Genomic DNA, 112,518 nt, shown 5'->3' with positions numbered 1-112,518 from the left:
TCATATGCCGAAAGGTTGTTTGACTACCCGGAAATCGGGCCTCTATCTGAGGCTGAGGCAACACTCGCCATCGTCAAACCAGCTGAAGACGAAGGCGTGGCATACGATCCTGAAGCTGTTGAAATCATCGTCAGCAGAACCCGGGGTTATCCGTATTTCCTCCAAGAGTGGGGCAATCACGCATGGGATGTCGCGGGGGAAAGCCCTATCACGATTACCAACGTGGAACTCGCCTCCGGCGAGGCCGTAGCGGCGCTCGATGAGAGCTTCTTTCGGGTACGCTTTGATCGTCTCACTCCTGCGGAGAAGAAGTACCTACGAGCAATGGCAGAGCTCGGACCCGGACCGCATCGATCCGGAGATATTGCTGATCGACTGGGTCGCCGGGTTCAGGCGCTGGGGCCCATCCGCAATAGCCTGATTGCGAAAGGAATGATCTGGAGCCCGAATCACGGGGACACGGCATTTACAGTTCCTCTTTTCGATGAGTTTATGAAACGAATCATGCCGGGAGATGAGTCGGATATGCCTAACTGACTAACACTGAGCAACGCTCCCACAGATGATCTTTGAGATTGGAGAGCGTGTTTCACAGGCATGAAAAAGGCGACCCGAAGGTCGCCTTTTTTCATTGCGCGTACTGCTTGCTCAACCCCGGCGGCACGCCTTGCACGTCGGTCTCTTCCCACGGCCCGTTCGGGCTGATCGAACGGCTCCAGCCGTTGCTCCAGCGGTAATACGTGCGCTGGCGGTAGAAGGTGTCGGGCTGTTCGTCCAGCACATACACCTGCATCTTGCCGTCCCAGTGGCTCACGGCGCCCGGGGGTGGGGCGAAGGTCGCGGATTTGGTGGGCACTGGCTTCGGCGCTGGCGTCACAGGGCCCGAGGGTTTGGTGCTTGGCTGGGTCGACGGGCCTGACGGTGGGATGGTCGGGCCGGTCGGCGCGGGAGGTGGGCGGTGGACCGCACAAGCGCTCAGGCCGAGTACCAGGCTGAGCAAGGTGATGCGTGCAAATGCGGTCATGGGCGTTTCCTCGATTTACTTGTCCGGACTGTCGATGGTCAGCTGCTGCAAGGCAGTCGTGCTGCTGGCCAAGGGTTGGCTGCGGCCGATCCACTCGCCAGCTGTCGGAACACCAGCCCGGGATATGCGCGCAACCAGTTGGACTTCGGGGAAGTTCGACAGTTTCAACTGCGGCATCATTGCGTCGGCATCGCCCAATTCGACGGTGATCGGCAGTTCGGCAACCGTGACGCGTTTGGCCGCCAATGGCGCCGGTGGGCCGGAGACCGCACGAGCAAAGATGAATACGCTGTCAGTGGGCAGGGCTTTGGCCTTCACGTCGGCGCTCAGATCTACCCGAACCTTCATCGCGTTTTTTTGAGGGGCGACGGTGACGCCGCTTTCTTTCAGCTTCTCAGCAGCGCGATCAATGCCCCCTTGCAGCGCTGCGCGGGAGTTGTCTTCCGGCGGCAGTTGAGCCAGCAGACGGTTCCAGTAGTCAATCGCCTCCTGATAACGCTGACCTTCAAAGGCCGCGATACCCAACAGGCCAAGGCTGGTGACTTCCTTCGGATCCAGCTGCAAGGCTTCATCGGTCAGCGCCTGAACCTTGGGCGACCACTGTTTGTTGTCGGCAAAGTACTGCGCCTGGGCCCACTGGCCGAGCAGTTCCGGCTGGCGCCCGGCCAGGGCCACGGTGCGTTCGAAGACCTTGGCCGCATCGGCGGAACGGTCCTGGGCCATGTAGGCACGGCCGAGGAAATACAGGCCTTCCGGCGAATCCGGTTGGGCGGCGGCAGCGCGCTCCAGGCGGTGGGTCATGTCTTCCATGGACACCGGCGGCTGGGAGAACTCGCGGGTCAGTTCGACCTTGTCGCTGGCCCCGTAATGCAGGTACAGCGCAACGCCCAGGACAGGCACCAGAAACGCCGCCAAAAAGGGCAATGGCTTGCCCAGACGCGATTCACGCGGTTTTTCCACGCCTTCGGTGTCGGCCAGCAATTCGCGCGCAGCTTCAGCGCGGCCGGTGTCGAGTTGGGCTGCGTTGAGCACGCCTTCGTCCTGCTGCACTTGCAGCTCGGCCACACGTTCTTGGTAGAGCGCCACGTTCAGCGCGGTGCGATCCTCTTCACGCTGGGCGCGGCGGCCGCGCAGTACAGGGATCAGCAGGAAACTCAGGGCAATCAGAAGCAGCAAGCCGGCTGCGAGCCAGAAATCAATCATCAGTCTTGGTGTCCAGCAATTGGTCGAGGCGTTTACGCTCATCAGGGGACAGCGCGTCGGAGCCGTCAGTCGGCGCGACGCGACGGCGGCGCACGATCACGGCCATGACGACGACGCCGGCCAACAACAGCCCGGCAGGGCCGAACCAGAGCAGCGCGGTCTTGCCGGTGAGGGCCGGTTTGTAGCGCACGAAATCACCGTAGCGATCGACCATGAAGTCGATGATCTGCTGGTTGTCCTTGCCCTCCCCCAGCATGCGGAAGATCTCTTTGCGCAGGTCGGCGGCGATGGGTGCGTTGGAGTCGGCAATGTCCTGGTTCTGGCACTTGGGGCAGCGCAGTTCCTTGGTCAGTTCACGAAAGCGTTCGCGGTCACCGTCCTTGGCGAATTCGTAGGTGTCGATGGCGGCATGGGCCACGCCGACCAGTCCAAGCGCCAGGACCGCAGCGGCTAACAGACGCTTCATGGCTTGGCCTCATCGACCAGCGCCTGGTACTTGGCGGCCAGTTGCTCGCGCCAGACCACTTCGTCGATCACGCCGACGTACTTGTCGCGGATCACGCCCTTGGCGTCGATGAAGAAGGTTTCCGGGGCGCCATAGACGCCGAGGTTCAGGCCGAGGTTGCCGTCTTCATCGCGGATATCCAGCTGGTACGGGTTGTGGAACTCGGCCAGCCACTTCAAGGCCGCCGCATTGTCGTCCTTGTAGTTGATGCCGTAGATCACCACGCCTTTCTCGGCCAGCTTGTTCAGCACCGGGTGTTCAACGCGGCAGGAGATGCACCAGGTGCCCCACACGTTGACCAGCGCCGGTTTGCCCAGCAGGTCGGCCTGGGTCAGGGTTTTGTCGCCCTGCACAGTCGGCAGCGAAAACGCCGGGAACGGCTTGCCGATCATCGCCGAGGGCAGCTCGGCCGGGTCCAGGTACAACCCGCGATACAAGAACACCGCAACCACCAGAAACATCGCCAGCGGTACAACCATCAACCAACGCTTCATGCCGCCGCTCCTTGCAGGCCCAGTGCTTCACGCACCCGACTCTTGACCTTGACCCGATAACGGCGGTCCAGCGCGGCCAGCAAACCACCGAAACCGGTGAGCAGGCCGCCGAACCAGATCCAGCGTACGAACGGTTTGACGTGCACGCGCACGGCCCAGGCGCCGTCGCCCAAGGGTTCGCCCAACGCCACATACAGGTCGCGGGTGAAACCGGCGTCGATGCCGGCCTCGGTCATCATCGAACTCTGCACGGTGTACAGGCGTTTTTCCGGGTGCAGCACGGCGATTTCCCTGCCGTTGCGCACGACACGAACGGTGCCTTTGTCTGACGTGAAGTTCGGACCTTCGAAGTGCTTGGCACCCTCGAAGATGAAGTGGTAACCGGCCAGGTCCATGGACTCACCCGGCGCCAGGCGCAGGTCGCGCTCGGCGCTGTTCTGGCTGGACAACACCACGCCCAGGGCGCACACGGCGATGCCAATGTGGGCGATCTGCATGCCCCAATAGCTGCGGGTCAGGCTGGGCAGGCCTTTGATCAGGCCTTTGTGGCGGGTCTTGTCGACGATGTCACGCACGCCGGCCAGCAATACCCAGGCGGCGAGCAGGAAGGTCGCGAGCACCGCCCAGTTGAAATCGCCGTAGGCAAACCCGGCGATCACCGCCAAGGCCACGCTGCCCAACAGCACCGGCATCAGCATGCCCGCCAGCCATTTAACCGGGGTGTCTTTCCAGCGCACCAGCACGCCGACCGCCATCACCACCATCAACAAGCCCATCAATGGAATGAACAACGCGTTGAAGTACGGCGGGCCGACGGACAGCTTGGCGCCGCTCAGGGCATCCAGCACCAAGGGGTAAAGCGTGCCGAGCAGAATCATCGACGCCGCCACCACCAACACCAGGTTGTTGCCCAGCAACAGGGTTTCCCGCGACCACAGGTTGAAGCCGACCTGGCTCTTGACCACTGGCGCGCGCAGGGCGAACAACGTCAGGGACCCGCCGACCACAAACAGCAGGAAGATCAGGATGAACACGCCGCGCTCCGGGTCGGAGGCGAACGCATGCACGGAGGTCAACACGCCGGAACGCACCAGGAAAGTGCCGAGCAGGCTTAGAGAAAATGCCGCGATGGCCAGCAACACCGTCCAGCTTTTGAACACGCCGCGCTTTTCGGTGACGGCCAGCGAGTGAATCAGCGCCGTGCCCACCAGCCAAGGCATGAAGGAGGCGTTTTCCACCGGGTCCCAGAACCACCAGCCGCCCCAGCCGAGTTCGTAATACGCCCACCACGACCCCAAGGTGATACCAATCCCGAGGAAAGCCCAGGCGACGATGGTCCACGGCCGCGACCAGCGCGCCCAGGCCGCATCGAGGCGCCCACCGAGCAAGGCGGCGATGGCGAAAGCAAAGGCCACGGAGAAACCCACGTAACCCATGTAGAGCATCGGTGGGTGCACGATCAGGCCGATGTCTTGCAGCAATGGGTTGAGGTCATGCCCGTTTGTAGGAATCTGCGGCAGGATGCGGCTGAACGGGTTGGAGGTCATGATCAGGAACAGGAGGAAACCGATACTGATCATGCCCATCACCGCCAGCACCCGCGCCAGCATGACTTGCGGCAGTTGGCGCGAGAACACCGACACGGCGAAGGTCCAGCCGCCGAGAATCAGCGCCCACAGCAGCAGCGAACCTTCGTGGGCGCCCCACACGGCGCTGAACTTGTAGTACCAGGGCAAAGCGGTGTTGGAGTTATTGGCGACATAGGCGACGGAAAAGTCGTCGGTCATGAAGGCGTAGGTCAGGCAACCAAAGGCGAACAGCAAAAAGGCAAACTGGCCCCAGGCGGCCGGCTGCGCCAGGCTCATCCACAGGCGGTCGCCACGCCAGGCGCCGAGCAACGGCACCACGGCCTGGACGACGGCAAAACACAGGGCGAGGATCATCGCCAACTGGCCCAGCTCCGGAATAAACAGTGCGGACGTCATCACTTAGCCCTCCTTCGCTGGCGTTGGCGCGGATTGGCCGCTGTCTTTCAGGGCCTTGGTGACTTCCGGCGGCATGTATTTTTCATCGTGCTTGGCCAGCACTTCATCGGCGACCACCACGCCGTCGGCGTTGAGCTTGCCCAGGGCGACGATGCCCTGGCCTTCGCGGAACAAGTCCGGGAGGATACCGCGGTAGGTGATGGTCACGGCTTTGTTGAAGTCGGTGACTATGAACGTCACGTCCAGGGAGTCACCGGAACGCTTCAGCGAGCCCTGCTCCACCATGCCGCCGGCGCGAATCCGCGTATCGACAGGGGCTTCGCCATTGGCGATCTGGGTCGGGGTGTAGAACAGGTTGATGTTCTGCTGCAGGGCACTCAAGGCCAGGGCCACGGCAATGCCGACGCCGGCCAGTATGGCAAGGATGATCAACAGACGCTTTCTACGCAGCGGATTCACTTTTCGGTCTCCCGGCGCAGACGACGCGCCTCTTGTTGCAGGTAACGCTTGCGGGCCAGGATCGGCGCGGCGACGTTGAGGGCCAGCACCGCCAGGCAGATGCCATAGGCCGTCCAGACGTACAGGCCGTGATGGCCCATGGCGAGAAACTCGCTGAAAGAAGCAAAACTCATGCGCGCGCTCCCAGGCTGTTTTGCACTTCGGCCTTGACCCAGCTGGCGCGGGCTTCACGCTTGAGCACTTCAAGGCGCATGCGCATCAGCAGCACCGCGCCGAAGAAACAGTAGAACCCCAACACCATCAGCAGCAGCGGCGCCCACATTTCCACGGGCATTGCCGGTTTTTCGGTGAGGGTGAAGGTGGCGCCCTGGTGCAGGGTGTTCCACCACTCCACCGAGTATTTGATGATCGGGATGTTGATCACGCCAACAATCGCCAGCACCGCACAGGCCTTGGCGGCACTGTCACGATTGCTGATCGCGTTGCCCAGGGCAATCAGACCGAAGTACAGGAACAGCAGGATCAGCATCGACGTTAGTCGCGCATCCCACACCCACCACGAACCCCAGGTGGGTTTGCCCCAGATTGCGCCGGTGACCAGCGCCACGGCGGTCATCCACGCGCCAATGGGCGCGGCGCATTGCAGGGCCACGTCCGCGAGTTTCATTTTCCACACCAGGCCGACGATGCCACACACGGCCAGCATCACGTAGCAGGACTGGGCCAGCATCGCGGCGGGCACGTGGATATAGATGATGCGAAAGCTGTTGCCTTGCTGGTAGTCCGGCGGCGCGAAGGCCAGGCCCCAGACCAGGCCGATGCCGATCAGCAATACGGCAGCGATGCTCAACCACGGCAGCAGCTTGCCGCTGATGCCATAGAACCATTTGGGCGAGCCGAGCTTGTGAAACCAGGTCCAGTTCATTGCTGTTTCCATCACGGTAGCTTTTCGTCGTTGCGAAAAGCTTAGGGTCTTTACTGGTTAAGACAACGCTTAACCAGACCTCATTATTCGCCGACGCTGATCTTCAGGCCGGCCGCTATAGCAAAGGGTGTCAGGGTTACCGCCAGGGCGGTCAGGCTACCAAGCCACAGGAGGTAACCGGTCGCCGGCATGCCCATGAGCGCGGCCTGCAAAGCACCGCTGCCCAGGATCAACACCGGGATATACAAAGGCAGAATCAACAGGGCCAGTAAGAGGCCGCCCCGCTTCAAACCCACGGTCAACGCTGCGCCCACCGCCCCCAACAGGCTGAGCACCGGCGTACCGAGCAACAAGGACAGGAGCAACACCGGCAGGCATTCGACGGGCAAGCCCAGCATCATCGCCAGCAGCGGCGAGAGCAAGACTAGCGCCAAGCCGGAAAAAGCCCAGTGTGCCAGTACCTTGGCCAGTACCAGAAGTGGCAGGGGGTGCGACGAAAGGACCCACTGTTCCAGGGAACCGTCTTCGAAATCACTGCGAAACAGCCCATCCAGCGAGAGCAGGACCGATAAAAGCGCGGCCACCCACACCAGTCCTGGGGACAAGGTTTGCAACAGTTTAGTCTCGGGGCCGACTGCCAACGGGAACAACGCAATGACAATCGCGAAGAACACCAGCGGGTTGGCCAATTCCGCCGGGCGACGGCAGAGCAAGCGCGCTTCACGGGCGACCAACAGGGCGAATACGCTCATGCCGACCACCGCCCCAGGTCAAGATCACGGTAGCCGGCGGGCATGCGCGTCAGGGTGTGGTGGGTCGTGAGGATGACCAGACCGCCCTGCTCACAATGCTGGGCCAGGTGTTCTTCCAGCTGGGCGACGCCTTGTTTGTCGAGGGCGGTGAAGGGCTCGTCGAGAATCCACAGCGGCGGGCCCGGCAGATACAAACGCGCCAAGGCCACGCGGCGCTGCTGGCCGGCGGACAAGGTGTGGCAGGGAACGTCTTCAAAGCCCTTGAGGCCGACGGCGGCCAGGGCCTGCCAGATCGCATCATGGGACGCGGGATGATGCAAGGCGCTGAGCCAGCTGAGGTTCTCTTCGGCGGTGAGCACGTCCTTGATGCCGGCGGCGTGGCCGATCCAGATCAGGTTGCGCGCCAGTTCGGTACGTTGTTCGTTGAGGGCCTTGCCGTTCAGGCGAACTTCCCCAGCCGTCGGCTGCATCAACCCGGCCAACAGGCGCAGCAAACTGGTCTTGCCGCTGCCGTTGGGGCCGCTGACCTGCACCATGTCGCCGCCCGTCAGCCGCAGTTCGAGGTGCTCGAACAGCAGGCGCAGGTCGCGTTCACAGGAGAGCGCTACGGCTTCAAGAAGAGGGCTGGTCAAAAGATCGCGGGCCTTTACGGTTCAAGTCGGCGGTGCAGCGGCCGTTAAAGAGAAATGCACAATAACGGCTTTGGCGACCGATTTTAGAGAGCTGGATCAAATAGTTGTGAGGTTTTTACCGCTCTCTTTGCAGACGGGCGGCATTATACATGTGATGCCCTACTCTAAAGAGGGCAATTTCCCCAGAGACGACGCGCGCGATGACCGGTGAGATCAACCTTCCTACGCTTCCACCCGCCCCGGCAGCCGGGCCCGGCCCTGCGCCTGCGGCCGGCGAGTTGCTGAAACTGCTGGAGCCGCAGATCGGCCTGATCGACCCTGGGAAAACCGCGAACGCCGAAGTCATCGCCCTGAAACAAGGCGGTGAAGCCTTTCAGTTGCTGCTCAAGCTGACCCTTGAAGGCGGCCGTCAGACGCTGGTGCAGGCCAGCAGCCCGCAGCCACTGCCGCTGGGCAGCAATGTGGCGGTGAGCCAGACGCCCACCGGCAACCTGACCCTCAGCCTGCAACAGGCCTTGAGCGCCAATGTCGCCGCCCTGACCCGCATCGACACGAACCAGATGCCGGTGGGCTCGCTGCTTCAGGCCAAGGTGCTGACCACCCAGATGTTGCCCCAGGGCACGGCGCAACCGGCGATCTATCGCTCGCTGGTCACCGTGCTCAACAGCGCACTGACTGGCGCGACCCTGACCGTGGAAAGCCCGCAGCCGTTGCGCGTCGGCAGCCTGCTCAGTGCCGTGGTACAGAACGCGCAGACCTTAAGCTTTGTGCCGCTGAGCGGGCTCAAGGATCAGTTGGCCGTCACCCAACAACTGTCGACCCAGCAAAGTCGCCAAGGCTCGCTGGATGCCGTCTTCACGGCGCTGCAGAACCTGCCACGCGGCGACAGCACCTCCGCCGAGCTGCGCGGCGCTGCCGAGCGTTTACTCGCCGCCCTGCCCGACCTGGCCCAGGTCAGCAACCCCAAGGTACTGGCGCAAGTCATCCAGAACAGCGGTGCCTTTCTGGAAGCCAAGCTGCTCGCCGGGCAAAACCCGCAAGTCCCACCGCTGGACATGAAAGGCGCCCTGCTGCGCCTGGTCGCCGACTTGCTACCGACCCTGCCCGCCAGCACCAATATGACTGCCATCCTCGCCGCCAACACCCTGGCCCAGGTGCTGCCCAACTTCGTGCGCAGCCCTTTGAACACCCTCGGCCAGGTCAGCGCCCGCCAGATACCCGCCGGCTTCCCCTTGCCCGAACGGCTGATGGCGAAACTGGAGGGCGAAGGCGACCTGGAAAACCTGCTGCGCCTGGCCGCCGGGGCGATCTCGCGGCTGCAGAGCCATCAGTTGTCGAGCCTGGAACAGACCGGCACCACCGCCGACGGCCGTCTGCAAACCACCTGGCAGCTGGAAATCCCCATGCGCACGTTGCAAGACATCGTCCCATTGCAGGTCAAGTTCCAGCGCGAAGAACCGGCGCCGGACAAGGACCAGCCCGAACGCAAAGATAAAAAGGACGCCAAGCAGATGCTCTGGCGCGTCGAACTGGCCTTCGACATGGAGCCGCTGGGGCCGCTGCAGGTGCAGGCGCAATTGAGCCAGGGCAAACTGTCCAGCCAGTTGTGGGCCTCGCGGCCATTCACCGCCAGTTTGATCGAAAGCCACTTGGGCAGCTTGCGCGAACGCCTGGTGACGTCTGGCATCAATGTCGGCGACCTCGATTGCCACCTCGGCACCCCGCCACGCGGGCCGAAAACCGGACTGGAGCAACGCTGGGTGGATGAAACCGCATGAAAAACCCAACACCACCGCGCCAGGCGATTGCCCTCAAGTACGACGGCCAGCAAGCACCCACCCTGACCGCCAAGGGCGACGATGCCCTGGCGGAAGCCATCCTGAAGCTGGCGCGCGAAAACGAAGTGCCGATCTATGAAAACGCCGAGCTGGTCAAACTGCTCGCGCGGATGGAACTGGGTGACAGTATTCCAGAGGAGTTGTACCGCACGATTGCCGAGATCATTGCCTTTGCCTGGACGCTGAAGGGCAAGTTCCCGGTGGGGTACGACCCGCACGCCGCGCCGGTAGAGCGCGACGTGACCGAACGAGGGGATGACTACTGAATCAGCCGGGCCTCACACCGGCCAACACGCGGGCCGCTACCGAGGTAGCAACCGGCATGCGCTGAGCGTGCTGTTTCAACGCCTGCTCGAACGTCTGCCCCTCATACCGCCGCAATGCCGCGCCAAATGCACTCGCCTGCGCGGGCGGAAGTGGAGCAGTGAAGGCCTCGATGAACGGCGCGTCAATCACGGTGCTGCGAACACTCTCTACCTCTGCCTGTATGGAACGGCTATCCCGGGCAGTCACTTTATCGAACAGGGCCTGATCCTTGATCACAAAATCCTGGGCACCGGGTGCGCGTTGAGCAACGAGCACGTTCTGCTGACCGTTCCAGGCCGACAGCGAATATTCCTTTAGCCCGTCCTGACTGTTCTTGACCGACTCGATACTTGGGCCACGATGCTCCAGGCCCGCGCTGAAAAACTGGCTCAGGACATTGAAGTCCATCACCGCCTCATCGGTGCCACGCTTGAGAATCCGACAGCACAAGGTCGCCAGGTCCACCTGGATATCGTGGAAGTGCAACTTGGGTTCCTGGCTCAAGCGTGCGATATCGGCGATTTTCTGGTTGAAATCGTTTGGCCACAGGTACAACGCATCTCGCGTCAGTGGCTGCCCCAGGCGCTTTTCCATGGGGCCCATGAACTGCTGAACCAACGCCGCGCCCTGGTCATGCACCTGCAACATGCTCGTGCCGGGCATACGGTTCTGGATCATGTTTTTGACAACATCGGTGTTGAGCGCGAACTGGCCGGTGAGAAAGGTGGTTTTACCCGCTGATGGCGCACCGCGGACTATCGAGACATCCTGCGACAAGGCAGGTGCCGGGTCTTGAAGAATGGACTGGAATTGCGCCAGGTATTTTTCTGCCACTTGTACCGTCAGGTTCTTCAGGATGTTGGCATTGAGGCTGTCGACCTCGGGCAGCCAGACATTTTTCTTGCCCAGGGCCTGGGCCAACGTCGGCATGCTTTTGTCAGCTGCGGCCGGATCGGACCAACTCAGGCGCTCATTATCCTGCAGCCGCTGCAACTGGCCAGGGTTACGCGTCAGCGCCTGCCAGGAAGTGATGCTCGGATCGGCGATCATGCAGGCAAGCCGCTCCCGATAAGTGTTCTCGGAAAGCGGCCTGCCGATCAATTGACTCAAAACGCTACGCGCAGTGCTTGAATTGATTGACGCTGCCGTGGGCAAGCCAGGTTCGGCATGCACGGGTGCCGCCACGCCATGAACGGATGCAGCAGGTTGGATAGTCATCTTCAGTCCTCCAGTAACCGGGACTCGAAAAATTAGCCTGCCCGCCCTGCTTGGCTCATAGGACTTATCTTGACTGTGCGCCCGCCACCGGTGAACTGTGTGTCAGCCAAATACCTCACTCAAGGGAATGAAGTTGACCCGGTCGCCGATAGCCAGCGTCGTGCCTTCCAACACCTCCACAAACCCTTCCGCCCACGCCGCACTGCGCAGCACGCCGGAGCTCTGGTTGCGGTAGATGATCGCTTTGCCTTGCTCGATGCGACCGCGCAAGTATTCGCGGCGGTTGCCCGGTTTGGGCCACTCGAACCCCACCGGCACGTCGAAACGCAGTGGCTCGACGTCCTGCACACCTTGGCGGCGCAGCAGATAAGGGCGTGCCAGCAGCGCGAACGTGACCAACGTCGACGCCGGGTTACCGGGCAGCCCGATCACCGGCACGCCACGGAAGTGGCCGAACGTCAGCGGCTTGCCCGGTTTGATCGCCAGTTTCCATAACGCCAGCTCACCCTCTTCACGCAGGGCGATCCCAAGGAAATCCGCCTCGCCCACCGACACACCGCCCGTGGACAGAATCAAGTCGACACGGCCCAAACCGCCCAGGCACGCGCGGGTTTGCTCCAGATCGTCGGGCAGGATGCCAGCGTCAATCACTTCACAGCCCATGCGCGTAAGCCATGAGCACAGCACGCGCCGGTTGCTGTTATAGATCTGCCCCGGCCCGAGCGGCAAGCCCGGTTCGATCAACTCATCGCCGGTGGACAGAACTGCCACGCGTGGGCGGCGGATCACTGCCAGGCGATCATGGCCGAGGGACGCCGCCAGCCCCAGTTCAATCGGGCCCAGGCGCGTGCCAGCCGTTAAAACAAGCTCGCCTACGGTGGTTTCCTGGCCCTGGGGGCGGATGTTCTGGTCGAGGTGCAGGGGTTCGGTGAAGCTCACGCGCCCATCGGCGTGGACCACGGCGTTCTCCTGCATCTCCACGCAGTCGGCCCCTTCCGGTACGGGGGCGCCGGTGAAGATACGGGCGCAGGTACCGGCGGCCAGGGGGTGTGGCGCCTGGCCTGCGAAAATGCGTTGGCTGACCACCAGGGGTTCGCCGGTCCAGTCCGCCAACCGCACGGCATAACCATCCATGGCGCTGTTCGGCCACGGCGGCAGGTCGAGGGTGGAGATCAGGTCTTGCGCCAGTACACGACCATCGCAATCCGCCAGCAACAGGCTTTCCTGCTCACGGATCGGTGCGGCTTCGGCCATCGCCAGCAGTTGAGCCAAAGCGTCTTCCACCGGCAGCAGCGCGCCGGTCTTGCCGGGCTTACCCACGGGATTCACAAGGCTCGGCCTGTTTCAGGTGCGGGACGAAGTTGCACGGGCGGTGACGGTTGTCCAATTGCTCTGCAAGGATGCCGTCCCAGCCGGTACGCACCGCATTGGTGGAGCCCGGTAGGCAGCACACCAGCGTGCCATTGGCCAAACCCGCCAAGGCGCGGGACTGCACGGTGGAGGTGCCGATGTCGGCTACGGAAATCTGGCGGAACAGTTCGCCAAAGCCGTCCACCTGTTTGTCCAGCAGGCAGCTCACCGCTTCGGGGGTGCTGTCACGACCGGTGAAGCCGGTGCCGCCGGTGATCAGCACGACTTGCACCACGTCTTCGGCGATCCAGTGGGCGACCTGGGCGCGGATCTTGTAGAGGTCGTCCTTGAGCAGCACGCGCTCGGCCAGGTGGTGGCCGGCGGCCGTCAGGCGGTCGACGAAGACTTGGCCGGAGGTATCTGTGTCGAGGGTGCGAGTGTCGCTGACGGTCAATACAGCAATATTCAGAGGTACGAAGGGCGCATCTGCCTTGGCTTTCATGGCACGGTCCGGTTGTCGAAGGAACAGCCCGATGTTATATCACAGGCCCCCCTTTTGCTGCCGCTGCGGAACTGCCATGCCTATCGATTCGTCCCCACTGCCCTGTTCGGTTTTGCTGCTGTCTGGTGGGCGCGGCCAGCGCATGGGCGGCCAGGACAAAGGCCTGCTGGAGTGGCGTGGCCAGCCGTTGATTGCGCATTTGCAGAACTTGGTGCGACCGCTCACGGACGACCTGATCATCTCGTGCAATCGCAACCCACAGCAGTACGCCGCCTATGCCGACCGACTGGTGAGCGACGACAGCCCGGACTTCCCCGGCCCCCTCGCCGGTATCCGTGCGGGACTCGCCGCCGCACGCCATGCGCACCTGCTGATATTGCCGTGCGATGTGCCGCATATCGACGCAGGGCTGATCCAGGCGCTGCGTGAGACCGCGCAACACAACCCGCTGCTGCCGGTGATGGTGCGCCATGGTGAGTTCTGGGAACCGTTGATCTGCATCGTGCCCACCGGCCTGCGCGATGCGGTGGACAGGGCCTGGCACGCCGGTGAGCGCAGCCCGCGCAAGCTCTTCCTACAGCTGGGCGGCGTGGGCCTGGAATGCCCGGCAGATGACCCGCGCCTGGCCAACCTTAATACGCTGGAGCTGTTACAGACGCCGTCGGGCGTGTCAGAATGAACCTCGCACCCGGAACTTTGTCGATGCTGCATGCGTCACAAGGTCAGCCATTAAAAAGTATTCTCTCGGAGACAGACTCATGACTCAACGGACCATCGCCGCTCTCATGCTTGCACTGGGCCTCGCCACCCTCGCCGGTTGCGCCTCGCCGACAGTGATCACCCTGAATGACGGTCGCGAAATCCAGGCCGTCGACACCCCGAAATACAACGAAGATTCGGGTTTCTACGAATTCGAACAACTTGACGGCAAGCGCACCCGCATCAACAAAGATCAGGTTCGCACCGTTAAAGACCTGTAACTCTTAGCGTTTGCCATCAAGGCCCGCCTCGCGCGGGCCTTGTTGTTTCCGGGGGTTACCAGTCCAGGGTGATCCTACTGCGGAAACTGCGTTCCTCCCCCGTGACCGGGTCAATAAAACGCACGCCCTGGGCCAGCAGTTTGAGGGGGTTGGCGTAATCGTCTACCGCGTCCTTGATCACGTGGGGGTAGAACGGGTCGTTGCAGATACTCGCGCCGAGGGCGCTCATGTGCACGCGCAGCTGGTGCTTCTTGCCGGTCACCGGGAACAGGCCGTAGCGCCACAGATCGCCGTTTTTCTCGCGCACCTCCACCGCCGTTTCGGTGTTGGGGACGCCATCACCTTCGTGCATGCGAAAGAACGGCTCGCCATCGACGAGTCGGCTTTTATGCACCCTGGGGAACGTAAGGTTCGGTAGAGCGGGTGCGATGGCTTCGTAGAATTTATCGATCCGGCGTGTGGGAAACAGTTGCTGATAAGCCGATCGACTGGCCGGATTGGCCGAAAACAGCACCAGCCCCGCCGTGTGCCGGTCGATGCGGTGCAACGGTACCAGTGAGGGATTATCCAGTCGGCGAATCAGGCGGCGCAGCAGGGTTTGCTCGACGTATTCACCGGCCGGCGTCACGGGCAGGAAGTGCGGCTTGTCGGCGACCACCAGATGCTCATCGGCATACAGGATGGTTTCCTGCACCGGGATGACTTTCTCGTTAGGCACTTCGCGGAAGTAATAGATGCACAAGCCTTCCTTGTAGCCCAGGTCGACGGTGATCGGGGTGCCGTTGATATCCAGCACCCGGCCTCGCGCAATGCGGTCCAGCCAGTGTTCGCGGCTGATCGCCGGGAAGTGCTCGCACAGGCAGTCCAGCACTGTTACCCATGAACCGGGTGGCAGATACAAAGTGCTGGCTTGGTGCTGGGACGCGGAAAAACCGGAGGTGGACATGAAATGCTCAAAGCCTGTGACAAAACCGGCGGGCATTATCCCGCATTGCGCGGGATTGAACCTAGGGCGGATCTCAAGCCTTGGCCAACTCCGCCCGCAGGATCGGCGAAGCACTGGCGGCGTCGGTGAACTCCTTGAGCCAGCGCAGCACGTCCACTGCCTCCCAGCGGCCCGGATCGTACAATGCGTACAACAAACCCTGGTAACCCACCACATCCAGCTGCTTGTGGTAGCCGGCGCGCTGGAACAGCGCCTCGATCTCGGCAAAACAGGTATTGAAATGCACTTTGTTAAAGGGCGTCTTGCCTTCCGTGACCAGCCCATCGAGGCGCAGCTCGTTCACCGCGTCGCGCACGACGTCGGCGGACATGCGATTGACGCTGCTTTTCAGTTGTTCGACATTCACCACGGGCGTTCCCTCAATTCAATCGCTGTACAAACATACAGTAACTTAATATTTGGAAACCTGCCATCGCATAAACCTAACGAAGGAAGGCAACAACCTGTTGTGAGTCAAATGGCCAATCCAGTTCCGCCCCGGTGTCTACCCGGCGAAGCACCGGAATACGCAGGCCGTAGGCTTCGGTCAGGTCGTCGGGGTCGGTGATTTCCACCAATTCCACCAGCAACCCGTGTTCGACGAGCGGCATGATTTCGGCTTCGGCAATCTCACACAGGTGACAACCCAGGGTGCCGAACAGCTGGCATTCAGGAAGCATGGCGAAGGGACCTGATCAGAAAACAGGCAGACATTCTAAGCCCGGTGACCGCCTGAAGCCCACTCTATAAACCCTGACCCAGGTCACCATGGCCTATAACTGTTTCAGCGATTCTCGCGGCTTTTTGCCTGCCCACCTGCAACGGAGATGCGTGTGTTTGCCAACCTGCTGATTATCCTGGCCTCATCCCTGGTGGTGATTGCACTGTTTCGTCGCCTGCAATTGCCCCCCGTGCTGGGCTACCTGTGTGTCGGCCTGGCCGTGGGCCCCACCGCGCTGGACTGGGTGAATGACAGTGAAGAGCTACCCGACCTGGCCGAACTGGGCGTGGTGTTCCTGCTGTTTTCCCTGGGCCTGGAGTTTTCCCTGACCAGGATGCTCGCCCTGCGCCGAGTTGTATTTGGCCTGGGCAGCTTGCAGGTGTTGGGGTGCGGGGTGCTGTTGGGACTGTTGTTGATGATCCTGGGTGTGGCGCCGGGTATCGCCCTGTTGTTGGGGGCAGGACTGGCACTGTCGTCCACAGCCATCGTCAGCAAGGAGCTGACCAGCCTCGGGGAGATCTTCAGCAGTCACGGCCAGAACGCGATTGGCGTGTTGCTCTTCCAGGATGTGGTCGCGGTGTTGCTGCTGACCCTGGTGCCAGTGTTTGCTGGCACTGGCGAGCAAGCCTGGTATTGGGCGCTGCCCCTGACCCTGGGCAAGACCGTGGTGCTGTTTGTCGGCCTGCTATTGGCCAGCCGCTGGTTGCTGCCGCGCCTGTTTCATGAAGTGGCCGCCTCCCATTCAGCGGAGCTGTTTGTGCTGCTGGCGCTGGTGATCGTATTGCTGACCGCCTGGCTCACCCATCTGCTCGGGCTCTCCCCTGCACTCGGTGCCTTCCTGGCCGGCATGCTGTTGGGCGAAAGCCATTACCGCCATCAGATCGAGGCAGATATCCGGCCGTTTCGCGACATCCTGCTGGGGCTGTTTTTCGTCAGCATCGGCATGCTCATCGACCTGCAACTCTTCGTCAGCCATAGCCTGCTGATCCTCGGCCTGACCCTGACCTTGATGCTGGTCAAAGGCTCTGTGGTCGCCGTGCTGGTCAAACTGCGCGGCAGCGACAGTGAAACCGCCTGGCGCAGCGGCCTGGCCCTGGCCCAGGGTGGCGAGTTCTGCTTTGCATTGATGGCACAGATGCAGCAAAGCCGGTTGATCCCGGATGAATTTAACGGCCTGCTGCTCGCGGCCACCTTTTGCTCGATGCTGCTCACGCCGCTGCTACTGCGCGCCGCCCCCGCCATCGCCCTGCGCCTGCACCGCAAACCCAACCAGCAGGTGCAGCTGGAAGCAATCACCGCGCTCAACGCCGAGCTGCGCGGGCACGCGGTGATCTGTGGCTATGGCCGTGTCGGCCAATCCATCGGGCGATTTCTGCGCAACGAACAACAAACCTTCATCGCCCTGGATGACGACCCGGAACGGGTGCAGGAAGCCGCCACTGAAGACAGCAGCGTGCATTACGGCGATTGCCGGCGTGGCGCGTTGCTCAGTGCTGTCGGCCTGGAGCGTGCGCGATTGGTGGTGATTGCCGTGGACAACACCGACGTGGCGCTGGTGGTGCTCAAGGAAGCGCGTCGGATCAACGCCGACGTGCCAATCCTGGTGCGTACCCGCGACGACAGCCAGCTGGCAGAACTGAAAGCCGCAGGCGCCAGTGAAGTGGTGCCCGAGTTACTGGAGTCGAGCCTGATGCTCGCCTCCCATGCCTTGATCCTGCTGGGCCTGCCGGACCAACAGGTTCAGGCGCGGGTCGACGAAGTGCGGCAGACCCGCTATCGCCTGCTACACGGTTTTTATCGGCCGGCAGACGAGCCGATCAATCCTGACTGACCGCGCCGATCTTGTGAATCGACAAGTCCGCGCCGTAATACTCCTGTTCCTGGCTCAAACGCAGCCCGGTGACGCGCTTGATCACGCCATACACCAACAGGCCACCGGCCAGCGCCACCAGCACGCCGAGGGCGGTGCCGATCAACTGGCTGATCAGGCTGACACCGCCCAGCCCGCCGAGCGCGGTCTGGCCGAAGATGCCGCAGGCGATGCCGCCCCACACGCCGCACAGACCGTGCAGGGGCCACACACCCAGTACATCGTCGATCTTCCAGCGGTCCTGGGCCGCAATAAAGAACCACACAAACAAGCCGCCGGCCACGACACCTGTGACCAGCGCGCCCACCGGGTGCATCAGGTCGGAGCCGGCGCAGATCGCCACCAACCCGGCCAACGGACCGTTATGCAGGAAGCCTGGGTCGTTGCGACCGATGATCAGGGCTGCCACCGTGCCGCCGACCATGGCCATCAGCGAGTTGACGGCGACCAAACCGCTGACGCCGTTCAGGGTTTGCGCGCTCATTACGTTGAAGCCGAACCAGCCGACGATCAGAATCCACGAGCCCAGCGCCAGGAACGGAATGCTCGACGGCGCAAACGCCACCAGGCGCCCTTCGCGGTAGCGCCCATTGCGCGCGCCCAACAGCAACACCGCCGCCAGCGCCAGCCAGCCGCCCATGGCGTGCACCACCACGGAACCGGCGAAGTCATGGAAGCTGGCGCCAAAGGTCGCGAGCAGCCAGGCCTGCAGGCCGAAATTGCCGTTCCACACCATGCCTTCGAAAAACGGGTAGATAAACGCAACGATCAACGCGGTCGCGCAGAGCTGTGGAGCAAACCTTGCACGCTCGGCAATGCCCCCGGAAATGATCGCCGGGATCGCCGCCGCAAAGGTCAGCAGGAAGAAAAACTTCACCAGGCCATAGCCGTGATCGGCACTGAGTACCGCTGCCGGTTGCATGAAGCTCACACCGTAGGAGATCCAATAGCCTATAAAGAAATAGGCCAGGGTGGAGATGGCGAAGTCGCTGAGGATCTTCGACAAGGCGTTGACCTGGTTCTTCTGGCGCACCGTACCGACTTCGAGGAACGCGAAGCCGGCGTGCATGGCCAGGACCATGACCGCGCCGATCAGGATAAACAGGGTATTGGAGCTGTGGACGAGCGTGTCCACTGCACTTTGCAAATTTTCCATGGAGGTTGGCAGGCCTGCAATAAAGGCAAAAAGCACCAAAGCGGTTCAAGCCAGGGTCGAGCGCACTAAATTGGCACCACCGGTCCCACCCCTCTTCAGAGGGCGTGAACCGCTTTAGCGCAGCGATCAACACAACAAGCCGTTGCCGACAGGGTTTTTCCGCGAATTTCAGTTATTTAGGGTAAGGTTTTTCAAGGCTTCCTGCCCGACCGCCCAGATTCAGCGCAAGCCCCGGGGCCTGCGCACCAAGGCAAAGCAAAAGCTGTACCACACAATTGCACTGAACCTTCACCGAAGCCGGTGACTCGAAACGTACAGATCAGCCAATCACGGAGATAACCATGGCCAGAAGAACTGCAAAGACTGCTCAAGAAATACTGATGGCGGATTTTCAAACCCTGGTGACTGACACCGAACGGTTGCTGGACGACACCAAAGTGCTGGCGGGCGACCAGGCTGATGAGCTGCGCGCAAAAATTCACGACACGCTGTTGCAGGCCCGTGAAACCTTGAAGCAGACCGAAGATTCCCTGCGCGAACGCGGCCAGGCGGCGGTCACTGCGACCGAAGATTATGTGCAAGCCAACCCTTGGCAGTCGGTGGGCATTGCCGCCGGCGTGGGCTTTCTGATCGGCCTGCTGGCCACAAGGCGCTAACCATGTCTATCGGCGAAACGGGCTCGTCCACGGGCACCACCTCAAGACGTCTGGGCGCGGCCGTGCTGGGCTTGCTGCACAGCCACGTCGAATTGTTTGGCATCGAGTTGCAGGAACAAAAGGCCCGCACCGTCAGCCTGTTGCTGTTTGCCGGCCTGGCGCTGGTATTTGCGCTGCTGTTGCTGGTGGGGTTGTCGACCCTGGTGATGATCCTGGTGTGGGACACCGGCTACCGCCTGACCGGGATCATCTGCCTCTGCGTGTTCTATACCCTGGCCGCCGCGTTTTGCGGGGTACGCTTGAAGGCGGCGGTATTCGATGAGTCCACGCCCTTCCACGCCACCCTTGAAGAGCTGGCCAATGATCGGGAGCGCCTGCTGCCATGAGCATCACTGAAATCCCGCAAACCACCTCCCGTCGGGAAATGCGCAAGGCGTTGATCCGCCTGCGCATGGAAATTCACCGTCAGGAGATCCGCCACGAGTCCCAGCAACTGATGCTGCCCTTGAACAAGGTGCGCAATATGGGCAGCAACTGGCAGGACAGCCTGGGCATCAAGCACGCGCCGCTGTGGGGCGTGGCCGCGGTGACCCTGATGGGGTTCTTTACCGGCAAAGGTGCCAAGGGCGGCGGCATTGGCAGCTTGACGCGCCTGGTGCGCCTCGGTGCCGGCTTGATCCCGTTGATCAAACTGGCCATGCAGGGCTCTTCGCGTAAAAGTTGAGCCTGGCTGGCTGCATTCTTGCTAACAGAATCGGCCCGGCCCTCGTTTTCGAGGGCCGGGCCTTTTTTCGCCAATGTTTCTAAGGAGGCCCCGTGATCGACGGGCAACCGCTCGCCTGCTTCCAGCCGTTTATCGACACCGCCACCGGCCGAATTGCCGGCGTCGAGGCCCTGGGCCGCCTGCGCCAGGCTGATGGCCGCTTGCAGTCCGTGGGCCCGCTGTTCGCTGACCCGCGCACGCCGGGCGTGACCTTGCGCCGACTCGACCGGCAGATTCGCGACAACGCGCTGAGCCGCTTGCACGAAGCGCCCGAAGACTGGTTCCTGAGCCTGAACATCTCGCCACGCTGGATCAATCGCCTGCGACCGGGCCAGGCCCTGCCAAGCCTGAAGCAGATCCACCACCATGGCGTCGACCCGCAGCGCATCGTGTTCGAGATCACCGAACTGGGTGGCGACATCCGGCGCCTGGCCGACGTGGTGGCGCGCTATCGCGAAGCCGGTGCGCGCATTGCCATCGACGACTTTGGCGCCGGTTACTCCCAGCTCGACCGAGTGCTGGCGTTGCAACCGGATATCCTCAAGCTGGACATGCGCCTGTTCCAGGAGGCCGCCCGTGGTGGACCGAGCAGCGAAGTGGTGCGAGCCCTGGCGCAGATGGCCGAGAAGACCGGCTGCTGGATCATTGCCGAAGGCGTGGAAACCGAGGCGCAATTGAGCTTCGCCCTGGAGTGCGGTTCGCGCTATGTGCAGGGCTATCTGTTTGCCCAGGCGCAGTTGGACTGGTTCGCCGCCGACGCCTTCGTGCCGCGTTTCGCCCAGTTGCGCACGGTGTACGTCCAGCAAAAGCTGGCAGAACGCGGCCGCGTCATGCAACTGCGCCAGCAGTTGGCCGAATTGATGAAGATCCTGCAAACCTGGGCCCAGGCCCAGGCGCCGCTGAACCAACTGCCGCAACTGCCGGCGTTTCCCTGGCTGCTGCGCTTCTACCAGTGCGACCGGCACGGCACCCAACTCACACCGAACTTTGAGTGGCGCCAGGATGCCTGGCAGTCCGACAGCCGTTACCTGGGCCACAACTGGTCTTGGCGTCCGTACTTCTATCACCTGTTGGCCGAGGGCTGGGAGGAGCGGCGCCTGACGCTGTCCTCGACCTACCGCGACGCCACCACCAATCAGTATTGCCTCACGGCCGGACAATTCTTCGATAACGGTCAGCGCTTGCTGTTAATCGATATCGACGCGGCCGGGCTGTAGATTTTCGCTTGCCCAGGCCGCGCTGAACCGGGAAGCTGGGAGGGTCATTCACCGCACGGAGAGTACCCGCCTTGGATTGGCCCACCCTGCTGACTCGCGAACGTCTTGGCAAACCGCTGCACAGCCCGGAAGAACTGGGCCGTAGCCCGTTTCACAAAGACCATGACCGTATTATCTTCTCCGGCGCATTTCGTCGCCTGGGCCGCAAGACCCAAGTGCACCCGGTCTCGAGCAACGACCATATTCACACGCGTCTGACCCATTCCCTGGAAGTGAGCTGCGTGGGTCGCTCCCTCGGCATGCGCGTCGGCGAAACCCTGCGCAGCGCCCTGCCCGACTGGTGCGACCCAAGCGACCTGGGCATGGTGGTGCAGTCGGCCTGCCTGGCCCATGACATCGGCAACCCACCGTTCGGGCACTCCGGCGAAGACGCCATCCGCCACTGGTTCCAACAAGCCGCAGGACGTGGCTGGCTGGACGACATGAGCAGCGCAGAGCGCAATGACTTCCTGAATTTTGAAGGCAACGCCCAAGGCTTCCGCGTACTGACCCAGCTTGAGTACCACCAGTTCGACGGTGGCACCCGGCTGACCTACGCCACCCTGGGCACCTATCTGAAATACCCCTGGACTGCCCGCCACGCCGACTCCCTGGGCTACAAGAAACACAAGTTCGGCTGCTACCAGAGCGAACTGCCGATCCTCGAACAGATCGCCCACAGGCTCGGCCTGCCACAACTCGAAGAACAGCGCTGGGCCCGGCACCCGCTGGTGTACCTGATTGAGGCGGCGGATGACATCTGCTACGCCCTGATCGACCTGGAAGACGGCCTGGAAATGGAGTTGCTCGAATACGCCGAAGTCGAGTCGCTGCTGCTCAACCTGGTGGGCGATGACCTGCCCCAGACCTATCGCCAACTGGGCGCCCAGGACTCGCGCCGACGCAAGCTGGCGATCCTGCGCGGCAAGGCCATCGAGCATCTGACCAACGCAGCGGCACAGGCCTTCGTCGAGCAACAGGACGCCCTGCTCGCCGGCACCCTTCCCGGCGACCTGGTGGAGCACATGCACGGCCCGGCCAAGCGTTGCGTGCTGGATGCCAAGGACATGGCGCGCAAGAAGATTTTCCAGGACAAGCGCAAGACCCTGCATGAGATCGGCGCCTACACCACCCTGGAAATTCTCTTGAATGCGTTCTGCGGTGCGGCACTGGAGCAGCATGGCGGGCGTACACCATCGTTCAAGAACCGGCGCATTCTCGATCTGCTGGGCAACAATGCGCCGAACCCTGAATGGCCGCTGCACGCGTCGTTCCTGCGCATGATCGACTTTATCGCCGGCATGACCGACAGCTATGCCACCGAGATGGCCCGGGAAATGACCGGACGTTCCAGCCCTCAGTAACGACCACGATCATGCCGCCTGTTTCTTGAAAGGAATCGACCTACGACGGGAACAGAGCGGCCTGATCGAATTCGCACAACCACTCGATGAATAATCACGCACGCTCCGGGCGACCCTGGCGACCTGGTCCTACGCGCCCTCCCTCGATGCTTGACTCAACGTGTGGCCCCAATGCCCAGTTACTCGCTCCGTATCCTGCTGGTGGAGGATCACCCGTTCCAACTCCTCGCCACCCAATACCTGCTCAGAAGCTTCGGCTTCGCAAGACTGACGCCGGCCGAAAGCGCCGAGCAGGCAATCTGCTTGATGTCGCAGGCCGAGGTGCCTTTCGACATCATCTTGTGTGACCAATGCCTACCCGACTTACCGGGACTCGAACTGATTGAAATTGCCAGTCGCCGACGCTTTACCACGACCGCCATCCTGTTAAGCGGTTTACCGGTGGCGGAACTCGCCAGCCTGATAAGCCAAGCCATGGACCGTGGCCTGCCACTGCTTGGCTATCTATCGAAGCCGCTGAACAAGGATGAACTTGCACACTTGCTCTGCCCATTACTCAAGTTAAAAATGTAGGAATTAAACATAATGAGCCGACGAAAGACGACAGCACAACATCAGTTAAATCCATAGCAGCAACCGGTAGCCTATTCACGTTCAAAGCCTCGACGTAGCGCTTCACCAAGCCTCAGCAGCCGGTAGGCCATTACCTTTTTTAATGTAGGATTTTTCCTGTTTTATATCTACTCACCCTTCGACTCATGCTCCTCCCTCCTCTTCTGAGCTAATGTGCCCGCTTTATTTGCACTTGTACGGAATGTGATCATGAACTCAGTTTTTATTATCGATGACCACCCGGTTATACGGCTCGCCATCCGTATGTTATTGGAACACGAAGGCTATAAAGTCGTGGGCGAAACCGATAACGGGTGCGACGCCATACAAATGGTACGCGAATGCCTGCCTGACCTGATTATCCTGGATATCAGCATTCCCAAGCTGGATGGCCTCGAAGTGCTCTGCCGCTTCAACGCCATGAACACCCCGATGAAAACCCTGATACTGACCGCCCAATCGCCCACCCTGTTCGCCACACGCTGCATGCGTTCGGGTGCCGATGGCTACGTGTGCAAGGAAGGCGACCTGAGCGAGTTGCTGAGCGCCATCCGTGCAGTGTTATCCGGTTACAACTACTTCCCCAGCCAGGCACTGAATACCAATGGTGTCGATAGCGTCGAATCCCAGGAGCTTGAACTATTCAAGACCGTCAATGACCGGGAACTGATGGTATTGCAACTTTTTGCACAAGGACGAACCAACAAGGAAATTGCCAAGGGCATGTTTCTGAGTAACAAAACAGTAAGCACTTATAAAAAGAGGCTGATGCAGAAACTTCAAGCCAAGTCCTTGGTAGAACTTATCGAGATGGCAAAACGAAACGCGCTAGTGTGAGAAAGCGGATGCCCAGGCGTATAAAGGACTATCTGATTATATTGAGTGCCGGTTTGTGCTTCAGCACCGTGGTACTTGCGAACCCGCCAACGGGCCCGGAACATTTCGCCTTGTTGAGTCGTGCAGGCTCGGTTCAACTGGAAACCCACCTGAACAAGGCTCAACGCCAATGGCTGCAAAACAAGCGCGAGTTGGTGCTGGGTACTGCGGCGCCTGATTACCCACCTTTCGACCTCACGTCCAGCGGACGTGACTACGAGGGTCTCACCGCTGATTACGCCGGCCTGCTGGCCAAGGCGCTGGCCCTGCCGGTGAAAGTATTGCGCTACCCCTCTCGCGAGGCCGCGATCCGCGCGCTTGAAATGGGGGCTATCGATTTGCTGGGATCCTCCAACGGTTTTGAGGCGGCCAACCCAAACCTCACGCTGTCAGAGCCCTATGCGGTGGACCAGCCGGTCCTCGTCACCCGCGAAGGAGAGACCCGCAGCCTGACCAATGGCCTGGCCGGCATGCGCCTGGCGCTGGTCTACCACTACCTGCCCTTGCGCGAGGTGGAAAAACTGTACCCCAAGGCGACCCTGCGCGCTTATCCCTCTTATCAAAACGCCTTGAATGCGGTGGCGTTCGACCAGGCGGATGTATTCCTCGGCGATACCATTTCCACTCATTACATGATCAACAAGGGCTACCTGAAGAACATCCGCATGGCCAACTTCGGCAAACACGAAGCCTACGGGTTCAGCTTCGCCATGCCCCAACACCAGCAGACGCTCTTGAGCATTGTCGACGCCGTACTGACGGCCGTGCCCACCAATGAACGGGAAGCGATTGCCAAACGCTGGAGCGCCGGCAGCGATATCTTGCTGACCGACCAGAAACTGCAACTGACACAACGCGAAGAGCGCTGGCTACAGGAGCATCCGGTGGTCAAGGTGATCGTGAACGAGACCTTTGCCCCCCTGTCGTTCTTCGACGCCGATGGCAACTTCCGTGGCATCACCGCCGACCTGCTGGAACTGGTTCGCCTGCGCACAGGGCTGCGTTTTGAAATCCAACGTGAGCGCGTCGTTCAGTCAATGATCGAACAGGTCGGCGCAGGGAAGGCCGACATCATTGGCGCCATCGTTCCCAGCACGGAACGGGAAGCCCGGTTGAACTTCAGCCGGCCCTACCTGGAAAACTCGTACGTGATGTTGACACGCAAGGAAAACCAGTCGGCGACCAGCCTGGAGGAAATGGAAGGCAAACGCGTGGCTGTCACTGAAGGCAGCCCAATGGCGACGTTCCTGCGCGAGCACTTCCCAACCATTCAAGTGATCGCAACAGGCGACAATTTCAAAGCCGCCGAGCTGCTGGTGCAAGGACAGGTCGACGGTGCCGTGAACAGCTTGGTCATCGCCAACTATTACCTCTCGTCCTCCATGTTTCAGGACAAGGTCCAGATCAGTTTCAGTATTGGCACCACGCCGGCTAAATTTTCGCTGGCCACCTCACGCAACGCCACCGAACTCAGCTCGATTCTCGACAAGGCCATGCTGAGCATCGCACCGGATGAGCTGGGGGTCATCAACAGTCGCTGGCGCGGTTACACCGCCGCCTCCGACAGCTATTGGCGCAACTATCACCAACTGATCGCGCGCATCATCATCGGCACCGGGCTTTTGCTGCTGATCTCCCTGAGCTGGAACGCCTACATGCGCCGTCAGATCAAGCATCGAAAAATGGCCGAGCGCGCCCTCAATGATCAGTTCGAGTTCATGCGGGCTTTGGTCAACGAAACCCCGCACCCCATCTACGTACGTGACCGCAAAGGCTTGCTGCAGACCTGCAACGACAGCTACTTGCAGGTGTTCAACGTCAAGCGCGAAGACGTGATCGGCAAAAGCGCCATCCAGATGAGCGCCGCCCTTGAAACCGATGCGACGCAATACCATGCCGACTATCAGCGCGTGATGGCCGAAGGTAACCCACTGATCCTTGACCGCACGCTGCATATCCAAGGGAAGAAGCTGACGATCTACCACTGGATCCTGCCCTACCGTGACTCGACTGGAGAGGTGCAAGGCATTATTGGCGGCTGGATCGACATCAGCGAACGACGCCAGCTGTTCGATGAAATCCGCGCGGCCAAAGAACGCGCCGACGAGGCCAACCGGGCCAAGAGCACGTTCCTCGCCACCATGAGCCATGAAATCCGCACGCCGATGAACGCGGTGATCGGCATGCTCGAACTCACCCTCAAGCGCGCCGACCAGGGTCATCTTGATCGCCCGGCCATTGAAGTGGCGTACAACTCGGCCAGGGACCTGCTCGAACTGATCGGCGATATCCTCGACATCGCGCGCATCGAATCCGGCCGCCTGAGCCTCGCGCCGGAGCGTGTCAACCTGCGGGAGGTGATCGAGTCGGTGGTGCGCGTGTTCGACGGCCTGGCACGCCAGAAAACCCTCAGCCTGTCGCTTGAGTTCAACCCCAACCTGGATGACACCGAAGTCTTGATCGACCCTCTGCGCTTCAAGCAGGTGCTGTCGAACCTGGTCAGTAATGCGATCAAGTTCACCGAGCGCGGCCAGGTGAAAGTCAAGGTCGAGGTGTTGCCCACCGAACTGGCGCAGCAGGTCGAGATGAAACTGGTGGTTGAGGACACCGGCATAGGGATCAGTCGGGATGATCAGTTGCGCCTGTTCGAGCCCTTTGCCCAGGCCGACAATTCCGGGCAGCTTGCCAGGAGCGGCGCTGGCCTTGGGTTGGTGATCTGCCGCAGCCTGTGCGCGATGATGGGTGGACAATTGAGCCTGAGCAGCGTGCCGATGGTGGGTACCCAGGTGCATATCAGCCTGAACATGACCCGTCTTCAGCCGGAACAGCCGGTGCTTGAATACAAGCCTGAGGCACCTGCAAGCGCGCCAGTGCTGAACGTGCTGGTCGTGGACGACCATCCCGCAAACCGCTTGCTGATGTGCCAGCAACTGGGCTACCTGGGGCATCAGTTCAGCGCCGCCCAGAATGGCGCCGCCGGTTTCCAGGCCTGGCGTCAGGAGCGTTTCGACTTGGTGATCGCCGACTGCAACATGCCCATCATGAATGGCTATGAGCTGAGTCGCTCGATCCGCGAGTACGAACAGCGCGAGCAGCTGGCGCCCTGCGTGGTGCTGGGGTTTACCGCCAATGCCCAGCCCGAAGAGAAGCAGCGTTGTGCCGACGCGGGCATGAACGACTGCCTGTTCAAACCGATCAGCCTCACGGCACTGGAACGGCAACTGGCAAAGATCGCCCCGCAAACCACTGACCTGCACCTGGACCTCGGCAACTTCGAGGCCCTCACCGGTGGCGACCCACAATTGAGCTGGCGTTTGCTGGAAGAACTGTTGAACAGCAGTCGGCATGATCGCCAGGAACTGGCGGCGCTGATCAGTGCACACGCCCCGCTCCAGGAGATCACCGAACAGGCCCACAAAATCAAGGGCGCTGCGCGCATTGTTCAGGCGACCCCACTGGCTGGGCAGTGTGAAACCCTTGAACAGGCGTGCGCCCGTGAGGATGACTGGGCGGTGATCGAAGCCGGGGCAAAAGCCCTGGAAAAACTCATGCTGGAACTGGAGAGGTTGCTGCAAGGGCAGCTTCACGGCCTGGAGGGACAGTAAGGGGCGCAGGCCGCCCCTCCCGTGATCAGCAGTCGGTCAAGCGCAGGAAGATCGCCGCCAGCTGTTCGATACCCGCCTGGTCCTGGACGGTGAAACGCGCCAACGACGGGCTGTCGAGGTCAAGCACGCCAATCAGTTGGCCGTCCTTGACCAACGGCACCACCAGTTCGCTGTTGGACGCGCTGTCACAGGCGATATGCCCTGGGAACGCATGCACATCTTCCACGCGCTGGGTCTGCCGCGAGGCGGCCGCTGCACCGCACACGCCACGGCCAAACGGAATGCGCACGCAGGCGATCTGGCCCTGGAACGGGCCCAGCACCAGCTCTTCGTTACGGTTGAGGTAGAAGCCAGCCCAGTTCAAGTCGTCCAACTGGTTGAACAGGAACGCAGAAAACTGCGCACTGTTGGCAATGAAATCCCGCTCATCGGCCAGCAGCGACTCCAGTTGCGCATAGAGCATGGCGTAGCCATCAAGGCCAGTGCCAGCGCTTTGTAGATCGATCATGGTTGCAGCTCCAGCAATTTGAGGCCTACCCAGTAACGGGCGAATTGATAAGCGCAACGACCGTTGCGGTTGCCGCGTCCGGTCGCCCAGCGCACGGCCAGGATGTCGAGGGCTTCATCGCGCTGCCACTGCAAACCGGCCTTGCTGGCCAGCTCGCCGATCCAGTGCTCCACCACATCCAGGAAATGTTCTTGTGTGAAGGGGTAGAACGACAACCACAAGCCAAAGCGGTCGGACAAGGCAATCTTGTCTTCCACCGCTTCGCTCGGGTGCAACTCGCCGTCCACGCGTTTCCAGTTGTCGTTGTCGCTCTGGTTTTCCGGCACCAGGTGACGGCGGTTGGAGGTGGCATACAACAGCACGTTTTCCGGGGCCTGCTCCAGGGAGCCGTCAAGCACGCTTTTAAGCACGCGGTAATCGCCTTCACCGGCCTCGAACGACAGGTCGTCACAGAACAGGATAAACCGCTGCGGCAGCTTGACCAGTTGTTCAACCACGCGTGGCAGGTCGGCCAAATGGTCGCGCTCGATTTCGATCAGGCGCAAGCCGGCCTTGGCATGCTGGGCCAGCAAGGCACGCACCATGGAGGATTTGCCGGTGCCACGCGAACCCCACAGCAGTGCATGGTTGGCAGGCAGGCCGTCGATGAATTGCTGGGTATTGCGCGCCAGTGTTTCACGTTGCTTGTCCACACCGATCAGGTCGGACAGGCGCATCTCCAGGCTTACATCCAACGGCAACAGGAAACCCGTGCGGCCTTCACGCTGCCAGCGGGCAGCCAGGCAGTGGTTCCAATCGATGGTTTGGCGGGGCGCGGGTAACAAGGGTTCCAGGCGGGCGAGCACTGCATCGGCCCGTTCAAGAAACGCATTCAATCGAGCATCCACGATTATTCCTCTGGCAAGTTCTTGCAAAAGATGGCGTATTGGCAACCCTGCGGCAGACCGCACGAGGCTGCGTAAAAAAACGATTCATGCCGGGTAAGCCAGAGCCTGTGGATGTTCAGCTATGCTTGCCGGGCGAAGGGAAACGTGAAGTGGTTCAACACTCGATGGATATCAAGTTCGCCCACCGCTTGTCTTATAAACAAGCCAGATTGACTGTGCTGGTCGGTTTCGTCTTGGGAACCTTGCTCAGCCTGATCCAAATCGGCATTGATTATGCCAGCGAAGACGCATCCATCAACCGTGAAATTCGCTCGCTGATCGAAATCAGCCACAACCCCGCCTCACGCATCGCCTACAACATCGACGCCGAACTGGCCCAGGAACTGGCCCTGGGCCTGCTGCACTCCCCCGCCATCATTCATGCCCAGTTGATCGACAACAACGGCGTGGTGCTGGCCGATGTCGACCGCCCACGTAAGGAGAGCACCTACCGACCTGTCAGCGATTTCCTGTTCGGCGCCAACCGTCAGTTCGAAGACCGGCTGTTCCTTAATCACATGCCCAACGAGTCCCTCGGGGTGCTGCGCCTGGACGTCGACACCTATGCCTTTGGCAGCCGTTTCCTGCGCCGTGCCGAGATCACCCTGCTCAACGGCTTCGTCCGTAGCCTGTTGCTGACCGGCATCCTGTTGGGCTTGTTCTACGTGATGCTGACCCAGCCGCTGGTGCGCATCATCCGCGAGCTGAGCAACCGCCGGCAGGCACGCCTGGATTGCCCGCCCGGCCACGAGCACGATGAGATCGGCGTGCTGGTGAACGTGGCCAACCAGCAGTTCGAAAACATGGAGACGGAGATCCAGCAACGCCGCCACGCCGAAGATCGGTTGACCGAATACCTGGGACAACTGGAAGACATCGTGTCCGCCCGCACCCTGGAGCTCAAGGCCAGCAACCAGCGGTTGAGCCAATCCAACGATGAGTTGGAAGCGGCAAAGATGCACGCGCTGGGCATGGCCCAGGCACGGGCGGCGTTCCTCGCCAACATGAGCCACGAAATCCGCACACCGCTCAACGGCCTGCTGGGGATGATCGCGCTGTCACTCGACAGCCCGCTCAACGCCGAACAGCGCCAGCAACTGTCCATCGCCCATGACTCGGGTAAAGTGCTGGTGGAGTTGCTCAACGATATCCTCGACCTGTCCAAGTTCGACGCTGGCCAGTTGGAGTTGGAGCGCATCCCGTTCGACCTGGGTTCGTTGGTGGAAGACACCGCCAACCTGTTGTCACAGAACGCCGCGCCCAGCGTCGAACTGACGTGCCTGATCGACCCGCACTTTCCGGCGCAGGTCCTGGGCGACCCGACTCGCGTGCGGCAGATCGTCAGCAACCTGCTGTCCAACGCCCTGAAATTCACGCGCTTCGGACGGGTAGATGTTCGCCTCAGCGCGCGGGAGGGCCAGGTACGCATCGAGGTCTGCGATACCGGCATCGGCATTGCGCAGGAAGCCCAGGTGAAGATCTTCCAGCCCTTCACCCAGGCGGGTGCCGGCATCACTCGCCAGTTCGGCGGCACCGGCCTGGGCCTGGCGCTGACGCACAACCTGTGTGAAGCGATGAAAGGTCGACTGAGCATCAGTTCGGAAGTGGGCTTCGGTAGCCAGTTTTGCGCCGACCTGCCGCTGCCCACCCATTTGCCCGCCGTCCAGCCACTGCCGCTCAAGGGTGAGGTCATCGCGATTACCCATGCCGGCAGCGGCCTCACCGAACTGCTGACCACCCTGCTGCCTCACTGGGGCCTGACACCTCGCTGCTACTCGCAAGACGATGACTTGAGCGGGCAAACCCCGGACCTGCTGATCACCGACTGCCCGGAATGCCTGTTTCGCCTGCGCCCCACCCTCAGCGCGCCAATCCTGCTGGTGACCGCCTATGGCAATTTCATGCCCAGCGAAGAAGTTGCGGCACTCGCTCCGCTGCAACAACAGGCACGCCCGCTGAGCCGCAACGCGCTGTATCAGATCCTGCAACGTAACTTACGCAGCGACGCACAACTGATCCTAGACCCGATCCAGATGGAGGCCGCGCCCTTGGCACACCGCGCGCGCATCCTGTTGGTGGAGGACAACCCGGTCAACCAACTGGTGGCCAAAGGCATGCTCAGCAAACTGGGGTGTGAAGTGATCGTCGCAGCCCATGGTGGCGAGGCGCTCAAATTCCTTGAGGAACAACGCTTCGACCTGGTGTTGATGGACTGCAATATGCCGGTGATGGACGGCTATGAGGCCAGTCGGCAGATCCGTCGCAGCGGGCGCTGGCCAGACCTGCCAATCGTTGCCTTGACCGCCAACGCGCTGTCCGAAGAGCGCGAGCGTTGCCGGGCTGCGGGCATGAATGACTACCTGGCCAAGCCGTTCCGGCGTGAGGAACTCAGTGGCTTGCTGGAGCTGTGGGTGCCGAAGACGACAAGTCTCTGATCTGTCGAAGCAACTGGTCCAAGCCCTCGCGCAGCGCGTCAGCCTGGTTCAGGTCAATACCGCTGTCGCACAGCAGCCGCGTCTTGAGGCCATGAGTCTGGTCACGCAGCTGCACACCGGTTTCGCTCAGGCTCAAGTGCACTTCCCGCTCATCCTTGGCGCTGCGCTGGCGCCTGACCAGACTGAGTTGCTCAAGGCGCTTGAGCAGCGGCGTCAGCGTGCCGGAATCCAGCATCAAGCGCTCACCCAACGCCTTGACCGTGGGTTGCAGCGGCGTTGCGACGTGCCACTCCCACAACACCAACATCACCAGGTATTGCGGGTAGGTCAGGCCCAACTGATCAAGCATGGGCTTGTACGCGCGGGTCACCGCCCTGGAGGCGGCGTAGAGCTTGAAACACAGTTGATGGTCGAGCGCCAGGGAGACGGTCATTTGAGCAGGGCTTCGATCTCTTGGGTCAGGTCCTGCGGCTTGGTGGTCGGCGCAAAGCGCTTGACTACCTGGCCGTCGCGGCCGATGAGGAACTTGGTGAAGTTCCACTTGATGCCCTTGGAACCGAGCAAACCCGGCGCCTGTTGTTTCAGTTGCACGAACAATGGGTGGGCGTCGCTGCCATTTACGTCGATCTTCTTGAACAGTGGGAAGCTGACACCGAAGTTCAGCTCGCAGAATTCGGAAATCGTGCCTTCGTTACCCGGTTCCTGCTTGCCGAACTGATTGCAGGGGAAGCCCAACACCACCAACCCTTGATCCCTGTATTGCTGCCAAAGCTGCTCCAGGCCCTTGTATTGCGGGGTGAAACCGCACTTGCTGGCGGTATTGACCACCAGGATGGCCTTGCCGGCGAAATCGGCCAAAGTCTTTTGCTCCCCCTTGATGGTGGTGCAAGGGATGCTCAGCAGGTTGTTGCTCATGGCAATGCCTCTGTCAGGTCGAAAGAAGGATAAACATAGTAGGCAATTAAATTGTGTGCAATTGAATTGACCGGAATGATAGCCCGCTATAGGGCGCTCCCGCGTTATCCGCAGGAGCGCTGGCAGACCTAGCGCGGCACCAGGTCCAGGCACACCGAGTTGATGCAGTAACGCAGGCCGGTCGGCGGCGGGCCGTCCGGGAACACGTGCCCCAGGTGGGCATCGCATTTGGCGCAGGTGACTTCGGTGCGGATCATGCCGTGACTGACGTCACGGATCTCGATCATCGCGCTGTCGGCAATCGGCGCGTAGAAGCTGGGCCAGCCGCAACCGGAGTCGAACTTGGTGGTGGAGTCGAACAGCGGCTCGTTGCAGCAAATGCAGTGGTATACGCCATCCGTCTTGGTGGCGTTGTACTTGCCGCTGAAAGGTCGTTCGGTGCCCTTGAGACGGCACACGTTGTATTGCTCCGGATCGAGCATCGCCTTCCATTCTTCAACGGTTTTCTGCAACTTTTCCATCGGTACACCTCGGCAACTGAAAAAGCCTGATCTGTGTCTTTTCCATGGATCAGGCGGCACGTATGATTGCGCCTCTTCAAAACGCCAGTCTGGCACCCGCGCTACCGGCATTCAAACGTATTTATGGGTGCGGGCCCCGCAGGATTCGCAGTACGGTAGTGTCCACACCGTCTGGATCGTACATTTTCAGGATCACATCGCCATGCAGGTCAGCAAATCGAACAAGCTCGCCAACGTCTGCTACGACATTCGCGGCCCAGTGCTCAAGCACGCCAAACGCCTGGAAGAGGAAGGCCATCGCATCCTCAAGCTGAACATCGGCAACCCGGCGCCCTTTGGTTTCGAAGCGCCGGATGAAATCCTCCAGGACGTGATCCGCAACCTGCCCACCGCCCAGGGCTACAGCGACTCAAAAGGCCTGTTCAGCGCACGTAAGGCGGTCATGCAGTACTACCAGCAAAAGCAGGTCGAAGGTGTCGGCATCGAAGACATCTACCTGGGCAATGGCGTGTCCGAGCTGATCGTGATGTCCATGCAGGCCCTGCTCAACAATGGCGACGAAGTGTTGGTACCGGCGCCGGACTATCCGCTGTGGACCGCCGCCGTGACCCTGGCGGGCGGCCATCCGGTGCACTACCTGTGTGACGAAGGCGCCGACTGGTTCCCGGACCTGGCCGACATCAAGGCCAAGATCACCCCGAACACCAAGGCCCTGGTGATCATCAACCCGAACAACCCGACCGGCGCGGTGTATTCCAAGGAAGTGTTGCTGGGCATGCTCGAACTGGCACGCCAGCACAACCTGGTGGTGTTCTCCGACGAGATCTACGACAAGATCCTCTACGACGACGCCGTGCACGTGTGCACCGCCTCCCTGGCACCGGACCTGCTGTGCCTGACCTTCAACGGCTTGTCCAAGTCCTACCGCGTGGCGGGCTTCCGCTCCGGCTGGATCGCCATCTCCGGTCCCAAGCACAACGCCCAGAGCTACATCGAAGGCATCGACATGCTGGCCAACATGCGCCTGTGTGCCAACGTGCCGAGCCAACACGCCATCCAGACCGCCCTGGGCGGCTACCAGAGCATCAATGACCTGGTCCTGCCCCAAGGCCGCCTGCTGGAGCAGCGCAACCGCACTTGGGAACTGCTCAACGCGATTCCGGGCGTGAGCTGCGTGAAACCCATGGGCGCGCTGTACGCCTTCCCGCGGATCGACCCGAAGGTATGCCCTATCTTCAACGACGAGAAGTTCGTGCTCGACCTGCTGCTGTCGGAAAAGCTGCTGGTCGTCCAAGGCACCGCGTTCAACTGGCCGTGGCCGGATCACTTCCGTGTAGTGACATTGCCGCGTGTGGATGACCTGGAGATGGCCATTGGTCGCATCGGCAACTTCCTCAAGTCCTATCGCCAGTAACGGAAGCGACGCTGTACGACCGACAATCGGTCGTACAGCGAGTATCTGGCAACACTTCTCTGGCTTTCCCCCGTACAGGCACTTCGCCGTGACTGAAAAAGCCTGCTACCCCCTGTATTCACGGGACTGCGAGGCACCGGCGAACCGATTCAGCCGTCTTTTCCCTATCGGAAATGCCCTTCGAGACTCTACATTCAGGCTGTAGGACACAGTTTGAAATAGTCGCTCGGTTGAATCACCCCATGCCGCACCTTATATACCCCGCAGTACGCGACATATTAAGCATGAGGAGAACTCTACAACCATGATGCGCATCCTGCTGTTCTTGGCCACTAACCTTGCGGTCGTGCTGATTGCCAGCATCACCTTGAGCCTTTTCGGCTTCAATGGGTTCATGGCGGCCAACGGGGTTGACCTGAACCTCAATCAGCTGCTGGTTTTCTGTGCGGTCTTTGGTTTTGCCGGCTCGCTCTTCTCGCTGTTCATCTCCAAGTGGATGGCAAAGATGAGCACCAGCACCCAGGTGATCACCCAGCCCCGTACCCGGCATGAGCAATGGTTGCTGCAGACCGTCGAGGAGCTATCCCGCCAAGCCGGTATCAAAATGCCTGAAGTCGGGATCTTCCCGGCTTATGAAGCCAACGCCTTTGCCACCGGCTGGAACAAGAACGACGCACTCGTTGCGGTAAGCCAGGGCATGCTGGAACGCTTCTCTTACGATGAAGTGAAGGCCGTGCTGGCGCACGAGATCGGCCACGTGGCCAACGGTGACATGGTCACCCTGGCGCTGGTACAAGGCGTGGTGAACACCTTCGTGATGTTCTTCGCGCGGATCATCGGCAACTTTGTTGACAAAGTGATCTTCAAGAACGAGGGCGGCCGCGGCATTGCCTACTTCGTAGCGACCATCTTCGCCGAGTTGGTGCTGGGCTTCCTGGCCAGTGCAATCACTATGTGGTTCTCTCGCAAGAGAGAGTTCCGTGCAGATGAAGCCGGTGCCCGCCTGGCCGGTACCGGGGCGATGATTGCAGCGCTGCAACACCTGCGCTCCGAACAAGGCTTGCCGGTGCATATGCCGGACAGCCTGACCGCCTTTGGCATCAACGGTGGCATCAAGCAGGGCATGGCTCGCCTGTTCATGAGCCACCCGCCGCTGGAAGAGCGTATCGACGCACTGCGTCGTATGGGCTGATAACTTGCAATGCAAAAAGGGGCGATTGAATCGCCCCTTTTTTGTGATGCCGATTCAGGCCTTGGTCAACCGGTAAACCCGCTCATCAAGCTGCGTGACACCCTCCTGCACGAACTTCCAGCTCTCCTGCAGAACGTCTTGCTCTTGCAGCGCTTTCAGGGTCCAGTCCGACCCGAACAACACCTTCACCTCCTCATCCGACACCGCAAAAGGCGGCCCGGCTTTTTGCGTCTGGTCGTAATCGAGTGTGATCAGCAGCCCCTGGCAACCCGACGGCAGCAAGCGGCTCAACTGCTCGGCGTACTGCACACGCATCAGCGGTGGTAAGGCAATCAGGGCCGCGCGGTCATATAACGCGGCGCACCCGATCAGGGCTTCGGCGTCCAGGGCAAAAAAGTCGCCGCACCATACTTCGATCAGGTCGGCCTGATACACCGTAAAGGCATTGCGCCGAGTGATGCGTGGCACAAGGTTCTGCTCACTGAAAAACGCCTCGACGGCCTGTTCCGACAGCTCCACACCCATGACCCGCAACCCATGGCTGGCCAGCCACATCAAGTCCAGGCTCTTGCCGCACAGCGGCACCAATACCTTGGAGCCTTCGGCGAGCGCCAGCTGCGGCCAATGTCGTTGCAGGTAAGGGTTGACCTCGGGCAAATGAAAGCCGATCTGATTGCGCGCCCAGCGCTCCTGCCAAAATGTAGGCTCCATAGATCCTCCCAATAATTCGATCAAATGGTGCTAAAACTTATATTAGATTTAGATCAATGATCTGTTTGAAGATGGGCCCATGTTAACGCTCAGGACCCCACTTATGTTCCCCAGCCTGTTTATCTCCCACGGCTCGCCCATGCTTGCCCTGCAACCCGGCGCCAGCGGCCCGGCCCTTCAGCGTCTCGCTGCCGAGCTGCCCCGCCCGAAAGCCATCGTGGTGGTGTCGGCGCACTGGGAAAGTCATGAACTGCTCGTCAGCGGCAATGCGGCGCCCGAAACCTGGCATGATTTCGGCGGTTTCCCCCGCGAACTGTTTGCCGTGCAGTACCCGGCACCGGGCAACCCGCAACTGGCCGGGGAAATTGTCGAGCTGCTGAAGGCCGACGGCCTGAATGCGCGCACCGATGACCGCCGCCCATTCGACCATGGCACCTGGGTGCCCCTGTCGTTGATGTACCCGGAGGCCGATATCCCGGTGGTGCAGGTGTCGCTGCCCAGTGGCATGGGCCCTGCCCTGCAGACCCGGGTTGGGCATGCGCTGGCCAGCCTACGCGAGCAGGGCGTACTTCTGATCGGCTCGGGCAGCATCACCCACAACCTGGGCGAGTTGGACTGGCACGCAGGGCCTGAAAGCATCGAACCCTGGGCGCGAGACTTCCGGGACTGGGTGGTCGACAAGCTGGCTGCTGACGATGAAGACGCCCTGCACGACTACCGCCGCCAGGCGCCGAATGCCGTGCGCAGCCATCCCAGTGACGAGCACCTGCTGCCGCTGTACTTCGCACGTGGCGCTGGGGGGGATTTCAGCATCGCGCACCAGGGCTTCACGTTGGGCGCGCTGGGCATGGACATCTACCGCTTCGGCTAACCGAGACACCTCAAACCGCAGGCAAAAAAAATCCCCGAACCAGTCGGGGATTTTTTATGTGCGATCAATCAGCCCAGGGGCGGATCAATCTTCGCGGTAGCGACGCAGCTTCAACTGCTTACCGGCAACGCGAGTGTCTTTCAGCTTGGCCAGCAGTTTTTCCAGGCCGTCTTCCGGCAGTTCCACCAGGGAGAAGCTGTCACGGACCTGAATGCGACCGATGGCTTCACGTGCCAGGCCACCCTCGTTGAGGATAGCGCCCAGCAGGTTCTTGGCAGCGATACCATCACGCGCGCCCAGCGCGGTACGGCAACGAGCACGGCCTTCAGCCAATGGCACCGGAGCGCGACGCTCACGATCACCACGGTCTGGACGGTCGCCAGTACGCTCTGGACGATCACCGCGTGGCGCGTTGTTCGGAACCAGTGGGCGTTCTTTCTCGATGGCTGCCAGGGTCAGGGCCTGACCGTTGGTAGCTTTGCGCAGCAAGGCTGCAGCCAGGGCACGCGGGGTGCAACCGATATCGGCGGTCAGGCGGTCCAACAGGTCGCCGTGGGTCGATTCAGCGTCAGCCACCAGCGGCGACAGGCTGTTGGTCAGTTTCTTGATGCGAGCATCGAGAACGGCCTGGGCGTCCGGCAGACGCACTTCAGCCACTTTCTGACCGGTGACACGCTCGATCACTTGCAGCATGCGGCGCTCACGTGGAGTTACCAGCAGCAGTGCACGACCTTCGCGCCCGGCACGGCCAGTACGGCCGATACGGTGAACGTAGGACTCTGGATCGTAAGGCATATCAACGTTGAACACGTGGGTGATACGTGGAACGTCGAGGCCACGGGCGGCAACGTCGGTCGCTACAACGATGTCCAGGCGGCCATCCTTGAGGGAGTCGATCACGCGCTCACGTTGGTTCTGGGCGATGTCACCGTTCAGCGCAGCGGCTTTGTAGCCTTTGGCTTCCAGGGCACTGGCCAGGTCCAGGGTGGCTTGCTTGGTGCGCACGAACATGATCAGCGCGTCGAAGTCTTCGACTTCCAGCAGGCTCAATACAGCCGAGGTCTTCTGGTCAGCGTGAACCAACAGGTGAGCCTGTTCGATCGCGGTAACGGTCTGAGTCTTGGTCTGGATTTTCACGTGCTCAGGGTCACGCAGGTGACGCTCAGCGATCGCACGGATCGACTGCGGCAGGGTCGCCGAGAACAGTACGGTCTGACGGGTCGGTGGCAGCGCCTTGAAGATGACTTCCAGGTCATCCATGAAGCCCAGCTTCAACATTTCGTCAGCTTCGTCGAGAACCAGGTGGTTCACGGTCGACAGGACTTTCTCGTCACGACGCAGGTGGTCGCACAGACGGCCCGGAGTGGCGACAACGATCTGTGCGCCATTACGGATTGCTTTCAGTTGTGGGCCCATAGGCGCGCCGCCGTAAACGGCCACAACGGTAACGCCTGGCATTTGCTTGGCGTAGGTTTCGAAAGCGGTTGCTACTTGCAGCGCCAACTCACGGGTTGGCGCCAGGATCAGGGCTTGCGGTTCGCGCTTGGCAGGATCGATGCAGTGCAGGATAGGCAGGGCGAACGCGGCGGTTTTACCGGTACCGGTTTGCGCCTGGCCAATCATGTCCTTGCCGGCCATGATGATCGGGATCGATTGCTGCTGAATCGCCGAAGGTTCTTCGTAGCCGGTCGCGATGACGGCAGCGAGAATGTTCGGGTTAAGATTAAAAGCGGCGAAGCCGCCGGTTTCCTGGGTCATGGGTCTGCCTCTAAGTGCATCCGCAAAGACCCATGCTCCAAAGCTGCGCATGCCGTGTTGAGACTCAAGAGTCGCCCTGGCTGCTTTGTCGGCGGGGATTTGCGAAAACGAATGAATGAAAAAGATTCGTCAAGGGAGAGTCCGCTGTGCGGACGTGCAGCCGAAGCTGACTTCGGGGAATTGCGCTACCTAAACGCGGCCCGGTTAAAGGCCGGCGCGCACTATACCGGAAATAGCTGAAAAAGGGAGCTTTTTTTATCGGAAAGCACCGACAAACCGCGCTGTGTCACAGTCTTTGCAGATAACACCGGCAAGGTCTATTTTTCTAAGGCCCGGCCCTGTTGGTCATAACGCTTAAACGGTTCACCTGACCTTTCTGGCCCTTCGGTCCGAAACCCTTTCCCGCGCCCGAGGGCACACCCGATGAATCAAGCCAGCAGTAGCCGCGTCAGCCGTGAACTCCAGGGCCATGTCTTGCTTTTAGGACTGGATCGGGTGGCCAAGCGCAACGCCTTCGACCTGGACCTGCTCAATGAGCTGAGCCTGGCGTATGGCGAATTTGATCGAAATACCGAAGCGCGGGTCGCCGTGGTGTTTGCCCATGGCGATCACTTCACCGCCGGGCTCGATCTGGCCAATGTCAGCGGGGTGATGGCCGGTGGTTGGCAGCCTCCTCTGGGAGGTTGCGATCCCTGGGGTGTGTTTGCCGGCCCCCGTGTAAACAAACCGGTGATCGTCGCGGCCCAGGGTTACTGCCTGACCATCGGGATAGAGCTGATGCTGGCTGCCGATATCAATCTCTGCGCCAGCAACACGCGCTTCGCGCAGATGGAAGTACAGCGTGGGATCTTTCCGTTTGGCGGCGCGACGTTGCGCTTTCATCAGATCGCCGGCTGGGGCAACGCGATGCGCTGGCTGCTCACCGGTGATGAATTCGACGCCCATGACGCCCTGCGCCTGGGCTTGGTGCAGGAAGTGATGGCCAGCGAAGACCTGCTGCCTCGCGCCGTCGAACTGGCCAACCGCATCGCCCGTCAGGCGCCGCTGGGTGTGCAGGCCACGTTGATGTCAGCACGGTTGGCGCGGATGGAAGGCGAAACCGTGGCGGCCGCGGCATTGCCGCCGATGGTGGATAAACTGCTCAACAGCGAAGATGCCAAGGAAGGTGTACGGGCGATGATCGAGAAGCGGCCCGGCGTATTCAAAGGCCTTTAGCTCAGGTCGCCGGGCGGATCGCCTTGATCAACGGCTGCAACGAATAACCCAATCGCGGTGCCAGGGCTTCGGCGCGAGCGGACAATGCCTGCAGGTCCAGTTCCTGATCCAGCTCCGAAGGCACCAGCAAGATCACATTGCCCTCCTTCACCGGCAGTTCCCAATAATGCCGGTGATACAAACCACGCAACAAAGCAGCGCCCAGCGGTTTGCCATCATCGGTGGCCCACTGGTTGATCACCAGCCAGCCGCCGGGGTTGAGTTTCTTCTGGCAATTTTCCAGGAAGGTCCAGGCCAGGTGTCCGACGCCAGGGCCGACATCCGTATACAGGTCGACGAAGATCAGGTCGGCTGGCTCTGCGGTCTCCAGCAATTGCAGGGCATCGCCGATGCGGATGTACAGGCGCGGATCATCGTCCAGCCCCAGGTATTCGATGGCCAGGCGCGGCACATCGGGGCGCAGTTCGATGGCTTCCACGTCTTCCAGCGGCAGGAACTTCAGGCACGCCTGGGTCAGCGTGCCAGCGCCCAAGCCCAGGAACAGCGCGCTTTCCGGCTGTTCATGGCACAACGCGCCGATCAGCATCGCGCGGGTGTAGTCGTACTCCAGCCAGCTCGGGTCAGCGGTGAACACACAGCTTTGCTCGATGGCATCGCCGAACTCGAGAAAACGGTAATCGGCCACTTCGAGCACACGGATCATGCCGAAGTCATCATGGACTTCAGCCAGCAGGCGCTCGACACGCTCCTCGGTCATCACTACTCCTAAAGGGTTTACCGCACGGCAAAGGCGCGATTGTCGGCCAACCGGCGGCAACAGGTCACGCACTAATTGCTGATAACATTGGCGCCCCACCGTCAATCAGCCAATCGAGTTCATGATGAGCCAACCCTGGAGCCCCGACAGCTGGCGCGCCCTGCCGATCCAGCAACAACCCCAGTACCCGGACGCTGCGCACTTGTTGCAAGTGGAGCAGAACCTGGCCAGCTACCCGCCGCTGGTGTTTGCCGGGGAAGCCCGCGAGTTGCGCCGTCAGTTTGCCGAAGTGACCCAGGGTCGCGCCTTCCTGTTGCAGGGCGGTGACTGCGCCGAGAGTTTTGCCGAGTTCTCTGCCGCGAAGATCCGCGACACCTTCAAGGTGCTGCTGCAGATGGCCATCGTGATGACCTTCGCCGCCGGCTGCCCGGTGGTGAAAGTCGGGCGTATGGCCGGCCAGTTCGCCAAGCCGCGCTCGGCCAACGATGAAACCATCGACGGCATCACCCTGCCCGCCTACCGTGGCGACATCGTCAACGGCATCGGTTTCGACGAAAAAAGCCGCGTGCCGGACCCGGACCGCCTATTGCAGTCCTACCACCAGTCCACCGCCACCTTGAACCTGCTGCGCGCCTTTGCCCAAGGCGGTTTTGCCGACCTGCACCAGGTGCACAAGTGGAACCTGGACTTCATCGCCAACTCCGCACTGGCCGAGAAGTACAGCCAACTGGCCGACCGTATCGACGAAACCCTGGCCTTCATGCGCGCCTGCGGCATGGACAGCTCGCCGCAACTGCGCGAAACCAGTTTCTTCACCGCTCACGAAGCACTGCTGCTCAACTACGAGCAAGCCTTCGTGCGCCGCGACAGCCTGACCAACGATTACTACGACTGCTCGGCGCACATGCTGTGGATCGGCGACCGCACCCGCCAGTTGGACGGCGCCCATGTCGAGTTCCTGCGTGGCGTGAACAACCCGATCGGGGTCAAGGTCGGCCCAAGCATGAACCCCGATGACCTGATCCGACTGATCGACATCCTCAACCCGGACAACGACCCCGGCCGCCTCAACCTCATTGCGCGCATGGGCGCCGGCAAAGTCGGTGATCACCTGCCGGGCCTGATCCGTGCCGTGCAGCGTGAAGGCAAGCAGGTGCTGTGGAGCTCCGACCCGATGCACGGCAACACCATCAAGGCCAGCAGTGGCTACAAGACCCGCGACTTTGCGCAGATCCTGGGTGAAGTGAAGGACTTCTTCCAAGTGCACCAGGCCGAGGGGACTTATGCCGGCGGGATTCACATCGAGATGACCGGGCAGAATGTTACAGAGTGCATCGGCGGCGCGCGGCCGATCACCGAGGATGGTTTGTCGGACCGCTATCACACCCACTGCGACCCACGGATGAATGCCGATCAGTCGCTGGAATTGGCGTTTCTGATTGCCGAGACGTTGAAACAGGTCAAACGCTGAACAACAGAGCTGCCCGCAACCGGTCGGCACTGGGCCGCTGGCAATTGAGCTGGACCTGTTCCAGCCCGAGCCAGTCGGCCATTTGCAGCAGGTTCTGCGCCAACGCCGCCATCCCCTCGTCATCGAGGCCCGGCTCTTCCTCATGCACGGCGTGCACCGCCAGGCGCCTTTTGGCGCGTTCGGCGCGCAGGTCGATGCGCGCAGCAATCCGCTCGTTGTGCAGAAACGGCAGCACGTAATAGCCGTACACCCGCTTATCTTGCGGGGTGTAGATCTCCAGGCGGTAGCGGAAGTCGAACAGGCGCTCGGTACGGCTGCGTTCCCACACCAGCGAATCGAACGGCGACAGCAAGGCGCTGGCCGGTACTTTGCGTGGCACTTTCGGATCGGGCAGGCAGTACGCCGGTTGTTTCCAGCCTTGCACTTGGCAAACCCGCAGTTGGCCGTCTTCCACCAGTTCGGCGAGACGGTTACGGCTGTCGGCAGGATCGAGGCGAAAGTAATCGCGCAGGTCTTTTTCAGTCCCCACGCCTAATGCCGTGGCGCTGTGCAGCAACAAGCCACGTTGGGCTTCGGCTTCAGTCACGGCGATTTGAAGGATATCGCTGGGGATGACCCGCTCCGGCAAGTCGTAGAGCCGCTCAAAACCGCGTCGGCCGGCAACCGTCACCAGCCCGGCGGCAAACAGCCATTCCAATGCATGTTTTTCATCGCTCCAATCCCACCACGGACCGGCGCGCTCCTCACGGGTCGACAAACTGCCAGCCCCCAACGCGCCTTGTTGCTCGACAGTCTGCAACACCCGCTGAAGGGTGGCTTGTTGCTCACGGCCAAAACGCGCCATCTGCGAATAAATGCCCTGCCCCTGCTGCGCCCGCTGCATACGCCAGCGCATCAACGGGTATAGCGCCATCGGCAGCAGTGAGGCCTCATGCCCCCAATACTCGAACAACGAACGCCGTCGACCCTGGCTCCAGGCAGCCTGTTCAAGGATTAACGGAGAGTAGTTGCCCAGACGGGAAAACAGCGGCAAGTAATGGGAACGTACCACGGCATTGACCGAATCGATCTGCAACACGCCAAGACGCTCGATCATGCGATTGAGGTGCGCGGCCTTGATCAAGGCAGGCGCCTGGCGCCCGGAAAAACCCTGGGCCGCCAGTGCCATGCGGCGTGCTTGCTTGAGAGAGAATGACAGGTCGGCGGGCATGGGGTTCTCCGTGTGGGCGCGCCGACTACCCTACTGCATCCGCGATCATTTTCGCAGCGGGTCCTGCCAGAAATGCAGGTGGCGTTCATGCTCGACGTCACCGCGGCTGATGCCGATATCCTTGAGCGCATCATCACTCAAGGTTGCCAGCATCTGGCGCTCCTCATGCAGCGCCTGCCAACGGGCAATCTTGTGAAACAGCCCGGCAAACGGACGTTTCGCCATCAACACAAAACCTCTTTGACCTTTCATCTTCTCGCCCTCCAGTGGGGATGGCGCAAGTGTGTGCCTGGGCTTAAGATCAATCCAACGAATGTTTCTTATGCAATACATCTCAGAGATTGATCAATTGTCCAGCTTCCCGAGTATCGACACCGAAGTGCTGCGCACCTTCGTCGCCATCGCCGACCAGGGCGGTTTTACCCGCGCGGGTGAGTTGGTCAATCGCACGCAATCGGCGGTGAGCATGCAGATGAAGCGCCTCGAAGAAGACGTGTTGCAGCGCAAGCTGTTCGAGCGCGATGGCCGCCAGGTGCGGCTGACGCCTGAGGGCCAAGTGTTGCTGGGTTATGCGCGGCGTATCCTGAAGCTGCACAGTGAGGTGTTCAACACCCTGCGCGAGCCGCATATGGTGGGCCTGGTGCGCATCGGCACGCCGGATGACTACGTGATGCGGTTCCTACCAGGGATTCTCAAGCAGTTTTCCAAGGCCTACCCGCTGATCCAGATCGAGATGCACTGCGAGGCGTCAACGGTACTGATGCAGCGGCGGGATTTGGCACTGACCGTTGTCAGCCGCGAGCCTGGCAATGAGATCGGTGAACTGTTGCGCACCGAGCGCATGGTGTGGGCGGCAGCGCCGTGCTTCTGCACCGAAGAACACGACGCTCTGCCGCTGGCGATGTCCGGTACGGCCTGCCTGTATACCCAGTGGGCCTGCTCGGCACTGGACGCGGCCGGACGCGATTATCGCCTGGCCTACCACAGCTCCAACGTGTCGGCGATCCAGGCCGTGGTCAATGCGGGCCTGGCCGTGATGGTCAGCATGGAGAGTCTGGTAACCGAAGACCTGCGCATACTTGGCCGCGACGAGGGTTTCCCGCCACTGCCATCCATGAATCTGCATCTGCTGCGTAACACGCGGATGAACTCCCCCATCACCGATTGCCTGGCGGAATACATCATCGAAGGCTTCAGACTTTAAAGGTCAGCATCACTGCGCACACCACCAGAAAGCCGCAGAACAGGCCGCGCAGGACGCGTTCTGGCAGCGCATGGGCGACTTTCACGCCCCAACTGATACTGAGCAGACCACCGACGGCCAAGGGCACGCCGATCATCCAGTCCACCTCTTGGTGCCAGGCGTAGGTGACCAGCGTCACGCCGGTACTCGGCAATGCCAGGGCCAGGGACAGGCCTTGGGCAACCACTTGGGTGGTGCCGAATACGCTGGTCAGCACGGGCGTCGCGACCACCGCGCCGCCGACGCCGAACAAGCCGCCCATGGAGCCAGAGGCTGCGCCGAGCACCCCGAGCCATGGCCAGGAGTAACGCATCTGCGCCGTCGGCGGTGCGTTGCGGGTGAACATGCGCAGCAGGTTGTAGGCCGAAAGCGTCAGCAGGAAGGCAATAAAGCCGATGCGCATCGCGCCCGCATCCAGGCCGACCGCCCAGATCGACCCGAGCCAGGCGAAACTGAACCCCATCACGCCCAACGGCAGCGCATGGCGCAGTTCGATACGGTTACGCTGGTGATAGCGCCACAGCGCCAGCATCACGTTGGGCACCACCATCACCAGTGCCGTGCCTTGGGCCAACTGTTGATCGAGGCCGAACAATACGCCCAGCACCGGGATCGCGATCAGCCCACCGCCAATGCCAAACAGGCCGCCCACTGTGCCGAGGGCCGCGCCCAATACCAGGTACATCGCTAAATCCAACACCGCTTGTTACTCCGCAATCCCAGGCCTTGCATGCTACGCAGTCGGCTCTGGCGCGGAAACGCACAGCAACGCACAATGGCTGTGCCAATCTCGCATAAGCGTTTATTCGATGAACCCCAATACCCTGACCGATCAACTGAGCCTGTTTCTCGACGTGCTGGAAACCGGCAGTTTTTCCGCTGCCGCACGCCGGCATCCGCTGACGCCCTCCGCGGTGGCGCGGCGGATCGACAGCCTGGAAAGTTCGGTGGGCAGCCGCTTGTTCCAGCGCAGCACCCATGCGGTGGTGGCGACCCCGGCGGGGTTGGCCTTTGCCGAACGGGCGCGGCGGATCGTCAGCGAATTGCAGTTGGCACGGGCCGAAGCCGTGTCTTTGAGCCATGCCCCGGAGGGCCTGATTCGGGTGGATGCCCCAGCGGCCTTCGGTCGACGGCACCTGGCGCCGGTGATTGCCGACTTCCTGAACGTCTACCCCGGGCTGGATGTGCACCTGCATCTGATCGACAGCTTTGTGGACATGCAAGGCGCACACCTGGGCAAGGTTGACCTGGTGCTGCGTGCCGGGCATCTCGTCGACACACGCTTGATCGCCACGCCTCTGGCGAGCATCGTGCGCGTCGCCTGCGCCAGCCCGGCCTACCTGAAAAGCCGAGGCACGCCCAGCCACCCTCGCGAGCTGAGCGAACACGACGGACTGGACTGGGACGGCCTGGCGCCCACATTCGCCTGGCGCTTTGAGCTGGATGGGCGCCGCGCTACCTATCGTCCACGTCGCATCCGCATGAGTGCCAACAACGCCGAAGCCTTGCTGTCGGGCGCACTGGCCGGACTGGGCATTGCTCACCTGCCCACGTGGCTGGCCAGTGAATACCTGGTGCGTGGCGAACTGCTGCCGCTGTTTTGCGAAAATGGCCTGCCCAGCCCGGAAACCACCGGGATCTATGCGCTGCGCCTGGAACAGCAACCCAATGCACGCAGCCGCTTGTTGCTGGAATACCTCAAGACCCGTTTCAGCCCGGTGCCGCCCTGGGACCTGGCCTTGCAAAGTGGCTTGGTCTGACCGCTCGGACAGAATTATCTGGCGCATTAAAGATTTGCCCGCTAGATTCCAGCCCAGATACGTTTTCCGGAGGCACCGTCATGAGCAAAAACCCCGATCCTTGCGAATCCCTGATGCTGGACAACCAGTTGTGCTTCGCCCTGCACTCTACCTCGCTGCTGATGACCAAGGTCTACAAGCCACTGCTGCAAGCGCTAGGCCTGACGTACCCGCAATACCTGGCCATGATGGTGCTGTGGGAAGAGGATGGTTTGACCGTCGGCGAAATCAGCAGTCGCCTGCTGACCGATCCGGGTTCGCTGACACCGCTGCTCAAGCGCCTGGAAGTTGAAGGCCTGCTCAGCCGTACCCGCAGCCGTGAAGATGAACGCGTGGTGGTCGTGGAGTTGACCGACGCCGGCCGCACCCTGCAGGACAAGGCCATGGGCATACCCCAGTGCATCCTCGGCGCCAGCGGCCTGGAACTAGAGCAATTGCGCAAGTTGCAAGGTGACCTGATTGCCTTGCGCACCAACCTGCAAGGCAGCCTTTAACCTCTCCCGTCAAGGGCGTCGCGTCCGAGGCGCCCGTAGAAAATGACCGTTCGTCCCCGGCTCAGAATATTTTTATAAATTTATCTTGCGCGCAAAATATTAGCGCTATACATTCGCCTCACCAACTACTTAGCGCACAAACATTTAGCGCTAATAATCGAGAGGAAAACACCATGCAAACGCTCTATACCGCAGTAGCTACCGCCACCGGCGGCCGTGATGGTCGTGCTGTTTCCAACGACAACATCCTCGACGTCAAACTCTCCACCCCCAAAGAATTGGGCGGCGCCGGTGGCCAGGCCACCAACCCTGAGCAACTGTTTGCTGCCGGATACTCGGCCTGCTTCATCGGCGCCCTGAAATTCGTCGCCAGCCAGACCAAACGCAAAATCCCGGACGACGCCTCGATCACCGCCCATGTCGGCATCGGTCAGATCCCCGGCGGTTTCGGCCTGGATATCGACCTGCACATCAGCCTGCCCGGCCTGGCTCAGGACGACGCGCAAAGCCTGGTCGACGCCGCTCACCAAGTCTGCCCGTACTCCAACGCCACCCGTGGCAACGTCGATGTACGCCTGCACGTGACTGTCTAAATGACCTCGGCCGCCCCTGGAGAACGCAATGAACACAATTGGTAAAGCACTCACCGGCACCCTGCTCGCCTTGTCCATCACTAACGCCTTTGCTGCGACCGGTGAAGTCGAACACAACACCCAAGCCTTTCTGGATGTGTTGAATGCCGGCACCGGCAAACCGATGGAACAACTGACGCCCAAGGACGCCCGTGCCGTACTGACCGGCGCCCAGTCGGGTGTGAAGCTGACCTTGCCGGCCGCAGAGGTGAGCCAGAAGACCATCCAGGTCGATGGCAAGCCGCTGGACCTGACCATCGTGCGTCCGGCCGGGGTCAAGGGCACATTGCCGGTGTTCATGTTCTTCCACGGCGGCGGCTGGGTGCTGGGCGATTACCCGACCCATGAACGCCTGGTGCGGGACTTGGTGGCGGGTTCGGGGGCGGTGGCGGTGTTCGTCAACTACACGCCTTCGCCGGAAGCGCACTACCCGGTGGCGATCAACCAGGCCTACGGCGCTACAAAATGGGTGGCCGAGCATGGCCAAGAGATCAACGTCGATGGCAAGCGCCTGGCGGTCGCGGGCAACAGTGTCGGCGGCAATATGGCGGCGGTCGTCAGCCTGATGGCCAAAGACAAGGGCACCCCGGCGATCAAGTTCCAGGTGCTGTTATGGCCGGTGACCGACGCCAACTTCGACACCGGTTCCTACAACCAATATGCCGAAGGGCACTTCCTCACCCGCAACATGATGAAGTGGTTCTGGGACAACTACACCACCGACGCCAAGCAGCGCGCCGAGATCTACGCCTCGCCACTGCGGGCCAGCGCTGATCAGTTGAAGGGCTTGCCGCCCGCGCTGATCCAGACCGCCGGTGCCGACGTGCTGCGCGATGAAGGAGAAGCCTATGCCCGCAAGCTGGACGCCGCCGGTGTACCGGTGACTGCGGTGCGCTACAACGGGATGATCCACGATTACGGTTTGCTCAACGTGGTCAGCCAGGTCCCGGCCGTCCGCTCGGCATTGCTCCAGGCCTCGGATGAGCTGAAGCAACACCTCAAGTAAAAAGTAACGTCCATAAAAAAGCCCGACTCAAAGTCGGGCTTTTTTCGTATCGGCAAGGCCAGAATTACTTCTTGGCGCGGCCTTTGTACGAACCGCCTTCGCGGGTGTCGATCTCGATCAGGTCGTCGATTTCGATGAAATCGGCCACTTGCAGTTCGGTACCGTTGCTCAGCTTGGCAGGTTTCATCACCTTGCCCGAAGTGTCACCGCGAGCGGAACCTTCGGTGTAGGCCACTTTACGCACGATGGTAGTCGGCAGCTCTACAGAAACCAGGCGCTCTTCGAAGAAAATAGCTTCGCAGACGTCTTCCATGCCTTCTTCGATGAACGGCAGAACGGCTTCGATATCTTCAGCGTTCAGCTCGTACATGGTGTAGTCGGTGGTGTCCATGAACGTGTAGGTGTCGCCGCTGATGAAGGACAGGGTCGCTTCTTTGCGGTCGAGGATCACGTCGTCCAGTTTGTCATCGGCGCTGTAGACGATCTCGGTCTTGTAACCGGTCAGCAGGTTCTTCAGCTTGGTCTTCATGATTGCGCTGTTACGACCAGACTTGGTGAACTCAGCTTTCTGAACCAGCCAAGGGTCGTTTTCGAGACGGATCACTGTACCGGGTTTCAGTTCTTTACCAGTTTTCATTGCATATATCCGAAATTTGGATGGGATTTACAAAATTCAAGGTGGCGTATCATATCCAACTTTCATAAAACTGCACCAGCGCCGTCGCAAGATCGGCCTGCAAGCCTTGTTCCAGACACCATGTTTCGGCATGCAGATTCACTTCCGGCCAGTGTTCCAGCAGCATTTTCCACGGTTGGGCCATGTCGGCCTCGGTATTCCAGGCTTGCCAGAGCCCGATAACGGCCGCCCTGGCCGCCGGTGATAAGTTGGCGGAGTACAGCGCCAGGAAGGCATCGAGCTTGTCGAGATGGATGTCTTCGTCCTGTCGGTAGATGTGCCACAACAGCGGACGCCCGGCCCATTGGGCACGCACGAACGAGTCTTCACCACGCACGGCATTGAAGTCGCAGCACCACAGCAAGTGGTCGTATTGTTCCTGGCGCACGAAGGCGATGACTTGCACCGTCAGCGATCCGCGCTGCTGGATATCGCCTGCGACCAGTGGGTCCACACCGAGCCAGCGCTGCACATCGCCCAGAATACGTCCCTCAGGAACCAACAGATGAGTGGCACGGCCGTCCGTCGATAACACGTCCAGCCAGCTGGCCAGCCCGGCATTTTCGTAGGCGAACAGTGAGAAAAGCCGCGCATCCACTGCGGGAACTATGCCCAAGGCTTGCAGGAAGTCCCGCTGTGCACCGGCATCCTGCTGAAACGCCTTACGCCGCTCAAGCAACCCTGCCTCACGCAACAACCCGCCGGTGCCGGGTCGGAACCCAGGAAAGAAGAAGTACTTCTGCACGCCCTTGAACTTCACCGACGGCAGCCGATGACAGCCCACCACCCACTCTTCGGCACTCAGGTAATCCAGGTTCATCCACAACGGCGCGCGTTCGCGCTCAGCCATGGCCTCCATATAGTCGGGCGGTAACTGACAGGCGAACGCGGCAATCACTACGTCCGCTGCCGGCACCTTCACCCACTCGGTCGGCCAATGGCGCACTTCGACGCCTTCCTGCCATTGCAGCGCTTGCCGCACATCGATTTGCGGGCACATGCGCTCGAATGCCCGCCGGTCATCGACCCACAAGCACACATCGCAGGCGTGCTCCGCCACCAATTGCCGGGCCAGGCGCCAGGTCACGCCGATGTCGCCGTAGTTGTCGACGACGCTACAAAAAATATCCCAGCGGGCTTTCATTCCGGGCTCCAACATTCAAAGGCTCGATTGTCCGCATAAATGCGCGGATGCAGAAGGCTTGATCGCGATTATTCTGCACAGTGGCTGTGCGACAATCGCCGCCACGCCGTTTATGCCTGCCAGGAGGCCGCCATGTCTGATCGTCCGTTGTCGCTGTTCAAGCTCAGTGCTGCTATCGCGTTTGGCGTGTGGTTGGGGTTTATCGCCCTCGCGCTGACAGCGTGGCTGGCCTCGCGCTACCTGTTCCCGCAGAGCCTGGCACCAGTGGCCCAGGCCGTGCAGCAATTGGGCAAGCCTGCGGTGGTGGCGCCTGAACCGCCAAACCGCATGTTCGAGCAGTACCAGCAGAACCTGCAAAAGCAGGAACAGCAACAAACCCTGGACAAGGCCCGCAACAATGCGCGCAACCTGTCCAACCCCAAATGCCAGTTCTGGCTGCAACAGGACCAGAACGCCCCCAACGAAAAGACCCGGGCCAATGTCCTGCAATTCTGCGATTGATGACCATGAATAAACACGCCGTCCACACGCTTGTACTCGAGAAGCTCAGCCTCGACCTCGACATTGCCCAACGCGCCGCGCAGACCGCCTACGAAACCGCGACCCACGAAGAAAACATCGCGGAAAACAAATACGACACCCTGGGGTTGGAGGCTTCCTACCTGGCGGCGGGGCAAGCCAAACGCGTGGAGCAGATCAAGCAGGCGTTGCTGCTGTGCCAGAACATGCCGCTGCGCGCTTACGATGATCAACGAGGTATTGAGGTTGGCGCACTACTGGGCCTGGAAGACGAGAACGGTCGCCAGCAATGGCTGTTTTTGGCGCCGGATGCGGCGGGCTTGAAAGTGGACCTGGTCGGGCAACCGGTGACCGTCATCACCCCGCGCTCGCCGCTGGGCAAAAGCCTGCTGGGCAAGTTCGAAGGCGATGAGGTGGAAATTCTGGTGGCGGGCGCTCGGCAACACTTTACGGTTACCGAGGCCAAATAGCCGACTCAGTGAACCGGCAATTCTACGCCGTCGAACAACTCTTCCAGTTCCTGCTTGTTGTGGCACTGGATCGCCTTGGCCATGACTTCACGGGTCAGGTGCGGTGCAAACTTTTCGATGAAGTCGCACATGAAGCCCCGCAGGAAGGTGCCACGGCGGAAACCGATCTTGGTCACGCTGGACTCGAACAGCTCGCTGGCATCGAGCACCACCAAGTCTTTGTCGAGCGCCGTGTCGACCGCCATCTTGGCGACAATACCCACGCCCAGGCCGAGGCGCACGTAAGTCTTGATCACGTCGGCGTCGGCTGCGGTGAACACCACTTTGGGTGTCAGGCCGCGATGGCTGAAGGCTTCGTCGAGCTTGGAGCGGCCAGTGAAACCGAACACATACGTCACGATCGGGTATTCGGCCAGGGCTTCCAGGGTCAGCTTCGGCAGCTTGGCCAATGGGTGGCCTTGGGGCACGACAACGCAACGGTTCCAGCGGTAGCACGGCATCATCACCAGGTCGCCGAACAGCTCCAGGGCTTCGGTAGCGATGGCGAAATCGACAGTGCCATCAGCGGCCATTTCGGCAATCTGCATCGGCGAACCTTGGTGCATGTGCAGCGCCACGTCCGGGTACTGCTTGATGAAATCGCGGATCACCGGCGGCAATGCATAACGCGCCTGGGTGTGGGTGGTGGCGATGGACAGGGTGCCCTTCTTCTCGTTGGAAAATTCCTGGGCGATCTGCTTGATGCTTTCGACTTTGCGCAGGATCTCGCCGGCGGTAGTGATGATACGCTCACCGGCCGGGGTCACGCGGGTCAGGTGCTTGCCGCTGCGCGCGAACACTTCGACGCCCAGCTCGTCTTCGAGCAGGCGGATCTGCTTGCTGATACCGGGTTGCGAGGTGTAGAGGCTTTGAGCGGTAGCGGAAACGTTGAGGTCGTGGTGCGCCACTTCCCAGATGTAGCGCAGTTGTTGAAGCTTCATATGTGTCCCTCAAAGCAGATAGACGCCACGGGTATCAGCGACGGTATATAACTATATTAAAGGTTCGACGGATAAATCTAGAACTTTTTATCGTTTTTATCCATCACACGTCATCACTGCGTCGACGTTGCAACGAAGGCACCAGGTAAACCGGCACCGTAGACAGCTGCAGCACCCGTGCAGCGGTGCGCCCCAACGGAGTGGCCGCCGCAGTTGCGTGGCTATGACTGCCTACGATCAGCAGATCCACGGACAGTTTGCGCAGTTGCTCGAGAATCACTTCACACGGATCCCCCTGGATCACCCGTACCGAGCGAATCAACTGCAGGTCTTGCTCCCCTTCCCCCAACTCCTCGCGAAAACTGTCCAGCACCCGTTGCTCGATGGTCGCCATCACCGTGGTCAACCCCTGGCTCTGCCATTCACTCAGGGCCTTTTCATCAAGGTAGCTCTGTAACACCGATTCGGCGAACAGCCCGATAGGCTCGACCACGTGAATCACATACAGGTCCGCCTTGAACGTTCGGGCCAGCGCCAGCGCATGTTGCATCACATAAGGCGCGTACAGACCGAGGTCTGTGGCGTACAGCATCGAACGGATCATAGAACCCCCTGGAACTGCCAGGATGGCGGAGATGAAATCAGCTTAGCAGTGCCTCGCTGACTTCGACTGACTTAGCGCTTCACCTCATTACTGATGCCATGGGGCACATGCCCGGTAGCGACGAACTCCATGGCTTTTTCGCAATGCCCGGCCTGGTCATCGAAAAACACATCAGCCGCGAAGGCTTCCAGGAATGCGGATTTTTCCAGGCCACCGAGGAACAGCGACTCATCCAGGCGGATATCCCACTCGCGCAAGGTGCGAATCACCCGCTCATGGGACGGCGCCGAACGGGCGGTGACCAGCGCAGTACGGATCGGACAGGCTTCGTCTGGAAACTCGCGCTGCAACAAGTTGAGCGCCGCCAGGAAACCTTTGAAGGGACCGCCGTGCAAAGGCTGGCGGGCAGACTCTCGTTCATTGGCCTGGAACGCTTCCAGGCCGCCGGCCTGATAAACACGCTCGGACTCATCGGAGAACAGCACCGCGTCGCCATCGAAGGCAATCCGCAGCTCTTCACTGGAGGCGCGATTTGGGCCGCCAGACAAAATCGTCGCCGCCGCAAACCCGGCATCGAGGGCACTGCGCACGTCTTCAGCATGGGTCGAGAGAAACAGATGGCAACCAAACGCGGCCAAATAAGGATAAGGACTACGCCCGCCTACGAACGCGGCGCGGGAAATATCCAGGCCGTAATGCTGGATCGAATTGAACACGCGCAGGCCGGTGTCGGCACTGTTGCGCGATACCAGCACCACTTCGACTCGGGCTCGGCCCAGGCTGGCGTTCAAGCTCAGCAGCTTCTTCACCAGCGGGAATGCGTCACCGGGCTCGAGGATTTCCTCCTCGTGTTCGATCTGATACTGGCGATAGGTCTCGACCCCTTCGGCCAGGTAGACCTTATGGCTTTCGCTCAGGTCGAACAGTGCCCGCGAGGAAATCGCCAACACCAGTTTGTCGCCCAATCCTTTTGCCACGGTACGCTCCTCGACTCAGCGGTTATGCCGATCAATAAAACTCAAGGCCTGGTAAAGCGCCTGCATCCGCGGCAACTCGCAACCGGCAGCCTTGGCGGCAGCGAGTGGCCGGGCGTAGATCGCCGCCAGTTCCAGCGGGCGCTTGTGCACATGGTCGTGGTACATGCTTGGCAGGTAGTCGTCCATGGTTTCGGTCATGGTGAACATCTGCTCGGCGTAACTCTTGGGAATTTCATGGCCGCAGGCGTGAGCCCCCTGTACCACTTCAGCCATCAGCGCCTGGATCAGTTCGCGGCTGGACTCGTCGGCCATCATCGCCGTGGTGCTCGTACCGAGTAACACGGAGAGGCCGTTGTAGGGCACGTTCCACACCAGTTTGTGCCAACGGGCCTGATGCACATTGGCCATGGCCTGGGACTCGATGCCGGCCGCGTGAAACAGCGCGGCGCCCGCTTCGACAATCGCCTTTTGCGCGCCCTCGTCATTGGCCGCCGTGCCACTGTGATAACCCAGGTTGACCCGGCCCAACGCCTGATGCTCGATCACGCCGGGGGCAGAACGGTGCACGCCGATGTAACACAGGCCGCCGAGCAGATGCAGCGACGAAGGCAAGTGTTCACGCAGGCTGTCTTCGACATCGAGGCCGTTTTGCAGCAACACCACCTTGGCGTCCGGCGCGGCGACTTGGGCAATGGTCGGGGCCAGGTTGACGTTGCCGGTGGACTTGGTACCCACCAGCAGCCAGTCGCACGGCGGCATATCGGCGGCGCGGGCATACGCCTGCACCGGGTGCAGGTGCAAAGGGCCATGCACCGTACTGTTGAGGTGCAGGCCCTCCTCGCTGACCGCCGCGTATTCACTGCGCAGCAGGAAGTGCACGTCGAAACCGGCGCGCGCCAGCATCAAACCGTAAAAGCCACCGATGGCGCCGGTGCCAATGATGCCAATGCGGGGTGATTGTACGGTCATGGCAGATCCTCTGGAGTGCGGGTAAGCGCTTGGTGGATAGAGTCGTTCAGGTCAGCACGCGTAAGACGCGTCTGCAATTGCCCGAGGAATTGACCCTCGCACACCACGAACAACGCCGGCAAATGAAAGATCTGGTAGCGTTCGACCGCGCCACCGTTGTGCCCGGCATCCACCCAGCACACGCGGTCCACCGGCAGTGACCAGCCGGGTAACTGCTGGCGCGCCCAACGGCAACTGGAACACCCACTGCTGGTAAACACAACCAGCGAAATACCTGGCAATCCCAGCAATTGCTGGTCAATATCCAGGTCGGTCAATTCCAGTTCCTTCACTATACTGCTGCCACCGCCGTCAATTGGACGGTGCTCGGAGTCCGTGTACATGGGTCGTTTTTTACCTCACCCTGATGATGTCGCTGTCGAGTTAATCCAACGCCCCTCTCCTGCCATCCCCCGCCAACGGCTGCACACTGTCGGCCTGGGCGGCATCGCCTGCCATTGGCCACGCGCCTGGCGCGAAGGCACGGCGGTTGATCTGCTTATTCCCTCCCTGGGCGCCAGCGCGCGTTATCCAGGCTATGTGGCGTGGTGCCGCAAGGTGGAAAATGGCTACCGCGTCGGTGTCGCGTTTACCGATGAACATGCGCTGTTCGGTGCACGGATGGGTGAGCAAGCATGCCGGATAGAGCGCTACTGCCGCCAGCACGAAGACGCCGAACCGACACCCCAGCAACTCGAAGCCCTGGCCCGTGAGTGGGTATCGCGCCATGCCAGCGAGTTCTCCCATGAGGCCTTTGTGGCGCCAGCGCTGGATTAAAGCGGGCTTTGCCCATTGTCGCGGGCCCGTGTTACGCGCTAAGGTTCCTCCCCCCTGCATTCAAATCATGCTGTGCTCCGCCGCACGGGGATGGCTGGCGGCCGGCACCCGTGACCCTGACGAGTAACACGATGGCTGATTTACCGATCAATGACCTAAACGTCGAATCCAACGAGACCCTGATCACGCCCGATCAGCTCAAGCGCGAAATTCCTTTGAGCGACGCTGCCCTGCAGACCGTCACCAAGGGCCGCGAAGTCATCCGTGACATTCTCGACGGCACCGACCACCGCCTGTTCGTCGTCATCGGGCCTTGCTCGATCCACGACCTGAAGGCTGCCCACGAGTACGCCGAGCGCCTCAAAGTGCTGGCGGCGGAAGTGTCCGACACCCTGTACCTGGTGATGCGCGTCTATTTTGAAAAACCGCGTACCACTGTGGGCTGGAAAGGCTTGATCAACGACCCGTACCTGGACGACTCATTCAAGATCCAGGACGGTCTGCACATCGGTCGTCAGTTGCTGCTGGACCTGGCCGAGATGGGTCTGCCCACCGCCACCGAAGCCCTGGACCCGATCTCCCCGCAGTACCTGCAGGACCTGATCAGCTGGTCGGCCATCGGCGCACGCACCACTGAATCCCAGACGCACCGTGAAATGGCGTCCGGCCTGTCCTCGGCCGTGGGCTTCAAGAACGGCACCGACGGCGGCCTGACCGTGGCGATCAACGCGCTGCAATCGGTCTCCAGCCCGCACCGTTTCCTGGGGATCAACCAGGAAGGTGGCGTGTCCATCGTCACCACCAAGGGCAACGCCTACGGTCACGTGGTGCTGCGTGGCGGCAACGGCAAGCCCAACTATGATTCGGTCAGCGTTGCGCTGTGCGAGCAGGCACTGAACAAGGCCAAGATCAAGCCGAACATCATGGTCGACTGCAGCCACGCCAACTCCAACAAGGACCCGGCCTTGCAGCCGCTGGTGATGGAAAACGTCGCCAACCAGATCCTGGAAGGCAACCAGTCGATCATCGGCCTGATGGTCGAAAGCCACCTGAATTGGGGTTGCCAGGCGATTCCAAAAGACCTGGCCGACTTGCAGTACGGCGTGTCGATCACCGATGCCTGCATCGACTGGGCGGCTACCGAAAACACCCTGCGCAGCATGCATGCCAAGCTCAAGGACGTTCTGCCTAAACGCAAACGCACCTGACTTTAAACTGCGCACACAAAAACGCCGGGCTAAGCCCGGCGTTTTTCATGGTGCTGTTTACGGTTTACAGCTTTGCGGCATGGCGCTGGTGGCGCTCCATGTAACGTTCTACGTAGGAGCAGGACGGGATCACCGTATAGCCTGCCTCTTCGGCGAACTTCAGGGCTTCCTCGGTCAATGCCGCCGCAATCCCACGGCCCCGCAGTGCGTTGGGCACGAAGGTCCGATAGATATCCAGGGTCTGTTTGCCGAGGTCCATATAGGTCAGATAGGCACGATGACCGTCCACATTGGTCTCGAACTGATGACCAGCCTGGTCATGGTGGATGGACAACGCCTCGCTCATCACTACTCCTCGCGGGTCTTGGTTTCTGACCCCTACCTTACCGATGTTTGTCCGGCGAAGGAACATCTACGCCACCCCGTGCCGGTTTCGACAACGAGAAAACCCTGAGCGTTTACAACCAGCACGTAGGGAATAGTAGGCACCAATCCTGAAATTGCTCAAGGCGCGCTCGTCATCCCCTGCCGCTGGTGGATATAGAAAGGGCTCCGATCAACCTGGGACCGAAAGCCTGAACATTGCCGGCAGTTGAACCTTAAGACGAACAGGCGCTCTTAAAGTCACCTCTACATGCGCAAAAGATGCCGGGCAAAGCAAAGCCAGGCTGAACGTAAGTGTCAGCTTGGATATATAAATTTTCATCTATTTACAAGGCTTAACACATGCGGGCCGGCCCTTTCAGCCTGGATCCAATTTTCGCCTGTTTGAAAAAAATTGGACGGTTTTTATACAAACCTCCAAAAGATTAGCCAAAATAGATTCGGCGCGAGAATTTTTTTTGCTTCTTGCGCTACGTCAGTTTACTTACTACAAGTAATGGGTAGTATGTACGCCGGCTATTAGCTCACCCTGGGCGAACTAGCCATCTAATAGAAAGTCCTTGAAGGGGAACACGATGAACAACGTTCTGAAATTCTCTGCTCTGGCTCTGGCCGCAGTTCTGGCTACCGGTTGCAGCAGCGTCTCCAAAGAAACCGAAGCTCGTCTGACTGCAACTGAAGACGCAGCAGCTCGCTCCCAGGCCCGTGCAGACGAAGCCTACCGTAAAGCTGATGAAGCTCTGGCTGCTGCTCAAAAAGCACAACAGACTGCTGACGAAGCTAACGAGCGCGCACTGCGTATGCTTGAAAAAGCTAGCCGCAAGTAATAATCCTTCGGGGTTGTTATCAAGCCGATCCATTTATGGGTCGGCTTTTTATTGCCTGGGGTTTGCACCTGAATCGCGGGCAATAAAAAGCCCGCCGTAGCGGGCTGTTGATCACACAACGTTACTGCTGCAGATCGATCGGCGCACTGGCGGCCACCGAGGCTGCGCCAGGCACGCCGATTTCCGTCGGCAAACCATCTTCCGCCGCCACTACGTCACGCACCTGGTCCCAGTTCACGCGCAATTGGTTGGCCAAGTCTTCACGCTTGAGCAAGGCATTGATGACGGCGGTGTGTTTGTCGACCACTGACGGCGTCCCGTCATCATTCAATGGCGTATGCGCTTCAAGGTAGACCTTGCCACCACTGCGACCAAACTTGTAGGCATCGTTGATGATGCGCACCGACGTCCCCACCGGCACCATGCCCGCCATCTCCAGCACGTTGTTGTTGAACATGCGGAAACAACCGTGGCTTGTACGCGTGCCGATACCAAACTTCATATTGGAACCATGGATCAGGTAACCCGGCGTGCCCAGGGTGAACTTGAACGGCCCCAGCGGGTTGTCCGGACCGGCCGGCACCACGTTGGGCAGCGGGTCGCCGTTGGCAGCGTGCTCGGCCTTGATCGACGCGGGCGGCGTCCAGGTCGGGTTGGGGGTCTTGGCAATGATGCTGGTGTGGGCGATTGGCGACCCCCAGCCTTCACGGCCGATCCCCAACGGGAACGTGTAGACCACGTTCTGGCCCTTGGGGAAGTAATAGAGTCGGTATTCCGCCAGGTTGATCACAATACCTTCGCGCGGGCCCGGCGGCAGGATGAAGCGCGTCGGCAACACGATCTCGGTGCCTGCCCCCGGCAACCAGGCATCCACGCCCGGGTTGGCCGCCACCATCTCCGAATAGCCCAGGTCATAGGTGGTGCCCAGGTCGGCAAACGTGTCTTCGTACTTGGCCTTGATCACCTGGACCTGGCCGACGATGTCTTCACCCGGTGGTGGCAAGGGCAACTGCAGGGCTGACGCCGAACCGGCCGCACAGAGGGCAGCGAGAGACAGGCAGCAGGTGACGACGGAAAGGCGCGACAACATCCGGTAAATCCTTCGCAGAACGACGGGTAGGTAAACATCGATTGTATACGTGAAGCGCGCTTCTAGCTGCCCCCTACAACTCGAAACGCAGCTCCGGCCAGATCGGCGGCGTACCGCGCTTCTGGGATTCCAGGATGGCGCGGCACAAAGGGCACAGGCGCTGGTCCTGGAAGATCGAACGATCAACCCGCGACCAACGCGGTTGCGCAGGCAATAACGTGCCGCACAGCGTGCGATCGATGGAGCCGCCCAGTTCCAGTTGACGCGCCACCAGATGCACCCGCACTTCCTGGCAGGCGAACAGATCCAGCTGCTCGTCCGGCTCGATCAGTTGGTAGTTAAACAGGGACCAGGCAGGACGCGACATCAGGGGCTCCAAATCGGGGGGGCGCCACCTTAGCCGAAAGCCTGCCGGTAGAAAAGCGTCATAGCAGCGGTTTTAGCGTCGGCCAGACATTTTCCAGCAACTTGCCCTGGGCGCCGACCGCCGGGTGCAGTTGATCAGCCTGCATCAGCTCCGGATGCCCGCCCACGCCATCAAGGAAAAACGGCACCAGCGGGACGTTTTTCTGTTTGGCCAGCACGCCATAGACCTCGGCAAACGCGGTGGTGTAACGCGGGCCATAATTGGGTGGCAGCTGCATTCCCAACAGCAACACCTTGGCGCCGCCGGCCTTGGACTGGTCAATCATCGACGCAAGATTTTGTTGCAATTGAGCGGGCGGCTGGCCACGCAAGCCATCATTACCACCCAACTCGATCACCACCACGTCCGGCTTATGCTCTGCAAGCGCCGCCGGCAGCCGCGCCAGGCCTCCGGCACTGGTATCGCCACTGATGGAAGCATTGACCACTTTATCGTCGAAACCTTCCTGCTTGAGCCGTTGCTGCAACAGGGCAACCCACCCTTTGCTGGTATCCAGGCCGAAACCGGCACTGATACTATCGCCAACGATCAGGACTGTACCCGCCGCTGCGTTCTGGGCCATGCACATCAAGGCCAGGCCAGCACTCAAAAACCACATTCGCATCGGATTCTCCATGGGCGCAAGCATTCTCACCGCGCGGAACCTTAGCAAAGTGGTTCCCAGCGCGGAAGGTGAACTGACTATCCTGCACGAACTGAGCCTGGAACTGAACAAGGGCGATAGCCTGGCTATCGTCGGCAGCTCCGGCTCCGGCAAATCCACCCTCCTCGGCCTGCTCGCCGGTCTCGACCTGCCCAGCAGCGGCGAAGTGACCCTTGCCGGGCAAGCCCTGAGTACCCTCGACGAAGACCAGCGCGCGCGCATCCGTGCCGAGCACGTGGGCTTCGTATTTCAGTCGTTCCAATTGCTCGACAGCCTCAACGCGCTGGAAAACGTCATGCTGCCGCTGGAACTGGATGGCCGCAAAGACGCCCGCGAGCGTGCCCGGCACCTGCTGGAACGCGTCGGCCTGGGCAAACGCCTGACCCACTCGCCCCGCCAACTCTCCGGTGGCGAGCAACAACGGGTGGCGATCGCCCGCGCCTTTGCCGCAGAACCGGACGTGCTGTTTGCCGATGAGCCCACCGGCAACCTCGACAGCCACACCGGCGAGCGCATCAGCGACCTGCTGTTCGAACTCAACCAAGAAAGCGGCACGACCCTGGTGCTGGTCACCCACGACGAGCGCCTGGCCCACCGTTGCCGACGCCTGATCCGCCTTGAAGCCGGCCTGATGGTCGCGCCCCTGGAGCCTTGATGGCACGTTTGCCGCTGTTGCGCCTGTTCAGCCTTGCCATGCGCCAATTGCTGCGCGATGCCCGCGCCGGTGAATTGCGCGTGTTGTTCTTCGCCCTGCTGGTGGCCGTCGCCGCCAGTACCGCCATTGGTTACTTCGGCGCGCGCCTCAACGGCGCGATGCTGTTGCGCGCCACCGAATTCCTCGGCGCTGACCTGGTACTCGAAGGCAGCTCGCCTGCCCGTCCCGAGCAAATCCAGTCCGGCACCGAGCTGGGCCTGGATCACGCCCGCGTGGTGGAGTTCTCCAGCGTCATTGCCACGGATAATGGCATCCAGCTCTCCAGCATCAAGGCCGTCAACGAGCAGTACCCACTGCGCGGTGAACTGAAAAGCGCGGCTGCCCCCTTTGGCGATGAAACCCCGGGCAGCGGACCAAAACCCGGTGAAGCCTGGGTGGAAGCACGGCTGCTGACGGCGCTGGACCTCAAGGTCGGCGACAGCATCGATGTGGGCATGAAGACACTGCGCCTGGCCCGCGTGCTGACCTACGAGCCAGACCGCGCCGGCAACTTCTACAGCCTCACGCCCAGGGTGATGATCAACCTGGCAGACCTGGACGCCACCGGTGTGGTGCAGCCCGGCAGCCGCGTGAGTTACCGCGAACTCTGGCGCGGGCCGCAGGGCAGCACCGTGCTGCAAACCTATCGTGACCTGGTCAAGCCGGGGCTCGCCGCCAACCAGCGCCTGCAGGATTCACGGGATGGCAACCAGCAGATCGGCGGCGCCCTGGGCAAGGCTGAGCGCTACCTGAACATGGCCAGCCTGGTGGCCGTGCTGTTGGCCGGTGTGGCCGTGGCACTGTCGGCCAATCGCTTCGCCACCCGACGCTTCGACGCCAGTGCCTTGCTGCGTTGCCTGGGACTGTCGCGACGCGAAGCCATGTTGCTGTTCAGCCTGCAACTGAGTGTGCTGGGGCTGTTGGCGAGCCTCACCGGCGCCCTGCTCGGCTGGTTGGCGCAGTTTGGCCTGTTCTATTTCCTCCATGACTTGCTGCCATCGGACGTGCCACCCGGCGGGCTTCTACCGGCAATCGCCGGGATCGGCACCGGGCTGGTCGCCCTCGCCGGTTTCGCCCTGCCGCCCCTGGCTGCACTGGGTCGCGTGCCACCGCTGCGCGTCTTGCGTCGCGACCTGCTACCGATCCCCTCCAGCACCTGGATGGTCTATGGCGCGGCACTGTTTGCCTTGGGCCTGATCATGTGGCGCCTGAGCCTTGACCTGGTGTTGACCTTCGCCCTGCTCGGCGGTGGCGTGGTGGCTGCACTGGTACTCGGCGGCTTGCTCCTGCTGCTGTTGCAAAGCCTGCGCCGTCTGCTGGCGCGCGCCTCGCTGCCCTGGCGACTGGGCCTGGGGCAATTGTTGCGTCACCCGCTGGCGGCGGCCGGTCAATCCCTGGCGTTCGGTTTGATACTGCTCTCCATGGGTTTGATCGCCTTGCTGCGTGGCGAGTTACTCGACACCTGGCAAAACCAGCTGCCCAAGGACGCCCCCAACTATTTCGCCTTGAATATCCTGCCGGCTGACAAGGACGCGTTTGGCGCCCGCCTGCTGGAACTGCAAGCGCAGTCCGCGCCGCTGTATCCGGTGGTGCCAGGTCGCCTGATCAGTATCAATGGCGAGCCCGTACAGGAAATCGTCAGCAAGGACTCCAGCGGCGATCGCGCGGTGCAACGCGACCTGAGCCTGACCTGGGCCGCCGACCTGCCACCGGGGAATGCCCTGACTGCCGGTTCATGGTGGTCACAGCAACCTACCGATGAAATCCCCGGCGTATCGGTCGAGGCCAAGGTGGCGGAAAGCCTCAAGCTCAAGCTCGATGATCACTTGGTGTTCACTGTAGGCGGGGAAAACCGTGAAGCGCGGGTGACCAGCCTGCGAACCATCAACTGGGATAACTTCCAGCCCAACTTCTTCATGATTTTCCAACCGGGTACCTTGAAGGATCTGCCCGCCACCTACCTGACCAGCTTTTACCTGGCGCCTGGACACGACCAGCAAATCGTCGACCTGTCCCGAGCCTTCCCGGCGGTAACCATCCTGCAGGTCGAAGCGCTGCTGGAGCAGTTGCGCAGTATCCTTGCCCAGGTGACCCTGGCAGTGGAATACGTACTGCTGTTTGTCTTGGCGGCAGGGATGGCGGTGCTGTTCTCCGGCCTGCAAGCCACCCTGGATGAGCGCATCCGCCAGGGGGCGCTGCTACGTGCACTGGGCGCCGAACGCAAGCTGCTGGTCAAGGCCAGGCGTATCGAGTTCGGTCTGCTGGGTGCCGTGAGTGGACTGCTCGCAGCGCTGGGGACCGAGTTGGTGACCTTTGTGCTGTATCGCTATGCGTTCGACCTGGCCTGGCAGCCTCACCCTTGGCTGTTGCTGCTACCGGTGATTGGCGCCGTATTGATCGGCAGTGCCGGTGTATTCGGCACTCGCCGCGCACTCAACGCCAGCCCGTTGACCGTGCTACGCGAAGGTTGAAACTTGGTCGGCCCGCGTTCATCACTGAACGCGGGCCGACCTCACTTACTTCACATATTCGATGCCGGTGATCCACCAGCACACGTCTCCACCCGGGGTCTGCACGACGGCCTCATCGTCCACTTCCTTGCGCAACAACGCACGGGCCATGGGTGAGTCGATGGAGATGTAGTCCATCCGATCATAAATCTCATCATAGCCAACGATGCGAAAACGCTTGGTCTCACCCTGCTCGTTTTCGATGTCTACCCAGGCGCCGAAGAACACCTTGCCCTCTTGCTCAGGCATGTATTCCACAACGCGCATGTCCTCCAGGCGCTTGCGCAGGTAGCGCACACGACGGTCGATTTCACGCAGCAGCTTCTTGTTGTACTGGTAATCGGCGTTTTCGCTGCGATCTCCCAGCGAAGCCGCCCAGGTCACTTTGCGCGTGGTGTCCGGGCGCTTTTCACGCCACAGGTAATCCAGCTCCTTCTTCAGCGCTTCATGGCCTTCTTTGGTAATCAGCTTGGTACTCAAACGCTTGCATCCCGTGGCAATGTCCATAGGTGCCGATCCGCCTGAGTTTAAAGCCCAGGCGTCGGCTGGCTGGCGTTGATGATAAATGAACCCGGGAAAGTAGCCAGGCCAGTCTAGCCATCCAACGCCTGATCCAGCTCAAGCAGCACACCCCGCAGGCTCTGCCGCAAACCCGATACCTGCGACGTCATCACTTTCAGGGCCTCGGTTCTCTGGCTGACCGCAAGCGAATGATCGTGCAGTTGAGTGGTGCGCCGCTCCAGTTCTCGAGCTTTCTCATCCAACTGTTTCTGCTCTTGCTGCAAGCATGCCTGCCATTGCTCAAGTACAGACTCCTGTTCGATGGCTGCCAGCTTTTGCTGGGTCAGCTCTTGAGCAACACGGGCCAGGTTGGTCAACGTGCTGTCCACTTCGAACAATGTACTGTGGTCGGCTGGCGGAGGGCGTTTCAGAGGTGTCGGCACATCGGGCTCCGGCTGGATGGGCGTTGCGGCCTGCGCCATCATCAACGGGACCTCGGCAGGGGGTTGTCGAATCTCCTCAACGGAATGCTCATGCACAGGCGCAGGGACAGGCTCGGAAGGATTCATCGCCTTGGGAGATGAGCTCATTTGCGACGAAAAACGAATGGACGGTACGATCACTGAAGCGCTTTCGATCGCCGGCAGCGTCGGCGCAGACATGCCCAGGGTGATCACCTTCATCACCAGCGCCTTCTTGATGATCACCGAATGATGGTCCTCGGGCCTGGCAGGCGGCAGCTTGCAGCCTTTCAAATCGACAAAATGATAGGGCACCTGGGTTTCCGTCACCCCGCCGGCCTTCATTCCCGAAGCGGCCAACGTCAGAATCTGCTTGAACACATGTAATGCCAACTGCAGATCCTCCCTGGACTCAACCCCGCCCAGGAAATACCGATCAACTTTCTTACGTAACGCGGCGATATAGACCCTGGAACTTTCCGGCTCCACTTCCTCGTCCAGGCTATAGACAAGAAAGTTGGAGGCCGTCTGACCTACGGCAAATCCACAGAGCAATGCACCATTAACCGGAGCATCTTGACCATTACGCTCAAGAACAAGGGTACGTAGCAGCATCATGGTATTCAGGCCTCATTATGCAGTGCAGAAAGTTTATATAAACAACTAATAAACATTCGAAAATTGGACATTCCGAAACCTAACACATTGCTTCAGCGGCCTGCCCAACCCGCACGTAGGACTTCTCTTATTAAGCATTATCGACGTTCCCAAAAGCGAGCGTTACCCGTACCCTTTTTTCACGCCCCCTACGTCATACCAAACTTTTTCGGTAAAAAAATGATCGAAATAAGCAATCTGACAAAACACACGGGTAACACAGCTGTACTCAGCGACTTTTCGTTCATCGCCAATCCACAAGAATGCGTGGGATTATTCGGGCAAGATCATTCGACCAAAACAACTCTGTTCGATTTAATAGCCGGTTCAACACAGCCCTCCAGCGGCTATATAAAGGTCCAGGGTTTCGATATACAAATCCATGCACTTAAGGCAAGGCAACTCGTTGGTTATCAACTGTCCACGGACCTCGGCCATCCAACGATGTCCGTCAAAGCGTTCCTTGGCTTCATCGCTGCCGTTCGCGGCTTCTACGGCGCCGAAAAGCGCTCGCGGCTGGAACAGGTCATCGCACGACTGGATTTGTTTCCCGTGCTCGATGCGCCTCTCGATGCCCTCTCCATCGGCTGGAAACGTAAAGTTGCCCTTGCGCAGGCCATCGTGCATAGCCCTGTCCTGTTGCTGCTGGATGACCCCACCGAAGGACTTGCACCTGATCAAAAATATGCGTTCCGGTCGCTCATCCAATCTTTAACGCAAGAAATGACGGTCATCATCGCTTCTCGCCACTGCGATGAATTATCTGACGTGTGTACCCGAGCGTTAGTCATAGCAGGCAGTCGCCTGGTCGCCGATAACCCGCTGCCCGATCTACAACGCGACTCACGTCATTTCCAGGCCGTCACCCTGGCCGCGGACACACCATTAGACCTATTGGCCCTGGCCGTCCTGCCCGGCGTGGCCGGCATCGAAGAACATCGACATGCCCCCGGCACGGTGACCGTTCTCGCCATGCCGGGACACACCATCTATCCCCATATCAATACGCTGATTGCCAGTCGCCGCTGGAAAATCAACTCGTTAAACCTGGAACCAGGTCGCCTGAATGATGTGGTCCACCACCTGAGCCAGGAGGCGCCCCGTTGAAATTATTACCTATTATTTTCAAGCGTCAGCTCGCCAGCTATGCCTGCACACCCAGTACTTACCTACACATTGCCGTCTTTCTCATACTGTCCGTGGCATTGGGAAAGTACATAAGCCCGTGGCCGGAACAAAACATCAGTGACTTGCAGGTGTTCTTCCAGTTTCACCCCTGGCTGTATTTACTACTGATTCCCGCCTTGGCCACGCAACTATGGGCGGATGAGTCCAGTACAGGCTTTCTCGGGCTAATGAAAACCATGCCCATCACAACCTATGAATGGGTGATCGGAAAATTCCTGGCCGCCTGGTTCGTAGCAGGTGCAACCCTGTTTCTGATGTCTCCTCTTGTCATCATCGCCAACTACTTGGGCAGGGCCGATAACAGCGTTATTGCTTCGCAATTTTTTGTGAGTTGGTTGTTGGCAGGCAGTTACCTGTCCGTGGGTTGCTTTATTTGTGCATTTGTACGCCAGCGCACTGTCATTTTCATATTGACCCTTGGCCTGCTTCTGACAGCCAGTGGACTTTCTTCCATCCTGGACGCACTTGAACACCAAGCCCCTATTGGTTTGATTGATAGCTTGGCCGCACTCAGCCCGACATTGCGATTCAGCAATATCGACGATGGGAGACTCACACTCCGTGACACGCTTTACTTCATCAGCATGATCCTCGCCTTTCTCGCTGCGACGATAGTCACACTCAACTACAAACACAGCTGAGAAGGGAAATCCTCAATGCGGTCCTCGCTGCGCACCGGCATGACACTTACCGTCACCTTCCTGCTTTTCCTGGCGTTCAATCTGGTTTGGATAGGTAAACTTCCTGATATACGGTGGGACCTTTCTGAGCAAAAAGTTCACACCTTGGCACCTGCCGTAAAACAGCTGCTCACCACACTGGAAGACCCGCTCGACTTGTATTACTTCAACTCCGCCAACGCCCCCAAAAGAAGCTACGCGGTGCAACGCTACAGCAAGCGTATTGAAGAGCTGCTCAAGGAGTACGAGGAAACAGCCAATGGCATGATCAACCTGCACCTGATTGAACCAGCGCCTTTTTCGGAGGACGCCTACAAAGCCCGGCTCTCCGGGCTCGACGATAATGCCGGGTTTCTCGGTCTTATCGGCTCCCGAGCAGGTCACGGCGTGCGACGTATTGGTTCCTTCAGCCTCGACCAGGAGCCACTGCTTGAGTATGAAATCGGCCATCTGCTCTATAAATTGCAGCACCCCGAACGCCCGGTCATTGCCCTATTGGCGGGATTGGCGATGGACGGATCCGCAGGCCGGTTGCTGCAGGAGCTAAGGCAGGAATTCGACCTGGTCAATCTGGAGCCGACTGCCGCATCCGTTCCCCAGCCCATCAAAACACTGATGGTCGTGCACCCTCAGGCATTGTCTGAGCGAACCTTGTATGCCATTGAACAGTTTGTCTTGAGGGGCGGCAGATTAATGATGTTTGTCGACCCTTTGACTGAGCAACGCCCAAATCTCCCCCCAGGCAACACTCGGCTGAGCGAGTTGCTGGCTGCCTGGGGTATCCAGATGCCGGCGGACAGGCTGGTGGTTGACGACGTCTACACGCCAAGGGAGACATCGGGCGCGCCCAATCAGGTCCGATTGAACCTACCCCGACAGGCGATGAACACCCATGACATCAGTACATGGAACCTCAATAGGGTGACGGTATCGAGCAGTGGCGCCCTCTCTCCACTGATCAAGAGCCGCACCACCTTCACCCCGCTCCTGCAAAGCTCCGAACAGTCTGTCCTGTTGGACGCCAACGGCCTCACAAGCGCAGCCAGCATCGACTCACTGATTGAAGGGGCGTCAAAGCAGGAACGAGCTCATGTGATCGCCGCGCGCATCGAGGGGCCGAGCTATTCGGTATTTCCCGATGGCATCAAGGGGCAGCCGCCCGGTTTGCAGAAAGCGGCGCAGATTCATGTCGTGGTGGTGGCTGACACGGACATGCTCATGGATAAGGTCAATGACTCGGCACCCGACGGCAACGCGCTGTTTGTCTTGAATACGCTGGACAACCTGTCCGCCCCCGACACACTCGCCGCCATTCGCCCGCGTGTGCCGCAGGAAACGTCGCCGAATAGGTTGGAGAGCATGCGCAACGTCGCGAAACAGGCCTATCGCGTAAAAGCCAGCGAATTGGAACGGCGCCTACAGCGCACGGAGCAGGAATGGCAGCGGCTTAGCCCGTGGACAACCGCCCTTGGCACCCAGCCCGTGGACACCACCACTCGGCTGCAGGCACTCAACAAGGAACGTCTGCGCTTGCCTATGGAGTTGCATGCCCTGGAGGACGAAGCCTATGCCCAGGTGCGTCGACTGGAGTGGTTTATAAAACTGACGGTGACCTTTGCGATACCCGTGACCTTATGCCTGATCGCCTGGCTGGTCTTTCTGGGCCAACGCCGTCGCCGGCTGAAAGCCGGCAGCGTCATTCAATGAACGCTCAACGACGGGCGATCAGCCCTTGCCGGGCAATGCGGGTCAACTGGCGAATGACCTCATCGGCGGCGTCGGCAGTTGGCGCCTGGATAACCGCGAGGTCAAAACTGTTGCTGGCAAAACGTGCAAGGGAGTCGCCGTCTTCGACAAACTGGATCAGGAACGCCGAAGGTCGACCCGTGCGACGCGGCCAGCCATCCAGGTAACGCAAAAGCGTCGGCTGATGCTTGCCGCCCAGGAGAATTTTTGGATTGCGTTGAGTGAGGTCCGCGGTGATCGGGGCCAGGCGTATCAGGGGGCGCAGTGCATTCATCGTGTCGTGTCTCTGCCTCAAAAGTCTGCGGGCAGGTGAGAGGCAACACCGAACCAGCGCTTTAGCGGAATTTCGAAGCATGGAACATGCTTCTGTCGGGACCGATATCGATCACCCATGGCGCCCCGCAATTAGCTGTTTAAATCGGCGCATGAGCGGCATCCTAGAGAAGCCGGTGGGGCGGTGTCAAGAATTCCGATCAGCAAAAAGCCCGCACAGGGCGGGCCTTTTAAGGGTTCTACGCAGATCAGTTGGCGATGGCGCGATCCGCAGACAGCTTGCCCGCGCCTTCCAGCAGCACCGCCAGCGAGCCACCGAGCAGTGCCAGGGCGAACTCATAACCGTTGTTGGCCATAAACAGACCGTTATGGATGTGCACCGAAAAGATCGCCACCAGCGAGAGGATGGTCAGGCCCAATGCCGCAGGACGAACCAGCAGGCCGATGATCAAGGCCAAACCCGCGAAGAACTCGGTGCCGCCCGACAACAGCGCCATCAGGGTACCCGGCGCCAGGCCGATGCTTTCCATCCACTGCGCAGTACCCGCCAGGCCGTAGCCGCCAAACCAGCCAAAGAGTTTCTGCGAACCGTGAGCGGCGAAGATGATGCCGACAACAATGCGCAGAAGGGTCAGGCCGTAACCGGCGCGAGTGGACAGGATGCTGTTGATCAGTGGGCTCATGGTAATAATCCTTTTCTAAATAGGGGTTGGTTGGCCGCTATATTAATCAGTTTAAACAATGATAAAAGCCGAAAAAATGCCTGATTAATATCGATAAAATCGATTACTTCCGTGAGGCGATTTTCGGCGCTGGCGGCTCCAGAGACTCCCGCTCCCGATCGAACGCCAAATAGTACTTGTTGACGCTATTAACATAGCTGACGCCGCCCATCCCTACCTGCTCCATGGCAATACGCTCAACCTGGAAGAACCACTGATTAGGGTTAAGCCCCCGGCGCTTGGCTTCAGTGCGCATGCCCTGCACCCGCTCCGGCCCCATGTTGTAGGCCGCCAATACGAAGGCCATGCGCTCACGCTCGTTGAGCTTGGGGCTGGCGAAGAACTTGCGACGGATCATCGCCAGGTAGCGCGCGCCCGCTTGCACATTACTGTCGAGACTCTCAATGTTGTTGACCCCTACCCGCTGCGCTGCCGAAGGGGTGATTTGCATCAAGCCGGTGGGACCGCCGCTGTTGCGCGCGCCGGGATCCAAAGCGGACTCCTTGAAGGCCAGTGCCGCCAGGTTCAGCCAATCCATGCCCTGCTCGCGGGCATGCTTTTGTAACACCGGGCGCAGTTTTTCCAGGCGTTGACGGTCAACGCGAGCCAGTGGATTGCGCACTTGATAGAGACGACGGTAGATACGCTGGAACGCCACATCCTGGTCGGAAGGCGTCCGGTAAGTTTTTAGGAAGCGATCAATGCTGGCCCGCAGCATCGAAGCATCCTGGCGTACGAACCAGTACTCGTCGCCTGGCTCGCTGATCGCCACCTGTTTATCGAAGCGCAACTTGGGCAGGATCTTCGACCAGCGTTCGGCAATCGGTTTTTCAACAATAGTCAGGTGAAAAATGCCGGCCTGGACCATCTCCAGCACATCCTCCACGGCCAGGGTCGGGTCCACCCACTCCACTTTCACCGGCGGCTGCTTGTGCAGCGCCAGCTTCTGGTTGACCTGGCTGATGGCATCCGCCGCCGCGCTGCCGGTGGTCAACGCCAGTGTGCGGCCGGACAGTTGCTCCAACTTGGTGAACCGCCGCTCGCCCTTCACCCCCACCAACCACAGCGGTACATCGCTGACAATCGGGTCGCTGGTGCTGATCTTGTGCGCAGCCTTTACGTCCAGCAATTCACCCGGAGCGACCAGATCGCCTTCGCCACGGGCCAGCGCGCCAAGCAACTGGTCCTTGGCCTTGGGAATGATCTTGAGGTTGATCTCCTGGCCATCACGGGCATGACCATTGAGGTATTGCTCGAAGGCGCGCAGACGATGGTATTCGACACCGATGGCCTGGCCCTGGACCTCGCCGGAACTGTTTCGGCTCTGGTTGACCAATACACGCAGGGTGCGGCTGGCGCGAATCTCCGCCAGGTCGCGGACCTTACCGGGCTTGGTCACTTCCAGCGGCCCGTCCAGACGCGCGACCGCCGCCATGGGCAGCAGCAACGTCAGGCACAACATAAGCAACGCCGAGGGTCGGATCATCCGCTCTCCGGAAAAGAATACTGGCCAACGCCCTCGCGAAAAACGGGGCGGTGGGGGTCAGAAACAGAGCGCTTTATGCGCTGGCAAGGTACGCAACGGCGGCATGATGGCGGGCGATGGGCCGACCACAATGTCGCTTGCGACGTTCAAAGACAGCTATAACTCGTTGTAGTTCTTCGATTTTCTTATAAATCTACAGCTCTGATATGCTTTCCGGCCGCAGGCGGAGATAGCACCATGCAACTCATTGATATCGGCGTCAACCTGACCAACCCCAGTTTCGACGAGAAGCACCAGGCGGTACTCGACCGCGCCTATGCCGCTGGCGTACAGCAATTAGTGCTCACCGGCACCAGCGTCGAGGGCAGCGAACAGGCCCTGGATTTGTGCGAAAAGCTGGATGAAAGCGGCCAGCACCTGTTCAGCACCGCCGGCACCCACCCCCACTCCGCCAGCGACTGGAACGGCGACAGCGCCCAGCGTCTGCGCGCTTTGCTCAGCGAAAGCCGTGTGCGTGCGGTGGGTGAATGCGGGCTGGATTTCAACCGGGATTTTTCACCGCGGCCACAACAGGAAAAAGTCCTGGAAGAACACCTGGCCCTGGCCGTCGAGCTGAAACTACCGGTGTTCCTCCATGAACGTGACGCCAACCAACGCCTGCTGGAAATCCTCAAAGACTACCGCGACCACCTCACCGCCGCCGTGGTGCATTGCTTTACGGGCGAACAGCAAGCGTTGTTCAGCTACCTCGACCTCGACTTGCACATTGGCATCACCGGCTGGATCTGCGACGAGCGCCGTGGGACACACCTGCACCCACTGGTCAGGGAAATTCCCGGTGACCGTCTGATGCTGGAAAGCGATGCCCCTTATCTGCTGCCGCGCACACTACGGCCAAAGCCGAAAAATGGCCGGAATGAGCCGGCGTATCTGCCGGAAGTCCTGCGCGAAGTCGCCCTGCACCGCAACGAAAGCATGGAAGACCTCGCCAGACACAGCACGGCATGCGCCCGTCGCTTTTTTGGACTGCCCCAAGTGGATTGATGCAGCGCATTGACCCACGTCAAAACCGTTTCCCTGGATAGCGGCACAATAATGGCACCTTGCCAATGCTGTTTCCGCTATCAGAGAAAACCTTCCATGGGTGCCTGGCTTAGCAATATCTCGCTGAAGTACAAATTCTGGGCCGTCAACGCGGTCGCCTTCATCACCACCCTGCTGCTGGTGCTGTATGCCGTACAGCTTGAACAGCAGGCGCGCAGCACGGCGTCCCTCGCCTCGGCGCAAGAACAAGCGCGGCTGCTGAGTGCCTGGCCAGCGGGTGAGACGCTGCCTGAGAGCGACCATTGGCTGACGTTCAAGCGCGGCCAAGTACCACACCTGGCCGACCAGGATCTGTCAGCCCTGGGCAGCGCCACGGGTTGGGTCGAGTTCAACCACATGCCTGTGTTCGGCGAGAACCCGTTGATGGGCGCTGAAGTCGTCGCCCGTCCTGAGGGTCAATACGTTGCCGTCCTTGCCTATGCGCCCAGCCTGAGCCAGGTGTTCGAAGAGCGCTTCGCCAACTATGCGGTGGCGGTCCTGATCCTGATGCTGGCGATGCTCGGTGCCTCGCAATTGCTGATCCGCTTCCTGCTCAGCCAGCTCAACACCCTCAAGGACGTGATGCTGCACGTGGAGAAAACCGGCGACCTGTCGGCCCGCGTGCCCTTGGCGTGCAAAGACGAAGTCGGCCAAATGGCCAGCGCGTTCAACGCGATGCAGGCCGGTTACCAGCGCGTGGTGAACACCGTGGCACGCACAGCCCGGCAACTGGATGATGGCGCCGCACGGCTGGCCAGCAGCATGAACGAAGTGCAACACGGCATGCTCGGCCAGCAGAGCGAAACCGACCAGGCCGCCACCGCCATCAACGAGATGACCGCCACCGTCTATCACATCGCCCAGCACGCAGGCGCCACAAGGGATCTGTCCCAGACTGCCGATACCCTCGCCGGCAGCGGCCAGGAAGTGGTCAGCCGCGTACAGCGCTCGATTGCCGGCCTGTCCACCGGCGTGCAACAAACCGCCGAAATGATCCAGAAGCTCGCCGAGGACAGCCAGAAAATCAACGGCGTGGTCAGTGTGATCCACAGCATCGCCGAGCAGACCAACCTGCTCGCCCTCAACGCCGCCATCGAAGCCGCCCGCGCCGGAGAAATGGGCCGTGGCTTTGCCGTGGTCGCCGACGAAGTGCGCAACCTGGCCAAGCGCGTGCAAAGCTCCACTGACGAAATCACCCGCATGGTCTCAGCCCTGCAAGCCGGCACCCGCGACGCGGTGGACTTCATGCAGGAAAGCTCGTTCAAGGCCGACGACTGCGTGCAACAAGCCCAGGAAGCCGGCGCCGCCCTCGCCGAAATCACCAGCGCCGTGGCGCAGATGCGCGAAAGCAACACCCAGATCGCCGTCGCCGCCGAACAGCAAAGCCACGTGGCCGAAGAAATGAACCGCGCCGTCGTCAGCATTCGCGACGTGACCGAGAACACCGTGCAACAGACTGTGGACTCTGCCACCACCAGCAATGAACTGGCCACCCTGGCCGGAGAGTTGAGCAAGGCGATTGGGCAGTTGAAGCTGTAGGATTGTTCACCCTGTAATCCCCCGCCTACAACAAAGCCTCGGTTTGCCCGAGGTTTTGGCGAAACTTCCTAGCTCTTCCGGCGAATAACGCCGACTTCTTTTCCCTACCAACCTCGCCAAAGTCTCTCGCCTGACCAATCAGCGCGAGGGACCGCCGATGCACCTTTCCTGTGCCCCACTCAACGGGGCCGCTTCATGATTCCGGTTATTGCGCAGTTCGTCCTCTCCCCTATGGATGCCGAAAAGCCGGACGTGGAAAGCGTCCTGCGTGATTTCCGCACGTGCCTGAACGCCTTTGACGAGTGGGCCGAAAGCTTCTGGAGCGGCTCGGCTCTGGACGTGGAGCAGGTGTTCAAGGTCGGCCAGGAAGTTTCCCTCGTCGCTCCCGCATCCTCCAAACAGCCCAATCGCACGGTGGCTGTTTGCAAGGCCCAGGGCTCGTTGACCCTGGTGCATATGTTTGAAAGCACGCGGTTTGTGCCCATCGGCAATACGCCGGTGATGCTGCAAACCATCAGGTCGGACGGCACGCCGTTCGGTGACCCTATCCGTCGAACCATCGATGCCAGCGGCATTCTTGAAGTCAAGGATTGCATCCGCGACCAGCGTTACCAGATCACTTTTTACCCCAACGTTTCCAAGGCACACGTCAAGGCGCTGTATGCGTCTTATCAGTCGGTGATCGCCGGGCTGGAAGAACGCCTGCGTGACGAATGGACGATGACCTTCAAGCCGCGATGGAAAGACTTCGCCAACGCCACGCCGTTCGAGCGCAGTGCGATGCAAGGCGTGGCGTTCGCGAGTGGGATTGGCAAGGCGCTCTACAACCTCTGGGACAATTTCTCACAGCTGTACGACCTGTTGGCGGACCTCAAGGCCAATAGCGAGAAGCTACTGAAGTACATCACCCAGGCCGAGCTGGACGAGCTGCTGAAACTGGGCAAGGACGCCATCGCCCATGGCCTGCTGGTGCTGAGCGACGAGCCGCTGTTGTTCATCTATCTGTCGGCGATGGTCGCGTGGATAAGCATGCTGCCGCCGCCGGACATGTATGAACTGGTGGGCGAGATTACCGGCGAGGTGCTGATCAATCTGTTTTTGATCTGGGCGACGCGGGGCATGGGGGTACAGGTTCGGCTGGGTATGCAGGTGTTGGGGCATATCAGGTCGGGTCGGGTGCGTAAGTGGCTTGAGATGTTGGCCGATCAGTTGGTCGGGCCTCGGTTGCACGCGCATGTCGACGCGGCCAAGCCCATGTTGCTGGGTAGCTCGGCGACGCCGATTCGGACGATTCCGGATGTGCCGTTGAAGGCTGGGGATCAGGTGGTTGCCAACCCGGTGCCGGTGGTTCGGAACAAGTCACAGCGGACGGTGTTGGTACGGCAGGAGCCTGTCGACGATGTGCCTGTTTCTGCTCGAAACCCGAGTGGGGATGCAGCTGCGTCGTCGGACAAAACCGCTACTCACGGCTGCCCGGTGTCGATGGTCACGGGCGAGGAGCTGCTGACGCTCACCGATGGCACGCTGGACGGGATCTTGCCGTTTGAGTGGACGCGGCTGTATCGCACCAGTGCGGTGGAAGTGGACTGCGGGCTGGGGTTTGGCTGGAGTCACTCGCTGGCGCATCGGCTAAGTGTTTCCGGGGATTCGGTGGTGTGGACGGATCATGAGAACCGCACGACTACCCTGCCCTTACCCACGGTTTCTCGGCCGGCGATTACCAATAGCCTGGCCGAAGCTGCGATTTATCTGGGCGCTTTACCCGATGAACTGGTCCTGTCTCAAGGGTCACGTTTCTACCACTTTCGCGACGGTGTGCTGACGGCGATCAGCGATGCGTATGACAACCGGCTGCGCATTTTCCGTAATTACCTGGGGCAGATTGAGCGGCTGGACAACGGCGTGGGGCGTTCGCTGTTCTTGCGCTATGCGTCGGGCCGCATTGTGGCGGTGGACTATCAGATTGAGCGGGCGGTGGATGACGGTCCGTTTGTCTGGGTGATGGAGCAGAACGTTGTTGCCTACGCCTATGACGCGACGGGTCGGTTGGTTTCAGCGACCAATGCGGTAGGCGAAAACGAGGTTTATCGGTACGACGAGCAGCACGTCATTCTTGAGCGTGGCTTGGCCGGTGGCGCGAGTTTTTTCTGGGAGTGGGAAAGGTCTGGTAAGGCGGCGCGATGTGTCCGGCATTGGGCCAGTTTCTCGCAGATGGACACGCGCTATGCCTGGGACGATAACGGCCAGGTCACGGTGTTTAACGCCGATGGCAGTCAGGAAGTCTATGTGCATGACCAGCGGGCGCGGCTGGTGCAGCGGGTGGATCCTGACGGGGCCGAGCATTTCAAATCCTACGATGACAAAGGCCGGCTGACGGTTGAGCAGGATCCGCTGGGGGCGATCACGGCGTATCAGTACGACGAAGCTGGACGCATGGTGGCGCTGTTTCCGGGGGATGATGAGCCGACGACCTACGAGCATGACAATGGATTCGTACGGGTTGTGCGGCGTGGTGAAGCGGTTTGGAAATATGAGCGTAATGACCAGGGCGACGTTACGCGTAGGACCGATCCTGACGGCAATTCGACTGAGTACAGCTACAACAAACGCGGGCAACTGACGCAGGTTTGGTATCCCGATCACAGCTGTCATCGGCTGGTTTGGAATGAGCGTGGGCAGTTGCTTGAGGAGCAGTTTCCGAATGGCGGAATCAAGCGCTATCGCTATGACGACCTTGGACGGCAAGTTGCGCGTGAGGACGAGCATGGCGCGCTGACCCAGTATCAATGGGACGCAGCAGGCCGCTTGCTGAAACTGACTCAGCCCGGCGGTGCCACACGGGAATACAGCTACAACCCATACGGAAAAATCACCTCCGAACGCGATGAACTCGGCCAGGTCACCCGCTACGAATACGCTGATGGCCTGCACCTGATCAGCCGTCGTATCAACGCTGATGGCACTCAGGTCAAATACCGTTATGACAATGTGCGGTTATTGCTGACCGAGATCGAAAATGAGGTGGGCGAAACCTACCGACTCCAGTATCACGCCAATGGCCTGATCCAACAGGAAACCGGGTTTGACGGGCAGCGCACGAATTACGCCTACGACCTCAATGGCAACCTGCAGGAAAAGACCGAGCATGGTGATGACGGTAGTCAGTTGGTCACCCGCTACGAGCGCGACTATGCCGGTCGACTCGTAAGAAAAACCCTACCCGACGGCAACCTGGTCGATTACGCCTACGACCGCCAGGGCAATCTCTTAAGCGTCGAAGACGGCCACTGGGCGTTGGCCTACGAGTACGACAGCCAGAACCGCCTCCTCGCAGAACACCAGGGCTGGGGCACTCTGCGTTACGCTTATGACGCCTGCGGACAGCTGAACAACCTACGCCTGCCGGACAACAACCGGGTTGCGTTCAACCACACCAAAGGCGGCCAACTCGAGAGGATCGAGGTAAATGGCCAAGCGCTCACCGCTCATCTATTCGACGCAGGTCGAGAACACCAAAGAGGCCAAGGAAAGTTACTCAGCAGTTATCAGTACGACGCCCAGGGACGCCTGTTCAACCACGGCCTGTGCGATATCGAAGGGGCTATTTATCGGCGCCAGTACCACTACGACACATCCGGCAACCTCACCCGCCTGCTCGACACCCGCAAAGGTGAACACCACTACCACTACGACCCAATCGGCCGTCTGACCCGCGCCGACCACTCCCAAGACGTGCAGGAACGCTTCGGCCACGACCCGGCTGGCAACGTTCTCATGCAAGACCGCCCCGGTCCGGACATCGTGGCGGGCAATCGCCTGATGATCCAGGGCGACCATCATTACGACTACGACGCCTTCGGCAACCTCATCCGCGAACGACGCGGCAAAGACCACAAACTCGTCACCGAATACCGCTACGACTGCCAGCACCGCCTGATCGGCATTAAAAAACCCAACGGCCAGACTGCCAGCTATCGCTACGACCCGTTTGGGCGGCGTATCAGCAAAACCGTGGATGCCGTAACCACCGAGTTCTTCTGGCAGGGCGACAAGCTCATCGCCGAACACCACGCGGAGCGCCATCGCAGCTATCTCTACGAACCCGATAGCTTCCGGCCGTTGGCGATGCTGGATGGCTTCGGCCCAAAAGAAATCAAGCCCTACCATTACCAATTAGACCACCTCGGCACCCCACAGGAACTCACGGCATCCGATGGCGAGATCGTCTGGTCCGCGCATTATCGTGCTTATGGCGAAACAACCCGTCTAGACACCGCGAAGATCGACAATCCGCTGCGTTTCCAGGGTCAGTACTTCGACCCAGAAAGCGGACTGCACTACAACCGTCATCGCTACTACAATCCGGATATTGGTCGCTACCTGACGCCGGACCCGGTGAAGCTGGCGGGGGGGATCAACGCGTACCAGTACGTGACCAACCCGACGGGTTGGATTGACCCTTTGGGTTTAAGTAATTGCCCAGAAGGAGGCACATGCAAATCGCAAGCTCGAATAGAAGAGCCATCAGACAACATCTCCGCAACGAGAGGTGAACCCAGTCCCCCTTCTGTTTCAACGCGTCCGACAGAGTTTGCCAACGAGCAAAAACTCAACGAGCATTACGAAAAGCACGGGGCTGAATTTCGAGTAGGAAATAGTCACGAATATTTACTCGCTGCACGTCATGTCGTAAGCAATGGTACGCCTGTGCAATATTTGTACAGGGACACACCAACGACCGGCTATGTTTTACTTATGGGAACAAATAGGACAGGGCAGGCTAAATTTGCGTTTGCAGGATCGAATACAAATGGCCATATAACCACTCTGCATACCAAAAGCGGAAAAGACTTCTGGAGGACTATAAATGACGACCCCTCTGACAAAACCATCAGGCCTTATAGCAAATAACTATAAGAAAGTGCGCGTTTTAGCACTCAATGATCAGATAGAAGAAGACGTTACTCTGCTCATAGAAGGGACGGTCATAAATTGCTTTATAAGCTACTGCCCCTATCAAATAGAAGTTGGGAAATTCTATGATGTGGAGCTGACCATGAGCATTGCTGACGACTACGTAATTGAGCGTGTAGAGCCGAGTGACGTGTCGGCCGAAAAGATAGATCCTGGCTACTCCTACATCCTGTACGGCGAACTCTGTGACGAGAGATTTCTCACCTTCACATCGCTGAGCGACGAAGGCATACATTATGACCATCCAGAACTGAACGGGAGTTTTGTTAAATTAACGGTCGAAAGAATCGACGCCAGCTTTCACTGAAAAGCTTAAAATCGAGCAGTTGTTTACATGGCAGGAGCTTGCTGGCTATGACCCCCATAGCCAGCCCCAATTCGCCCCACCATCCAACCCCACCTAAACTCTCTCCATGCTATTTCAACGGACAGAGGATTCACCATCATGGGCAAACGTCACCCCAATCTCCCCGCCTGGCAATGGCGTAACTACCCGCAGAACCACCAACACCCGACCAACTTGGCGTTGCACCTGATTGCCGTACCGCTGTTCATCATCGGGTTTCTGTTGATCGTGTCCGGGGTTTTCAGCTTGAGCCTGGCCAGTTTTGCCGTGGGTGTGGTCGGGATCCTGGCCGGCTTGGCGTTGCAGCGTCATGGCCATAGCCTGGAAGCCGAGGCCAGCGAGCCGTTCAGTGACCGTAAAGATGCGGTGCAGCGCTTGGTGGTCGAGCAGTTCGTGACTTTTCCGCGTTTTGTATTAAGCGGCGGCTGGTGGCGTGCCTGGCGGCAGCGCCACCGGCATTGAGGTCAGGCGAAGACCACCACGGTCTGGCGGCTGATGGCGATCAGCTCGCCGGTCGGGCTCCAGAGGGCGGCCGCGGCATGGCCGTAGCCGTCGCGGGCGTGTTCGATATTGACGTAGTACTGGCACCAGTCGAGGGTCGTCAGATCCTGCAAAGGCTGGATGAATTCGATGGTCCAGGTCAGGGTGCTGCCGGGTGCTGGTTTTTTCAGGTGCGGCAGCAAGGCCGGAGGCCAGGCGTCGACCAGGGCGAGGATATGCGCTTCAGTCAGCGGCTCTTCTTTGACATCTCCACGTAAGCGAACCCAGCCGCCCATGTCACGGGATTTATTACCGGTAAAGGGTAAGCCGCCGACACTCCAACGCATCGCCAAGTGGCGCATGAATTCGGGGGTCACGCCCTTGATATAGGGCAGTTCCTGGCATTCATCCCAATGTTTGAACACCGGCGGCGCTTCGCTTTCAACCGCGATTTCCGACTCACGGGACGCACCGAAACTGGCCTGTACCAGGGTCGCCACTTCACCGTTCTGCACCACACGCCCAAGCAATTGGCTGACGGCCTTGCCTTCGCGCAACACTTCGACTTGATAACTGGCAGGAACGTCCGGCGCTACAGGGCCGACGAAGGTGATGGCCAGCGACCGCAGCGGGCGATCGGTTGGCACCTGGGCGCGTAGGGCTTCGTATTGCAAGGCAGCCACCAGGCCACCAAAGGTTGCGCGGCCCTGGGCCCATTCGGCGGGGATGGTGACATCCAGCGGGTTGCTGCGGGCGGCGTCGAGCAAATCACTAAAGCGCATGGCGGTCTCACATCAAAAGGAACAGATGAGGGATCTTAACCATCGGACCCGCCAGGTACAGCGCCTATTCCGGCCAAAAGCCGGACCGGTTCAGAAACAATCGGCGCTGAGTTTGTCCAACACGCGGTCCGCCTGCCCTTCAGCCTTGGCCATGGTGCGATGCCACACCGCAACACAAGGTTGCAGATCCGCCTGATGCTCGGCCTGAGCCAGCCATTGCCAGCAATCGTGCCAATCGCCTAACGCGCCTTGGGCTTTTTTCAAGCGCGACATCGCGTTGGCAGGCAGCTTGTCCAACTCGGGATAGGCTTCGGCGGCATAGCGCACCCGCTTGATCAACAACCGCAGGCGATGGCGATCATGGTCAGGGTCTTTCAAGGCTTCATCGAGTTTCTGCCATTGCTTGGCCAGACGTTTCTGAATGCGTGGGCGCAGGCCTTTGAGCAATTTCTGATGCTCCGACGCGCGGATGAAACGGGGAAACGCATCCAAGATCAGCAGCAAATGCGCAAGCTCCGGGCTTAGCGCCACCTGGCGATAGGCATCAGGTTGCAGACGCAGACGCCGGTTGGCGGCTTCGTGATAACCATGCTGATGCAAATACGCCGCCAGCACCTCACGGTCGCGTAGCGGCGTCGTCAGTTGCCCAACAGTACTGGCGGCCAATTCAAGCTGTTCCACTCCCGGCAATCCACGCAAGGGGCGCAACAGGCTGCGAAGACGGCGCACGGTGGTGCGCAGGTCATGCAGGGCTTCATCGTCGGTGACGGCGGCGAGGCGAGCCTGGCAGCTCAGTAACCCTACTTCCAGGCCAATGACCTGAGCGACTAACTGATCGACCAAAGCTGACATCCTGCCCTCACTGTCTGATGAGAAATCCTACTCGCTGCTGCAGGTCAACGCCCGGCGCGAGACTCACGAATATAGAATCGCGCTTTCTCGGCCTTGTTAGAGCAGCCTTCAAACGCTTCGAATTGTTGCTGGGTTTTGGCGCCCGTCAGCAGCGACAAGGCTTTAGAGTAGCTCACCGTGCCAGCAAAGCCTTCAGCCTTGGCCAGGTCCAGCTCTTTCCAGGCGGCGTCCAACTGGCTGCCGCAGCTGTCGCGGTACGCGGTCTTCCCGGCACAACCGGCCAGGGCCAGCATGATCACAGGTACACACATCCAGGCTTTCATTGATGACACCTCAAAAAGAAAAAACAGTCGTACGTTGTAGACGTTGCCTACATGGAAAAGTGCCTGTCCTTAGCCTGAAATCGATAGTACCTACAGACCAGAGCATACCCGAGCACCGTGGCTATTCTGGAAAAATATCGCTGGCCGCCCGCGAAGATTGAAGCCGCCCCCTCAATGGGTGCATTGTGGGACCCTGCCTTGGGGAGGACATGGACCATGAAAAAACGGGTTGCCTTGGTGCTGGGCTCCGGCGGGGCCCGGGGTTATGCGCACATCGGAGTGATCGAAGAGATTGAACGGCGCGGTTATGACATCGCCTGTATCGCCGGGTGCTCCATGGGGGCCGTGGTGGGCGGGATCTACGCCGCCGGCAAGCTGGATGACTACCGCAACTGGATCGAAAGCCTCGATTACCTCGACGTATTGCGCCTGGTAGACGTGAGTTTTCGCCTGGGGGCGATTCGCGGCGAGAAAGTCTTCGGGCAGATCCGCAAGATCGTCGGCGAGATCAATATCGAAGAATTGCGCATCCCCTACACCGCCGTCGCCACCGACCTGACCAACCAGCAGGAAATCTGGTTCCAGGAAGGCTGCCTGCACCAGGCGATGCGCGCCTCCGCGGCGATTCCCAGCCTGTTCACCCCGGTGATGCAAGGCAACCGCATGCTGGTCGACGGCGGCCTGCTCAACCCGCTGCCCATCGTGCCGGTGGTGTCGAGCCATTGCGACTTGATCATCGCGGTCAACCTCAACGCCACTAACCAGAAGCACTACCAGTTGCCGGTGATCCAGCGCCCGCCCGCCTTCAAGAGCCGGTTCAACAACCTGGCCAAGTCACTCGGCTCGCACCTGCCGTTTCGCCGCAAGCAAGCCGAACAATTAATGAAGTTGGAGCAGGAAGCCTTGGAGGCTCAGGCAGCGGAGATCAACCCGTGGCTGGAGTCGGCCGAGCCCGAATCCCAACAACCTGCTGCCGCACCCGAAAAGCCGGGGGCACCGAAGTCTGCGACCGGCTCGTTCATCATCGATAACGTCGGCCCGGCGTCACTGCTGGATTTGATCAACCAGAGCTTCGAGGTAATGCAGACCTCGCTGGCGCAGTACAAGATTGCCGGTTACCCGCCGGATGTGCTGATCAACGTACCGAAGCGGGTGTGCCGATTTTTCGAGTTCTACAAGGCGCCGGAGCTGATCGCGCTGGGGCGGGAAATCGCCAGTGATACGTTGGACCGGTATGAAAGCGAGCAGAGCTGAAAGAGCTGGTGTTGCTGATGGCCAGACACCTACACGCTAAGCACTCAACAACCGATACCCCACCCCCGCCTCGGTCACAATGAACCGTGGCTGGGTCGGATCATCCGCCAGTTTCTGCCGCAGGTGGCCCACGACAATGCGCAGGTAGTGGCTGTCCTCCGTATGAGTCGGCCCCCAGATATCCTTGAGCAATTGCTGCTGGGTAATCACCCGCCCCGGATGCCGCGCCAGTTGCGCCAACACCGCGTACTCCTTGCGGGTCAGCGCCACTTCAGCACCGTCCAAGAGCACCCGGCGATAGGCCAGGTCCACGGTCAACGGGCCAAAACGCAACGCCGCTTCCTGGGCTTCGCCCGCCGGCGCCTGGCGCAACAACGCGCGCACGCGGGCGAGAAACTCCTGGATACCAAAAGGCTTGGTGACGTAGTCATTCGCCCCACCGTCGAGGGCTTCAACTTTCTGCCCTTCGCTGGCCCGCACCGACAGCACCAGCACTGGCACCGTCGACCACTCACGAAACTCACGCAGCACCTGCTGGCCGTCCATGTCCGGTAGGCCAAGGTCGAGCACCAGCAAATCCGGCTTGCTCAACGCCGCCTGGGCCAGGCCTTCGTTGCCAGTGCCGGTCTCGATCACTTTGTAACCCTGGGAGGCCAGGCTGATGCGCAGGAATTTGCGGATCTGCGGTTCGTCATCAATGACCAAAATCGTCGCGGTCTGGCTCATGGTGTTCCATCAAAATCCGTGAAGAAAACAGGGTAGCTCATGCCTCGCGCTCCAGACCAGGCTGTGTCGGCAACGGCAGGAACAAGGTGATGCAGGTGCCCCGCCCGTCGATACCGTCGGCCACGCTGATATGCCCTCCATGGGCGCCGACCATCCCCTGGCAGATCGCCAGACCCAGGCCCGTGCCCTGTCCGCCGCGATCGCCTCGGGCGGCGGTGTAGAACATGTCGAAAATCTTGGCGCGCTCGTCTTCCGGAATACCCGGCCCCTCATCGGCCACGGCGAAGAACAGCTGGTTGTCCGCAACGCCGGCGCTCAGTTGCAAACGACCCTGCGGCGGTGAAAAACGTGCGGCGTTTTCCAGCACATTGACCAACGCTTGCTCGATCAACGCGGCATGCACATACAACAAGGGCAACTCGGGCGGCACATCGGTGCTCACCTGCAACGGCGCCAGCACTGCACGCAGACGGCCAAGGGCGCTGCCGACAATATCGCCCGGCGACACCCAATCCCGCGCCAGTTTCAACGCGCCATGCCCGAGGCGTGTCATGTCGAGCAAGTTCTGGATATAGCGGTCCAGGCGCTCGGCTTCATCGCGGGTGCCTTCGAGCAACTCGCGGCGATCCTCCAGCGGGATGGCTTCACCCAGCGCCAGCAGGCTGTCGATACTGCCGCGCATGGACGTCAGCGGCGTGCGCAAATCGTGGGACACCGACGCCAGCAATGCGCTGCGCAACTGCTCGGTTTCGCCGTGCAATCGAGCAGACTCCAGCTCCTGGGCCAACTGCGCCCGTGCCAAAGCCTGGGCCAAGGGTTGGCTCAAGGCCGTGAGCAAACGCCGGCGTTGGCCGCTCAACTCCAGGCCGGGCTTGGGACTGACGCCGAGCAACCCCAGCGGGCCCTCCTCCCCTGACAATGGCCACCACCACCAACGCCCGAACGGCAAGGTGCCGGTGCCCATGCCCGCCGGCTGGTCATGCTGCCAGGCCCAATCGGCAGCAGCGCGCTCGGCTTCGGTCAGTGTCAGCGGGCCGCCGGTCTCGATGGTCCAACCGCCCTGCCCATCGCGATTGACCAGGCACAGGTCCAGGTCGCTCCAGCCTTGCAAATGGTGTGCAGCGGCGCTGACCACCGCCTGGCGATCGGTGGCGGCGGTGAGTTTGCGCGACAGGTCGAGCAGTTCGCTGGTTTCTTCCTGGGTATCGCGCAACGCTTGCAGCTGCCGGCGTTGACGCGCGGCCAGGTTGCCGGTCAACGCCGCCATCAACAGGAAGAACAACAGCGTCAGCACATCTTCTTCGCGCTGAATGGCGAAGGAAAAATTCGGCGGGATAAACAGAAAGTCATAGGTCAGGAACGACAACGCCGCGCACACCAGCGATGGCCCCAGGCTGCTGCGCACCGCCACCAGCAGCACGGCGGCGAGAAACACCAGCGAGATATTCGGCAGCGGCAGGACGCTGGACACCGCCCACGCCACCGCAGCCGCCACCACCGTCGCCACCACCGCCAACGCATAGTCGAACCACACCAGCCCGCGCACATCCGGCAAACGCGGCGGTGCCGGGATGTCGTCGCTGTCGAGGACGTTGATTTCCAGGCCTCGCGCATTACGCAACAACCGCGCGGCCAGGCCACCGCCAAACAAGCGACGCCGCCAACGCATCCGCGACTGCCCCACCAGCAACAGGCTGGCGCGACGCTCAGCAGCATGCTGGATCAGTGTCTTGGCCACCTCCCCCGCCCGCAGCAACACCACCTCACCGCCCAGTCGCTCGGCCAGTTGCTGCGCGTTTTGCAGACGCAGTCGCGATTGCTCATCCCGCGCACGGCCGTTATCGATATGCACCAGGCTCCACGGCAAATGCCGACGCTGGGCAACGCGACTGGCATGGCGCACCAGACGTTCGGCCTGTGCATCGCCATCCACGCCCACCAGCAAGCGACCGCGCACCGCCGGCGCGGCCTGGCCAAGCTGACGGTAGCCCTGGGCCAAGTCGTCATCGACGTGGGCGGCGGCGGTTTGCATCGCCAGCTCGCGCAAGGCCATGAGGTTGGTCTGGGTGAAAAACGCATCGATGGCCGCGCGGGCCTGCTCCGGCACATAGACCTTGCCGTCACGCAGGCGCTCCAGCAGCTCGCGGGACGGCAGGTCGATCAGCAGCAGTTCGTCGGCCTCTTGCAGCACCCAATCGGGAAGGGTTTCGCGCACCTGCACGCCGGTGATACCGCGCACCTGGTCGTTGAGGCTTTCCAGGTGCTGGACGTTGACCGTGGTAAATACGTTGATGCCAGCGGCGAGCAATTCCTGGATGTCTTGCCAGCGCTTCTCATGGCGACTGCCGGGCGCGTTGCTATGGGCGAGCTCGTCCACCAACACCAGCTTGGGCTTGGCGGCGAGCAGGCCATCGAGGTCCATTTCTTCGAGCATCACCCCGCGGTATTCGCTGCGCAGCAATGGTTGTTGCGGCAAGCCGCTGAGCAAGGCTTCGGTCTCGGCGCGGCCGTGGGTCTCGACCACGCCGGCAATCAGCCGCACGCCTTGGCGCAACTGGGTGTGCGCGGCCTGGAGCATGGCGTAGGTCTTGCCCACACCCGGCGCGGCACCGAGGAAGACTTTGAGCCGGCCACGGTCGTCCCGGGGCAGATCGGCTAACAGGGCATCGGCGCGGCCGGAGTCGCTCATGCGGGCAGTGTCCTTCAGGTATTGATCGGGTTACAGCTTTTCCAGCGCCATGTTCAGCGCCAGCACATTCACCACCGGCGGCCCTACCAGCGGGCTTTCAATGTGCTCATCGAGCAAGCGCTGCAAGGTCGATACCGGTACATTCCGCGCCGCCGCCACTCGCGCCAGTTGATAGGCAATCGCCTGCGGTGGCAAGTGTGGATCAAGACCGCTGCCAGAGGTAGTCAGCGATGCCAAAGGTACGGGCCCCTGGCTGGGTACCAGCTGTTTGTTCGCATCCTCAAAGATACGCGTCGCCAGCGCCGGGTTGCTCGGGCCAAGGTTGCTGGCACTGCTGGAAACCGTCGCGAAAGCGCCCGCTGATGGGCGTGGGTGGAACCAGCTGTCACCGGTAAAGTCCTGGGCGATCAGGCTGGAGCCACGCACCTTGCCGCTGTCGTCACGCACCAGGCTGCCATTGGCCTGGTCCGGGAAGGCGACTTGGGCGACGCCGGTTACCACCAGTGGGTAAGCGACGCCGGTGATCAGGGTCATGAGTACCAGCAGGCTTAAGGCCGGGCGGATCATGTTGGACATTTCGGATTCCTCAATTCGGTCATTGCAACCTGTGGGCGCCCATCTGGCACCCACAGGATTCGGGTCAAACCAGGTGCAACGCAGTCAGCAGCATGTCGATCGCCTTGATGCCCACGAACGGTACCAGGATCCCGCCCAGCCCATAGATCAGCAGGTTGCGGCGCAGCAACGCCGCCGCACTCGCCGCTTGCACACGCACACCGCGCAGCGCCAACGGAATCAGCACCACGATGATCAATGCGTTGAACACAATGGCCGAGAGAATCGCGCTCTGTGGGCTCTGCAGGTGCATCACGTTGAGCACGCCCAATTGTGGGTAGATCGAGGCGAACAGCGCCGGCAAGATCGCGAAGTACTTGGCCACGTCGTTGGCAATGGAGAAGGTGGTCAGCGCGCCACGGGTCACCAGCAATTCCTTGCCGATCTGCACCACGTCCAGCAGCTTGGTCGGATCGCTGTCGAGGTCGACCATGTTGGCGGCCTCGCGGGCGGCCTGGGTGCCGTCATTCATTGCCATGCCGACATCAGCCTGGGCCAGCGCCGGGGCGTCGTTGGCGCCGTCGCCACACATTGCCACCAAGCGGCCGTCGTTCTGTTCATGACGAATGCGCGCGAGTTTTTTCTCCGGGGTGGCTTCGGCCAGCACGTCGTCGACGCCCGCTTCGGCCGCAATCGCTGCAGCGGTCAGCGGGTTGTCGCCGGTGACCATCACGGTGCGGATACCCAGTTTGCGCAGCTCGGCGAAACGCTCACGGATGCCGGGCTTGACCACGTCCTTCAAGTGAATCGCACCGAGCAACTTGCCATCAGCACACACCAGCAACGGTGTACCGCCGCTTTGGGCGATCTTGTCGATTTCGCGCGACAGTGCTGGCAGCAAGTCGCGCCGTTGCTGACCGATGAACGCCAGCAGCGAATCCACCGCGCCTTTGCGGAACACACGGCCCTGGTAGTCGACCCCGGACAAACGGGTTTCCGCACTGAACGGCACAGCGGTCAGCTCATCCGCAGAGGGCTCGGCCTGCGGATGCAAGGCGCGCAGGTATTCGACGATGGATTTACCTTCCGCCGTGTCATCCGCCAGGGAGGCAAACAACGCGCCCTCGGCGACTTCCTTGCCGCTGACGCCCGGCGCCGCGACCACCGCCGCACACCGACGGTTACCAAAGGTGATGGTGCCGGTCTTGTCCAGCAGCAACACATGCACGTCGCCCGCCGCTTCCACGGCGCGCCCGGACTTGGCGATCACATTGAGGCGCACCAGGCGGTCCATGCCGGCGATGCCGATGGCCGACAACAAACCACCAATGGTTGTAGGAATCAGCGTCACCAGCAGTGCGACCAAGAACACCAACGGCAAGCTGCCATTGGCAAAGTGGGCGAACGGTTGCAAGGTCACCACCACCAACAGGAAGATCAGGGTCAGGCCGATCAGCAGGATATCCAGCGCGACTTCGTTGGGGGTTTTCTGGCGTTTGGCGCCTTCGACCAGCGCGATCATGCGGTCGAGGGTGGACTCACCGGGGTTGGCGGTGATGCGGATCAGCAGCCAGTCCGACACCAGGCGGGTGTTGCCGGTGACGGCCGAACGGTCGCCGCCGGACTCGCGGATGACCGGTGCGGATTCGCCGGTGATCGCCGCTTCGTTGACCGCCGCGATCCCTTCGATGACTTCGCCGTCACCGGGGATCATTTCCCCGGCGGCCACGCGCACCACATCACCTTTGCGCAGGCTGGTGGCCGGCACGACCTTGAAGCTGCCATCGGCCTCCTTGCGACGAGCGCTCAAGCCTTCGCTGCCGGCCTTGAGGCTGTCGGCACGCGCCTTGCCACGCCCTTCGGCCAAGGCTTCGGCGAAGTTGGCGAACAGCACGGTGAACCACAGCCACACCGCGATTTGCACCGCGACATAGGTGGGCACGGCGGTGTCAGGCACGAAGCACAGCACGGTGGTAAGGATGGCGGTCAACTCGACCACCAGCATCACCGGCGAGCGTTGCAGTTGACGCGGGTCCAGCTTGACGAACGCCTGGACCAACGCCGGGCGCCACAGGGCGGAGATGGCAGTTTTGGCAGGCTCCTGGGTGTGCACCGGAGCGGCATTTTTTGCAGGCATATTCATTTTCATATCCCCTTAGAAGCCCATGCTCAAGTGTTCAGCAATTGGGCCCAGTGCCAGCGTCGGCAGGAAGGTCAGGCCGCCCACCAGCAAAATGGTCACGGTCAACAGGGTCACGAACAGCGGGCCGTGGGTCGGGAAGCTGTTCTGGCCAATCGGTGCGGTCTTCTTCATCGCCAGGCTGCCGGCCAGGGCCAGTACCGGGAGGATGTAGCCGAAGCGACCGATCAACATGCCCAGGCCCAGCATCAGGTTGTGAAACGGCGTGTTGGCACTGAAGCCGCCAAACGCCGAGCCGTTGTTGGCACTGGCCGAGGTGTAGGCATAGAGCAATTGGCTGAAACCGTGGGGGCCGGGGTTGCTGATGGCACCGGCCGGGCCAGGCAGGCTCGCGGCGATGGCACCGAGCACCAACACGCCAACCGGCATCACCAGCAGGGTCACCACCAGCAATTGCACTTCCTTGGCCTGCAACTTCTTGCCCAGGTATTCCGGGGTGCGGCCGATCATCAGGCCCGCGAGGAACACCGCGATCAACACGTTGAGCAACATGCCGTACATACCGGCGCCGACGCCGCCGAAGATCACTTCGCCGACCATCATGTTGACCAGCGCAACCATGCCGCTGAGGGGGTTGAGGCTGTCCTGCATGCCGTTGACCGAACCGTTGGACGCCGCCGTCGTGGTCACCGACCACAACACCGTACCGGTGGTGCCAAAGCGCGCTTCCTTGCCTTCCAGGGGCGCGGTTTGTTCCACGGCCGGGTTGTTCAGGGTCGGGTTGGGCTGGTATTCGGCCAACAGCGAGGTCGCGCCGCCGATCAGGAACAGTGCCAGCATGCAGCCGAGGATCGCGCGGCTCTGGCGCAGGTCCTTCACGTAGTGGCCGAAGGTGAACACCAACGCCACCGGAATCAGGATGATCGCCGCCAGTTCAAACAGGTTGGCCCAGGCAGTCGGGTCTTCGAACGGATGCGCCGAGTTGACGCCAAAGAAGCCACCGCCGTTGGTGCCCAATTGCTTGATCGCAATCTGGCTGGCCGCCGGGCCCAGGGGGATCACTTGATCCACACCTTGCATCGTCACGGCATCCACGTAGTGAGCGAAGGTTTGCGGCACGCCCTGCCATACCAGGAACAACGCCAGCAACAGGCACAACGGCAGCAGGCCGTAGAGGGTAGCGCGGGTCATATCGACCCAGAAGTTACCCAGAGTCTTGGTGGATTTGCGACCGATCCCACGGCACAACGCGACCAGTACTGCCAGACCTGTGGCCGCACTGACGAAGTTCTGCACGGTCAGGCCCGCCATCTGGCTGAGATAACTCAGGGACGCCTCACCGCTGTAGGACTGCCAGTTGGTGTTGGTCATGAAACTGACTGCCGTGTTGAAGGCCAAGGTCCATTCCTGACCTGGCAATTTCTGCGGGTTCAGTGGGAGATAGTCCTGGAACAACAGGATCGCGAACAACAGCACAAAGCCTGCGAGGTTGAACGCAAGCAAGGCCAGCATGTATTTCTGCCAGCTGTGTTCTTGATGCTCATCCACGCCGGACAGGCGATAACAGGCACGCTCCACCGGGCCAAATACCGGCGTGAGCCAGGTGCGCTGCCCTTCCATCACCTTGTAATAGAACCGCCCCAGGAACGGGGCTGGCACCAACACCACCGCAAAGAAGGCAATGATCAGCCAATAGTCATAACTGTGCATGGCCCGCTCCTAGTTCCGATCCGCGCGTAACAGCGCAACCAGCAGATAAATGAACAGTGCCACGGCCAATAGCAGTGACACCCCGTCCAGAACGCTCATGGAAGTCTCTCCGTTTAGCGGCGAGTGCCGCGTGTGGGGCAATTGTCGGCAGGAGTGGCGTAAAGGAACGAGAGCGAGGGAGCAGGCAGGGCGTAAAGACGGCGTAAAGAGTGGGTTTATGCGGGGTTTACAGGGGGATTTATGCGCACTTGCGGTAGGACTCGCCCTGATCTGGTGCAGGGCGATGCGAATTCAAACGCAGAACCGTTCCCTTGGCGACAGTTGCGCAGCTTTACGACAATGATTCCCCTCCTGGCATGGCCGCTGCAACACCTTGAATCATTCCACACGGTTCAGGGAGAGCAACACAATGAACACACAACTCAAACCCACTTTGGGCACCCTGCATTTATGGGGCATCGCGGTCGGGCTGGTGATTTCCGGCGAATACTTCGGCTGGAGCTATGGCTGGGGCGTGGCCGGGACCCTGGGCTTTCTGGTGACTTCCTTGATGGTCGCTGCGATGTACACCTGCTTCATCTTCAGTTTCACCGAACTGACCACCGCGATTCCTCACGCTGGAGGGCCTTTTGCCTACAGCCGTCGCGCTTTTGGTGAAAAGGGCGGACTGATCGCGGGGCTCGCAACCTTGATCGAATTTGTCTTCGCACCACCGGCAATCGCCTTGGCCATCGGGGCCTATCTGAATGTGCAGTTTCCGGCACTGGACCCGAAGCACGCAGCCGTCGGGGCCTATATCGTGTTCATGGGCCTGAACATCCTCGGCGTAAAACTCGCTGCCACCTTTGAACTGGTGGTATGTGTGCTCGCCGTCGCCGAGCTGCTGGTGTTCATGGGCGTCGTGGCACCTGCCTTCAGCTTCAGCAACTTCGCCCTGAACGGCTGGGCCGGCTCAGACACCTTTGGCGCACCCGCGATTGCCGGCATGTTTGCCGCGATTCCTTTCGCTATCTGGTTCTTCCTCGCCATCGAAGGCGCGGCCATGGCCGCCGAAGAAGCGAAAGATCCGAAGCGCACCATTCCAAAGGCCTACATCAGCGGCATTCTGACCCTGGTGATCCTGGCCATGGGCGTGATGTTCTTTGCGGGTGGCGTGGGCGATTGGCGCACCCTGTCCAACATCAACGACCCCTTGCCACAAGCCATGAAAACCGTGGTGGGTGAAAGCTCAGGCTGGCTGCATATGCTGGTGTGGATCGGCCTGTTTGGCCTGGTAGCGAGCTTCCACGGCATTATCCTTGGCTACTCGCGCCAGTTCTTCGCCTTGGCACGCGCGGGCTACCTGCCCTCCTTCCTCGCCAAACTGTCGCGTTTTCAGACACCGCACCGGGCAATTATCGCCGGGGGTGTGGTCGGCATCGCGGCGATCTATAGCGACGGCCTGATCAACCTGGGCGGCATGACGCTGACCGCCGCAATGATCACCATGGCGGTCTTTGGCGCCATCGTGATGTACATCATGAGCATGCTCAGCCTATTCAAACTGCGTAAAAGCGAACCGTTGCTGGAACGCACCTTCCGCGCACCGGGTTACCCCATCGTGCCGGGCATTGCGTTGGTATTGGCGGTGGTGTGCCTGGTGGCCATGGCCTGGTTCAACGCACTGATCGGATTGATCTTCCTGGGCTTCATGGCGGTGGGGTTTGCTTACTTCCAGATGACTGCGCAAGACCGTGCCGATGCACCGGCGGATGCGATGTTGACCGGGCTCTGATCTACTGAGAGGCAGAACGGGCCTACACTGAACTAGTAAGAAAGCCCGTCACTCAAAGCAGTTATTCCCGTGGGAAAGTTCTCCCACGGGAACCTGCCTCAAGGAGAGCCTTATGCCGTGGTATGCGTGGTTGATTATGGTGGTCGCGATCGGGTCAATCGTCGGAGGGTTGATGATGCTGCGAGACAGCGCCAACAAGGTGGAACTTACCGACGAACAACGCAAACGCGTGGCCGAGCGCAACGCCCAGGCGGATGCCAAGGACGCGCAGGATCGCTGACTTGGCTGCCCTGAAACACACCTGTGGCGAGGAAGCTTGCTCCCGCTGGGCTGCCAAGCAGCCCCTCTAAAGCGCTACTCCCAATCCGCCTTGGCAATGTGCAACCCGTGCTGCCCTTTATAAGCAGCACGCTCCGGCTGGCTCCAGCCGTTAAGCAATCCCTCCTCTAGTTTATAAATCTCAACCCCGAGCGGACGGCATACCGTCAAAGGGTCCTGCGCCTCCGGCCCCCACATCGGCAGCGATAAATCCCCGCCCGGGCACGTCGACAGCGCACACAGCAAATCAATCTCGGCAAAAAACTCCAGGTAATCGCCCTTCTGCGCCGGGCAAGCCTTCATAAAATACATGTCGTCATGATTCAGGCCCGTGCACTGGAAAATGTTCAGCACGTCATGCACGTCGAATTCCGTCAGACCGTGGGGTAAAACGGCGCGAGTCAGGTTCGAATGGCAATGGTGATGGAAGTCCTCGCCGGTGAGCATCCGGTTCACATACGGATCGCAACGCGTGCCGAGCAAATCATGCAGACGCCCGCCATGCTCATCGATGCCGTAACTGGCCAGGCTGTCATCGGTGATCGTCACCAGCGGTCTTAAAAATGGCAGATTCGACCACAACCGGTCATGCGTGCTCACATGGGCGCCCTGCAACTGACGCGTGCGCGCTGCCCACAGGCGTTCACGAGGGTCGTTGGCATTCCACACATTGAAGTCACCCACCTGCGGCCCAACCGGCGTCGTCACACGAAAGACATGCCCGGCCGGCACCTTCCACGCCCTGCCCGTTCGGATCGGCACTTCGAATTGCTCGATCAACGTGCGTTGCTGTTTTTGGTCACGGATGCGCTCGTAAAACGCCGTGTCGACCTGCAACGCCGAACCTTTGCTGACCTGATAAGCGGCCGGATAGTCTTTGTACATGATGCAGATCCTCGATCAGGGGTGGTGAAACAAGGCCAGGGAAAGACGTTCCGAATCATCCAGGTACAGGCTCATCGCCTCGCCTGCCGCCGGCTTATTCTGTTGGGCCAGTAATGTGTAAATCTCACGATCACGCTCCAACCATGGCGACTGGAAGCGTTGCTCATCAGGCGCCGCGCAAAACACCAGACGCAGCTGCGCGATGACCTGGGCAAAAAACTCATCGAACAAAGGGCTGCGCATCAACCCGACAATCTGCTGGTGAAACACAAGGCTGTGGGTGGCAACCGCTCGCCAATCTTCGCGCTCACGAGCCAGCGTGGTGGCGTCGATTGCGTTCTGCATACGCTCGGACTGAACCTCTGTCAGCGGGCCGCTCTGGGCGATGGCCTGCAACTCCAGCGTGCGGCGGACTACAAACAAATCACGCACCTCATCACGTTCCAGCCGCCGGACCATGACGCCCTTGTTACGCACGTAGCGGGTCAGGCCTTCCTGGCCGAGACGGTGCAGTGCTTCGCGGATGGTGTTACGTGAGGCGTTGTAGGCTTTAACCAGGTCCACCTCAACCAACGGCATCCCCGGCAAAAGCCGCCCGCCGATGATGTCAGCGCGAAGCTCCAGGGCAATCTGGTCGGCTAACGACAAGCTGGATGTCATGACTGCCTCACGATTGTTGAACAATCTCATGCGTAGAGGTAACCACTTTTCATGCCAACGTCCAAGACAGAGGACATACATGTAAATCGATACAACATGGTTAGAATGCCAACCTGTAACCGAGGCCCTTCTATGCGTTATTCATCCGACCACAAAGCCCAGACCTACCAACGCATCATCAAGGAAGCCTCCGTGCGTTTTCGCCGCGACGGAATCGGCGCCACCGGCCTACAGCCGTTGATGAAAGCGCTGAACCTGACCCACGGCGGCTTCTACGCCCACTTCAAGTCCAAGGACGAGCTGGTGGAAAAGGCGCTGCAAGTCGCAGCAGCAGAGCTGGACGCGCATTGCGAGATGCTGTTCAGCCAGAAACGGCCGCTGGAAGCGTTTATCGACAGCTACCTGTCGGAATGGCACCTGACCTCCCCGGATCAGGGATGCCCGCTGCCAACCATGTCCTCCGAACTCGGGCTAAGAGGCCAGCACAGTGCAACAACGGACACAGTGCTCGGCGCACGACTCAAACAGATTGAAACGGCGCTGGGGAATGAACAGGGTGATGCACAAAGCCTGGTGGTGATGTCGACACTGGTGGGAGCGTTGGTGCTGGCCCGGAGCGTCGAGGACAAAGCACTGGCGATGCGCGTATTGGATGTCGTGCGAGAAAATTTGAAAACCCAGGTTTCACAAGATGAAAAAGCCGGTCAATGACCGGCCTCCCCTGCTGACTTAGTTGATCACCAGCCTGTCGCGATTCTTCTCCAACAACGCCTTGCCGATCCCTTTCACTTCCAATAACTCATCCACCGCCGTGAAAGGACCATTGCTTTCGCGGTAGGCGATAATCGCCTTGGCTTTGGAGGCACCGATACCGAAGAGGTCACGGCGCAGGGTTTCGGCGTCGGCAGCGTTGAGGTTGACCTTGGCGGATTGTTCGGTTTTGGACATTTGGGTGGTGATGGGGATTGGGGCTTCGGGTTTGATGGAGGGGGCTGCGGTGGTGGTAACGGACAGGGTGGTGAGGAAGGTAAAGATTAGGGAAGTGAGGTAGGTGTTTTGCATTTGACGCTCCATGACATTGGTGTGGGAAAAGCAGCTTTTCCGAAGCTGCTTTTCAAACTTAGGTCATGTTGGAGATTCGTCAAAGATGAGGTAGTTACAGAGTGTAAATGGTCAATCAGTCTGTATCAGAACTTTTCGAACCAGTGAACTTTGACATAGTCACCTCACCCTCCGCGCTGATACCCTCCTGAATCAAAACTTTCTTCACTGTCATGAAAAGAATCTTGAAATCCAGCCAGACAGAATGATTATCCACATACCAGACATCAAGTTTGAACTTATCTTCCCAACTTAAAGAGTTTCTGCCGTTTACCTGAGCCCAACCTGTAATACCGGGTCTAACTTCATGACGCCGCGCTTGCTCGGCACTGTAAAGCGGCAGGTATTCATTCAGCAATGGACGAGGCCCCACTAAGCTCATATCGCCCTTGAGAACGCTCCAAAGCTCCGGGAGTTCATCCAGGCTGCTGGCCCGCAGAAACTGACCAAAGGGTGTCATGCGCTCGGCGTCGGGCAGCGGGTTGCCTTTCGCGTCTGTCGCATCACGCATGCTGCGAAACTTGACCAGCTCAAAAGGCTGCGCGTTCAGGCCTGGGCGTGATTGCCGAAACACAACCGGAACCCCCAGATGCTTGCGAACTTTCCAGGATGTCCACGCGATCACCGGTGATAGCAAAATCAACGCCACCGCAGAAATGAGGATATCCATGAATCGTTTCAACGAACGACATCCTTGAATAACAACGAAATGTAGTCTTGTGCCAACTTTGGATAGTTCCGGTTGGACAGAAGCCACTCGCGACCACGCGCGCCCATTTGCGCTCGCTCTTCGGCGCTCTTGGACTTCATTTCCAGTATCCCGGCTACCAGCGCGTCAACGTCCCCGGCAGGCACATAAACTCCACACTCTGCCTCGTTGATCATTGATGGATAGCCGCTATAGGAAGCGATGACAGGCTTGCCAGCAAGCATGTAGTCGATCACTTTATTGAGAGACTGCCCGTAGTGCCAGACCTTGGATGCATACACCGAGAAATACAACAGATCAGACTTGGCAAGCGCTGACTGGATTCTGTCCCGGGAAATTTTGGGGGCAAAGGTAAGATTCGCCAAGTGACCATATGTGGCTTGGTAGTGCGCCTTCAACGCGCCGTCGCCAATCATCAAGAACTCGACATCGGTATGATCGCGCATCAACGCCGCGGCCTCAAAAAAAACTTCCAGCGCGTTTGTGATGCCGATGGTACCGGCGTGAACAATCCTGAATTTAGGCGTCGAGAAATATTGTTGCACGTAAGCATCTGGCAACTCTTTGGCTTCGCTCAGATGGTCGTCACTCACCCCCATGGGAATGCAGAACACTGGAAGGCTCAAGCCTGTCTCGGCACGCACATGCTCTTCGAGGTTAGGCATAGTGCCTACAATCAGATCCGACCTTTTATAGGCCACTTTCTCGAGAACTGATAACGCCTTCACGAAGAGGTTTCCGTTGCTGAATCCACCCTCCTCCACAATCGTCAGCGGCCATATATCACGCACCTCAAAAACGAGACGACATTTGTATTTCCGCTTCAGCAGCAAGCCATTGATGATAGTGAGTAATGAGAGACTGGAAACAACAATCACTTCAGGTCGCGGTAATGTTTTCTTATCCAGGAAAAACAAATTCCATTCAAAATGGAACCAACTCAAAATCCGGGTTGCGGATTTTGCTACGGAATACTTGAGTGTTTTCAGCCAGACAATTTTTACCCCAGACACCGTGTGCTCAGTTACGCGTCGATCCAAATCAGGCACATCAACCAGATTATTGGAGTCCGAGGTAATAACAACGGCATCGCATCCAGCCTTCGTCATCTCCTCAATCAGAAACCAGCCACGCCCACCGGGACTGGAAGATGTCTTGGGCGAAAAATATTTTGTGATATACCAGATAGTCTTTTTCATCTGAAAATAATCCAGCCTCTTCAGATTTTGTAAAGTTTTGGAATTGAGTTAACCACTTTTATTACTTTATCGAAATCCATGCCAAGCGCATCCAAGTACCATCGAATATTTTGATACCGCGGCTGATTCTCATCTTTGACCAGCTCAAGCGCTTTCTCACGCGTCATCACACCCTCACGAATCTGATTACTACGGAATGTATCATGCTCAGAGAAGCCCGCAACCGTATAGTAAATATAATTATAAAATGCCGCCGTACCGTCACCGATGCGCCATGTGGTACTCGTGTCGACAGCAGTCTCCCAATCATACTGATTAATCAGGGTGTCATCGATCACCTGTTCATCCCAGCACCAATAATCAAAGATATGATAATAATCTTTTTTCTCGGTGAAACTGCGGTGATACTCGCCAGAAAGGGTATCCCACAGTGACGAATTGAAGTATCCAGGACTTTTCAACATGGCTTTGAAACGTAGGCTCTGATATTCCAACTGCTTCTGCCAGCCATGCATGTAAACACGTTTCTCTTCAAAGTCCGGCGCAATACCTAGAAACCCGGCTTTAAAATGAGTCACTTCCAGCGGATTGACACCCCACAGGTTCAAGCCGACACCCGTTTGACGTTTTACCGTTTCGACGTGGCGGAAAAAATGCTTGTCGCCCGCAGTTAAAATGCTAATCATCCCAAGGTGTGGGGATTTGAGCCACGCTTTCAAGTTAACGGCAATGTTGCGACGTTTTTTGTCTATATCGTCAGCGACGATAATGTTTTCAACGCCCATCTCGGCACACATCCGGCTGATGTTGCGCCGCCCCAAGTCCGTGACCATTCCCCAATCGTAGGTGTAGGTAACCGGATTCATTTTCAGTTCTTTGACAATCAGGTGAAGTCCGTAGCAACTATCACGCCCGCCAGAAAACGGAACAATACAGTCAAGCGCTCCATTACGACGGTAAGGCTCAACCAGCTTGAAAAGCTCTTCTTTTGGCTTTGGGATATTACGCGGCTTATACGTGTGACAGTAATTGCACACTCCGCTTGCGTCAAAAGAAATGTAAGGCATGGTTTCGGGAAGGATGCATTTGGTGCAACGGCGAATCTCAGGCGTGCAATAAGTTAATAACTTCTCTTCCGCCTGATTATATTTAAAGGGGGGAATAATATTGTGAGAACGCTTATTATCGTCAGCGACGGCAATATTCAACCCTGCTGGCACATCAAGGATAACCGCTTCTTCCCTGACTTGAACAATGCCTGAACAGCCAATCTGCGATAATGGAAAACTTTCTGAAGAAAAACAAACACCATTATTCGTTCGACCGAGGTACAAACTGCCATTATTTGAGAAAATAACAGCCTTGCTCAGGCGCGGTATAATGATCGCGCAAGCGACCACACCTTTGCACAACGCAAGTACGTGTCCTGCCAAGCCGATTAAATCATCGGCATTTTCCTGCAAATATTGCTCAGTAATCGCTGCAATTACTTCGCTGTCAATTTCAAGCGCGCGTTTAGGTTTTATCGCGTCCCAAATATCTGCATCATTGACAATGATACCGTTATGAAAAACGCAGATACCCTCACGCACAACGGGCTGATTATCCGAGAGCCCGTTGGTGATCAACCGACTGTGGCCAACGACAAGCGTGGCGTTGGCGATCGACGTACGCTTCAAAAGCTTTACTACGTCGTAATCAGCCCTGACAACGCTGTAATTCCTGGAATCGTAGGTCAGCAAACCACTGGAGTCTTTGCCGCGCTGCATTGCATGCCTGGCCAAAGATTCAAGATCGCTTTTGACGACAGCTGATGAAGAGATGAGGCCGAATATACCGCACATAATAATAAACCCTGTGTAATCTGAAACTCCGTCAAAGCTTGAACTGCCTTGCTACCGGAATCACATTAAACTAATACCCATTCAGGAATAGACGCTCAGCCGCTTGCCCGTGACCCGAGCCACAAAACCCTGCAACCACTTCAGGACGCGATACCTTCCTTCCCAATTAGGAAAATCAGTGTAATGGTGAATGGGGGCACTCATGAAGCCTTCAAACTCGGCACGGGAAATTCTCAACTTTTTGCAAAAATATGAAATATCCAGTTCCAGCTGATCCGCTTCGTAGAGCGGCTCACTGAGCTTCTCCAGTGCCACCTCCCTGGTCATCTGACCAGATACAATCAGACTCGCATAGTGCGGCCGACGCTTATCATAGCCAAACTTGACCGGCAAGTAATAATTCTGGAATAACTTAGTAAATTGCGACTCACCATGTTTTCGCGCGTAAGGTTTATAACCGACCGTCCTCTTCAACTCTTCCAACGCCAACTCTTTATCATAGGGCATATAATTGAGCGGGCGTACCGTACGCATTTTTCTGAATAACGGGTACCAAATATAGTATTGAAAAAAGCTGATGGTTTTGTAGTTCTTAATCTTACTCGTGCCATATTTCTTGTGAATAGCTTTCAAATTAATTGCATCCATTGCCGTGCCGTGCCAAGAATCAGGGAATACCCCCTCAGTGGCCAGGTTGCCCCCGGACAGAATGCACTCGATCCCATTCTTTATCGCAAAGTGATAAAGGCTGGAAAAGAAAATGTGATCTTGCGGTACGTCCTGATTGGAAATCCCCGCCCGAAGGTAGGATAAATGCAGGTCACGCATCTCCTCCCAATCTACCACGTGGGTGTGCAAATCATAGCCGCAGTATTTGACAATAGCTTCAATATTAGCCACTGCCAGCTCACTATTCCAACCTGCATCCACATGAACAACAAGCGGTCGCAAGCCCCACTCCTTCAGCTTAATCGCTAAATACGAGCTGTCGACGCCGCCACTAAGCCCCAAAATACAATCATAGTCCTTGCCGTTACCGGAAGTTTTAATCCTTTCAACTATATCTTGCCACTTCCGCTTGCCTTCCTCACCGGGAAACCAGCTCGTCTTGGCAACATGTTCGAATTTCAGACAATGATTGCATACACCATCGGCATCGAATTCAATCTGCTCATCTGACGTATCCATTACACATTTAGTGCAGATCTTATATCCAGCGTTTTTTTCAAACATAACTATTGTCCTGGTTTTTCCTGGTGCAAACCATAAGTCCGATGAGCAACCCGATCCCTGATGAAAGCAAGGCGGTAGTCGCAGCCTGTTCTATAATTAAAATAGAGTACGAAAACCCTATATAAATAAAAATCGGATTGTTTTTTCTGACATACGCAGCATCTAAGATAAAAAATACACCTGCCACTAATAAGATGGTCAGCAGGTAGAGGACAATCCCTCCGGAGCCAAGCGCATACATAAATGCATTCGTATTGGCATTCAAACCTTCAAAGCCAAGGTAATCCTCTCCTACGACGAAGCTGACAGGTTTACTTCCGCTGATACCCGTCAAAAGCGACCAATGCATCGAGTCTGCGCTCATAAACTCGAAGAACGATGCAATCACCCAAGAAGGAACAGTAAATGTCCTCCTGAGAAAATAATCAGCCACGTAGGAATAGCCCCCGGCGACGTATTCAAAAACAAATATCAGAAACGACGCGATCAACAATCCGTATACATAGCTTATAAATGATTCAATTTTACGCCTTCTCGCCGCATAACCCAATAATGCGGCCACCGCGATAAACAACAGAGGTGCTTTTACACCCAAAAGATAAAAGAACGTTAGCCAACATAAAAACGGAACGATCACCAACCAGGCCTTTTTCTTCCAGCATGCCCAAAACGCGACTAAAGGCGAAAACCCATTAATGATGGCAGCGCTAAAATAAGAGATAAAAGATCCCGATCTAAAGATATCGCGACCCTCCAACCGCCGATCATATGAGGTAGCCAAGTCAAAGCCCGCAGAAGGCGTCGGATTAGACAATACTATGACTACACCAACAACAATCAACCCGCACAAGAAAAGTATGACGTTACTCTGATTGAATAAACCAGGAAAGCGAAAAACGGGCAACTTTAACAACACCACCTTTATAATCAACAGAGGCAAAAACAATACGACAAAGTAAAGCGTAAAACTTTCAATCCCCACCTCACCCCTTATCGAGCACAACAACAAATAAGGGAGCAAAATAAAAAAACCATAAAAAAAACAAAAGAAGTCGGAGGGCTTATTTATTTTACTTGGCACCAACATCGCGACGAACAAAAAACCTACCGTTAAGTAGATTAAAAACCTATAATCGAGTGATATAGGGGCATACCCTATACTAGCATTAGCACTCTGCAACTGCACAGCATAAACGAGCATTATAAAAAAAGCGAATATCAGCAGTAGAAGTGGCCGACGCAATTTTTTTCCAATAGCTCGTAAATTACTCATCATTATAGTCGGATATCTGTCGGGTAATTTATCAAAACCGCGCGATGTTTCCCATGAAAAACAAACATGCTCCCCGCAGCAACTCCAGACACCTTACCCTCACGGATAGCGTATGACAAGTCATCCATCGACCCGGCTCCGCCACACACAACCACTGGAACGTTCACCTTGCTGGTGACACCGAGTATGGGCTTTAAATCATAGCCAGCCATCGTGCCATCACGGTCGACATTATTTATAAAGATCTCCCCAGCGCCGGCAGCGACCAGATCACTTATATGGTCATCCATACTTCGCTTGATGTCGACAGTCGCTGACTTCACACACACTTTGTACGCACCAAACAAATTTTTTCTTATATCGACAGCACCGACAATAGCTTGGCTTCCAAAAATATCAGCCGCTTCACGTATAATATCGATAGACTCTACAGCTGCAGTATTTATGACAACTTTCTCTATACCAAGCCTGATGAGCTGCCGGATCTGGGCAAGTGTCTTTACTCCCCCGCCGTAGGCCATGGGCATGAATGCTTCACCTGCCATCTCTTCAATTAACTGATAGTTGATATCGCCACCATTTTTTGACACATCAATATCAAGCACGACAATTTCATCAGCTTCTTTGTCGCTGAAAATCCTCACCGCATTGACAGGATCACCAATATAAACGGCATCCTTGAACTTCTTCGTTTTAACCAATCCATTTCCACGAATCAATAAGCAAGGAATAATGCGCGCGCGATGCATTCAAAAACCTCGGGCAAAAGAGTTCAGCAATTGTTTGCCAAAACGGTGACTTTTTTCTGGGTGAAACTGCACCCCCGCGATGTTGCCCCGGCTGACCCCAGCAGCGAACTCAATCCCGTATTTGGCATGGAGCATAATATCTTCCGGGTCAGTTGGTTTCATGTAGTAGCTATGAACAAAATAAAAACGAGCATCCTCCTCCATACCCTCAAGTAATGGATTGTTTTTATTTTCCGTCCATACCTCATTCCATCCCATGTGCGGGACACGCAGGCCGTCAATATCAGGAAACTTCTTCACCTGCATATCCAGCCACCCCAGGCCCGACTCCTCGCCTTCGGCGCTTTTGACGCCCAACATCTGCGCGCCAACACAAATCCCCAGAAGTGGCGTCTTTTCGCGCAGGACCTTTTCCTCCAAGGTCGGCACCAGGCCACTCTCCCGGAGATTTTTCATGCACGCGTCAAAGGAACCGTTACCCGGCAAGACAATCTTGCTCGCCTGCTCAATATCTTTCGCGCTTGAAGTCACCATGGAGCGGATCCCCAGTCGCATCAACATGTTAGACACTGCAGCGATGTTGCCAATGTCATAGTCAACGATGGCGATCATTTTTTTGCCCCTAAGCTAAAGCGGAATGACATGATTATATAGACGACGTAAAGCAAGGCATACCCGCCGCTATACATTTTTAGTGCACTTTCGTAGTGAGCGGGCACTGTCAAACATACAAACGTCATTACTAGCAGGGCTATCTGCCAAAATAGGTCAACGTGCTGCCTTCCGGCGATGTACACCATATAGCTCAATGGGCTTGCTATGAAGGCCAAGGCGAAGTAAGGCAACATCCACATTGCAATAGTGCCTGAAAAACGCCACTGCTCTCCAAATGCCAAGACAAATAACGTTTCACTCAGGAAAAACATAAAAATCACAAACAACAGCGAACCGCCAGATAACACCTTGAGTGTCTGAAGGTAAATATCCCGGCATTCACCAAACTCACGATAACGAGTCGCGGCATGGCGCTTGAATACGTCAAGCACCGACTTGCCCAGCAACCCCAACGGTGCACCGAGTATACGGATGGTCATCGCAAGTAAACCCGCTACTTCGGCGCCGAAGCGACTCGCGACAATGATGATTGGCAGTTGTGCAGCAGCCGTATTGATCGAATCTGCCGGAAGAGAAAGCAGCGGGAACCGACGCTGCCTATGCCAAAAAGCTTTAATAGACTCAAAATTTCTATATTCAGCCGACAGTTGTCCGACAGGCATCAACTTGATGCATAAGGCACAAGCGATTATGCCTCCCACCAAATAGCCAAGCGCTAATACCGAAGCATCTGGTTGAAAAAAGCCAAATAGAATTTGTGACATGGTTATGGCACCGGCGTTGACGATCCTGATAACCGTAAGCTTCCTGTACGCACCTTCCGCCGCAGCCCAAGACTGCCAAACCTGCACAACAGCGACGGTGAGGGCCGTGGGCACGGCACACAGCAGTAGCGAAAAGGCTATTTTTTGCAATATTACCGGGAATAAAACCACCCCAGCCGCTAACAAGAGCAGGAGTGTAAATGAAGCGATACAAACAACCGCCAGTGTAGATATAAACGCCAGCTTTCGCGGCTCACCATCGAGCTCGATCGCTAGCGAGGTTTCAAACCTACCGGTTATGACCACACTAATGAAAACCACCACACCTAACCACGACGCATACAATCCGAACTCACCAGGCGAGAATAGCCGCGCAAGGATCAGGGCGCCGAGAATAGGGATAGCTTGAGCAACAGCTGACCCGGTCAGCACAGAGGCAATGCTCTTCCAATAGCCGTTCGTTATATTCACCCTCATTATAAAAGAATCACCACACGGCTCTCATTTAGCTGAACCACACGACAGCCCATTGTTTCCACTCAACTTTACCGAAAAAAGCTCATACGCGAACACCGCGCTTTACTTTCATAAGGCCCAGCCAGCAGACACCTCGACAATTCTCTCTTGATCTTCAGGACTCAAGTAAGGTCCCATAGGCAGACTTATAACTTGCTCCGCAATGCGATCACCCACGGGTAGTTTCGCATTATGGTCAGCCACTGCAGGTTGCTTGTTGAGTGGAATTGGGTAGTGAATAGCTGTGGGGATGCTCGCCTCTTTGAACTTCTGCTGCAACTCATCACGCGCCTCAACGCGCAATGTATATTGCGCCCAGGCGCTGCTATTGAACGGTTCTACGTAAGGCGTCACCAATGCTCCTGCGGATGCGAACAACTCGTCGTATTTTTTTGCAACGCGGTCGCGCATCGCAAGCTCTTCCGCGAAAATCTCGAGTTTTGGAAGCAAGATGGCAGCTTGTAACGTATCAAGTCGACTATTAACTCCCACACGGACGTGGTGATAGCGTCTATCTTGACCATGCCTGGATATTTGCCTGACGATCAGCGCAAGGTTTTCATCATTCGTAAACAGCGCACCACCATCCCCATAACAGCCCAATGGCTTGCTTGGAAAGAAGCTGGTACATGCAATGGTACTCAAGTTGCAGGAGCGCCGCCCTTTATACACTGCACCAAAACTTTGCGCTGCATCCTCGATTACCGGGATACCATACTTCCCCGCAATTTTGTTGATCTCATCAAAATCCGCACATTGACCATAAAGAGAAACCGGTATAATCGCCTTTGTACGAGGACTGATCGCAGCTTCGAGCAATGTAGGATCAAGATTATAAGTCTTGGCATCAACATCTATGTAGATCGGTTTGGCACCAAGTAATGCTGTGGTCTCGGCGGTAGCAATATACGTAAATCCAGGAATGATAACTTCGTCACCATGGCCAACGCCCAAGGCCATCAACGCAATCTGCAGAGCATCTGTTCCGTTCGCACAGGTGATGCAAAACTTTGCACCTACAAACTCGGCGAGCTTGCCCTCAAGCTCGGCAACTTCTGGGCCGAGTATATATTGACCATGCGCTAGTACCCTTTGAATACCCGCGTCGATCTTGTCTTTGATCCGTGCTTGCTGAGACTTCAAGTCAATGAATTCAATCATTTAGATTTCCACTTGCCTTAATTGATTATCAGACAGCACATAGGTAACGTGGGTGTGCTGACAGCGAGCGACTGCGTCACCGGTCAACGGAAGATCAAGCCGTTCTCCGTACTCACTCATCCAGCCGATTTGTTGTGCGGGAACACCCACCATCAGCGCATACGCCGGTACATCCTTATTAACTACAGCACCCGCACCGATAAAGGCGAACTCACCAATTGTCACACCACAAACAATCGTGCAGTTTGCGCCCAGCGTTGCGCCTTTTTTAACAAGCGTATTACGGTATTCATTCTTACGCTCAACAAACGAACGCGGATTATAGACGTTCGTGAACACCATGCTGGGGCCGCAAAAAACACCATCTTCCAAGGTGACGTTGTCATATACGGAAACGTTATTCTGAATCTTGCATTCGTTGCCAATAATCACGCTATTGCCAACAAATACATTTTGCCCCAGCGATACGTTCTGCCCGATAACAGCCCCAGAACAGACATGCACAAAATGCCAAACACGCGAGCCGCGGCCGATTTTGGCACCATCATCTATAATTGCACTTGGATGAGCGTTGTATTCCATTGTTTTACTCAATAATTAGTCGTCAATCATACAAAAAATCAGTACAGCCCTTTAGTATTCGCCATTAAACTCAACATTCGGCATTTATCCTTCGGTTGCAGAGCAAAGGGATCTAACCGCCGGAAATGCCTGGCGCGGAGCAAGGCTTGAGCAGCACCGAGAAAATAGAAGACTAAAAAGCAGAAGTTGAAAAGTATCAGTCGTCACGGGCGACAAGAAGCTTTGGGGGGCTCGCTGATGAGGCTCGCAGAAGGTCCGCCACCGATGCCAAGCACCGGGTTTCAGAAAGCCTGCTCTCGTTGTGGATACCAAAATCAAGAAGTAGCTCATCCCCATGAGTTCCTGTTGCGCCATGCCTTCCACCGTGCGCCCTCAAGTGGGTATCGGAGAAGGCACGACCTACGGCGACCTTGCAAAACACGTCACCGAGTAGACAATAATACGCCTAAGGTACAGGATTCACGGCCTCATGGAAAATGTGGGTACGGCTCAGAAGCCCCCTTCCATTCAAAAACCTGATGGCGCTTAACCAACTTCATACACAGGTAACGGTTAACGAGGTTGCGAGACGTCTAGCGCGGCAAAAATGCTCAGACGTCAATCAGCAAAGAGTCGGAGGGAAATCAGCACTGCGCCTTCGAGGCAAAGCCAACTCTCAAGGCCTGGCAAGGTACTCCGCGATTTTAACGGCTGCCGTTCCACCACCATACAGCTGGCCGCTATCGCTAACGACCCTGTTCAAATGAACGGAAACAGCGTCGACTATGGTTTTCTCAGTCGCGCTCACCAACAGGTTGGCGCCTGAGTCAACGAGCTCGACCCACTCCGTTTCATCACGAACAGTGACGCAGGCTTTATTGAAGAAAAACGCTTCCTTTTGTACTCCACCACTGTCGGTGAGTACCAAACCCGCTCGCTGAAGCAGCCAGATCATTTCCAGGTAGCCGACGGGATCAATCACAGCCACTTCCAGCGTCAAACTGGCCTTTTGAATGGCGGCTCGTGTGCGTGGGTGCAGCGGCATCACCACCGGCGCGATGGTCCGATGCACAGCATTCAACGCGGAGACAATTGCTCTGAGTCTTTCAATATCATCCGTGTTTTCTGCCCTGTGCAAGGTCGCGAGCACAAAGCCGCTGCCCAGCGTGAAGTTTTTTGGCGAACTGGCACGCTTCGCAAAAAACAACGCGCTGTCCTGCATCACATCACCTACATTCAACACTTGGACTGGCTTGCTGGAGAAGCCTTCACGCTCTAAATTGTCGACAGCCGTCTGTGTTGGGCAAAAAAGTATGTCGCTTACTTGATCAGTAACAATTCTATTTATTTCTTCGGGCATGCGCATATTGTAACTGCGTAATCCAGCCTCAATATGTGCAACAGGAACATGAAGTTTTGCAGCAACCAGGGCACCTGCCAGAGTCGAATTGGTATCGCCATAGACCAAGACCCGATCAGGCTTTTCCTTAATCATAGCCTGCTCGATTTGGATCATCATTCGCCCGGTCATCTCACCGTGCGAACCTCCATGAATATCCAATTGGTAGTCAGGTCGTGGGATACCCAACTGCTCAAAAAAGATATCCGACATATTCGAGTCAAAATGCTGACCCGTGTGCACTATAACTTCTTCCAACTCTGGACGCTGCGCGATAGCCATGGACACCACGCTGGCCTTAATAAATTGGGGACGTGCACCAATAATAGTAAAAATCTTCAAATGTAACCCCACGCTAGAATTTTTTGTAAAACTCAATCAACTTTTTGCTTTCGACATCCCAGTTATAACGAGTATAAACCGCATGCTGGCCATTACAACCCATCTGCTTTGCCCGCTCAGGATTATTGATGAGGAAATCAATTCCTTCAGCGATAGACTGCGGATTTAGCGGGTCGACACACACTCCGCAGTCACTACCTTCTATAAGGTCCCGCCATAGCGGAAAATTTGATGCAATGACCGGTATTCCGGACGACATGTATTCAAACATTTTATTTGGTTGGGCATCTACGTGATTCGGAAGCGGATGAAATGTCACCAGGCCCGCTATTGAGCGCCCGAGCACTTCGCGCACCTCCGCCCTGTCTAACTGTCCGCACGCGTTGACCGATGTCCAGCCAGCCAGCTGCTTGACTTCTGTTTCAACGGCACTCTCGGAAAACTCACCTACCAGGTTCAGGCGCACGGGGCTTTTTATCAACGACAAGGATTGGATGACTTCGCTTATTCCTCGAATAGAGGCGATTCCTCCCACGTAGCACACTTCATTCTGCTTATTCTCCCAAGGAACTTCAGCATCTAGTTCGCCAATCATCGGGTAGTTATTGACGTCGAGAACGACCGAATTCATTGCTAGAAATTTATCACGAATAAATGGCGTCGCCGTGACAATACCATCAAGCCTCGAACACACATAACGCTCATACACAGAGAAAACGGCTGATATTAAGCGACGAAACAAAGGATGAAGATAAGGCTTACTGAGTAACTGTCTAGGTACATCCTCATGAGAGTCAAAAATGACAATTTTGCCCTGTTTCTTCAACTTCAAGCCAATCGGCAGCAACTCTGGATCATGCAGATGATAAATATCGGCATTTATTTTCAACGCTTTTTCAAAGACATACCGGGTAGTACGAAATATACGATTCAAACGCCCTGGAAGTAGCCCCGCATCAACGATACTCACACCATCTACGCACTCATCTCCCTTGCCATCTGCCACTATCAAGGAGACGTCATATCCGTGCTCTGCCAGCGTCCTGCATTCTTTTCGAAAAATGCGTATGTCCTGTCTAGGATGCGCCGAGGTCACATGAGCTACTTTTAACAAATTACCTCCAGGTAATTTTAGTAATTTACTTGAGTTTTAAACTGTGATTCCGTGCATAGACAGCCAAGAACCGTCCGCCACAAAACGGACATATGCAGTGCCGCGCTCCTAGGGTTCGAGGCGACGCTGCTGGTAGATCCAATCAACTATCTCACCATCCGGAGCGTAACCACTCACTGTATCACGCAGAAGCTGTCGTACCCGCGTGTAGTCATCTTGTTCTACAGCCGCGATAAGGTCGGCGAGCTTGGACTTCAGCACCTCCCAATCGAGATGATCTTCATTGGCACTCATGATCATCGGATGTTGGGTCGCAACAACGTTATCGCCGATCAGCAGTTCTTCATACAATTTTTCTCCGGGGCGTAAACCGGTAAATTCAATAGCAATATCCCCATGAAGATTTTTTTCAGACCGTACACTCAGGCCTGAAAGGTGAATCATCTTTTCGGCTAACTCTACAATCCTGACAGGCTCGCCCATATCAAGGACAAATACATCCCCCCCCTGTCCCATGGATCCAGCCTGAATCACCAACTGCGCCGCCTCGGGAATCGTCATGAAATACCGAGTGATTTTCGGATGGGTAACAGTCAGCGGCCCACCGGACTTTATTTGCCGATGGAATAATGGAATAACCGAACCAGAGGACCCCAAAACGTTGCCGAAACGGACCATGGTAAATCGTGTTTTATTTACACGGGAAATGTTCGATTTCTCACCGAACAATACGGGTGCGAGCTCATGGCTGAGCGCCTGAAGGGTTAACTCAGCCAGCCGCTTGGTACTTCCCATTACATTTGTTGGCCGAACCGCTTTATCGGTAGATATCAGTACAAAGTTGGAGACGCCGGATTGCAGTGCTGCTTGAGCGGTATTGAGTGTACCCATTACGTTGTTCAATACGCCTTCAGCTATATTATGCTCGACCATGGGCACATGCTTATAAGCCGCCGCGTGATATACAGTATCTATCCGCCAAGCTTTCATAACGTCCAGAAGCTTACCCTGGTTACGCACAGAACCAAGTATAGGCAAGAGCCTGACCGTCAGAGACTCATGGCTTACACGCCGTTCGAGTTCAGAGAGTATGGTGTAGAGGTTAAATTCACTATGATCGAACAACATCAACGTGGTTGGCTGCAGCGACAATATCTGGCGGCACAGCTCGGATCCAATGGATCCCCCCGCGCCGGTTACCATCACACTTTTGCCCTTGATACAGCGCTCAAGCAGCTCACTTTGAGCAGGTACTGCGTCTCGCCCTAATAGGTCGGCAATATCAACTTCTTGAATGTCGTCGACCTTCACTCGCCCACTTGCAAGGTCCATGAAACCTGGAACGCTTCGCACATGGAGTGGAAACCCCTCAAGAAAACCCAGGATCTCTCGCCGACGCGCTCGGTTCGATGACGGAATGGCCAGGAGGATCTCTTGCGCGCCAGTCAAATCTATCATCCGCTGGATATTCTTCGGCTTATAAACCATCAAACCGGAAATAACACGGTCAGAAATACCGAGGTCATCATCGATAAAAGCGACTGGACGCATCAGTCTCCCCATACGCAGTGCGGCAACCAATTGGTTTCCAGCAGCGCCGGCGCCATAGATGGCTACACGGGGAAGGCCATCTTCACGATTGGTAAAGGGCACATGCTGTGATGCTTCGAACCAATCGCCGAGAAAGTACTGCCGCATGGCGAGCCTTAACCCGCCAATCATGATGAGACTTAGCCACCAGTAATTGAAAATTATGGAACGTGGCACCACACTCTGGTGATTGCCATACCAGTAAACAACAATTCCCAGAATTAACGAGGAAAGGCTCACTGCTTTGATGATCGCAATCAGAGCATCGTTACCGAAGTAACGCATGACTGCTCGGTACATCCCGAATTTGATAAACAGCGGAATAGCGACCAATGGAGCGCTGAAAAACAACCAGGGATGCAAGATGAGAGGGTTGGCCACATCGTCAATACCCAACCGCACCACGAACGACATCCAGAGCGCTATCCAGACCAGCAAGACGTCTGTAGCCACCTGAATCAGACGCTTCTGATGGCGTGGTAACGCCAGCAGCACCGTTCTTAATCTCCCCATAACCCCTTCGAACACCTTTTGCTGCTCCTGCAACCTACATCATTAGCGGTACGTATTAATAGAAAACGCACCCTTGTGTGCCTTCGACCTGAAACCGAGAACGCCGCTCATTAAGAGTAATAAGACTCAGCCGCCTGTCGCGGTCTCGATCACCTTCTTCAATACAGTGCAGGTCTTGTCTATTTCCGCCTCACTTAGCGTGGGGTGGACCAAAAACATCAAACTCGTTTCGCCTAACACCTTCGCAACAGGTAGACGCTCAGCAGGACGCCAACCTGTGCCATCAAACGCTTTCTCAAGGTACACCTCTGAACATGATCCAGAGAAACAGGGTACGCCAAGAGCAGCAATTTCCGACAGGATACGATCACGGCTCCAGTCGGGGCGAAGTTGTTCTGGGTCGATAAAAACATAACATTTATAGGCGCCATGTACGTAATCCGACGGTACAACCGGCACTCGCACGCCTTTCAAACCTGAGGCACAGTCCCAGATGCGCCGTGAATTGGCTACGCGGCTATCGCGCCACACGGGCATTCGTCGTAGCTGGATTCGCCCCACGACGCCTTGAACCTCCAACATGCGCCAGTTCGTCCCGAACCCTTCATGCAGCCAGCGAAAACCTGGGGGATGCTCGCGCTCATAGACGGCCTCCCAGCTCTTCCCGTGATCCTTGAACGCCCACATTGCCAGCCAGAGTTTACGGTCATTGGTTGTGACCATGCCACCCTCGCCCCCAGTGGTCATGATTTTGTCTTGGCAGAAGGACCATGCTCCAATGTCGCCGATTGAGCCGACAGCACGACCTTTATAAGTTGCGCCATGGGCCTGGGCACAGTCCTCAATAACCTTGAGATCATGGTTTTGAGACAGCGCCATGATCGGATCCATGTCGCACGGCCAGCCGGCCAGGTGCACGCAAATGATCGCGCGCGTACGAGAAGTGAGTACGGCCTCAATGGTCTGGGCTGTAATGTT

The 112,518-nt window shown here is 58.7% G+C and carries 114 protein-coding genes (2 of these 114 only partly in view); 44 read left to right on the top strand and 70 right to left on the bottom strand.

Annotated elements, in window-relative coordinates; genetic code table 11:
• Positions 1 to 537 carry the 3' portion of an ATP-binding protein gene (locus ACP7EW_RS13830; RefSeq protein ID WP_426217642.1) on the top strand. It extends 267 nt beyond the left edge of the window, so the window shows 537 of its 804 coding nt (coding positions 268–804); its start codon lies beyond the left edge, outside the window; its stop codon occupies positions 535 to 537.
• Between the two features lie 91 nt (positions 538 to 628).
• Here the strand turns inward: ACP7EW_RS13830 and ACP7EW_RS13825 are convergent, their stop codons facing one another.
• From ACP7EW_RS13825 to ccmA, 10 genes are all read right to left on the bottom strand, one after another.
• Complete coding sequence (locus ACP7EW_RS13825; RefSeq protein ID WP_095015295.1) at positions 629 to 1,024, bottom strand: hypothetical protein; 396 nt, start codon at positions 1,022 to 1,024, stop codon at positions 629 to 631.
• A gap of 15 nt (positions 1,025 to 1,039) precedes the next feature.
• Positions 1,040 to 2,227 (bottom strand): c-type cytochrome biogenesis protein CcmI, encoded by a 1,188-nt coding sequence (gene ccmI, locus ACP7EW_RS13820; RefSeq protein WP_426217640.1) that lies wholly within the window; start codon positions 2,225 to 2,227, stop codon positions 1,040 to 1,042.
• Positions 2,220 to 2,693 carry a cytochrome c-type biogenesis protein gene (locus ACP7EW_RS13815; RefSeq protein WP_426217638.1) on the bottom strand — a complete coding sequence of 158 codons (474 nt, stop codon included), beginning with the start codon at positions 2,691 to 2,693 and terminating at the stop codon, positions 2,220 to 2,222. The genes ccmI and ACP7EW_RS13815 overlap by 8 nt, the downstream gene beginning before the upstream one ends.
• A complete protein-coding gene (locus ACP7EW_RS13810) occupies positions 2,690 to 3,226 on the bottom strand; it encodes a DsbE family thiol:disulfide interchange protein (RefSeq protein ID WP_016978490.1) in 537 nt (178 codons plus the stop codon). The genes ACP7EW_RS13815 and ACP7EW_RS13810 overlap by 4 nt, the downstream gene beginning before the upstream one ends.
• Positions 3,223 to 5,211 (bottom strand): heme lyase CcmF/NrfE family subunit, encoded by a 1,989-nt coding sequence (locus ACP7EW_RS13805; protein ID WP_033901406.1) that lies wholly within the window; start codon positions 5,209 to 5,211, stop codon positions 3,223 to 3,225. The genes ACP7EW_RS13810 and ACP7EW_RS13805 overlap by 4 nt, the downstream gene beginning before the upstream one ends.
• Positions 5,212 to 5,214: 3 nt before the next feature.
• Positions 5,215 to 5,670, bottom strand: a complete 456-nt coding sequence (ccmE, locus tag ACP7EW_RS13800; RefSeq protein WP_426217636.1) for a cytochrome c maturation protein CcmE — start codon at positions 5,668 to 5,670, stop codon at positions 5,215 to 5,217.
• A complete protein-coding gene (ccmD, locus tag ACP7EW_RS13795; protein ID WP_061435869.1) occupies positions 5,667 to 5,843 on the bottom strand; it encodes a heme exporter protein CcmD in 177 nt (58 codons plus the stop codon). The genes ccmE and ccmD overlap by 4 nt, the downstream gene beginning before the upstream one ends.
• Positions 5,840 to 6,595, bottom strand: coding sequence for a heme ABC transporter permease (locus ACP7EW_RS13790; protein ID WP_314531555.1), 756 nt, complete (start codon positions 6,593 to 6,595; stop codon positions 5,840 to 5,842). Before ACP7EW_RS13790 ends, ccmD begins: the two co-directional genes overlap by 4 nt.
• Before the next feature lie 83 nt (positions 6,596 to 6,678).
• The gene (gene ccmB, locus ACP7EW_RS13785) at positions 6,679 to 7,347 is read right to left on the bottom strand and encodes a heme exporter protein CcmB (protein ID WP_003189951.1); all 669 of its coding nucleotides are present in this window, start codon (positions 7,345 to 7,347) and stop codon (positions 6,679 to 6,681) included.
• On the bottom strand, positions 7,344 to 7,979 hold the full coding sequence (gene ccmA / locus ACP7EW_RS13780) for a cytochrome c biogenesis heme-transporting ATPase CcmA (protein WP_426217634.1): 636 nt from the start codon (positions 7,977 to 7,979) through the stop codon (positions 7,344 to 7,346). The genes ccmB and ccmA overlap by 4 nt, the downstream gene beginning before the upstream one ends.
• A gap of 200 nt (positions 7,980 to 8,179) precedes the next feature.
• Between ccmA and ACP7EW_RS13775 the strand changes: the two genes are divergently transcribed.
• Positions 8,180 to 9,757, top strand: a complete 1,578-nt coding sequence (locus ACP7EW_RS13775; protein ID WP_426217632.1) for a flagellar hook-length control protein FliK — start codon at positions 8,180 to 8,182, stop codon at positions 9,755 to 9,757.
• Positions 9,754 to 10,083: an EscU/YscU/HrcU family type III secretion system export apparatus switch protein gene (locus ACP7EW_RS13770; protein WP_033901402.1), complete on the top strand. Its 330-nt coding sequence runs from the start codon at positions 9,754 to 9,756 to the stop codon at positions 10,081 to 10,083. The genes ACP7EW_RS13775 and ACP7EW_RS13770 overlap by 4 nt, the downstream gene beginning before the upstream one ends.
• Position 10,084: 1 nt before the next feature.
• Here the strand turns inward: ACP7EW_RS13770 and ACP7EW_RS13765 are convergent, their stop codons facing one another.
• The 3 genes from ACP7EW_RS13765 to moaB all read right to left on the bottom strand — a co-directional run bounded on the left by ACP7EW_RS13765 (position 10,085) and on the right by moaB (position 13,193).
• A complete protein-coding gene (locus ACP7EW_RS13765; protein ID WP_426217630.1) occupies positions 10,085 to 11,341 on the bottom strand; it encodes a hypothetical protein in 1,257 nt (418 codons plus the stop codon).
• 102 nt (positions 11,342 to 11,443) lie between these two features.
• Complete coding sequence (gene glp / locus ACP7EW_RS13760) at positions 11,444 to 12,670, bottom strand: gephyrin-like molybdotransferase Glp (protein ID WP_426130443.1); 1,227 nt, start codon at positions 12,668 to 12,670, stop codon at positions 11,444 to 11,446.
• On the bottom strand, positions 12,654 to 13,193 hold the full coding sequence (gene moaB, locus ACP7EW_RS13755; protein WP_010211803.1) for a molybdenum cofactor biosynthesis protein B: 540 nt from the start codon (positions 13,191 to 13,193) through the stop codon (positions 12,654 to 12,656). Before moaB ends, glp begins: the two co-directional genes overlap by 17 nt.
• A 76-nt stretch (positions 13,194 to 13,269) precedes the next feature.
• Here moaB and mobA point away from each other — a divergent pair, with 76 nt between their 5' ends.
• Both mobA and ACP7EW_RS13745 read left to right on the top strand, forming a co-directional pair.
• On the top strand, positions 13,270 to 13,872 hold the full coding sequence (gene mobA, locus ACP7EW_RS13750) for a molybdenum cofactor guanylyltransferase MobA (RefSeq protein ID WP_426217627.1): 603 nt from the start codon (positions 13,270 to 13,272) through the stop codon (positions 13,870 to 13,872).
• Between the two features lie 79 nt (positions 13,873 to 13,951).
• Positions 13,952 to 14,173 carry a YgdI/YgdR family lipoprotein gene (locus tag ACP7EW_RS13745; protein ID WP_010211805.1) on the top strand — a complete coding sequence of 74 codons (222 nt, stop codon included), beginning with the start codon at positions 13,952 to 13,954 and terminating at the stop codon, positions 14,171 to 14,173.
• A gap of 55 nt (positions 14,174 to 14,228) precedes the next feature.
• Here ACP7EW_RS13745 and ACP7EW_RS13740 read toward each other — a convergent pair whose 3' ends face one another.
• The 3 genes from ACP7EW_RS13740 to ACP7EW_RS13730 form a co-directional block, all read right to left on the bottom strand.
• A complete protein-coding gene (locus ACP7EW_RS13740; RefSeq protein WP_426217625.1) occupies positions 14,229 to 15,119 on the bottom strand; it encodes a pseudouridine synthase in 891 nt (296 codons plus the stop codon).
• Positions 15,120 to 15,192: 73 nt separating this feature from the next.
• Complete coding sequence (locus ACP7EW_RS13735; RefSeq protein ID WP_016978478.1) at positions 15,193 to 15,528, bottom strand: hypothetical protein; 336 nt, start codon at positions 15,526 to 15,528, stop codon at positions 15,193 to 15,195.
• 73 nt (positions 15,529 to 15,601) lie between these two features.
• On the bottom strand, positions 15,602 to 15,838 hold the full coding sequence (locus ACP7EW_RS13730; protein ID WP_426217623.1) for a glutaredoxin family protein: 237 nt from the start codon (positions 15,836 to 15,838) through the stop codon (positions 15,602 to 15,604).
• 147 nt (positions 15,839 to 15,985) lie between these two features.
• On the opposite strand from ACP7EW_RS13730, the gene ACP7EW_RS13725 reads away from it, so the two are divergent.
• Positions 15,986 to 17,710: a cation:proton antiporter gene (locus ACP7EW_RS13725; RefSeq protein WP_050572360.1), complete on the top strand. Its 1,725-nt coding sequence runs from the start codon at positions 15,986 to 15,988 to the stop codon at positions 17,708 to 17,710.
• Here the strand turns inward: ACP7EW_RS13725 and ACP7EW_RS13720 are convergent.
• A complete protein-coding gene (locus tag ACP7EW_RS13720) occupies positions 17,697 to 18,905 on the bottom strand; it encodes an ammonium transporter (protein WP_426217621.1) in 1,209 nt (402 codons plus the stop codon). The genes ACP7EW_RS13725 and ACP7EW_RS13720 overlap by 14 nt on opposite strands.
• Before the next feature lie 341 nt (positions 18,906 to 19,246).
• Between ACP7EW_RS13720 and ACP7EW_RS13715 the strand changes: the two genes are divergently transcribed.
• From ACP7EW_RS13715 to ACP7EW_RS13680, 8 genes are all read left to right on the top strand, one after another.
• Entirely contained in the window at positions 19,247 to 19,561 is a 315-nt protein-coding gene (locus ACP7EW_RS13715; protein WP_012723021.1) for a DUF883 family protein, read from the top strand.
• Between the two features lie 2 nt (positions 19,562 to 19,563).
• Positions 19,564 to 19,947 carry a phage holin family protein gene (locus tag ACP7EW_RS13710; RefSeq protein ID WP_033901397.1) on the top strand — a complete coding sequence of 128 codons (384 nt, stop codon included), beginning with the start codon at positions 19,564 to 19,566 and terminating at the stop codon, positions 19,945 to 19,947.
• Positions 19,944 to 20,285, top strand: coding sequence for a hypothetical protein (locus ACP7EW_RS13705; protein WP_426217618.1), 342 nt, complete (start codon positions 19,944 to 19,946; stop codon positions 20,283 to 20,285). Before ACP7EW_RS13710 ends, ACP7EW_RS13705 begins: the two co-directional genes overlap by 4 nt.
• Before the next feature lie 92 nt (positions 20,286 to 20,377).
• Positions 20,378 to 21,541: an EAL domain-containing protein gene (locus ACP7EW_RS13700; RefSeq protein ID WP_269133297.1), complete on the top strand. Its 1,164-nt coding sequence runs from the start codon at positions 20,378 to 20,380 to the stop codon at positions 21,539 to 21,541.
• Between the two features lie 71 nt (positions 21,542 to 21,612).
• The gene (locus ACP7EW_RS13695; protein ID WP_426217616.1) at positions 21,613 to 22,944 is read left to right on the top strand and encodes a deoxyguanosinetriphosphate triphosphohydrolase; all 1,332 of its coding nucleotides are present in this window, start codon (positions 21,613 to 21,615) and stop codon (positions 22,942 to 22,944) included.
• Between the two features lie 171 nt (positions 22,945 to 23,115).
• Positions 23,116 to 23,517 carry a response regulator gene (locus tag ACP7EW_RS13690; RefSeq protein ID WP_426217614.1) on the top strand — a complete coding sequence of 134 codons (402 nt, stop codon included), beginning with the start codon at positions 23,116 to 23,118 and terminating at the stop codon, positions 23,515 to 23,517.
• Positions 23,518 to 23,766: 249 nt separating this feature from the next.
• Entirely contained in the window at positions 23,767 to 24,393 is a 627-nt protein-coding gene (locus ACP7EW_RS13685; protein WP_038841965.1) for a response regulator transcription factor, read from the top strand.
• 8 nt (positions 24,394 to 24,401) lie between these two features.
• On the top strand, positions 24,402 to 28,037 hold the full coding sequence (locus ACP7EW_RS13680) for a transporter substrate-binding domain-containing protein (RefSeq protein WP_426217611.1): 3,636 nt from the start codon (positions 24,402 to 24,404) through the stop codon (positions 28,035 to 28,037).
• A 25-nt stretch (positions 28,038 to 28,062) separates the two neighbouring features.
• On the opposite strand, the gene ACP7EW_RS13675 is transcribed toward ACP7EW_RS13680, so the two are convergent.
• The gene (locus ACP7EW_RS13675; RefSeq protein ID WP_426217609.1) at positions 28,063 to 28,545 is read right to left on the bottom strand and encodes a GAF domain-containing protein; all 483 of its coding nucleotides are present in this window, start codon (positions 28,543 to 28,545) and stop codon (positions 28,063 to 28,065) included.
• A complete protein-coding gene (locus ACP7EW_RS13670; RefSeq protein WP_061435858.1) occupies positions 28,542 to 29,432 on the bottom strand; it encodes an ATP-binding protein in 891 nt (296 codons plus the stop codon). Before ACP7EW_RS13670 ends, ACP7EW_RS13675 begins: the two co-directional genes overlap by 4 nt.
• A gap of 164 nt (positions 29,433 to 29,596) precedes the next feature.
• On the opposite strand from ACP7EW_RS13670, the gene ACP7EW_RS13665 reads away from it, so the two are divergent.
• The gene (locus ACP7EW_RS13665; protein ID WP_426217607.1) at positions 29,597 to 31,906 is read left to right on the top strand and encodes a response regulator; all 2,310 of its coding nucleotides are present in this window, start codon (positions 29,597 to 29,599) and stop codon (positions 31,904 to 31,906) included.
• Here the strand turns inward: ACP7EW_RS13665 and ACP7EW_RS13660 are convergent.
• The 3 genes from ACP7EW_RS13660 to msrB form a co-directional block, all read right to left on the bottom strand.
• Entirely contained in the window at positions 31,860 to 32,339 is a 480-nt protein-coding gene (locus ACP7EW_RS13660; RefSeq protein ID WP_033901386.1) for a MarR family winged helix-turn-helix transcriptional regulator, read from the bottom strand. The two genes, ACP7EW_RS13665 and ACP7EW_RS13660, sit on opposite strands and share 47 nt — an antisense overlap.
• Entirely contained in the window at positions 32,336 to 32,821 is a 486-nt protein-coding gene (locus ACP7EW_RS13655) for a glutathione peroxidase (protein WP_426217605.1), read from the bottom strand. Before ACP7EW_RS13655 ends, ACP7EW_RS13660 begins: the two co-directional genes overlap by 4 nt.
• A gap of 128 nt (positions 32,822 to 32,949) precedes the next feature.
• A complete protein-coding gene (msrB, locus tag ACP7EW_RS13650; RefSeq protein WP_033901384.1) occupies positions 32,950 to 33,342 on the bottom strand; it encodes a peptide-methionine (R)-S-oxide reductase MsrB in 393 nt (130 codons plus the stop codon).
• Positions 33,343 to 33,544: 202 nt separating this feature from the next.
• Between msrB and ACP7EW_RS13645 the strand changes: the two genes are divergently transcribed.
• On the top strand, positions 33,545 to 34,756 hold the full coding sequence (locus ACP7EW_RS13645) for a pyridoxal phosphate-dependent aminotransferase (RefSeq protein ID WP_033901383.1): 1,212 nt from the start codon (positions 33,545 to 33,547) through the stop codon (positions 34,754 to 34,756).
• 304 nt (positions 34,757 to 35,060) lie between these two features.
• A complete protein-coding gene (htpX, locus tag ACP7EW_RS13640) occupies positions 35,061 to 35,948 on the top strand; it encodes a protease HtpX (RefSeq protein ID WP_016978461.1) in 888 nt (295 codons plus the stop codon).
• A 54-nt stretch (positions 35,949 to 36,002) separates the two neighbouring features.
• Here htpX and ACP7EW_RS13635 read toward each other — a convergent pair whose 3' ends face one another.
• Positions 36,003 to 36,659 carry a thiopurine S-methyltransferase gene (locus ACP7EW_RS13635; protein WP_426217602.1) on the bottom strand — a complete coding sequence of 219 codons (657 nt, stop codon included), beginning with the start codon at positions 36,657 to 36,659 and terminating at the stop codon, positions 36,003 to 36,005.
• A gap of 103 nt (positions 36,660 to 36,762) precedes the next feature.
• Between ACP7EW_RS13635 and ACP7EW_RS13630 the strand changes: the two genes are divergently transcribed.
• Positions 36,763 to 37,530 carry a DODA-type extradiol aromatic ring-opening family dioxygenase gene (locus ACP7EW_RS13630; RefSeq protein WP_426217600.1) on the top strand — a complete coding sequence of 256 codons (768 nt, stop codon included), beginning with the start codon at positions 36,763 to 36,765 and terminating at the stop codon, positions 37,528 to 37,530.
• Positions 37,531 to 37,614: 84 nt separating this feature from the next.
• On the opposite strand, the gene ACP7EW_RS13625 is transcribed toward ACP7EW_RS13630, so the two are convergent.
• Positions 37,615 to 39,288 (bottom strand): DEAD/DEAH box helicase, encoded by a 1,674-nt coding sequence (locus ACP7EW_RS13625; protein WP_017734403.1) that lies wholly within the window; start codon positions 39,286 to 39,288, stop codon positions 37,615 to 37,617.
• Between the two features lie 423 nt (positions 39,289 to 39,711).
• Between ACP7EW_RS13625 and ACP7EW_RS13620 the strand changes: the two genes are divergently transcribed.
• The gene (locus tag ACP7EW_RS13620; RefSeq protein ID WP_426217598.1) at positions 39,712 to 40,503 is read left to right on the top strand and encodes a crotonase/enoyl-CoA hydratase family protein; all 792 of its coding nucleotides are present in this window, start codon (positions 39,712 to 39,714) and stop codon (positions 40,501 to 40,503) included.
• Between the two features lies 1 nt (position 40,504).
• Here the strand turns inward: ACP7EW_RS13620 and ACP7EW_RS13615 are convergent, their stop codons facing one another.
• Positions 40,505 to 41,260, bottom strand: a complete 756-nt coding sequence (locus tag ACP7EW_RS13615) for a spermidine synthase (RefSeq protein ID WP_038841936.1) — start codon at positions 41,258 to 41,260, stop codon at positions 40,505 to 40,507.
• 124 nt (positions 41,261 to 41,384) lie between these two features.
• Here ACP7EW_RS13615 and ACP7EW_RS13610 point away from each other — a divergent pair, with 124 nt between their 5' ends.
• Positions 41,385 to 42,731, top strand: a complete 1,347-nt coding sequence (locus tag ACP7EW_RS13610) for a class II 3-deoxy-7-phosphoheptulonate synthase (RefSeq protein WP_016975387.1) — start codon at positions 41,385 to 41,387, stop codon at positions 42,729 to 42,731.
• Here ACP7EW_RS13610 and ACP7EW_RS13605 read toward each other — a convergent pair.
• Positions 42,721 to 43,941, bottom strand: coding sequence for a winged helix-turn-helix domain-containing protein (locus ACP7EW_RS13605; protein WP_426217595.1), 1,221 nt, complete (start codon positions 43,939 to 43,941; stop codon positions 42,721 to 42,723). The genes ACP7EW_RS13610 and ACP7EW_RS13605 overlap by 11 nt on opposite strands.
• Positions 43,942 to 43,986: 45 nt before the next feature.
• Entirely contained in the window at positions 43,987 to 44,193 is a 207-nt protein-coding gene (locus ACP7EW_RS13600) for a DUF1127 domain-containing protein (protein WP_033901376.1), read from the bottom strand.
• A 70-nt stretch (positions 44,194 to 44,263) separates the two neighbouring features.
• Between ACP7EW_RS13600 and ACP7EW_RS13595 the strand changes: the two genes are divergently transcribed.
• Entirely contained in the window at positions 44,264 to 45,145 is an 882-nt protein-coding gene (locus ACP7EW_RS13595; RefSeq protein WP_177075682.1) for a LysR family transcriptional regulator, read from the top strand.
• On the opposite strand, the gene ACP7EW_RS13590 is transcribed toward ACP7EW_RS13595, so the two are convergent.
• Positions 45,135 to 45,884: a sulfite exporter TauE/SafE family protein gene (locus tag ACP7EW_RS13590; RefSeq protein ID WP_426217593.1), complete on the bottom strand. Its 750-nt coding sequence runs from the start codon at positions 45,882 to 45,884 to the stop codon at positions 45,135 to 45,137. The genes ACP7EW_RS13595 and ACP7EW_RS13590 overlap by 11 nt on opposite strands.
• 109 nt (positions 45,885 to 45,993) lie before the next feature.
• On the opposite strand from ACP7EW_RS13590, the gene ACP7EW_RS13585 reads away from it, so the two are divergent.
• From ACP7EW_RS13585 to ACP7EW_RS13570, 4 genes are all read left to right on the top strand, one after another.
• Positions 45,994 to 46,944 carry a LysR family transcriptional regulator gene (locus ACP7EW_RS13585; protein WP_033901374.1) on the top strand — a complete coding sequence of 317 codons (951 nt, stop codon included), beginning with the start codon at positions 45,994 to 45,996 and terminating at the stop codon, positions 46,942 to 46,944.
• 80 nt (positions 46,945 to 47,024) lie between these two features.
• Positions 47,025 to 47,477, top strand: coding sequence for a MarR family winged helix-turn-helix transcriptional regulator (locus ACP7EW_RS13580; protein WP_426217590.1), 453 nt, complete (start codon positions 47,025 to 47,027; stop codon positions 47,475 to 47,477).
• A gap of 173 nt (positions 47,478 to 47,650) precedes the next feature.
• Entirely contained in the window at positions 47,651 to 48,070 is a 420-nt protein-coding gene (locus tag ACP7EW_RS13575) for an organic hydroperoxide resistance protein (RefSeq protein WP_010211852.1), read from the top strand.
• A 28-nt stretch (positions 48,071 to 48,098) separates the two neighbouring features.
• Positions 48,099 to 49,115, top strand: coding sequence for an alpha/beta hydrolase fold domain-containing protein (locus ACP7EW_RS13570; protein ID WP_426217588.1), 1,017 nt, complete (start codon positions 48,099 to 48,101; stop codon positions 49,113 to 49,115).
• Positions 49,116 to 49,179: 64 nt separating this feature from the next.
• On the opposite strand, the gene ACP7EW_RS13565 is transcribed toward ACP7EW_RS13570, so the two are convergent.
• Positions 49,180 to 49,752: an elongation factor P gene (locus tag ACP7EW_RS13565; protein ID WP_003172723.1), complete on the bottom strand. Its 573-nt coding sequence runs from the start codon at positions 49,750 to 49,752 to the stop codon at positions 49,180 to 49,182.
• Between the two features lie 49 nt (positions 49,753 to 49,801).
• Positions 49,802 to 50,935 (bottom strand): elongation factor P maturation arginine rhamnosyltransferase EarP, encoded by a 1,134-nt coding sequence (gene earP, locus ACP7EW_RS13560; RefSeq protein ID WP_426217586.1) that lies wholly within the window; start codon positions 50,933 to 50,935, stop codon positions 49,802 to 49,804.
• Between the two features lie 132 nt (positions 50,936 to 51,067).
• Here earP and ACP7EW_RS13555 point away from each other — a divergent pair, with 132 nt between their 5' ends.
• Both ACP7EW_RS13555 and ACP7EW_RS13550 read left to right on the top strand, forming a co-directional pair.
• Positions 51,068 to 51,436: a hypothetical protein gene (locus tag ACP7EW_RS13555; protein ID WP_426217583.1), complete on the top strand. Its 369-nt coding sequence runs from the start codon at positions 51,068 to 51,070 to the stop codon at positions 51,434 to 51,436.
• Between the two features lie 5 nt (positions 51,437 to 51,441).
• On the top strand, positions 51,442 to 51,924 hold the full coding sequence (locus ACP7EW_RS13550) for a GreA/GreB family elongation factor (protein WP_426217581.1): 483 nt from the start codon (positions 51,442 to 51,444) through the stop codon (positions 51,922 to 51,924).
• Between the two features lie 5 nt (positions 51,925 to 51,929).
• On the opposite strand, the gene cysB is transcribed toward ACP7EW_RS13550, so the two are convergent.
• From cysB to ACP7EW_RS13525, 5 genes are all read right to left on the bottom strand, one after another.
• Positions 51,930 to 52,904, bottom strand: coding sequence for an HTH-type transcriptional regulator CysB (cysB, locus tag ACP7EW_RS13545; protein ID WP_012722988.1), 975 nt, complete (start codon positions 52,902 to 52,904; stop codon positions 51,930 to 51,932).
• A 103-nt stretch (positions 52,905 to 53,007) separates the two neighbouring features.
• Positions 53,008 to 53,508, bottom strand: coding sequence for a universal stress protein (locus tag ACP7EW_RS13540; protein WP_426217579.1), 501 nt, complete (start codon positions 53,506 to 53,508; stop codon positions 53,008 to 53,010).
• 71 nt (positions 53,509 to 53,579) lie between these two features.
• On the bottom strand, positions 53,580 to 54,485 hold the full coding sequence (locus ACP7EW_RS13535; RefSeq protein ID WP_033901463.1) for a 5'-nucleotidase: 906 nt from the start codon (positions 54,483 to 54,485) through the stop codon (positions 53,580 to 53,582).
• A 15-nt stretch (positions 54,486 to 54,500) separates the two neighbouring features.
• Positions 54,501 to 55,454 carry a putative 2-dehydropantoate 2-reductase gene (locus tag ACP7EW_RS13530; protein ID WP_426217575.1) on the bottom strand — a complete coding sequence of 318 codons (954 nt, stop codon included), beginning with the start codon at positions 55,452 to 55,454 and terminating at the stop codon, positions 54,501 to 54,503.
• Positions 55,451 to 55,837: a thioredoxin gene (locus tag ACP7EW_RS13525; RefSeq protein WP_038848579.1), complete on the bottom strand. Its 387-nt coding sequence runs from the start codon at positions 55,835 to 55,837 to the stop codon at positions 55,451 to 55,453. Before ACP7EW_RS13525 ends, ACP7EW_RS13530 begins: the two co-directional genes overlap by 4 nt.
• Between ACP7EW_RS13525 and ACP7EW_RS13520 the strand changes: the two genes are divergently transcribed.
• Positions 55,836 to 56,270: a PilZ domain-containing protein gene (locus tag ACP7EW_RS13520; RefSeq protein WP_033901460.1), complete on the top strand. Its 435-nt coding sequence runs from the start codon at positions 55,836 to 55,838 to the stop codon at positions 56,268 to 56,270. The genes ACP7EW_RS13525 and ACP7EW_RS13520 overlap by 2 nt on opposite strands.
• Before the next feature lie 131 nt (positions 56,271 to 56,401).
• Complete coding sequence (locus ACP7EW_RS13515) at positions 56,402 to 57,478, top strand: 3-deoxy-7-phosphoheptulonate synthase (RefSeq protein WP_016975370.1); 1,077 nt, start codon at positions 56,402 to 56,404, stop codon at positions 57,476 to 57,478.
• A 64-nt stretch (positions 57,479 to 57,542) separates the two neighbouring features.
• Here ACP7EW_RS13515 and ACP7EW_RS13510 read toward each other — a convergent pair whose 3' ends face one another.
• Positions 57,543 to 57,824, bottom strand: a complete 282-nt coding sequence (locus tag ACP7EW_RS13510; protein WP_003189869.1) for a GNAT family N-acetyltransferase — start codon at positions 57,822 to 57,824, stop codon at positions 57,543 to 57,545.
• A gap of 613 nt (positions 57,825 to 58,437) precedes the next feature.
• Between ACP7EW_RS13510 and oprI the strand changes: the two genes are divergently transcribed.
• Entirely contained in the window at positions 58,438 to 58,689 is a 252-nt protein-coding gene (gene oprI, locus ACP7EW_RS13505) for an outer membrane lipoprotei OprI (protein ID WP_003172710.1), read from the top strand.
• Positions 58,690 to 58,810: 121 nt separating this feature from the next.
• Here the strand turns inward: oprI and ACP7EW_RS13500 are convergent, their stop codons facing one another.
• The 3 genes from ACP7EW_RS13500 to ACP7EW_RS13490 form a co-directional block, all read right to left on the bottom strand.
• Positions 58,811 to 59,779: a L,D-transpeptidase family protein gene (locus ACP7EW_RS13500; protein ID WP_078047546.1), complete on the bottom strand. Its 969-nt coding sequence runs from the start codon at positions 59,777 to 59,779 to the stop codon at positions 58,811 to 58,813.
• Positions 59,780 to 59,852: 73 nt separating this feature from the next.
• Positions 59,853 to 60,146 carry a hypothetical protein gene (locus ACP7EW_RS13495; protein WP_010211879.1) on the bottom strand — a complete coding sequence of 98 codons (294 nt, stop codon included), beginning with the start codon at positions 60,144 to 60,146 and terminating at the stop codon, positions 59,853 to 59,855.
• A 58-nt stretch (positions 60,147 to 60,204) separates the two neighbouring features.
• The gene (locus ACP7EW_RS13490; protein WP_038848573.1) at positions 60,205 to 60,810 is read right to left on the bottom strand and encodes an arylesterase; all 606 of its coding nucleotides are present in this window, start codon (positions 60,808 to 60,810) and stop codon (positions 60,205 to 60,207) included.
• A 10-nt stretch (positions 60,811 to 60,820) separates the two neighbouring features.
• Here ACP7EW_RS13490 and ACP7EW_RS13485 point away from each other — a divergent pair, with 10 nt between their 5' ends.
• Both ACP7EW_RS13485 and ACP7EW_RS13480 read left to right on the top strand, forming a co-directional pair.
• Entirely contained in the window at positions 60,821 to 61,504 is a 684-nt protein-coding gene (locus ACP7EW_RS13485) for an ABC transporter ATP-binding protein (RefSeq protein ID WP_038848570.1), read from the top strand.
• The gene (locus ACP7EW_RS13480; protein ID WP_426217571.1) at positions 61,504 to 64,014 is read left to right on the top strand and encodes an ABC transporter permease; all 2,511 of its coding nucleotides are present in this window, start codon (positions 61,504 to 61,506) and stop codon (positions 64,012 to 64,014) included. The genes ACP7EW_RS13485 and ACP7EW_RS13480 overlap by 1 nt, the downstream gene beginning before the upstream one ends.
• Before the next feature lie 45 nt (positions 64,015 to 64,059).
• Here the strand turns inward: ACP7EW_RS13480 and greB are convergent, their stop codons facing one another.
• On the bottom strand, positions 64,060 to 64,533 hold the full coding sequence (greB, locus tag ACP7EW_RS13475) for a transcription elongation factor GreB (RefSeq protein ID WP_038848564.1): 474 nt from the start codon (positions 64,531 to 64,533) through the stop codon (positions 64,060 to 64,062).
• A 113-nt stretch (positions 64,534 to 64,646) separates the two neighbouring features.
• Positions 64,647 to 65,633: a hypothetical protein gene (locus ACP7EW_RS13470; protein WP_426217569.1), complete on the bottom strand. Its 987-nt coding sequence runs from the start codon at positions 65,631 to 65,633 to the stop codon at positions 64,647 to 64,649.
• Positions 65,634 to 65,852: 219 nt separating this feature from the next.
• On the opposite strand from ACP7EW_RS13470, the gene ACP7EW_RS13465 reads away from it, so the two are divergent.
• Genes ACP7EW_RS13465 through ACP7EW_RS13455 form a run of 3 tightly spaced genes read left to right on the top strand, consistent with a single transcriptional unit; the run spans position 65,853 to position 69,247 of the window.
• Positions 65,853 to 66,779, top strand: coding sequence for an ABC transporter ATP-binding protein (locus tag ACP7EW_RS13465; RefSeq protein WP_426217567.1), 927 nt, complete (start codon positions 65,853 to 65,855; stop codon positions 66,777 to 66,779).
• Positions 66,776 to 67,501 (top strand): ABC transporter permease, encoded by a 726-nt coding sequence (locus ACP7EW_RS13460; RefSeq protein ID WP_426217565.1) that lies wholly within the window; start codon positions 66,776 to 66,778, stop codon positions 67,499 to 67,501. The genes ACP7EW_RS13465 and ACP7EW_RS13460 overlap by 4 nt, the downstream gene beginning before the upstream one ends.
• A 15-nt stretch (positions 67,502 to 67,516) precedes the next feature.
• Positions 67,517 to 69,247 (top strand): Gldg family protein, encoded by a 1,731-nt coding sequence (locus ACP7EW_RS13455; protein WP_426217563.1) that lies wholly within the window; start codon positions 67,517 to 67,519, stop codon positions 69,245 to 69,247.
• A gap of 4 nt (positions 69,248 to 69,251) precedes the next feature.
• Here the strand turns inward: ACP7EW_RS13455 and ACP7EW_RS13450 are convergent, their stop codons facing one another.
• The 3 genes from ACP7EW_RS13450 to ACP7EW_RS13440 form a co-directional block, all read right to left on the bottom strand.
• A complete protein-coding gene (locus ACP7EW_RS13450) occupies positions 69,252 to 69,560 on the bottom strand; it encodes a class I SAM-dependent methyltransferase (protein WP_426217561.1) in 309 nt (102 codons plus the stop codon).
• Between the two features lie 247 nt (positions 69,561 to 69,807).
• Positions 69,808 to 70,242: a DoxX family protein gene (locus ACP7EW_RS13445; RefSeq protein ID WP_061435832.1), complete on the bottom strand. Its 435-nt coding sequence runs from the start codon at positions 70,240 to 70,242 to the stop codon at positions 69,808 to 69,810.
• Positions 70,243 to 70,345: 103 nt separating this feature from the next.
• Complete coding sequence (locus ACP7EW_RS13440) at positions 70,346 to 71,767, bottom strand: transglycosylase SLT domain-containing protein (protein WP_314531391.1); 1,422 nt, start codon at positions 71,765 to 71,767, stop codon at positions 70,346 to 70,348.
• 237 nt (positions 71,768 to 72,004) lie between these two features.
• Here ACP7EW_RS13440 and ACP7EW_RS13435 point away from each other — a divergent pair, with 237 nt between their 5' ends.
• From ACP7EW_RS13435 to ACP7EW_RS13415, 5 genes are all read left to right on the top strand, one after another.
• The gene (locus tag ACP7EW_RS13435) at positions 72,005 to 72,811 is read left to right on the top strand and encodes a TatD family hydrolase (protein WP_426217558.1); all 807 of its coding nucleotides are present in this window, start codon (positions 72,005 to 72,007) and stop codon (positions 72,809 to 72,811) included.
• 96 nt (positions 72,812 to 72,907) lie between these two features.
• Positions 72,908 to 74,389 (top strand): methyl-accepting chemotaxis protein, encoded by a 1,482-nt coding sequence (locus tag ACP7EW_RS13430; RefSeq protein ID WP_426217556.1) that lies wholly within the window; start codon positions 72,908 to 72,910, stop codon positions 74,387 to 74,389.
• A 195-nt stretch (positions 74,390 to 74,584) separates the two neighbouring features.
• Complete coding sequence (locus tag ACP7EW_RS13425; RefSeq protein ID WP_426217554.1) at positions 74,585 to 79,300, top strand: RHS repeat-associated core domain-containing protein; 4,716 nt, start codon at positions 74,585 to 74,587, stop codon at positions 79,298 to 79,300.
• Positions 79,257 to 79,670, top strand: coding sequence for a hypothetical protein (locus ACP7EW_RS13420; RefSeq protein ID WP_426217552.1), 414 nt, complete (start codon positions 79,257 to 79,259; stop codon positions 79,668 to 79,670). The genes ACP7EW_RS13425 and ACP7EW_RS13420 overlap by 44 nt, the downstream gene beginning before the upstream one ends.
• A gap of 138 nt (positions 79,671 to 79,808) precedes the next feature.
• Entirely contained in the window at positions 79,809 to 80,171 is a 363-nt protein-coding gene (locus ACP7EW_RS13415; RefSeq protein ID WP_010211905.1) for an Mpo1-like protein, read from the top strand.
• A 2-nt stretch (positions 80,172 to 80,173) separates the two neighbouring features.
• Here ACP7EW_RS13415 and ACP7EW_RS13410 read toward each other — a convergent pair whose 3' ends face one another.
• From ACP7EW_RS13410 to ACP7EW_RS13400, 3 genes are all read right to left on the bottom strand, one after another.
• The gene (locus tag ACP7EW_RS13410; protein ID WP_061435822.1) at positions 80,174 to 80,971 is read right to left on the bottom strand and encodes an acyl-CoA thioesterase; all 798 of its coding nucleotides are present in this window, start codon (positions 80,969 to 80,971) and stop codon (positions 80,174 to 80,176) included.
• A gap of 90 nt (positions 80,972 to 81,061) precedes the next feature.
• The gene (locus tag ACP7EW_RS13405) at positions 81,062 to 81,823 is read right to left on the bottom strand and encodes a CHAD domain-containing protein (RefSeq protein ID WP_426217549.1); all 762 of its coding nucleotides are present in this window, start codon (positions 81,821 to 81,823) and stop codon (positions 81,062 to 81,064) included.
• Between the two features lie 44 nt (positions 81,824 to 81,867).
• A complete protein-coding gene (locus ACP7EW_RS13400) occupies positions 81,868 to 82,146 on the bottom strand; it encodes a hypothetical protein (protein ID WP_003172685.1) in 279 nt (92 codons plus the stop codon).
• Positions 82,147 to 82,362: 216 nt separating this feature from the next.
• On the opposite strand from ACP7EW_RS13400, the gene ACP7EW_RS13395 reads away from it, so the two are divergent.
• Positions 82,363 to 83,400, top strand: a complete 1,038-nt coding sequence (locus ACP7EW_RS13395) for a patatin-like phospholipase family protein (RefSeq protein ID WP_038844524.1) — start codon at positions 82,363 to 82,365, stop codon at positions 83,398 to 83,400.
• Positions 83,401 to 83,436: 36 nt separating this feature from the next.
• Here the strand turns inward: ACP7EW_RS13395 and ACP7EW_RS13390 are convergent, their stop codons facing one another.
• From ACP7EW_RS13390 to kdpF, 6 genes are all read right to left on the bottom strand, one after another.
• Positions 83,437 to 84,126 (bottom strand): response regulator, encoded by a 690-nt coding sequence (locus ACP7EW_RS13390; protein WP_426217547.1) that lies wholly within the window; start codon positions 84,124 to 84,126, stop codon positions 83,437 to 83,439.
• A gap of 37 nt (positions 84,127 to 84,163) precedes the next feature.
• Entirely contained in the window at positions 84,164 to 86,815 is a 2,652-nt protein-coding gene (locus tag ACP7EW_RS13385) for a DUF4118 domain-containing protein (protein WP_426217545.1), read from the bottom strand.
• Positions 86,816 to 86,845: 30 nt separating this feature from the next.
• Positions 86,846 to 87,391, bottom strand: coding sequence for a potassium-transporting ATPase subunit KdpC (gene kdpC / locus ACP7EW_RS13380; RefSeq protein WP_426217543.1), 546 nt, complete (start codon positions 87,389 to 87,391; stop codon positions 86,846 to 86,848).
• 64 nt (positions 87,392 to 87,455) lie between these two features.
• A complete protein-coding gene (gene kdpB / locus ACP7EW_RS13375; RefSeq protein WP_426217541.1) occupies positions 87,456 to 89,513 on the bottom strand; it encodes a potassium-transporting ATPase subunit KdpB in 2,058 nt (685 codons plus the stop codon).
• Between the two features lie 12 nt (positions 89,514 to 89,525).
• Positions 89,526 to 91,220, bottom strand: a complete 1,695-nt coding sequence (gene kdpA / locus ACP7EW_RS13370; protein WP_426217539.1) for a potassium-transporting ATPase subunit KdpA — start codon at positions 91,218 to 91,220, stop codon at positions 89,526 to 89,528.
• A 9-nt stretch (positions 91,221 to 91,229) separates the two neighbouring features.
• Entirely contained in the window at positions 91,230 to 91,319 is a 90-nt protein-coding gene (gene kdpF / locus ACP7EW_RS13365; RefSeq protein ID WP_003218754.1) for a K(+)-transporting ATPase subunit F, read from the bottom strand.
• A 310-nt stretch (positions 91,320 to 91,629) separates the two neighbouring features.
• On the opposite strand from kdpF, the gene eat reads away from it, so the two are divergent.
• The gene (eat, locus tag ACP7EW_RS13360) at positions 91,630 to 92,994 is read left to right on the top strand and encodes an ethanolamine permease (protein WP_426217536.1); all 1,365 of its coding nucleotides are present in this window, start codon (positions 91,630 to 91,632) and stop codon (positions 92,992 to 92,994) included.
• A gap of 112 nt (positions 92,995 to 93,106) precedes the next feature.
• On the top strand, positions 93,107 to 93,274 hold the full coding sequence (locus ACP7EW_RS13355) for a DUF2897 family protein (protein ID WP_003172675.1): 168 nt from the start codon (positions 93,107 to 93,109) through the stop codon (positions 93,272 to 93,274).
• A gap of 74 nt (positions 93,275 to 93,348) precedes the next feature.
• On the opposite strand, the gene ACP7EW_RS13350 is transcribed toward ACP7EW_RS13355, so the two are convergent.
• Both ACP7EW_RS13350 and ACP7EW_RS13345 read right to left on the bottom strand, forming a co-directional pair.
• Positions 93,349 to 94,197, bottom strand: a complete 849-nt coding sequence (locus ACP7EW_RS13350; protein ID WP_426217534.1) for an urea carboxylase-associated family protein — start codon at positions 94,195 to 94,197, stop codon at positions 93,349 to 93,351.
• A 15-nt stretch (positions 94,198 to 94,212) separates the two neighbouring features.
• Complete coding sequence (locus ACP7EW_RS13345) at positions 94,213 to 94,857, bottom strand: GntR family transcriptional regulator (protein WP_426217532.1); 645 nt, start codon at positions 94,855 to 94,857, stop codon at positions 94,213 to 94,215.
• A gap of 132 nt (positions 94,858 to 94,989) precedes the next feature.
• Between ACP7EW_RS13345 and ACP7EW_RS13340 the strand changes: the two genes are divergently transcribed.
• A complete protein-coding gene (locus tag ACP7EW_RS13340; RefSeq protein ID WP_426217530.1) occupies positions 94,990 to 95,568 on the top strand; it encodes a TetR/AcrR family transcriptional regulator in 579 nt (192 codons plus the stop codon).
• An 18-nt stretch (positions 95,569 to 95,586) separates the two neighbouring features.
• Here the strand turns inward: ACP7EW_RS13340 and ACP7EW_RS13335 are convergent, their stop codons facing one another.
• From ACP7EW_RS13335 to ACP7EW_RS13265, 15 genes are all read right to left on the bottom strand, one after another.
• Complete coding sequence (locus ACP7EW_RS13335) at positions 95,587 to 95,919, bottom strand: ComEA family DNA-binding protein (protein ID WP_426217528.1); 333 nt, start codon at positions 95,917 to 95,919, stop codon at positions 95,587 to 95,589.
• A gap of 115 nt (positions 95,920 to 96,034) precedes the next feature.
• Entirely contained in the window at positions 96,035 to 96,628 is a 594-nt protein-coding gene (locus tag ACP7EW_RS13330; protein WP_426217526.1) for a sugar transferase, read from the bottom strand.
• Positions 96,629 to 96,636: 8 nt separating this feature from the next.
• A complete protein-coding gene (locus tag ACP7EW_RS13325; protein WP_426217524.1) occupies positions 96,637 to 97,866 on the bottom strand; it encodes a glycosyltransferase family 4 protein in 1,230 nt (409 codons plus the stop codon).
• A 20-nt stretch (positions 97,867 to 97,886) separates the two neighbouring features.
• The gene (locus ACP7EW_RS13320; RefSeq protein WP_426217522.1) at positions 97,887 to 99,710 is read right to left on the bottom strand and encodes a hypothetical protein; all 1,824 of its coding nucleotides are present in this window, start codon (positions 99,708 to 99,710) and stop codon (positions 97,887 to 97,889) included.
• An 81-nt stretch (positions 99,711 to 99,791) separates the two neighbouring features.
• The gene (locus tag ACP7EW_RS13315) at positions 99,792 to 100,943 is read right to left on the bottom strand and encodes an N-acetyl sugar amidotransferase (RefSeq protein WP_426217520.1); all 1,152 of its coding nucleotides are present in this window, start codon (positions 100,941 to 100,943) and stop codon (positions 99,792 to 99,794) included.
• Positions 100,936 to 102,216 (bottom strand): hypothetical protein, encoded by a 1,281-nt coding sequence (locus ACP7EW_RS13310; protein ID WP_426217518.1) that lies wholly within the window; start codon positions 102,214 to 102,216, stop codon positions 100,936 to 100,938. The genes ACP7EW_RS13315 and ACP7EW_RS13310 overlap by 8 nt, the downstream gene beginning before the upstream one ends.
• A 2-nt stretch (positions 102,217 to 102,218) precedes the next feature.
• On the bottom strand, positions 102,219 to 102,965 hold the full coding sequence (locus tag ACP7EW_RS13305; RefSeq protein WP_426217516.1) for an AglZ/HisF2 family acetamidino modification protein: 747 nt from the start codon (positions 102,963 to 102,965) through the stop codon (positions 102,219 to 102,221).
• The gene (gene hisH, locus ACP7EW_RS13300) at positions 102,966 to 103,577 is read right to left on the bottom strand and encodes an imidazole glycerol phosphate synthase subunit HisH (RefSeq protein ID WP_426217515.1); all 612 of its coding nucleotides are present in this window, start codon (positions 103,575 to 103,577) and stop codon (positions 102,966 to 102,968) included. It abuts the gene before it with no gap.
• On the bottom strand, positions 103,574 to 104,821 hold the full coding sequence (locus ACP7EW_RS13295; RefSeq protein ID WP_426217512.1) for a lipopolysaccharide biosynthesis protein: 1,248 nt from the start codon (positions 104,819 to 104,821) through the stop codon (positions 103,574 to 103,576). The genes hisH and ACP7EW_RS13295 overlap by 4 nt, the downstream gene beginning before the upstream one ends.
• A 108-nt stretch (positions 104,822 to 104,929) precedes the next feature.
• Positions 104,930 to 106,021, bottom strand: coding sequence for a DegT/DnrJ/EryC1/StrS family aminotransferase (locus tag ACP7EW_RS13290; protein WP_426217510.1), 1,092 nt, complete (start codon positions 106,019 to 106,021; stop codon positions 104,930 to 104,932).
• The gene (locus tag ACP7EW_RS13285; RefSeq protein ID WP_426217508.1) at positions 106,022 to 106,603 is read right to left on the bottom strand and encodes an acyltransferase; all 582 of its coding nucleotides are present in this window, start codon (positions 106,601 to 106,603) and stop codon (positions 106,022 to 106,024) included.
• 655 nt (positions 106,604 to 107,258) lie between these two features.
• Positions 107,259 to 108,323 carry a non-hydrolyzing UDP-N-acetylglucosamine 2-epimerase gene (gene wecB / locus ACP7EW_RS13280; protein WP_426217506.1) on the bottom strand — a complete coding sequence of 355 codons (1,065 nt, stop codon included), beginning with the start codon at positions 108,321 to 108,323 and terminating at the stop codon, positions 107,259 to 107,261.
• Positions 108,324 to 108,336: 13 nt separating this feature from the next.
• Positions 108,337 to 109,437 carry a glycosyltransferase family 4 protein gene (locus ACP7EW_RS13275; RefSeq protein ID WP_426217504.1) on the bottom strand — a complete coding sequence of 367 codons (1,101 nt, stop codon included), beginning with the start codon at positions 109,435 to 109,437 and terminating at the stop codon, positions 108,337 to 108,339.
• Between the two features lie 108 nt (positions 109,438 to 109,545).
• Complete coding sequence (locus tag ACP7EW_RS13270; RefSeq protein WP_426218063.1) at positions 109,546 to 111,540, bottom strand: polysaccharide biosynthesis protein; 1,995 nt, start codon at positions 111,538 to 111,540, stop codon at positions 109,546 to 109,548.
• A 126-nt stretch (positions 111,541 to 111,666) separates the two neighbouring features.
• Positions 111,667 to 112,518, bottom strand: partial view of a DegT/DnrJ/EryC1/StrS family aminotransferase gene (locus tag ACP7EW_RS13265; protein WP_426217502.1) — the 3' portion only. It continues 327 nt past the right edge of the window; 852 of the gene's 1,179 nt are visible here — the last part of the coding sequence; its start codon lies off the right edge, out of view — the gene reads right to left on this strand; it ends in the stop codon at positions 111,667 to 111,669.

Origin of the sequence: Pseudomonas sp. DWRC2-2, assembly GCF_049897885.1 — a bacterium.
Taxonomy (GTDB): domain Bacteria; phylum Pseudomonadota; class Gammaproteobacteria; order Pseudomonadales; family Pseudomonadaceae; genus Aquipseudomonas; species Aquipseudomonas azotoformans_A.
The sequence above is the reverse complement of the archived record's forward strand: the minus strand, read 5'-3'. Positions and strand labels throughout refer to the sequence as shown.

Bases quoted from the DNA above. Each gene is read 5' to 3' on its own strand.
- ACP7EW_RS13815 (WP_426217638.1), bottom strand. From the start codon at position 2,693: ATGAAGCGTCTGTTAGCCGCTGCGGTCCTGGCGCTTGGACTGGTCGGC.
- ACP7EW_RS13770 (WP_033901402.1), top strand. From the start codon at position 9,754: ATGAAAAACCCAACACCACCGCGCCAGGCGATTGCCCTCAAGTACGAC.
- ACP7EW_RS13565 (WP_003172723.1), bottom strand. From the start codon at position 49,752: ATGAAAACTGGTAAAGAACTGAAACCCGGTACAGTGATCCGTCTCGAA.
- ACP7EW_RS13610 (WP_016975387.1), top strand. From the start codon at position 41,385: ATGAGCCAACCCTGGAGCCCCGACAGCTGGCGCGCCCTGCCGATCCAG.
- ACP7EW_RS13645 (WP_033901383.1), top strand. From the start codon at position 33,545: ATGCAGGTCAGCAAATCGAACAAGCTCGCCAACGTCTGCTACGACATT.
- ACP7EW_RS13340 (WP_426217530.1), top strand. From the start codon at position 94,990: ATGCGTTATTCATCCGACCACAAAGCCCAGACCTACCAACGCATCATC.
- ACP7EW_RS13270 (WP_426218063.1), bottom strand. From the start codon at position 111,540: ATGGGGAGATTAAGAACGGTGCTGCTGGCGTTACCACGCCATCAGAAG.
- ACP7EW_RS13305 (WP_426217516.1), bottom strand. From the start codon at position 102,965: ATGCATCGCGCGCGCATTATTCCTTGCTTATTGATTCGTGGAAATGGA.
- ACP7EW_RS13430 (WP_426217556.1), top strand. From the start codon at position 72,908: ATGGGTGCCTGGCTTAGCAATATCTCGCTGAAGTACAAATTCTGGGCC.
- ACP7EW_RS13725 (WP_050572360.1), top strand. From the start codon at position 15,986: ATGCGTGTGTTTGCCAACCTGCTGATTATCCTGGCCTCATCCCTGGTG.
- ACP7EW_RS13455 (WP_426217563.1), top strand. From the start codon at position 67,517: ATGCGGTCCTCGCTGCGCACCGGCATGACACTTACCGTCACCTTCCTG.
- htpX (WP_016978461.1), top strand. From the start codon at position 35,061: ATGATGCGCATCCTGCTGTTCTTGGCCACTAACCTTGCGGTCGTGCTG.
- ACP7EW_RS13490 (WP_038848573.1), bottom strand. From the start codon at position 60,810: ATGCGAATGTGGTTTTTGAGTGCTGGCCTGGCCTTGATGTGCATGGCC.
- ACP7EW_RS13730 (WP_426217623.1), bottom strand. From the start codon at position 15,838: ATGCTTCCTGAATGCCAGCTGTTCGGCACCCTGGGTTGTCACCTGTGT.
- ACP7EW_RS13525 (WP_038848579.1), bottom strand. From the start codon at position 55,837: ATGTACACGGACTCCGAGCACCGTCCAATTGACGGCGGTGGCAGCAGT.
- ACP7EW_RS13335 (WP_426217528.1), bottom strand. From the start codon at position 95,919: ATGCAAAACACCTACCTCACTTCCCTAATCTTTACCTTCCTCACCACC.
- ACP7EW_RS13810 (WP_016978490.1), bottom strand. From the start codon at position 3,226: ATGAAGCGTTGGTTGATGGTTGTACCGCTGGCGATGTTTCTGGTGGTT.
- cysB (WP_012722988.1), bottom strand. From the start codon at position 52,904: ATGAAGCTTCAACAACTGCGCTACATCTGGGAAGTGGCGCACCACGAC.
- ACP7EW_RS13420 (WP_426217552.1), top strand. From the start codon at position 79,257: ATGACGACCCCTCTGACAAAACCATCAGGCCTTATAGCAAATAACTAT.
- kdpC (WP_426217543.1), bottom strand. From the start codon at position 87,391: ATGTCCAACATGATCCGCCCGGCCTTAAGCCTGCTGGTACTCATGACC.
- ACP7EW_RS13350 (WP_426217534.1), bottom strand. From the start codon at position 94,197: ATGTACAAAGACTATCCGGCCGCTTATCAGGTCAGCAAAGGTTCGGCG.
- ACP7EW_RS13405 (WP_426217549.1), bottom strand. From the start codon at position 81,823: ATGTCAGCTTTGGTCGATCAGTTAGTCGCTCAGGTCATTGGCCTGGAA.
- ACP7EW_RS13540 (WP_426217579.1), bottom strand. From the start codon at position 53,508: ATGATCCGTTCGATGCTGTACGCCACAGACCTCGGTCTGTACGCGCCT.
- msrB (WP_033901384.1), bottom strand. From the start codon at position 33,342: ATGGAAAAGTTGCAGAAAACCGTTGAAGAATGGAAGGCGATGCTCGAT.
- ACP7EW_RS13500 (WP_078047546.1), bottom strand. From the start codon at position 59,779: ATGTTGTCGCGCCTTTCCGTCGTCACCTGCTGCCTGTCTCTCGCTGCC.
- ACP7EW_RS13425 (WP_426217554.1), top strand. From the start codon at position 74,585: ATGATTCCGGTTATTGCGCAGTTCGTCCTCTCCCCTATGGATGCCGAA.
- ACP7EW_RS13825 (WP_095015295.1), bottom strand. From the start codon at position 1,024: ATGACCGCATTTGCACGCATCACCTTGCTCAGCCTGGTACTCGGCCTG.
- kdpB (WP_426217541.1), bottom strand. From the start codon at position 89,513: ATGAATATGCCTGCAAAAAATGCCGCTCCGGTGCACACCCAGGAGCCT.
- ACP7EW_RS13510 (WP_003189869.1), bottom strand. From the start codon at position 57,824: ATGAGCGAGGCGTTGTCCATCCACCATGACCAGGCTGGTCATCAGTTC.
- ccmI (WP_426217640.1), bottom strand. From the start codon at position 2,227: ATGATTGATTTCTGGCTCGCAGCCGGCTTGCTGCTTCTGATTGCCCTG.
- ACP7EW_RS13290 (WP_426217510.1), bottom strand. From the start codon at position 106,021: ATGATTGAATTCATTGACTTGAAGTCTCAGCAAGCACGGATCAAAGAC.
- ACP7EW_RS13680 (WP_426217611.1), top strand. From the start codon at position 24,402: ATGCCCAGGCGTATAAAGGACTATCTGATTATATTGAGTGCCGGTTTG.
- ACP7EW_RS13410 (WP_061435822.1), bottom strand. From the start codon at position 80,971: ATGCGCTTTAGTGATTTGCTCGACGCCGCCCGCAGCAACCCGCTGGAT.
- ACP7EW_RS13465 (WP_426217567.1), top strand. From the start codon at position 65,853: ATGATCGAAATAAGCAATCTGACAAAACACACGGGTAACACAGCTGTA.
- ACP7EW_RS13480 (WP_426217571.1), top strand. From the start codon at position 61,504: ATGGCACGTTTGCCGCTGTTGCGCCTGTTCAGCCTTGCCATGCGCCAA.
- ACP7EW_RS13625 (WP_017734403.1), bottom strand. From the start codon at position 39,288: ATGACCCAGGAAACCGGCGGCTTCGCCGCTTTTAATCTTAACCCGAAC.
- ACP7EW_RS13495 (WP_010211879.1), bottom strand. From the start codon at position 60,146: ATGTCGCGTCCTGCCTGGTCCCTGTTTAACTACCAACTGATCGAGCCG.
- ACP7EW_RS13530 (WP_426217575.1), bottom strand. From the start codon at position 55,454: ATGACCGTACAATCACCCCGCATTGGCATCATTGGCACCGGCGCCATC.
- ACP7EW_RS13675 (WP_426217609.1), bottom strand. From the start codon at position 28,545: ATGATCGATCTACAAAGCGCTGGCACTGGCCTTGATGGCTACGCCATG.
- ACP7EW_RS13715 (WP_012723021.1), top strand. From the start codon at position 19,247: ATGGCCAGAAGAACTGCAAAGACTGCTCAAGAAATACTGATGGCGGAT.
- ACP7EW_RS13775 (WP_426217632.1), top strand. From the start codon at position 8,180: ATGACCGGTGAGATCAACCTTCCTACGCTTCCACCCGCCCCGGCAGCC.
- earP (WP_426217586.1), bottom strand. From the start codon at position 50,935: ATGAAAGCCCGCTGGGATATTTTTTGTAGCGTCGTCGACAACTACGGC.
- ACP7EW_RS13745 (WP_010211805.1), top strand. From the start codon at position 13,952: ATGACTCAACGGACCATCGCCGCTCTCATGCTTGCACTGGGCCTCGCC.
- ACP7EW_RS13520 (WP_033901460.1), top strand. From the start codon at position 55,836: ATGGGTCGTTTTTTACCTCACCCTGATGATGTCGCTGTCGAGTTAATC.
- ACP7EW_RS13320 (WP_426217522.1), bottom strand. From the start codon at position 99,710: ATGTGCGGTATATTCGGCCTCATCTCTTCATCAGCTGTCGTCAAAAGC.
- ACP7EW_RS13355 (WP_003172675.1), top strand. From the start codon at position 93,107: ATGCCGTGGTATGCGTGGTTGATTATGGTGGTCGCGATCGGGTCAATC.
- kdpF (WP_003218754.1), bottom strand. From the start codon at position 91,319: ATGAGCGTTCTGGACGGGGTGTCACTGCTATTGGCCGTGGCACTGTTC.
- ACP7EW_RS13345 (WP_426217532.1), bottom strand. From the start codon at position 94,857: ATGACATCCAGCTTGTCGTTAGCCGACCAGATTGCCCTGGAGCTTCGC.
- ACP7EW_RS13400 (WP_003172685.1), bottom strand. From the start codon at position 82,146: ATGAAAGCCTGGATGTGTGTACCTGTGATCATGCTGGCCCTGGCCGGT.
- ACP7EW_RS13805 (WP_033901406.1), bottom strand. From the start codon at position 5,211: ATGACGTCCGCACTGTTTATTCCGGAGCTGGGCCAGTTGGCGATGATC.
- mobA (WP_426217627.1), top strand. From the start codon at position 13,270: ATGCCTATCGATTCGTCCCCACTGCCCTGTTCGGTTTTGCTGCTGTCT.
- ACP7EW_RS13310 (WP_426217518.1), bottom strand. From the start codon at position 102,216: ATGAGTAATTTACGAGCTATTGGAAAAAAATTGCGTCGGCCACTTCTA.
- hisH (WP_426217515.1), bottom strand. From the start codon at position 103,577: ATGATCGCCATCGTTGACTATGACATTGGCAACATCGCTGCAGTGTCT.
- ACP7EW_RS13705 (WP_426217618.1), top strand. From the start codon at position 19,944: ATGAGCATCACTGAAATCCCGCAAACCACCTCCCGTCGGGAAATGCGC.
- ACP7EW_RS13385 (WP_426217545.1), bottom strand. From the start codon at position 86,815: ATGAGCGACTCCGGCCGCGCCGATGCCCTGTTAGCCGATCTGCCCCGG.
- ACP7EW_RS13630 (WP_426217600.1), top strand. From the start codon at position 36,763: ATGTTCCCCAGCCTGTTTATCTCCCACGGCTCGCCCATGCTTGCCCTG.
- ACP7EW_RS13485 (WP_038848570.1), top strand. From the start codon at position 60,821: ATGGGCGCAAGCATTCTCACCGCGCGGAACCTTAGCAAAGTGGTTCCC.
- ACP7EW_RS13585 (WP_033901374.1), top strand. From the start codon at position 45,994: ATGAACCCCAATACCCTGACCGATCAACTGAGCCTGTTTCTCGACGTG.
- ACP7EW_RS13660 (WP_033901386.1), bottom strand. From the start codon at position 32,339: ATGACCGTCTCCCTGGCGCTCGACCATCAACTGTGTTTCAAGCTCTAC.
- ACP7EW_RS13315 (WP_426217520.1), bottom strand. From the start codon at position 100,943: ATGTTTGAAAAAAACGCTGGATATAAGATCTGCACTAAATGTGTAATG.
- ACP7EW_RS13620 (WP_426217598.1), top strand. From the start codon at position 39,712: ATGAATCAAGCCAGCAGTAGCCGCGTCAGCCGTGAACTCCAGGGCCAT.
- ACP7EW_RS13395 (WP_038844524.1), top strand. From the start codon at position 82,363: ATGAAAAAACGGGTTGCCTTGGTGCTGGGCTCCGGCGGGGCCCGGGGT.
- ACP7EW_RS13720 (WP_426217621.1), bottom strand. From the start codon at position 18,905: ATGGAAAATTTGCAAAGTGCAGTGGACACGCTCGTCCACAGCTCCAAT.
- ACP7EW_RS13555 (WP_426217583.1), top strand. From the start codon at position 51,068: ATGTCTGATCGTCCGTTGTCGCTGTTCAAGCTCAGTGCTGCTATCGCG.
- ACP7EW_RS13285 (WP_426217508.1), bottom strand. From the start codon at position 106,603: ATGGAATACAACGCTCATCCAAGTGCAATTATAGATGATGGTGCCAAA.
- ACP7EW_RS13580 (WP_426217590.1), top strand. From the start codon at position 47,025: ATGAGCAAAAACCCCGATCCTTGCGAATCCCTGATGCTGGACAACCAG.
- ACP7EW_RS13445 (WP_061435832.1), bottom strand. From the start codon at position 70,242: ATGAGCCCACTGATCAACAGCATCCTGTCCACTCGCGCCGGTTACGGC.
- ccmD (WP_061435869.1), bottom strand. From the start codon at position 5,843: ATGAGTTTTGCTTCTTTCAGCGAGTTTCTCGCCATGGGCCATCACGGC.
- ACP7EW_RS13685 (WP_038841965.1), top strand. From the start codon at position 23,767: ATGAACTCAGTTTTTATTATCGATGACCACCCGGTTATACGGCTCGCC.
- moaB (WP_010211803.1), bottom strand. From the start codon at position 13,193: ATGAAAGCCAAGGCAGATGCGCCCTTCGTACCTCTGAATATTGCTGTA.
- ACP7EW_RS13740 (WP_426217625.1), bottom strand. From the start codon at position 15,119: ATGTCCACCTCCGGTTTTTCCGCGTCCCAGCACCAAGCCAGCACTTTG.
- oprI (WP_003172710.1), top strand. From the start codon at position 58,438: ATGAACAACGTTCTGAAATTCTCTGCTCTGGCTCTGGCCGCAGTTCTG.
- ACP7EW_RS13790 (WP_314531555.1), bottom strand. From the start codon at position 6,595: ATGAACTGGACCTGGTTTCACAAGCTCGGCTCGCCCAAATGGTTCTAT.
- ACP7EW_RS13470 (WP_426217569.1), bottom strand. From the start codon at position 65,633: ATGATGCTGCTACGTACCCTTGTTCTTGAGCGTAATGGTCAAGATGCT.
- ACP7EW_RS13435 (WP_426217558.1), top strand. From the start codon at position 72,005: ATGCAACTCATTGATATCGGCGTCAACCTGACCAACCCCAGTTTCGAC.
- ACP7EW_RS13655 (WP_426217605.1), bottom strand. From the start codon at position 32,821: ATGAGCAACAACCTGCTGAGCATCCCTTGCACCACCATCAAGGGGGAG.
- kdpA (WP_426217539.1), bottom strand. From the start codon at position 91,220: ATGCACAGTTATGACTATTGGCTGATCATTGCCTTCTTTGCGGTGGTG.
- ACP7EW_RS13595 (WP_177075682.1), top strand. From the start codon at position 44,264: ATGCAATACATCTCAGAGATTGATCAATTGTCCAGCTTCCCGAGTATC.
- ccmB (WP_003189951.1), bottom strand. From the start codon at position 7,347: ATGAGCGTATTCGCCCTGTTGGTCGCCCGTGAAGCGCGCTTGCTCTGC.
- ACP7EW_RS13440 (WP_314531391.1), bottom strand. From the start codon at position 71,767: ATGATCCGACCCTCGGCGTTGCTTATGTTGTGCCTGACGTTGCTGCTG.
- ACP7EW_RS13415 (WP_010211905.1), top strand. From the start codon at position 79,809: ATGGGCAAACGTCACCCCAATCTCCCCGCCTGGCAATGGCGTAACTAC.
- eat (WP_426217536.1), top strand. From the start codon at position 91,630: ATGAACACACAACTCAAACCCACTTTGGGCACCCTGCATTTATGGGGC.
- ACP7EW_RS13710 (WP_033901397.1), top strand. From the start codon at position 19,564: ATGTCTATCGGCGAAACGGGCTCGTCCACGGGCACCACCTCAAGACGT.
- ACP7EW_RS13600 (WP_033901376.1), bottom strand. From the start codon at position 44,193: ATGAAAGGTCAAAGAGGTTTTGTGTTGATGGCGAAACGTCCGTTTGCC.
- ACP7EW_RS13330 (WP_426217526.1), bottom strand. From the start codon at position 96,628: ATGGATATCCTCATTTCTGCGGTGGCGTTGATTTTGCTATCACCGGTG.
- ACP7EW_RS13665 (WP_426217607.1), top strand. From the start codon at position 29,597: ATGGATATCAAGTTCGCCCACCGCTTGTCTTATAAACAAGCCAGATTG.
- ACP7EW_RS13635 (WP_426217602.1), bottom strand. From the start codon at position 36,659: ATGGAGCCTACATTTTGGCAGGAGCGCTGGGCGCGCAATCAGATCGGC.
- ACP7EW_RS13450 (WP_426217561.1), bottom strand. From the start codon at position 69,560: ATGAATGCACTGCGCCCCCTGATACGCCTGGCCCCGATCACCGCGGAC.
- ACP7EW_RS13570 (WP_426217588.1), top strand. From the start codon at position 48,099: ATGAACACAATTGGTAAAGCACTCACCGGCACCCTGCTCGCCTTGTCC.
- ACP7EW_RS13575 (WP_010211852.1), top strand. From the start codon at position 47,651: ATGCAAACGCTCTATACCGCAGTAGCTACCGCCACCGGCGGCCGTGAT.
- ACP7EW_RS13615 (WP_038841936.1), bottom strand. From the start codon at position 41,260: ATGACCGAGGAGCGTGTCGAGCGCCTGCTGGCTGAAGTCCATGATGAC.
- ACP7EW_RS13550 (WP_426217581.1), top strand. From the start codon at position 51,442: ATGAATAAACACGCCGTCCACACGCTTGTACTCGAGAAGCTCAGCCTC.
- ACP7EW_RS13765 (WP_426217630.1), bottom strand. From the start codon at position 11,341: ATGACTATCCAACCTGCTGCATCCGTTCATGGCGTGGCGGCACCCGTG.
- ACP7EW_RS13390 (WP_426217547.1), bottom strand. From the start codon at position 84,126: ATGAGCCAGACCGCGACGATTTTGGTCATTGATGACGAACCGCAGATC.
- ACP7EW_RS13515 (WP_016975370.1), top strand. From the start codon at position 56,402: ATGGCTGATTTACCGATCAATGACCTAAACGTCGAATCCAACGAGACC.
- ACP7EW_RS13295 (WP_426217512.1), bottom strand. From the start codon at position 104,821: ATGAGGGTGAATATAACGAACGGCTATTGGAAGAGCATTGCCTCTGTG.
- ACP7EW_RS13325 (WP_426217524.1), bottom strand. From the start codon at position 97,866: ATGAAAAAGACTATCTGGTATATCACAAAATATTTTTCGCCCAAGACA.
- ACP7EW_RS13690 (WP_426217614.1), top strand. From the start codon at position 23,116: ATGCCCAGTTACTCGCTCCGTATCCTGCTGGTGGAGGATCACCCGTTC.
- ACP7EW_RS13605 (WP_426217595.1), bottom strand. From the start codon at position 43,941: ATGCCCGCCGACCTGTCATTCTCTCTCAAGCAAGCACGCCGCATGGCA.